This is a genomic window from Peribacillus simplex (genome assembly GCF_030123325.1).
Taxonomy (GTDB): Bacteria; Bacillota; Bacilli; order Bacillales; family DSM-1321; genus Peribacillus; species Peribacillus simplex_D.
The window spans coordinates 1,755,436-1,870,778 of the sequence record NZ_CP126106.1; the positions used below are offsets into that span (position 1 = coordinate 1,755,436).

At 36.7% G+C, this 115,343-nt stretch carries 96 protein-coding genes and 13 pseudogenes (2 of these 109 only partly in view); 72 read left to right on the plus strand and 37 right to left on the minus strand.

Features of this window, described 5'->3' with window-relative positions:
* From QNH43_RS08500 to QNH43_RS08525, 6 genes are all read left to right on the plus strand, one after another.
* Nucleotides 1–678 carry the 3' portion of a sensor histidine kinase gene (locus tag QNH43_RS08500; protein ID WP_283917457.1) on the plus strand. The gene continues 384 nt to the left of window position 1, outside the view, so the window shows 678 of its 1,062 coding nt (coding positions 385–1,062); its start codon lies off the left edge, out of view; the stop codon is at nucleotides 676–678.
* 98 nt (nucleotides 679–776) lie between these two features.
* On the plus strand, nucleotides 777–1,553 hold the full coding sequence (locus tag QNH43_RS08505) for an ABC transporter ATP-binding protein (protein ID WP_283917458.1): 777 nt from the start codon (nucleotides 777–779) through the stop codon (nucleotides 1,551–1,553).
* Entirely contained in the window at nucleotides 1,531–3,471 is a 1,941-nt protein-coding gene (locus tag QNH43_RS08510; RefSeq protein WP_283917459.1) for an FtsX-like permease family protein, read from the plus strand. The genes QNH43_RS08505 and QNH43_RS08510 overlap by 23 nt, the downstream gene beginning before the upstream one ends.
* A gap of 9 nt (nucleotides 3,472–3,480) precedes the next feature.
* A complete protein-coding gene (locus QNH43_RS27730; RefSeq protein WP_434060189.1) occupies nucleotides 3,481–3,738 on the plus strand; it encodes an MFS transporter in 258 nt (85 codons plus the stop codon).
* A gap of 209 nt (nucleotides 3,739–3,947) precedes the next feature.
* Nucleotides 3,948–4,442, plus strand: coding sequence for a DinB family protein (locus QNH43_RS08515; protein ID WP_283917460.1), 495 nt, complete (start codon nucleotides 3,948–3,950; stop codon nucleotides 4,440–4,442).
* Between the two features lie 375 nt (nucleotides 4,443–4,817).
* Nucleotides 4,818–5,219 (plus strand): hypothetical protein, encoded by a 402-nt coding sequence (locus QNH43_RS08525; protein WP_283917462.1) that lies wholly within the window; start codon nucleotides 4,818–4,820, stop codon nucleotides 5,217–5,219.
* A gap of 440 nt (nucleotides 5,220–5,659) precedes the next feature.
* Here the strand turns inward: QNH43_RS08525 and QNH43_RS08530 are convergent, their stop codons facing one another.
* Nucleotides 5,660–6,934, minus strand: coding sequence for an IS110 family RNA-guided transposase (locus tag QNH43_RS08530; RefSeq protein WP_283917463.1), 1,275 nt, complete (start codon nucleotides 6,932–6,934; stop codon nucleotides 5,660–5,662).
* Between the two features lie 300 nt (nucleotides 6,935–7,234).
* Between QNH43_RS08530 and QNH43_RS08535 the strand changes: the two genes are divergently transcribed.
* The 4 genes from QNH43_RS08535 to QNH43_RS08550 all read left to right on the plus strand — a co-directional run bounded on the left by QNH43_RS08535 (nucleotide 7,235) and on the right by QNH43_RS08550 (nucleotide 11,507).
* On the plus strand, nucleotides 7,235–7,447 hold the full coding sequence (locus QNH43_RS08535; protein ID WP_283917464.1) for a hypothetical protein: 213 nt from the start codon (nucleotides 7,235–7,237) through the stop codon (nucleotides 7,445–7,447).
* A gap of 1,269 nt (nucleotides 7,448–8,716) precedes the next feature.
* On the plus strand, nucleotides 8,717–9,556 hold the full coding sequence (locus QNH43_RS08540; RefSeq protein ID WP_283917465.1) for an alpha/beta fold hydrolase: 840 nt from the start codon (nucleotides 8,717–8,719) through the stop codon (nucleotides 9,554–9,556).
* Nucleotides 9,549–10,766 carry a SpoIIE family protein phosphatase gene (locus QNH43_RS08545; protein ID WP_283917466.1) on the plus strand — a complete coding sequence of 406 codons (1,218 nt, stop codon included), beginning with the start codon at nucleotides 9,549–9,551 and terminating at the stop codon, nucleotides 10,764–10,766. The genes QNH43_RS08540 and QNH43_RS08545 overlap by 8 nt, the downstream gene beginning before the upstream one ends.
* Nucleotides 10,767–11,060: 294 nt before the next feature.
* Entirely contained in the window at nucleotides 11,061–11,507 is a 447-nt protein-coding gene (locus tag QNH43_RS08550) for an aminoacyl-tRNA deacylase (protein WP_283917467.1), read from the plus strand.
* A 428-nt stretch (nucleotides 11,508–11,935) separates the two neighbouring features.
* Here the strand turns inward: QNH43_RS08550 and QNH43_RS08555 are convergent, their stop codons facing one another.
* Nucleotides 11,936–13,276: an aminotransferase-like domain-containing protein gene (locus QNH43_RS08555; RefSeq protein ID WP_283917468.1), complete on the minus strand. Its 1,341-nt coding sequence runs from the start codon at nucleotides 13,274–13,276 to the stop codon at nucleotides 11,936–11,938.
* Between the two features lie 115 nt (nucleotides 13,277–13,391).
* Between QNH43_RS08555 and QNH43_RS08560 the strand changes: the two genes are divergently transcribed.
* From QNH43_RS08560 to QNH43_RS08580, 4 genes are all read left to right on the plus strand, one after another.
* Nucleotides 13,392–14,312: a DMT family transporter gene (locus QNH43_RS08560; protein WP_283917469.1), complete on the plus strand. Its 921-nt coding sequence runs from the start codon at nucleotides 13,392–13,394 to the stop codon at nucleotides 14,310–14,312.
* Complete coding sequence (locus QNH43_RS08565; RefSeq protein WP_283917470.1) at nucleotides 14,299–15,177, plus strand: DMT family transporter; 879 nt, start codon at nucleotides 14,299–14,301, stop codon at nucleotides 15,175–15,177. Before QNH43_RS08560 ends, QNH43_RS08565 begins: the two co-directional genes overlap by 14 nt.
* Nucleotides 15,140–16,111, plus strand: a complete 972-nt coding sequence (locus QNH43_RS08570) for an alpha/beta fold hydrolase (RefSeq protein WP_283918316.1) — start codon at nucleotides 15,140–15,142, stop codon at nucleotides 16,109–16,111. The genes QNH43_RS08565 and QNH43_RS08570 overlap by 38 nt, the downstream gene beginning before the upstream one ends.
* A 252-nt stretch (nucleotides 16,112–16,363) precedes the next feature.
* On the plus strand, nucleotides 16,364–16,843 hold the full coding sequence (locus QNH43_RS08580) for a GNAT family N-acetyltransferase (RefSeq protein WP_283917471.1): 480 nt from the start codon (nucleotides 16,364–16,366) through the stop codon (nucleotides 16,841–16,843).
* 192 nt (nucleotides 16,844–17,035) lie between these two features.
* Here the strand turns inward: QNH43_RS08580 and QNH43_RS08585 are convergent.
* Nucleotides 17,036–17,219, minus strand: a pseudogene (locus tag QNH43_RS08585) (GNAT family N-acetyltransferase); the annotation flags it as partial.
* A gap of 761 nt (nucleotides 17,220–17,980) precedes the next feature.
* Here QNH43_RS08585 and QNH43_RS08590 point away from each other — a divergent pair.
* Nucleotides 17,981–19,084: pseudogene (locus QNH43_RS08590) on the plus strand (ATP-binding protein); the annotation flags it as partial.
* A gap of 1,425 nt (nucleotides 19,085–20,509) precedes the next feature.
* Nucleotides 20,510–20,953 carry a GNAT family N-acetyltransferase gene (locus tag QNH43_RS08595; RefSeq protein WP_349654809.1) on the plus strand — a complete coding sequence of 148 codons (444 nt, stop codon included), beginning with the start codon at nucleotides 20,510–20,512 and terminating at the stop codon, nucleotides 20,951–20,953.
* A 144-nt stretch (nucleotides 20,954–21,097) separates the two neighbouring features.
* On the opposite strand, the gene QNH43_RS08600 is transcribed toward QNH43_RS08595, so the two are convergent.
* The 5 genes from QNH43_RS08600 to QNH43_RS08620 all read right to left on the minus strand — a co-directional run bounded on the left by QNH43_RS08600 (nucleotide 21,098) and on the right by QNH43_RS08620 (nucleotide 25,697).
* On the minus strand, nucleotides 21,098–22,930 hold the full coding sequence (locus tag QNH43_RS08600; protein WP_283917472.1) for an amidohydrolase: 1,833 nt from the start codon (nucleotides 22,928–22,930) through the stop codon (nucleotides 21,098–21,100).
* A 13-nt stretch (nucleotides 22,931–22,943) separates the two neighbouring features.
* Nucleotides 22,944–23,537: an antibiotic biosynthesis monooxygenase gene (locus QNH43_RS08605; protein ID WP_283917473.1), complete on the minus strand. Its 594-nt coding sequence runs from the start codon at nucleotides 23,535–23,537 to the stop codon at nucleotides 22,944–22,946.
* Entirely contained in the window at nucleotides 23,534–24,178 is a 645-nt protein-coding gene (locus tag QNH43_RS08610; protein ID WP_283917474.1) for a hydrolase, read from the minus strand. Before QNH43_RS08610 ends, QNH43_RS08605 begins: the two co-directional genes overlap by 4 nt.
* A 129-nt stretch (nucleotides 24,179–24,307) precedes the next feature.
* Complete coding sequence (ycaC, locus tag QNH43_RS08615; protein WP_283917475.1) at nucleotides 24,308–24,952, minus strand: isochorismate family cysteine hydrolase YcaC; 645 nt, start codon at nucleotides 24,950–24,952, stop codon at nucleotides 24,308–24,310.
* 187 nt (nucleotides 24,953–25,139) lie between these two features.
* The gene (locus QNH43_RS08620) at nucleotides 25,140–25,697 is read right to left on the minus strand and encodes an NADPH-dependent FMN reductase (protein WP_283917476.1); all 558 of its coding nucleotides are present in this window, start codon (nucleotides 25,695–25,697) and stop codon (nucleotides 25,140–25,142) included.
* Between the two features lie 482 nt (nucleotides 25,698–26,179).
* On the opposite strand from QNH43_RS08620, the gene QNH43_RS08625 reads away from it, so the two are divergent.
* From QNH43_RS08625 to QNH43_RS08655, 7 genes and pseudogenes are all read left to right on the plus strand, one after another.
* A complete protein-coding gene (locus tag QNH43_RS08625; RefSeq protein WP_283917477.1) occupies nucleotides 26,180–27,121 on the plus strand; it encodes a ring-cleaving dioxygenase in 942 nt (313 codons plus the stop codon).
* Between the two features lie 105 nt (nucleotides 27,122–27,226).
* The gene (locus QNH43_RS08630; RefSeq protein WP_283918318.1) at nucleotides 27,227–28,174 is read left to right on the plus strand and encodes a ring-cleaving dioxygenase; all 948 of its coding nucleotides are present in this window, start codon (nucleotides 27,227–27,229) and stop codon (nucleotides 28,172–28,174) included.
* The gene (locus QNH43_RS08635; RefSeq protein WP_283917478.1) at nucleotides 28,171–28,776 is read left to right on the plus strand and encodes an alpha/beta hydrolase; all 606 of its coding nucleotides are present in this window, start codon (nucleotides 28,171–28,173) and stop codon (nucleotides 28,774–28,776) included. The genes QNH43_RS08630 and QNH43_RS08635 overlap by 4 nt, the downstream gene beginning before the upstream one ends.
* Nucleotides 28,777–29,180: 404 nt before the next feature.
* Complete coding sequence (locus QNH43_RS08640) at nucleotides 29,181–30,017, plus strand: alpha/beta fold hydrolase (protein ID WP_283917479.1); 837 nt, start codon at nucleotides 29,181–29,183, stop codon at nucleotides 30,015–30,017.
* Between the two features lie 739 nt (nucleotides 30,018–30,756).
* Nucleotides 30,757–31,059: pseudogene (locus QNH43_RS08645) on the plus strand (class I SAM-dependent methyltransferase); the annotation flags it as partial.
* 742 nt (nucleotides 31,060–31,801) lie between these two features.
* A pseudogene (locus QNH43_RS08650) lies at nucleotides 31,802–32,049 on the plus strand (Glu/Leu/Phe/Val dehydrogenase dimerization domain-containing protein); the annotation flags it as partial.
* A gap of 53 nt (nucleotides 32,050–32,102) precedes the next feature.
* On the plus strand, nucleotides 32,103–32,234 hold the full coding sequence (locus QNH43_RS08655) for an anti-repressor SinI family protein (RefSeq protein WP_283917480.1): 132 nt from the start codon (nucleotides 32,103–32,105) through the stop codon (nucleotides 32,232–32,234).
* Nucleotides 32,235–32,261: 27 nt separating this feature from the next.
* On the opposite strand, the gene QNH43_RS08660 is transcribed toward QNH43_RS08655, so the two are convergent.
* Together QNH43_RS08660 and QNH43_RS08665 are read right to left on the minus strand one after the other, a co-directional pair.
* Nucleotides 32,262–33,604, minus strand: a protein-coding gene (locus QNH43_RS08660; protein WP_283917481.1) for an IS3 family transposase whose coding sequence is annotated in 2 segments (ribosomal slippage) — nucleotides 32,262–33,163 and nucleotides 33,163–33,604 — 1,344 coding nt in all. Because the reading frame shifts where the segments join, the coding sequence is not laid out codon by codon here.
* 224 nt (nucleotides 33,605–33,828) lie between these two features.
* Entirely contained in the window at nucleotides 33,829–33,954 is a 126-nt protein-coding gene (locus QNH43_RS08665) for a spore germination protein (protein WP_283917482.1), read from the minus strand.
* A gap of 658 nt (nucleotides 33,955–34,612) precedes the next feature.
* Between QNH43_RS08665 and QNH43_RS08670 the strand changes: the two genes are divergently transcribed.
* Nucleotides 34,613–35,296 (plus strand): response regulator, encoded by a 684-nt coding sequence (locus QNH43_RS08670; protein ID WP_283917483.1) that lies wholly within the window; start codon nucleotides 34,613–34,615, stop codon nucleotides 35,294–35,296.
* A gap of 1,061 nt (nucleotides 35,297–36,357) precedes the next feature.
* On the opposite strand, the gene QNH43_RS08675 is transcribed toward QNH43_RS08670, so the two are convergent.
* The gene (locus tag QNH43_RS08675) at nucleotides 36,358–36,771 is read right to left on the minus strand and encodes an ester cyclase (RefSeq protein WP_283917484.1); all 414 of its coding nucleotides are present in this window, start codon (nucleotides 36,769–36,771) and stop codon (nucleotides 36,358–36,360) included.
* A gap of 48 nt (nucleotides 36,772–36,819) precedes the next feature.
* Nucleotides 36,820–37,581 carry an MBL fold metallo-hydrolase gene (locus QNH43_RS08680; protein ID WP_283917485.1) on the minus strand — a complete coding sequence of 254 codons (762 nt, stop codon included), beginning with the start codon at nucleotides 37,579–37,581 and terminating at the stop codon, nucleotides 36,820–36,822.
* Between the two features lie 117 nt (nucleotides 37,582–37,698).
* Here QNH43_RS08680 and QNH43_RS08685 point away from each other — a divergent pair, with 117 nt between their 5' ends.
* Together QNH43_RS08685 and QNH43_RS08690 are read left to right on the plus strand one after the other, a co-directional pair.
* Nucleotides 37,699–38,109, plus strand: coding sequence for an Lrp/AsnC family transcriptional regulator (locus QNH43_RS08685; RefSeq protein ID WP_283917486.1), 411 nt, complete (start codon nucleotides 37,699–37,701; stop codon nucleotides 38,107–38,109).
* A 137-nt stretch (nucleotides 38,110–38,246) separates the two neighbouring features.
* Nucleotides 38,247–38,714: a UPF0158 family protein gene (locus QNH43_RS08690; RefSeq protein ID WP_283917487.1), complete on the plus strand. Its 468-nt coding sequence runs from the start codon at nucleotides 38,247–38,249 to the stop codon at nucleotides 38,712–38,714.
* Nucleotides 38,715–38,749: 35 nt separating this feature from the next.
* Here QNH43_RS08690 and QNH43_RS27735 read toward each other — a convergent pair.
* Nucleotides 38,750–38,815 (minus strand): annotated as a pseudogene (locus QNH43_RS27735) (recombinase family protein); the annotation flags it as partial.
* 453 nt (nucleotides 38,816–39,268) lie between these two features.
* Here QNH43_RS27735 and QNH43_RS08695 point away from each other — a divergent pair.
* Together QNH43_RS08695 and QNH43_RS08700 are read left to right on the plus strand one after the other, a co-directional pair.
* Entirely contained in the window at nucleotides 39,269–40,525 is a 1,257-nt protein-coding gene (locus QNH43_RS08695; protein WP_283917488.1) for a cation:dicarboxylate symporter family transporter, read from the plus strand.
* Nucleotides 40,526–41,115: 590 nt separating this feature from the next.
* Nucleotides 41,116–41,621: pseudogene (locus QNH43_RS08700) on the plus strand (IS110 family transposase); the annotation flags it as partial.
* Nucleotides 41,622–41,822: 201 nt separating this feature from the next.
* Here the strand turns inward: QNH43_RS08700 and QNH43_RS08705 are convergent.
* A complete protein-coding gene (locus QNH43_RS08705; RefSeq protein WP_283917489.1) occupies nucleotides 41,823–42,293 on the minus strand; it encodes a hypothetical protein in 471 nt (156 codons plus the stop codon).
* A 529-nt stretch (nucleotides 42,294–42,822) separates the two neighbouring features.
* Between QNH43_RS08705 and QNH43_RS08710 the strand changes: the two genes are divergently transcribed.
* The 11 genes and pseudogenes from QNH43_RS08710 (at nucleotide 42,823) to lpdA (ending at nucleotide 54,172) form a co-directional block, all read left to right on the plus strand.
* Nucleotides 42,823–43,398 carry a TetR/AcrR family transcriptional regulator gene (locus QNH43_RS08710; protein ID WP_048678351.1) on the plus strand — a complete coding sequence of 192 codons (576 nt, stop codon included), beginning with the start codon at nucleotides 42,823–42,825 and terminating at the stop codon, nucleotides 43,396–43,398.
* Nucleotides 43,399–43,509: 111 nt separating this feature from the next.
* Complete coding sequence (locus tag QNH43_RS08715; RefSeq protein WP_283917490.1) at nucleotides 43,510–44,358, plus strand: alpha/beta fold hydrolase; 849 nt, start codon at nucleotides 43,510–43,512, stop codon at nucleotides 44,356–44,358.
* A 14-nt stretch (nucleotides 44,359–44,372) separates the two neighbouring features.
* Complete coding sequence (locus QNH43_RS08720; RefSeq protein ID WP_283917491.1) at nucleotides 44,373–45,431, plus strand: alkene reductase; 1,059 nt, start codon at nucleotides 44,373–44,375, stop codon at nucleotides 45,429–45,431.
* Between the two features lie 103 nt (nucleotides 45,432–45,534).
* On the plus strand, nucleotides 45,535–46,527 hold the full coding sequence (locus QNH43_RS08725) for an NADP-dependent oxidoreductase (RefSeq protein ID WP_283917492.1): 993 nt from the start codon (nucleotides 45,535–45,537) through the stop codon (nucleotides 46,525–46,527).
* 630 nt (nucleotides 46,528–47,157) lie between these two features.
* Nucleotides 47,158–47,754 (plus strand): TetR/AcrR family transcriptional regulator, encoded by a 597-nt coding sequence (locus tag QNH43_RS08730; protein WP_283917493.1) that lies wholly within the window; start codon nucleotides 47,158–47,160, stop codon nucleotides 47,752–47,754.
* 430 nt (nucleotides 47,755–48,184) lie between these two features.
* Nucleotides 48,185–49,528: an SCP2 sterol-binding domain-containing protein gene (locus QNH43_RS08735; protein WP_283917494.1), complete on the plus strand. Its 1,344-nt coding sequence runs from the start codon at nucleotides 48,185–48,187 to the stop codon at nucleotides 49,526–49,528.
* An 84-nt stretch (nucleotides 49,529–49,612) separates the two neighbouring features.
* A complete protein-coding gene (locus QNH43_RS08740; protein WP_283917495.1) occupies nucleotides 49,613–50,875 on the plus strand; it encodes a glutamate-5-semialdehyde dehydrogenase in 1,263 nt (420 codons plus the stop codon).
* A 203-nt stretch (nucleotides 50,876–51,078) separates the two neighbouring features.
* Nucleotides 51,079–51,861: an SDR family oxidoreductase gene (locus tag QNH43_RS08745; protein WP_283917496.1), complete on the plus strand. Its 783-nt coding sequence runs from the start codon at nucleotides 51,079–51,081 to the stop codon at nucleotides 51,859–51,861.
* A gap of 26 nt (nucleotides 51,862–51,887) precedes the next feature.
* Complete coding sequence (locus tag QNH43_RS08750; protein ID WP_283917497.1) at nucleotides 51,888–52,280, plus strand: hypothetical protein; 393 nt, start codon at nucleotides 51,888–51,890, stop codon at nucleotides 52,278–52,280.
* 205 nt (nucleotides 52,281–52,485) lie between these two features.
* A pseudogene (locus QNH43_RS08755) lies at nucleotides 52,486–52,752 on the plus strand (2-oxo acid dehydrogenase subunit E2); the annotation flags it as partial.
* 4 nt (nucleotides 52,753–52,756) lie between these two features.
* On the plus strand, nucleotides 52,757–54,172 hold the full coding sequence (gene lpdA / locus QNH43_RS08760) for a dihydrolipoyl dehydrogenase (protein WP_283917498.1): 1,416 nt from the start codon (nucleotides 52,757–52,759) through the stop codon (nucleotides 54,170–54,172).
* Nucleotides 54,173–54,376: 204 nt separating this feature from the next.
* On the opposite strand, the pseudogene QNH43_RS08765 reads toward lpdA, so the two are convergent.
* From QNH43_RS08765 to QNH43_RS08790, 7 genes and pseudogenes are all read right to left on the minus strand, one after another.
* Nucleotides 54,377–54,611: pseudogene (locus QNH43_RS08765) on the minus strand (recombinase family protein); the annotation flags it as partial.
* A 327-nt stretch (nucleotides 54,612–54,938) separates the two neighbouring features.
* The gene (locus QNH43_RS08770; protein WP_283917499.1) at nucleotides 54,939–55,853 is read right to left on the minus strand and encodes an iron-hydroxamate ABC transporter substrate-binding protein; all 915 of its coding nucleotides are present in this window, start codon (nucleotides 55,851–55,853) and stop codon (nucleotides 54,939–54,941) included.
* A 21-nt stretch (nucleotides 55,854–55,874) separates the two neighbouring features.
* A complete protein-coding gene (locus tag QNH43_RS08775; protein ID WP_434060190.1) occupies nucleotides 55,875–56,879 on the minus strand; it encodes a FecCD family ABC transporter permease in 1,005 nt (334 codons plus the stop codon).
* Between the two features lie 12 nt (nucleotides 56,880–56,891).
* Nucleotides 56,892–57,926 (minus strand): FecCD family ABC transporter permease, encoded by a 1,035-nt coding sequence (locus tag QNH43_RS08780; protein ID WP_434060162.1) that lies wholly within the window; start codon nucleotides 57,924–57,926, stop codon nucleotides 56,892–56,894.
* 146 nt (nucleotides 57,927–58,072) lie between these two features.
* Nucleotides 58,073–58,310 (minus strand): annotated as a pseudogene (locus QNH43_RS27740) (IS4 family transposase); the annotation flags it as partial.
* Nucleotides 58,311–58,554: 244 nt separating this feature from the next.
* Entirely contained in the window at nucleotides 58,555–58,701 is a 147-nt protein-coding gene (sda, locus tag QNH43_RS08785; RefSeq protein ID WP_283917501.1) for a sporulation histidine kinase inhibitor Sda, read from the minus strand.
* 999 nt (nucleotides 58,702–59,700) lie between these two features.
* Nucleotides 59,701–60,345 (minus strand): GntR family transcriptional regulator, encoded by a 645-nt coding sequence (locus QNH43_RS08790; RefSeq protein WP_283918320.1) that lies wholly within the window; start codon nucleotides 60,343–60,345, stop codon nucleotides 59,701–59,703.
* A 783-nt stretch (nucleotides 60,346–61,128) separates the two neighbouring features.
* Here QNH43_RS08790 and QNH43_RS08795 point away from each other — a divergent pair.
* The 4 genes from QNH43_RS08795 (at nucleotide 61,129) to QNH43_RS08810 (ending at nucleotide 66,469) form a co-directional block, all read left to right on the plus strand.
* The gene (locus tag QNH43_RS08795) at nucleotides 61,129–62,379 is read left to right on the plus strand and encodes a cystathionine gamma-synthase family protein (protein ID WP_283917502.1); all 1,251 of its coding nucleotides are present in this window, start codon (nucleotides 61,129–61,131) and stop codon (nucleotides 62,377–62,379) included.
* Nucleotides 62,376–63,416 (plus strand): homoserine dehydrogenase, encoded by a 1,041-nt coding sequence (locus tag QNH43_RS08800; protein WP_283917503.1) that lies wholly within the window; start codon nucleotides 62,376–62,378, stop codon nucleotides 63,414–63,416. The genes QNH43_RS08795 and QNH43_RS08800 overlap by 4 nt, the downstream gene beginning before the upstream one ends.
* A 56-nt stretch (nucleotides 63,417–63,472) precedes the next feature.
* Complete coding sequence (locus QNH43_RS08805) at nucleotides 63,473–64,927, plus strand: aldehyde dehydrogenase family protein (protein WP_283917504.1); 1,455 nt, start codon at nucleotides 63,473–63,475, stop codon at nucleotides 64,925–64,927.
* A gap of 105 nt (nucleotides 64,928–65,032) precedes the next feature.
* Complete coding sequence (locus tag QNH43_RS08810) at nucleotides 65,033–66,469, plus strand: amino acid permease (protein ID WP_283917505.1); 1,437 nt, start codon at nucleotides 65,033–65,035, stop codon at nucleotides 66,467–66,469.
* 1,208 nt (nucleotides 66,470–67,677) lie between these two features.
* Here the strand turns inward: QNH43_RS08810 and QNH43_RS08815 are convergent.
* The 5 genes from QNH43_RS08815 to QNH43_RS08835 all read right to left on the minus strand — a co-directional run bounded on the left by QNH43_RS08815 (nucleotide 67,678) and on the right by QNH43_RS08835 (nucleotide 74,403).
* Nucleotides 67,678–69,102: an amino acid permease gene (locus QNH43_RS08815; protein WP_283917506.1), complete on the minus strand. Its 1,425-nt coding sequence runs from the start codon at nucleotides 69,100–69,102 to the stop codon at nucleotides 67,678–67,680.
* Between the two features lie 241 nt (nucleotides 69,103–69,343).
* Nucleotides 69,344–71,020, minus strand: coding sequence for a M20/M25/M40 family metallo-hydrolase (locus QNH43_RS08820; protein WP_283917507.1), 1,677 nt, complete (start codon nucleotides 71,018–71,020; stop codon nucleotides 69,344–69,346).
* A 25-nt stretch (nucleotides 71,021–71,045) separates the two neighbouring features.
* On the minus strand, nucleotides 71,046–72,227 hold the full coding sequence (locus QNH43_RS08825) for an aminotransferase A (protein ID WP_283917508.1): 1,182 nt from the start codon (nucleotides 72,225–72,227) through the stop codon (nucleotides 71,046–71,048).
* Between the two features lie 44 nt (nucleotides 72,228–72,271).
* Nucleotides 72,272–73,588, minus strand: coding sequence for an MFS transporter (locus QNH43_RS08830; protein WP_283917509.1), 1,317 nt, complete (start codon nucleotides 73,586–73,588; stop codon nucleotides 72,272–72,274).
* A gap of 98 nt (nucleotides 73,589–73,686) precedes the next feature.
* Entirely contained in the window at nucleotides 73,687–74,403 is a 717-nt protein-coding gene (locus QNH43_RS08835) for an RraA family protein (RefSeq protein ID WP_283917510.1), read from the minus strand.
* A 197-nt stretch (nucleotides 74,404–74,600) separates the two neighbouring features.
* Between QNH43_RS08835 and QNH43_RS08840 the strand changes: the two genes are divergently transcribed.
* Together QNH43_RS08840 and QNH43_RS08845 are read left to right on the plus strand one after the other, a co-directional pair.
* Nucleotides 74,601–75,251, plus strand: a complete 651-nt coding sequence (locus QNH43_RS08840) for a GntR family transcriptional regulator (RefSeq protein WP_283917511.1) — start codon at nucleotides 74,601–74,603, stop codon at nucleotides 75,249–75,251.
* Between the two features lie 637 nt (nucleotides 75,252–75,888).
* A complete protein-coding gene (locus tag QNH43_RS08845; RefSeq protein ID WP_283917512.1) occupies nucleotides 75,889–76,020 on the plus strand; it encodes a hypothetical protein in 132 nt (43 codons plus the stop codon).
* A gap of 276 nt (nucleotides 76,021–76,296) precedes the next feature.
* Here QNH43_RS08845 and QNH43_RS08850 read toward each other — a convergent pair whose 3' ends face one another.
* Both QNH43_RS08850 and QNH43_RS08855 read right to left on the minus strand, forming a co-directional pair.
* Nucleotides 76,297–76,824, minus strand: coding sequence for an acyl-CoA thioesterase (locus QNH43_RS08850; RefSeq protein ID WP_283917513.1), 528 nt, complete (start codon nucleotides 76,822–76,824; stop codon nucleotides 76,297–76,299).
* 180 nt (nucleotides 76,825–77,004) lie between these two features.
* The gene (locus QNH43_RS08855) at nucleotides 77,005–77,157 is read right to left on the minus strand and encodes a hypothetical protein (protein WP_283917514.1); all 153 of its coding nucleotides are present in this window, start codon (nucleotides 77,155–77,157) and stop codon (nucleotides 77,005–77,007) included.
* Between the two features lie 734 nt (nucleotides 77,158–77,891).
* Here QNH43_RS08855 and QNH43_RS08860 point away from each other — a divergent pair.
* The 4 genes from QNH43_RS08860 (at nucleotide 77,892) to QNH43_RS08875 (ending at nucleotide 80,165) form a co-directional block, all read left to right on the plus strand.
* Complete coding sequence (locus QNH43_RS08860) at nucleotides 77,892–78,050, plus strand: DUF1540 domain-containing protein (protein ID WP_101645284.1); 159 nt, start codon at nucleotides 77,892–77,894, stop codon at nucleotides 78,048–78,050.
* A gap of 560 nt (nucleotides 78,051–78,610) precedes the next feature.
* Complete coding sequence (locus QNH43_RS08865; protein WP_283917515.1) at nucleotides 78,611–78,856, plus strand: ParB N-terminal domain-containing protein; 246 nt, start codon at nucleotides 78,611–78,613, stop codon at nucleotides 78,854–78,856.
* A gap of 435 nt (nucleotides 78,857–79,291) precedes the next feature.
* Nucleotides 79,292–79,489: an IDEAL domain-containing protein gene (locus QNH43_RS08870; RefSeq protein ID WP_283917516.1), complete on the plus strand. Its 198-nt coding sequence runs from the start codon at nucleotides 79,292–79,294 to the stop codon at nucleotides 79,487–79,489.
* 301 nt (nucleotides 79,490–79,790) lie between these two features.
* The gene (locus tag QNH43_RS08875; protein WP_434060163.1) at nucleotides 79,791–80,165 is read left to right on the plus strand and encodes a recombinase family protein; all 375 of its coding nucleotides are present in this window, start codon (nucleotides 79,791–79,793) and stop codon (nucleotides 80,163–80,165) included.
* A 573-nt stretch (nucleotides 80,166–80,738) separates the two neighbouring features.
* On the opposite strand, the gene QNH43_RS08880 is transcribed toward QNH43_RS08875, so the two are convergent.
* Nucleotides 80,739–81,152, minus strand: a complete 414-nt coding sequence (locus QNH43_RS08880; protein WP_283917517.1) for a hypothetical protein — start codon at nucleotides 81,150–81,152, stop codon at nucleotides 80,739–80,741.
* A gap of 332 nt (nucleotides 81,153–81,484) precedes the next feature.
* Between QNH43_RS08880 and QNH43_RS08885 the strand changes: the two genes are divergently transcribed.
* Nucleotides 81,485–81,808 (plus strand): hypothetical protein, encoded by a 324-nt coding sequence (locus QNH43_RS08885; protein WP_283917518.1) that lies wholly within the window; start codon nucleotides 81,485–81,487, stop codon nucleotides 81,806–81,808.
* A gap of 518 nt (nucleotides 81,809–82,326) precedes the next feature.
* Here QNH43_RS08885 and QNH43_RS27745 read toward each other — a convergent pair.
* On the minus strand, nucleotides 82,327–82,449 hold the full coding sequence (locus QNH43_RS27745) for an HYR domain-containing protein (protein ID WP_434060164.1): 123 nt from the start codon (nucleotides 82,447–82,449) through the stop codon (nucleotides 82,327–82,329).
* Nucleotides 82,450–82,633: 184 nt separating this feature from the next.
* Nucleotides 82,634–83,140 (minus strand): annotated as a pseudogene (locus tag QNH43_RS27750) (HYR domain-containing protein); the annotation flags it as partial.
* 215 nt (nucleotides 83,141–83,355) lie between these two features.
* Between QNH43_RS27750 and QNH43_RS08895 the strand changes: the two are divergent.
* Nucleotides 83,356–83,486: pseudogene (locus tag QNH43_RS08895) on the plus strand (recombinase family protein); the annotation flags it as partial.
* 72 nt (nucleotides 83,487–83,558) lie between these two features.
* Here QNH43_RS08895 and QNH43_RS08900 read toward each other — a convergent pair.
* The gene (locus QNH43_RS08900; protein ID WP_283917520.1) at nucleotides 83,559–84,200 is read right to left on the minus strand and encodes a GTP pyrophosphokinase; all 642 of its coding nucleotides are present in this window, start codon (nucleotides 84,198–84,200) and stop codon (nucleotides 83,559–83,561) included.
* A gap of 337 nt (nucleotides 84,201–84,537) precedes the next feature.
* Nucleotides 84,538–85,773 (minus strand): IS110 family RNA-guided transposase, encoded by a 1,236-nt coding sequence (locus tag QNH43_RS08905; protein ID WP_283917521.1) that lies wholly within the window; start codon nucleotides 85,771–85,773, stop codon nucleotides 84,538–84,540.
* Nucleotides 85,774–86,368: 595 nt separating this feature from the next.
* Here QNH43_RS08905 and QNH43_RS08910 point away from each other — a divergent pair.
* Nucleotides 86,369–87,337 carry a hypothetical protein gene (locus QNH43_RS08910; RefSeq protein ID WP_283917522.1) on the plus strand — a complete coding sequence of 323 codons (969 nt, stop codon included), beginning with the start codon at nucleotides 86,369–86,371 and terminating at the stop codon, nucleotides 87,335–87,337.
* 227 nt (nucleotides 87,338–87,564) lie between these two features.
* On the opposite strand, the gene QNH43_RS08915 is transcribed toward QNH43_RS08910, so the two are convergent.
* A complete protein-coding gene (locus tag QNH43_RS08915) occupies nucleotides 87,565–88,020 on the minus strand; it encodes a YfmQ family protein (protein WP_283917523.1) in 456 nt (151 codons plus the stop codon).
* A gap of 543 nt (nucleotides 88,021–88,563) precedes the next feature.
* Between QNH43_RS08915 and QNH43_RS08920 the strand changes: the two genes are divergently transcribed.
* The 9 genes and pseudogenes from QNH43_RS08920 to QNH43_RS08960 all read left to right on the plus strand — a co-directional run bounded on the left by QNH43_RS08920 (nucleotide 88,564) and on the right by QNH43_RS08960 (nucleotide 100,754).
* Nucleotides 88,564–89,250, plus strand: coding sequence for a FadR/GntR family transcriptional regulator (locus QNH43_RS08920; protein WP_283917524.1), 687 nt, complete (start codon nucleotides 88,564–88,566; stop codon nucleotides 89,248–89,250).
* A gap of 72 nt (nucleotides 89,251–89,322) precedes the next feature.
* Nucleotides 89,323–90,651 (plus strand): FAD-binding oxidoreductase, encoded by a 1,329-nt coding sequence (locus QNH43_RS08925; RefSeq protein ID WP_283917525.1) that lies wholly within the window; start codon nucleotides 89,323–89,325, stop codon nucleotides 90,649–90,651.
* A 2-nt stretch (nucleotides 90,652–90,653) separates the two neighbouring features.
* Nucleotides 90,654–92,042 (plus strand): (Fe-S)-binding protein, encoded by a 1,389-nt coding sequence (locus QNH43_RS08930; RefSeq protein WP_283917526.1) that lies wholly within the window; start codon nucleotides 90,654–90,656, stop codon nucleotides 92,040–92,042.
* The gene (locus QNH43_RS08935) at nucleotides 92,014–93,480 is read left to right on the plus strand and encodes an FAD-linked oxidase C-terminal domain-containing protein (RefSeq protein WP_283917527.1); all 1,467 of its coding nucleotides are present in this window, start codon (nucleotides 92,014–92,016) and stop codon (nucleotides 93,478–93,480) included. The genes QNH43_RS08930 and QNH43_RS08935 overlap by 29 nt, the downstream gene beginning before the upstream one ends.
* Nucleotides 93,481–93,767: 287 nt before the next feature.
* Nucleotides 93,768–95,948 (plus strand): malate synthase G, encoded by a 2,181-nt coding sequence (locus QNH43_RS08940; RefSeq protein WP_283917528.1) that lies wholly within the window; start codon nucleotides 93,768–93,770, stop codon nucleotides 95,946–95,948.
* Nucleotides 95,949–96,183: 235 nt separating this feature from the next.
* Nucleotides 96,184–97,285 (plus strand): annotated as a pseudogene (locus tag QNH43_RS08945) (NAD(P)-dependent malic enzyme); the annotation flags it as partial.
* A gap of 15 nt (nucleotides 97,286–97,300) precedes the next feature.
* Nucleotides 97,301–98,080: a fumarylacetoacetate hydrolase family protein gene (locus QNH43_RS08950; protein ID WP_283918321.1), complete on the plus strand. Its 780-nt coding sequence runs from the start codon at nucleotides 97,301–97,303 to the stop codon at nucleotides 98,078–98,080.
* A 118-nt stretch (nucleotides 98,081–98,198) separates the two neighbouring features.
* Nucleotides 98,199–98,470 (plus strand): annotated as a pseudogene (locus tag QNH43_RS08955) (IclR family transcriptional regulator C-terminal domain-containing protein).
* 592 nt (nucleotides 98,471–99,062) lie between these two features.
* On the plus strand, nucleotides 99,063–100,754 hold the full coding sequence (locus QNH43_RS08960; RefSeq protein WP_283917529.1) for an L-lactate permease: 1,692 nt from the start codon (nucleotides 99,063–99,065) through the stop codon (nucleotides 100,752–100,754).
* Nucleotides 100,755–101,643: 889 nt separating this feature from the next.
* On the opposite strand, the gene QNH43_RS08965 is transcribed toward QNH43_RS08960, so the two are convergent.
* Nucleotides 101,644–102,051 (minus strand): tyrosine-type recombinase/integrase, encoded by a 408-nt coding sequence (locus tag QNH43_RS08965; protein WP_283917530.1) that lies wholly within the window; start codon nucleotides 102,049–102,051, stop codon nucleotides 101,644–101,646.
* Here QNH43_RS08965 and QNH43_RS08970 point away from each other — a divergent pair.
* The 5 genes from QNH43_RS08970 (at nucleotide 102,019) to QNH43_RS08990 (ending at nucleotide 107,864) form a co-directional block, all read left to right on the plus strand.
* Nucleotides 102,019–103,593 carry a spore germination protein gene (locus tag QNH43_RS08970; RefSeq protein ID WP_283917531.1) on the plus strand — a complete coding sequence of 525 codons (1,575 nt, stop codon included), beginning with the start codon at nucleotides 102,019–102,021 and terminating at the stop codon, nucleotides 103,591–103,593. The two genes, QNH43_RS08965 and QNH43_RS08970, sit on opposite strands and share 33 nt — an antisense overlap.
* A gap of 10 nt (nucleotides 103,594–103,603) precedes the next feature.
* Nucleotides 103,604–104,704 (plus strand): GerAB/ArcD/ProY family transporter, encoded by a 1,101-nt coding sequence (locus QNH43_RS08975; RefSeq protein WP_283917532.1) that lies wholly within the window; start codon nucleotides 103,604–103,606, stop codon nucleotides 104,702–104,704.
* A complete protein-coding gene (locus QNH43_RS08980) occupies nucleotides 104,701–105,810 on the plus strand; it encodes a Ger(x)C family spore germination protein (RefSeq protein ID WP_283917533.1) in 1,110 nt (369 codons plus the stop codon). Before QNH43_RS08975 ends, QNH43_RS08980 begins: the two co-directional genes overlap by 4 nt.
* 685 nt (nucleotides 105,811–106,495) lie before the next feature.
* Nucleotides 106,496–107,032 carry a CPBP family intramembrane glutamic endopeptidase gene (locus QNH43_RS08985; protein WP_283917534.1) on the plus strand — a complete coding sequence of 179 codons (537 nt, stop codon included), beginning with the start codon at nucleotides 106,496–106,498 and terminating at the stop codon, nucleotides 107,030–107,032.
* 640 nt (nucleotides 107,033–107,672) lie between these two features.
* A complete protein-coding gene (locus QNH43_RS08990) occupies nucleotides 107,673–107,864 on the plus strand; it encodes a hypothetical protein (protein WP_283917535.1) in 192 nt (63 codons plus the stop codon).
* A 455-nt stretch (nucleotides 107,865–108,319) separates the two neighbouring features.
* Here the strand turns inward: QNH43_RS08990 and QNH43_RS08995 are convergent, their stop codons facing one another.
* On the minus strand, nucleotides 108,320–108,469 hold the full coding sequence (locus tag QNH43_RS08995) for a hypothetical protein (protein ID WP_283917536.1): 150 nt from the start codon (nucleotides 108,467–108,469) through the stop codon (nucleotides 108,320–108,322).
* A gap of 533 nt (nucleotides 108,470–109,002) precedes the next feature.
* Here QNH43_RS08995 and QNH43_RS09000 point away from each other — a divergent pair.
* Together QNH43_RS09000 and QNH43_RS09005 are read left to right on the plus strand one after the other, a co-directional pair.
* Nucleotides 109,003–109,710: a toxin regulator gene (locus tag QNH43_RS09000; RefSeq protein WP_283917537.1), complete on the plus strand. Its 708-nt coding sequence runs from the start codon at nucleotides 109,003–109,005 to the stop codon at nucleotides 109,708–109,710.
* A gap of 82 nt (nucleotides 109,711–109,792) precedes the next feature.
* On the plus strand, nucleotides 109,793–110,134 hold the full coding sequence (locus QNH43_RS09005; RefSeq protein ID WP_283917538.1) for a TM2 domain-containing protein: 342 nt from the start codon (nucleotides 109,793–109,795) through the stop codon (nucleotides 110,132–110,134).
* Nucleotides 110,135–110,816: 682 nt separating this feature from the next.
* Here the strand turns inward: QNH43_RS09005 and QNH43_RS09010 are convergent.
* The gene (locus QNH43_RS09010) at nucleotides 110,817–110,963 is read right to left on the minus strand and encodes a BH0509 family protein (RefSeq protein ID WP_283917539.1); all 147 of its coding nucleotides are present in this window, start codon (nucleotides 110,961–110,963) and stop codon (nucleotides 110,817–110,819) included.
* 712 nt (nucleotides 110,964–111,675) lie between these two features.
* Here QNH43_RS09010 and QNH43_RS09015 point away from each other — a divergent pair.
* The 4 genes from QNH43_RS09015 to spoVK form a co-directional block, all read left to right on the plus strand.
* Nucleotides 111,676–112,998 carry a sensor histidine kinase gene (locus tag QNH43_RS09015; protein WP_283917540.1) on the plus strand — a complete coding sequence of 441 codons (1,323 nt, stop codon included), beginning with the start codon at nucleotides 111,676–111,678 and terminating at the stop codon, nucleotides 112,996–112,998.
* A gap of 354 nt (nucleotides 112,999–113,352) precedes the next feature.
* Nucleotides 113,353–114,273: a tRNA (adenosine(37)-N6)-dimethylallyltransferase MiaA gene (gene miaA / locus QNH43_RS09020; protein ID WP_434060191.1), complete on the plus strand. Its 921-nt coding sequence runs from the start codon at nucleotides 113,353–113,355 to the stop codon at nucleotides 114,271–114,273.
* A gap of 3 nt (nucleotides 114,274–114,276) precedes the next feature.
* Nucleotides 114,277–114,510: an RNA chaperone Hfq gene (gene hfq, locus QNH43_RS09025; protein WP_034313436.1), complete on the plus strand. Its 234-nt coding sequence runs from the start codon at nucleotides 114,277–114,279 to the stop codon at nucleotides 114,508–114,510.
* 388 nt (nucleotides 114,511–114,898) lie between these two features.
* A protein-coding gene (gene spoVK, locus QNH43_RS09030; protein WP_076368565.1) for a stage V sporulation protein K crosses the window boundary here: on the plus strand, nucleotides 114,899–115,343 show its 5' portion. Its footprint extends 512 nt past the window's final position; only the first 445 of its 957 coding nucleotides appear in the window; the start codon lies at nucleotides 114,899–114,901; its stop codon lies beyond the right edge, outside the window.

The window sequence follows — 115,343 nt, forward strand, 5'->3', positions numbered from 1 at the left end:
TTGATTCATCAATGGGTTCATCAAATGAAGACACCCGTTTCGGTCATTTCCTTACTGGTTCAAGAAGGCAAAAGGACATTTTCGAATGAGTCGATGAAGGATTATCTAAAAGAGATAGAAGAAGAAAATGATCGATTTCGCAGAGGACTTGAAATTATATTGCATGGAGCAAGGCTGCAGCGTTTTTCGGAGGATGTAAAATCGGAGCGGGTTGACCTAATTAATCTAGTCAAGCAAGTGATTAACGAGGAAAAGAAACAGTTCATCAAACGGTTCATATATCCCAGGCTTGACACGGAGTTTGAGAATTTATATGTGCATTCGGATCGTAAGTGGCTCCACTTCGCCATTAGTCAGGTGGTCTTTAATGCACTGAAGTATTCAAGGCAGGAAGAGCATGACAGCATAACGTTCAGCATTGTTGAAAAAGAGTCGGAGATTTTCCTTAGGATAACAGATCAGGGAATCGGAATTGTCCCACATGATGTAAAACGGGTGTTTGATCCATTTTTTACTGGAGAGAACGGGCGAGTCCAGCAAGAGTCAACCGGGATGGGACTATATCTAGTGAAGGAAATCGTTAAGAAGCTTGGGCATGGTGTTACCATAAAATCGACTGTATCGGAAGGGACTACTGTGGAATTTCTCTTTAAGACAAATACCTTACATGAAAGGTGACAGAATTGTAAGGGTGTTAAACGATTATGTAATAAACTTCGATGGGAGCCTCCCGCTTTATTCATTATACTTACGGTAAGAAAGGGAGGTATTTTCGGATGTCGATTTTAAAAGCGGAGCAATTATCCAAAACTTATTTTCAAAAGCAAGGGAATTTATTTCATAAAGCGTTACATAATTTCACCATGAATGTACAGAAAGGGGAATTTGTCGGGGTGATGGGTCCATCTGGCAGCGGGAAAACCACTCTGCTTAACTTAATGGCCACGATTGATAAGCCCACCACAGGTAAAGTCATTCTAAATGATCAAAATCCTAATGAATTAAACAATCAGGACCTGGCTTTGTTTCGCAGGAGGGAGATTGGATTTGTTTTTCAAGACTTCAACCTTCTTGATACACTTACCGTTCGCGAAAATATCCTCCTTCCTTTAGCGTTAGATCATTATAAATTGCAGGAAATGGAAAATAGGGTAAATCAGTTGGCGAACCTTCTTGGAATAGAAGAGATTTTAGAAAAGCGGACTTATGAAATTTCCGGAGGTCAGCAGCAACGAACTGCTTGTGCAAGAGCGATGATTCATGAGCCTTCCATTATTTTAGCGGATGAACCTACTGGTAATTTGGATTCCAAATCCGCCAAGCAGGTAATGGATGCCCTCACGACACTTCAGGAGAAAAAGGGGGCAACCATCCTCATGGTCACTCATGACCCGACTGCCGCCAGCTTCTGTGACCGGATTCTATTCATTAAGGATGGCAAGTTCTTTTCGGAGGTGCACAGCGGAGGGGAAAGACAGAGTTTCCATCAAAGGATTTTAGATACGTTAAGCGTTTTGGGAGGAGTCTATCATGAACATCCGACTTCTCGCTAAGAGAAATATCCAAGGAAATGCACAACGTTATCTAGCTTATTTTTTCAGTATTGTCGTTTCCGTCTCAATCTTTTTTATTTACGCATCATTTATCTTTCATCCTGATGTGGTCCATGCGAATATCCCTGGGGGACAGCTAATTAGTAGGGGACTCATTGCAGCAGAAATAGTGATCATCATATTTTCGGTTTTCTTTATCGCTTATTCGAATGCCGCATTTATACAGCCGCGAAAAAAAGAGTTTGGGCTGCTGACACTGCTTGGTATGTCCAAATCCCAACTAAGAAAACTGATTTACCTGGAGCAAACGATGGTTTCCCTCATATCAATCCTGATAGGGGTAGGCTTGGGATTTTTGTTCTCAAAGCTATTCTTGATGGCAGTTTCTTGGTTATTGGCTGTAGAGCAACCAATATCGTTTGTCTTTGTCCCTGAGGCCTTTGTTTATACGATTGGTGGTTTCGTTTTGCTATTTCAGCTATTATCGCTCCTTTCATTGTTCAACATTGGAAATGCAGAGGTGGTCGATTTACTAAAAGATAAACAAAAACCAAAAAAGACGCCCTTCGTTTCAAAATGGTTAATTGCTTTATCAGCCGTTTGCTTAAGCGTTTCTTATTATTTGGCAGGAACTATGTCGTTGAACAATTCTTATATTCGAGTAATGCCCATTTTATTCTTCGTACTGATCGGCACTTATTTTTTATTCAGCCAAAGTATTGTCGCTTTTTGCAGCAGGCTTTACCGGAAGAAGAAAAGCTTATATGGTGGAACGAATTTAATCACTCAAACAAACCTGATATTTAATATTAAAGACTATTCGAGACTATTCTTTTTGACCTCGATCATTACAGCCGTCATTTTGACAGCTGCAGGCACACTCTTCATGTTCAGTGCAGACTTAAAAAAGCAAGGGATGAATAACATTCCGCAATCAATTGGCTGGGTGGAGAATGATGCTTCTATATATTCCATTATTGAACCATCCGCAGTAGAGAAAGCATTAAAGGAAGATGGATTCAAGATCCTTTACAAAGTGAATATGACAGGAGTACCCATTACTCACATGTTACCCCATATGAGAACGGGAGAATCCAATGAAAATAGGTCATTATTAATCTCGGAAAGTGATTATAACAATGTGGCTGCATTGCGAAAAATTGATCCGGCAAAGTTATCTGGAAAGGAAGCGTTATACGTTTTTCCTTATGGAGGACTGGATTATCAATTCGTCCAAAAGGGAGAACAAAAGGAACTTCACTATGGTAAACAAACCATACAGGTAACAATGATCGGTCAGCGCAATCAATCCGTAGTCGCCCCCATAAAGTCAGCAACGACCCTGATGGTGGTAGATGATCGGCTGTTTCATGAAATAACTGCTGATGTGCCTTTAAAAGAAAAGGTAAGAGTACGCGGGTATGAAATTAGAGATTGGGAAGAATCAATGGAAACATCCAGTAAAATCGAAAAAATGTCAAATAATCCAGACCATAATCAATTGCAAACAAGAGCTCCGATTTATCAAGAAATGAAACAGGGAAGCATTTTGATACTTTTTATCGGCTTGTTTGTCAGTTTATTATTCTTTATCGTCCAGGGAAGCATGATGTATCTGCGAGTTTTTACGAATTTAGAAGATAAAAAAATCCAAATTCATGCCCTTCATCGATTGGGACTGACAAAAAAAGAAATAAGGCAAATTTTAAGTGCGGAAATACGCATCCTCTTTTTCGCTCCTTTTCTGATAGGGGTGATTCATGCCATAATCGCCTACGTGGCATTAAGCAATTTATTGGGATCCAACTTGTTCGTCTATTCTGCTATGGTTATCGCAACGTATTTTCTTTTTCAACTGCTATATTATCAAGTAACAAAAAAGATGTATGAGCGGGCAGTCATCAATTCTATTAAATAAAAGCCATCAATTGCGACACCAGAAATTATCAAAGATTTAGGTTTCTCGAAGACAGAAATAGGTCTGTTAGGAGCCATCTTTTCCTGGGTGTATGCGTCCATGCAACTTCCTGCCGGGTGGTTTATTGATAAGTGTGGAGCAAAAAGAGTATATTTTGTTTCAATCATTTTATGGAGTGTTGCCACAGCTTTAACAGGAATGGCGAATACGTTAGTTATGTTTATTATTGCTAGGATCTTCCTTGGGATTGGGGAGGCACCAACTTAGCCGACAGGTGCGAAAATTACTTCCGGAAGGCTAACGGGAGCACTAGCTGAAGATCGGAGCTGTCTTTAAGGCGGCTTTTTCTTATGGCACTAACGGGGCAGGTTAGCTTAATAAGAACAGGACAATCAATATACTATGTAGAATATAATTAAGATGACATTGTTTAAAGATTTAGAAAAAACAGTATATAAAAATTAGGAGTGTTTGTTATGGTTCATGCAAAAGATGTTTTATCGGATCAGTTGTTGGCAAATGCTAATGACCCAAGTTGGTACCTACCATTTTCAGATTCAGTAGAAAGATTGTCTGAGGAACATGCATTTTGGAAGCCAAACGAAGAAAGTAATAGTATTGCTGAAATTGTGCAGCATCTACTATATTGGAATCAAACATGGCAAACAAGGTACCAAAAATCTCACGTTGATGCTGTGCCTTCAATAGGAAATAATAATAACAGCTTTATTATTACTGAAAATCATACTTTTGCTTACTTAAAAAAACAACTATTAGAGGTGCTTTTACGTTGGCAAGAGTTATTATCTGAAGAAAAAGTTGAGAGAGAAGTTAATGGTTATCCTGGACACGTGAAATGGTGGGCAATACTCGGAAATGTGTCAACTCATAACGCATATCACATTGGTCAGATCATTTATATCCGGAAGTTGCAAAATAGCTGGAAAATAGATGCAGGAGTAGATAAATAAATAAAAGTTGCACTAGTGCCTACTTGAACTAACGGATGCTTTACTTCAATAAGGAAGGTTGCTGAGGCAGCCTTTTTCTTATGGCACTAACGGGGCAGGTTAATTCAACAAGCGCAGTGTATTCGAACTGGAAAGGAGTGTATAAACGAGAATGAACGACGACCAATGCCCTAAATGTAACTCAAACAATATTAAGAAAGGATCTCTCGGAACCGGAATTAAATTTGTTCTAATGTTTTCCTATGACAATCCAAAGAATAAATCTTCCAAGATTACCTCTTACTATTGTTCAAATTGCGGCTATATACTTAGCTCTAATTTGGAAAACCCATCTAATTTAGATTAATAAACTAAATGCATAAAGTGGAGGTTAACATGGGACAATACACTGGTGTATATTACACACTGGCAATTATCTTTTTAGTAGTAATTTCAAATAAGTTTATATTTTGGTGGATAAAAGCCACAATAGTAGCTTATTATTCTGTGATTTCTTATATCTTTATCACAACTAAAAATAAAATTGATAGGCAATACGAGAATATCACTCCTGTACCGGACGCTTACTGGGATAAAAATTCCGGTTGGGTTGATACTATGGCTAGTTATTATTTCTGGCCTTTGGTGGTAATTCTTCTTTTTATTTATTTTAAATGGTATACAAGCAGACAAAGCAGAATAGCTAAAGGGTGGGTTGTGGTAAGTTTCATTCCATCAACTTTCATTTTTTTATTTTTTACTTTTATGTTTGTGTTTGCATACGGGTACAGACCATAAGGTTTGTACTTTTTATTGCGCAGTTTGTGTCAACTCTACATTAGCCTTATAGAACTCCCTCAGTTTAATAGATAATGCTCACGAATACTCGCTTATTCGCAGGATTTCAAACCACATGGTATAGGTTGCTTCAGATGAACGAAAGAGATAGAACCGTTTTGATAAGATGAGGGCAGGTTGGAATAGGGGATCTGTTAAAAATCCCATATTATTACATATACTGCACGCATTTCCACGCTACCCCTGGAGGCTTTCCCTCCCATGTCTCAACGGGTCATAATTATATGCCCTTTCATTCCTTCGTCATGCCTATCCAAGGGGTGGAGGCCGGTTTTGCTAACGGAACGGGTCATTGCCCTTTTGTTCTATATATCCAGTACATCGTGCTTTCTTTGAAATCCTACGAATAAGCCAACTTTCAAAAAAATGAGAATGTAAATTTACGCTGCTAGTTGTTCAAGAGGGAATACCATTTCCGGTTTATAGGTAGAGCCATTACGAGTAATCCCTACTAGGACACGGGCGAGTTTTCCACATAGTTTCATGATGGATTTCATTTTCTTTATCTTCTTCACCTTAACATTGTTCGAGTGTAGGGCTTTAAACTCAGGGTTATTCATCACCAGACTCATGGTCGCAAGGAAGAGGTAACGCCGCAGGCGTGATCTTCCACGTTTGGAAAGAACAATTTGGCCTTTCCACTTCCCAGAGCTTGCCTCAGCGAGATGCAATCCTGCATGACGAAGGAGCGCATTCCCGTGAGCGAACCCACTCAGATCTCCAGCTTCTCCTAAGATGCCCGCCAGGGAAATCTCACTGATTCCTTTAATGGCAAGTATTTGCTTAACGAATGGAATCTGTTCCAAGACGTTTGTGACTTCTTGCGTCACTCTTTCGAGTTGAAATGAAGCGAGATCATATTCCTCTAATAACTGTCTCAAGTGAAGTTTATACGCATCAAGGGCTTGTTTCGTACCAATTGAACACTTGGCCAATGCAAGCAGGGAACGGGATTTTTTATGCCCGGAATGTCGCTTCATACATGATTTCCACCCAGTTATGATATCTTGAGGCTGTAAGGAACATAATTCAGCTGGGGTAGGAAAGAGACGTAGGGTTGCGATTGCCCCTTTACATGATACGTCTTTAAACACTTGCCGGAGCTCGGGAAAGACAACATCCACCCAGCGATTAATTTGGTTGATGGAGCTAACAAGACGCTTAACGATCACATCTCGGTTAGCCATAAGGACACGAAGTTTTTCAAATGATTCTGAAGTGGAACGAACGAAGGCATAGTAGCCATTCTTCACCATATCAGCGATAACAAGGGCATCTTTTTTATCACTTTTGGATTGCGTATTATCACGATTTTCTTTGTTTCTTTTGACATGGTGAGGATTGACCGTGACGACATCCATGTTTTGTTTGACTAGCCACTTTGAAAGGTTCATCCAATAATGACCGGTAGGTTCCATTCCGACTATCGTTGTGTCTAGGTTTTTCATGTGTTTTAGTTCCTTGATCCAGTTTAGTAATCTAGTAAAACCCTCTTCATTATTTTCAAAAGACAAAGGTTTCCCGACCACAATGCCACGATAGTTTACAGCACGGGCCACGTGTACATGTTGGGCAATATCCACACCAACAACCAGATGTTGATCCGTAATTCTCTCAATTAGTTGATTTTGTTTGTTTTGCATTTTAAAATTCATAGTAGAGCTTCCTCCTTAAGATGAGTTTTGGTTTGTGTGTACTCTCATCATACTGAGGGGCTCTGTTTTTTTCAAAGCCGATATTTAATGCTCTACAGGAATGCTAACAGGTGCTGTAGCTGAAGATCGGAGCTACCTTTAAGGCAGCTCTTTCTTTATGCAACGGGGCAAGTTACTTGAACAAGCTATGAAAATCCAGCTGAATACTTATGGAAAAAGAAATTTTTGACAGTTATGTGAACTGGTAGGATTAGCGACTAGAAATAAAGAATACCTATTTATCAAAAGGGGGCAGCTTTAATGGAAAAAGAAAACTTACTAGCTGTAAAATGTTCGTGCTGCAAAAAGGAATTGGACGCAATAGACTTGGTCATCATCAATGAATCACTTCAGCTGACACATATTCAATGCCCTGATAAAGGAGAAAAAGCAATTATTGATGTAGGATATTTTAATGCTGTATCCCGAAAATACCTGACCTGTACTCGTGAAGAAGCCCCTTTAAGCTTATAGTGGAGCGTAAGTCCATGGCTTTAAAATCCTTCTACAACAAACAGGTGTGTTAGCTGAAAATGAAAGCTATTTTTAAGTGAGGTTTTTCTTTTTACTATAATTACCTTTTATTTAGATTCAGCATGAAATGTTCCTCGATTTATTTGCATTGTAATGGGTTACGATATTAGTATTTATCTATTTTAATTTTTATCATGATGAATTAAAGGTTATATATCTGAAATAATAAAATTAAAGTATACCAATTAATCTGTTTCTTTCACATTTGGATGTCTGGCTCCTGCAAGACACAATGTATTCTTTAGGGTACAATTGTCATATGATAGCAGAATCTTATTCCTTTTAGGACACAACTCCATATTAGTTAAATCCCAAATTTAATAAATCGGAGGTATGAATGTTGAAAGACAAATTTAAAAAATTAATAAATGATCCAAAAGTACAAAAGGCAGTAAAAGAAAAGGTAATTCCTTTGGTGAAAAAAGAAATTGAAAAAAGAAAAACAAATAAAACATAATCCTTATGAAGGACGGCTGCACCGAATGGTTTCGAAGTGGTTAACTACGAACACACGGATGTTTCCGACATTAGAAGATACCATTTGAAGCCAATTAAAATATAAACACATTATTAACTAACGAGTGTGTTAGTTCATTTAGAAGGCCACCAAATTGGTGGTCTTTTGAATGTAAGATTCTTATACAAATCATACATTCAAATATAGAGAAGAAAGTACCCTTAGGGCAGGATAGTTCTACAAACATAGTGTAGTCTTACTGTACGACTTGTATAAACGATAAAATAAGAATGGTACTTGATAAAAAGGTGAACCCCCTATGGTACTAAGGGGATTCTCCTTTTTCATGTTCTTTTGCCTACTTAGTTAACTATACTTGTATACTTTTTATTTTGAATTAGTGATAAAATAAAAATGTAGTAAATTATTTAAAGAATAAGAGATGCAGCGAATGATTTGTTGAAACTTATTATGCCGAAGTGATTGAACTTTTTTGAGTCCATTGAATGGATATGCTATGCTGTCAGATGTGTTAACAGTAGTGATGAACAAGCGAATCATTCAGTTGGGCGATTTACTGTATAGGTGAAGTTGCTTGATAGTCGAGATAATGAGGTTTTAAGTAATATAAGTAATATAAGTAATCTTGATAAATGTGTGATAAGTGAGGAAGAGTATAATATAAGAAGTAGGATTAGATAGTTTGAAAAATGTTATATTTTTTACAGATGTGATAAGAAAGGGGCTTTATTATGAACCCAAATATCCTAAACCGAAATAATGTAAATATCAAAGGTAATGGAGAACAAACTATGATATTCGCACCAGGTTTTGGATGTGACCAAACGGTATGGAAATCTGTATCCGAATCATTTGAAAGTGATAATCAAATTATTTTATTTGATTATGTTGGGATGGGTAATTCAGATGTAAAGGCATTTGATCCAAATAAATACAGCAAACTTTCCGGTTATGTCCAAGATGTGATAGATGTTTGTTCAGCCTTAAATCTTAAAAATGCAATATTTGTTGGTCATTCCGTTTCAGGAATGATTGGTTTACTAGCATCACTACAACATCCAGAGTATTTTTCCCGTCTTATTTTGATCGGTCCATCTCCTTGTTACCTTAATGACCTCCCTGAATATTTTGGAGGTTTTGAGAAAGAAGATCTGATAGGCTTAATTGATATGATGGATAAAAATTATATCGGCTGGGCAACTTTTTTTGCTTCAACCGTTACAAATAATCCCGGTCGGCCAGATGTTGCAAACGAGCTGGAAAATCGCTTTTGTTCTACTGACCCCGTCATTGCTCGTAAATTTGCAGAGGCTTGTTTCTTTGCAGATAACCGTGAGGACTTGCCAAACGTTACCGTACCTTCTCTGATCATGCAATGTTCTGAAGATGTAATTGCTCCTACCGTAGTAGGTGAGTATCTGAGTCAACATGTACCCAAAAGTACGATTACATATATGAAAGCAACAGGACACTGCCCGCATATGAGTCATCCTGATGAGACGATTCAATTAATCCGTGATTATTTGGGGGAATTTCCTAGTGAAGTTGTTTTGAGCCTGGCTTATGAATGAGCAATTAAACCATGCTCCTTGTGGTTTTGTTACACTTTCAAAGGAGGGCATTCTTTTATCTATTAATCAGACATTAGTTCAATTGCTTGGATATAGTCCAGATCAACTGGTTGGACATCACATCAATGTAATTCTTACTAAATCTGCCCGGTTATTTACTCAACTTTATTTCTTTCCATTAGTAACCGTTCAACATCGAATAGAGGAAATGTATCTCTCATTTGCAAATGTAAATGGAGAGGAAATACCAGTTCTGATTAACGCCACCCTCAGCCAAGATACGGATATCCAAGTTATAACATGTGTCGTTATACCTATGCAGAGAAGAAACGAATACGAAAACCAGTTAATTATATCAAAAAAACTCGCTGAGGATGCTTTAAAGGAAACAAGTAAAGCTAATTCTAAATTGGAGAAAGCCCTTAAGGACTTGAAGGAAAATCAGCAGAAACTTTTGGAAGTTAATAAGCAGAATGAAAAATTCAAAAGAGATACACATAATGAATTGAAACTAGCGAAGAAAATACAAGAAAGGTCACTACCTGAAACTATTTCTGATGATCACATTGAAATTGAATCATATTATTTTGCATCCAGGGAATTGTCAGGTGATATTTATGGTTGCTATCAAATAAATAAACATCGGTATGGAATTATTTTATTAGATGTAATGGGACATGGTATTTCTTCCGCACTTATAACCATGTCTCTTCAATCTTTATTCCAAAGGTTGATTACAAAAGGAGCTGGAGCTGCTACTAATGTCGTTATAAAGGAATTAGATGATCATTTACATACTTTGTTCCATAACAATCAAGATTCCTGGCATTATTGCACGGCTATTTATCTTATTATTGATACCGACAAACAAACTATTGAATATACGAATTCTGGTCATCCACCAGCTATTTTTCAGAATTCTGCAGGGAATCAGCTAGAACTTCGCGCAACCTCGCCCCCAATAGGAACATTTGAGGGAATACAGTTTAAAATAGAAACTTTTAATTATGATAAAGGTAGCAAGATCCTTCTATACACAGATGGTGTCTCGGAGCCTCTTGGCTTCCACCGGTTGGGTTCCTTGTTAAAGGAGCATTCATCTGATTCTTTGATTGGGTTAAAAGAAAAAATTTTGCAATCTCTTCAAAATGAAGGAGAAGAGAAATTTAAAAATGATGATCAGTGTTTTATTTTGATTGATTTAAAATAAAATATATACACAATATTTAAAGTAGACCAAAACTTTTATTTATTACCCATGATATAAGATTCATGGGTTTATTTTCTTTCCAATGTTTTTTCGCCGTCAATTATACAATTCACTTTTGCGTGGGCTGAAGATCGGAGCTGCCTTTAAGGGAGCTTTTTTTATGCAAATAACGGGGCAGGATAGTTCAAGAGTACATATTGATTTGTTCAACAATTGGGCCATTTACTTTAATAATTCGCCTTTTAAACATTTCAACAATTTTCCATGTTAAAATCAATGTTGGAGGTGTTTCTAATGGGGGAACTGCAAGAAATTTTAGAGAAAAGCAAATATACATATGAAATAATTCAACATGAAAAACCAATACTTTCAAAACAAGATGGTACAAAGTATTTTGGGATTGAAGTCGGGCAAACAGCTCCGACATTGATACTGAATTCCGATAAAGGGTTCTTTGTTTTAATTTTATCTGGAAGTCGTAGCAAAGTTAATTTTGAGAAAATAGCTGATATTTTAGGTTGTAGTAAAGTAAAATTAGCATCTCCAGAGGAAGTTCAGAAAGTTTCAGGATTTCAGGTAGGAAGCGTTCCTATGGTAGGTATTGATTTACCTTGTGTAATAGACAAACGACTTTTCCATTATGATTTTATTTATGGAGGTTCTGGACAATCAACATCTACTTTAAAAATTGAACCACAAGCTTTAAATGAATTAAATCATGTGATTGTAACCCTCGATTAAGAGGAAATACTACTTTTGCTACTTCAACAAAAGGGCGCGATTCTTGAATAAGCTTCGCTTTTCAGATAGAACGATCGGGTGCTTTACTTCAATAATGCAGGTTGCCGAGGCAGCCTTTTTCTTATGACACTATCGGGGCAGTATAGTTGAAGAGTGCAGTTTGACCTTTGTTCAACAAAATGACCATTTAATGGAATGGGAATTTAGAATAATATACGAATATAAGTGGATTTTTTTAATATGAAAATCGATCAGACGATGATAAAGTAAATCTGATTTCGAAGAAGGAATACTATAGGAATCTTGAGACAAAATATAAAGATGAATGAATTGGACAATAGTAAAAGGGTGAGGGATATTAGTCATGTTTAATATCCCTCACACTTTATGCTTTCGAATAAGGATAGTTTTTACCTTGCTGAAAGAATTTATAAAAAGTAGTTTTGAGGATTTTCTAAGGCACTTGCAATTTTCCTAATTCCTTCTTCAATTCGATGGGCGCCAACATTTGAAACATTCAACTTCAAAATCCGTTCGTGGTAAAAGTCATCTAAATAATTTCTTTCAACTGTATCCAGATATATGCCTTCTTCATGCAAATGATAAACAAATGATTTCAAATTCACACGCTTGGGCAGCACAATATGACTATGCATTACAATTTCTGATGATGATTCGTACGTAGATAAATGATCTTGTATTGATTGATGCAGAATTTTCGCACGTGTATGATAGATATTACTGACTTTGGTTTTATTATGTTCAAACATACCATTTTTCAAATAGAGATATAATGCGGCTTGTGAAATCATAGAGCTGTCAATATCCGTTGTCATTTTGTATTTTTGAAAAATATCAATAATTGAAGGAGGAAGAACCGCCAATCCAACTCTTAAACCAGGAAACATAATTTTTGAAAAACTTTTTAAATAGATGACTTTATCGTGGTGATCATCAGCAAAAAGAGGGTCGTTCTTCGGATTGTATTCAAAATCTGCTAAATGATCATCTTCTAAAATGTATACATTATATTGGTCGGCTAATTGTAAAATAGCCTCTTTTTCTTTTTTACCGTATGAAGATCCTAAAGGATTATGGAAGCGGGGCATTGTATAAAAGAATTTAATATCTTCTTCATGAAATATTTGTTTAAGTCGACCTAAATCAATACCTTTCTCGGTACGTTGAATTCCTATTGCAGGAAGCTGTAAGGTTTTCAGCAGGTCCATATATAAATGATAGCTAGGTTGTTCAACTAGAATGGTGGAACGATTATTCGGAAAGGGCATCATACTTACTAAAGAAAGAGCCTGTTGAACACCTGTAGTGATGAAAATCTGTTCGCTATGCGTGAATACTTGGTAAGATTCTAACAGTTTTTTAGCTTCTGCTATGAGTGGCGGCCAACCTTTTGGCGTACCGTAGCGAAATAATTCTTCTTGATAGGTATCAATTGCTTTATTTATGCAGTGTTGAAATTCTTTATAAGGAAAGGCATGCCAAGTAGGAGATGCGCTTGCAAAGTCAATTATGTCAGTGGACAATGGGGTTTTGAAGACGTGATTATCCACAACATAATAACCACTTTTCGGTAGGGCATAAATAATATGTTGCTCCTCCAATTTTTTTAAAGTGGTCAATACCGTGCTTTTACTGCAAGAATATTGTTGTGATAAATTTCGAATGGATGGTAATTTTGCTCCGGTCGAAAATTTACCAGACTGAATTTGCATCAGGAGTGATTGATAGATTGTTTCATATTTAAGCATCATAAGCCTCCTTGCACATCTGTATCGGTACAGATGTGTATTTTTTATATCGTAAAATTTATTATTATCTCTTACGATAATGGTACCGGCCGGATCAATATAAGGGGGTAATCGAATGATTGAAAATAGAAATGCATATATCGCAGCAACCATCTATGCAATCATTATCGGATTGTCATTTATGTTTGTTAAAGTGACATTAACGGTTGCAACACCGTTAGATACATTGGCTCATCGGTTTACCATTGCATGGATCGCTGCCACAGTGTTGTTCGTGTTAAAAAAAGAATCGATCAAGGTAACAAAAAAGGATGTACAGCAGATTGCCTTGTTAGCCATCTTATATCCGACACTCTTTTTTGCTTTTCAAGTATTTGGGTTAGTGCATACATCTTCATCGGAAGCTGGTATTATTCAAGCAACAATACCAATTTTTACGTTGATTTTTGCAAGTATCATATTAAAGGAAACATCTACACGCAGTCAAAAAATAGCTATTGGTTTATCTGTAATCGGTGTGATGTATATTATGTACATGAACGGGGCAGGGGACACAAATACAAGTCTCTTCGGGGCCGGTTTAATTTTACTTTCAGCACTTACCTCCTCACTATACAACGTATTTGCCAGAAAGTTAACACAACGCTATTCGTTATTCACTATCTCATATATCATGACCTTGTTTGGGTTTATAGCTTTTAATGGACTGTCACTTACAAACCATATAATGAATAGGACAGTGGATCAATTTATGCAACCTTTTGGACACTGGGATTTTGTTCTTGCCATTTTATATTTAGGTATCCTATCGTCTTTAGGAACGTCCTATCTTTCCAACTATGCATTATCAAAAATAGATGCATCGAAAATGAGTGTTTTCAGTAATTTTGCTACGCTCATTACCATTTTAGCAGGGGTCATTTTTTTAAAAGAGGAATTTCATTTATACCACATAGCAGGATCCATTATCATTATCATCGGTGTTGTTGGTACAAACTATTTTGGTGCAAGGGGCAAATCAAATGAAAAAATATAGTCTCTTGCTAATCATAAGCTTCATTTGGGGATCTCAATTTTTCTTCATGGAATTAGTAACGAATGATGTAGGTTCCATTTCGTTGTCTGCTTTGAAAGCACTGATCGGAGCAATTTGTTTATCAGTGATTGGTCTGTTCCAATCAAAGAAAAACTACACAACCAATACTAAAAAATATTATTGGATTGCACTTTTTGAAGTAGTCTTGCCGTTTATTCTTATTGCACAAGGCCAAAAGTACGTATCAAGCAGTATTGCATCTATGCTAATCGCAATGGTTCCAGTCTTCACATTAGTATTTTTCGTATTGCTCTTCAAAAAGAAAGCAAAAAAATTTGAAATAGTCAGCATAGTATTAGGATTTTTAGGAATTGTGATCTTGTCTTGTCCTACGCAAGGAATTATGAACGTTTCAGGTAATATATTGGGTAATGTGTTGCTCATTCTTGCTGCTATAAGTTTTGCATTGTCTTTAATTCTAATGGAAAAATTAGAAGATGGTTTTCCTGTGGTCCATATGAGAAATGTTTTATGGATTGCAAGTATCGTCTTAATCCCACTCGCACTCCTTTTTGAAAAGCCATTGCAAATGGACATTAATCATACACAAATATTTTCTATTATTATTTTAGGAATGTTCCACGCTGGAATCGTCTATATGCTGTATAATCTATTGATTCAAAGGGAAGGAGCTCTGTTTGCATCTTTCAGCAACTATATTGTACCGGTCATTGGTGTCATTCTAGGCTTTGTCGTTTTAAAAGAACCATTATTTTTACAACATAAGATTGGTATGGTTATCATTCTTTTTGCTCTTTTATTTTCGAATGAGGACATTTTTAGAAAATGGGTGCATAAATTATGAAAAAAACGCTTTCATTTCACTTAAATCACTAGGAGTAATAGCTATAGCAATAGTGCTTTTTCTAGCTATTGTTTTTATAGTTAATATGATTAGTAATAAATCGGAGCAAGGGAAAATAGAATCTTATGGTCAATCTGTACGAGTAGACGGGAAAAATATGAATGTTACAATTCAAGGAAAAGGCGAAGAAATAGTAGTGTTACTACCAGGTTTTGGAACAGCGGCACCAGCACTTGATTTTAAGCTGCTAGTAGATGAACTATCTCCATTTTACAAAGTTGTTGTGATTGAGCCTTTCGGTTATGGATTAAGTGATGAAACCGAAAAAGAGAGAAGCACGGAGAATATTGTAAGCGAAATTCATGAAGCTTTACAGCAGCTTAATATTGACCGTTACACTCTAATGGGCCATTCCATTGCAGGCATTTACGGACTGGATTATGTGAACAAATATCCAAACGAAGTGAGTGCATTTGTCGGAATCGATAGTAGTGTTCCAACACAAGGTGGTATGGATGATGACTTTCCATTAGAAACTTTTAAATTACTCAAAAAATCAGGTCTCTTAAGATTGATCATGAAACTAGATGGTGACCCATATGCTTCACGATCATTTGATGATAAAACAAAAGAACAAATGAAAATGATTACGAATAAAAACTTGAATAATGCCACTACCTTGAATGAAATGGAAAATATTTCTTCTAATTTTATAGGTGCTCAAAATTTAACATTCCCAGAAAATCTTCCTACTATTTTCTTTATACAAGCGAATAACACAGACGTTGAAGGATGGATACCACTGCATAAAGAGCAAGTCAAAGATGCTGTTCATGGAAAAGTGATGACACATGAAGGAGAACATTATTTACACCATACGAATTCAAAAGAGATCGTTGAAAACTTTAGGGAATTTATAAAAGAAATAAAATAATGTAAAAAAGTTGAAAGCCTTAATTCAAGAGGAGAGAAAATCTCAGAGCGTCAAAAAGTGCAAGTAATCTATGAATTAGGGAGTAAATATACGATCATCGAATTAGTGAATGTAGCTGGCATCCCACGCAGTGCGTATTACTACTGGGCTGGAAAAATAATATATATGTCGATTAATTTGCAGGAGGAGACATAAAAACCCTTTTTAAGATATATATTAACTCTAGATTTAATATGAATGGGGAATTATATTATGGAAAATATTAATAGTGTTGAACTAAAGCATTTTTCAAGTGAGTATTTGACAGGATTGAACTCTTTTGTACTTACAGACGAACAAAAACAATTTTCTGCATTGCCAAACAAATTTGGGGAAGCTACTGATGGACAGCATCGTATAGTTATTTTAAGTGATAATACACCTGTTGGTTTCTTTCTACTAAATTCAAACGACCGAGTAAAGAAATACTCCACTAATCTGAACGCTTTGTTATTAACTGCACTATCAATTAATATTACAGAGCAAGGAAAAGGCTACGCTAAACAAGGGATGTCATTACTGCATGAGTTTGTTAAATCAGAATTCCCTAAATGTGATGAAATTGTATTAGTTGTAGATAAAGATAATATTCCAGCACAAAAACTATATTTAAAAGTAGGATTTGAAGATACAAATGAGAGACAAATAGGACGTATCGGCGAAGAAATTATCATGAGACTATCAATAAAATAATGTAAGACCACAACTAAAAATAACTGCATTTTACGATGCACCAAATTTATCAATTATACAAATAGAAAAACGGTTAGCTAATTACCATAAATTTTAAAAAAAGATTGATTAAAATGGATTCATTGTTGGGATTTTGTTTGCATTATATGAGAATTAAAAGGTCAGTTAAATACTAGGTAATACTTTCCGTTTAGGAAGTTTTTCGGCAGCTTTTATGGAACGGATATTTTCTTCTCGAATCCGCATAAAAACCGTCTCAATACCTAGCTCATTAAAGAGTTCTTTAAAAAAAAGCATCTTTAGCAGGTCTATTATATCCTTTTCCGTGATACGGTTTTCCAATCCAAGTACCTAAGAATCCGGAATTATCTATTATGGAATTTATAAAGCTGAAGGGGGTTTTTATAGATTTTAAGATACAATTGATTTTTGATAATAAGATGTTGTATGAACTAGAGTAAAATAAAAATTTGTAAGCGACCTTGTCATTCCTATTAGGATACACAAGGTCGCTTAAATTATTTCTTCTTGAGTTACCATTACTTTGTAATCTAATCCTTTCATTGTTTTATTTATTTTTTAATACCAGTTTCAGTATTTTTCTAAGAGAAGATTCGTATTTTTGAAAAAGGGGGATGGCTAAGAAGTATTCTTTAGAAAAAACAGAGCTCTCTTGATACCCAACGTATATATTATACGTCTTCGCCTTTCGCTATTTCATTGGTATCACCTTCTTTTAATTTAGTAAGATTATCATACAATAAAAATTTTATGTTGTAAATATAAAAGTCGGAATTTTCTGAAAAATATCAAAAAAAGTAGTTTTATATACTTTTTTCTACTCTAGTTTTTTAAGAGAATCGGATCTTATACAGCAATTCCAAATAGTTGAGTGTAGACAGAAAAGATGGGACCTCATACATGTCGATATGTTTAACAGGATTTATATAGAACCACTTTTATGCTTCATGAAAAATATGAATAAAATATAAACAAGGATTCTTGAATCAAATCCCTTTCCAATATACAATATACAATATATAATATCTAGAATATTTTGAAAATTAGAGGTTATATTGAAAGGAGTGAAATTATATATCTATTCAACAATTACAAGAAAGTTATATGTCTATACTACAATTACGAGAAAATGAGATGAAATACTGTGCTCTATTTGAACATGCAACTGATGCAATTTACCTATTAGAATTGAATGAGGATCGATTTCCAATTCGATTTCTCGACGTAAATCCAGTTGCATGTAAAAGATTAGGTTATAGTAAGGAAAAAATTCTTTCCATATCTGTTATGGATTTTCTTCCTGAAAACATTAAAACTATAAACATTATAAAAGATTTCGAAAAGGGAAAACATTACTTCACTTTCCGAGACGAATATGTTTTTAAAATAGAAGAGAAAATAGATACTGAGTTTATTATCGATATCTTTAGATTAGGTGAAAAAGAAGTTGCAATGGTTATTACTCGAGATATCACTGAACGTTTAAAAACGGAAGAGTTACTACGAAAATCAGGGAAGATTGATGTGGTAGGACAATTAGCTACAGCAATTGCTCATGAAATTCGAAATCCACTAACAACTATTAAAGGATTTATACAACTAATACAATCAATGAAAAATAAAGAAAATCAGTGGTACATAGATGTAATATCATCAGAAATTGAACAAATAGAAGTAATTACAAATAGATTTATGATAGTAGCTAAACCACAAGCAGTAAAGATTCAACTCAATAATTTGAGCATGTTAGCAGAACAAGTTATAACGCTACTTCAACCTAAAGCAATGATGAATAATATACAAATCAGAACAGTGCTTAAATCAGAAATTCCCTACATACCTTGTGAAGGAAACCAATTAAAACAAGTGTTTATCAATATCTTAGAAAATGCAATTGAAGCGATGTCAACGGGAGGAGAAATTTTGGTTCAAATCGATACACTTGATAGTCATCAAGTAAGTATTTGTTTTATCGATCAAGGATGTGGGATCCCAATAGAACGTATCCCATATCTTGGAGAACCTTTTTATAGTATCAAAGAAAAAGGGGTTGGTTTAGGGTTAATGATCTGCTATGAAATTGTGGAAGCACATCAAGGAAAGATAGTTATTGAAAGTGAAATGAATAAAGGAACAACAGTTAATGTTATTCTTCCCATCTATTATCTTTCTTATCAAAGGATTCTTTTAATTTCTTTCATGGGAAAGGCTTTTCAGTGATTCCAGACGTTGCTGTACGACTGGATATGACTACTTACAAATATTGATTGATTAGTATATCTTATACAAGACTTTATGCAATTTCAGAGTGGGAAATTAATACCAAGGCGCTTAGAAGCCTTGGTATTTCTATGATGTATAAAACCGTGCAAATCCGTGAAATTTCACGGACTGCACGGAATGTAGGAATGACGAGGTTTCCCAAGGGAATCCAACTTCTGATTTTTCAAGGTTTCTTATAGTAATTTTGATCAAACTTTGTTTCAAAGCTACAGTTATTAATAACTTAACACTAACATTAACCTTAAGATAATGGCACTGCGAATGTCTAAAACCAAGGAGAGTTGTGTCAACTCTACAATAGGTCTTATGCAACAACGGGTGCTTTACTTCAATAAGGAAGGTTGCTGAGGCAGCCTTTTTCTTATGGCACTAAAGGGGCAGGTTAGTTCAACAATGTAAAATAAATTTTTCAAAACATGCGAAACTTGTAGAAAAAGAGAGAAAAAGAGAAGAAAGGAGAGGAAAACACATAAAATCTAAAAATTCTGAATATTTACAATAAAAAGATTATTTATTATAATAAGGACAAGTAAACCTCGATATACACAAAAAATTTTTAATAAGAAAGAAGGTGATTCCAATGAATTGAGTTAGGCGAAAGCGTGATATACATTACGCTGGGTATTAACATGATCGTATCTTCCCTTCTTTTCAATTAACGTGATCTTATTTTCTCTAAGCGAAACCATCCCTTCCCTAAGAGAAACCAATCTATAGCAATTTATATAGAAAAGAGGGTGATACCACTGGACTAACGAAAGGTGCATACTTATGCATACGCTAGATATTAATTTGGTTTAAAATCTAGTATGAGTTTATTATAAAGCACCTTAAAATAAGTTTTTTATAATGAAAGGATTAGTAAAAAACAATGAGTGAGGAAATAGTATAAGCGACCATGTCATTCGATTAGGATGAACAAGGTCGCTTATTTTCGTGGCAGGTTAGCAAGATTGTGAAGGTTTGTACTTAAACTAACGGGTGCTTTATTTCCATAAGGAAGGTTGCTAAGGCATCCTTTATAGCACTAAAGGGGCAGTATAGTTCAATAAGGTTTCATTCCTTTCTATGGGTTATTTTGGCAAGAAATGAATTGAAACCATCATTGATTCGTAAAACGTATAAGAGGAAACTCTAAAAAAGGAATTGAAGAATTTTGGCACAGTATTTCTTTTTACTAATCTTATCATTTGTAATGCTTGTGGGAATATAAATTGAAAAAGAAAAACGGAGATACGTATAAGATACCGATGAAGGACATTCTTGGAGTCGCCTCTTTATTTCTCCTATCAGGGACCCTATTTGTTTATTCTTTGTTAGACCTGCCTAACGTTTTAGCTGATAAGACGAAACGATGGTCATGTGGTAGGACCCCTTAAAAATACTTTGTACCAACCTTATCCATACTCTATAGATGATGCTTTATCATGGATTGAGCATCATCTTGATAATTTTAATGCTAATAAATCATATGAATTTGCTATAACAGATAAGGAAAGTGGAGAATTATATGGAGCTATAGCGCTATCTAACAGCCAAAAGTTTAATCATGGTGAATTAGCCTATTGGATTGGTGAAAAATTTTGGGGAAATGGATATGCTACAGAGGCAGCTCAAGCTATATTTAATTTTGCATTTGAAGAAAAGCAATACCATAAAGTATTTGCTCGTTACTTTAATTCAAATCCAGCTTCAGGAAGAGTGATGCGAAAATTAGGATTGAAAAAAGAACGGATATTAATTGACCATGTGAGGAAAGAAAATCGATTTGAAGATCTGTGTATTTTGGAATTATTTACTCAGTAGGAGTATAGATTATACTGCTTATTTGTAATTGGTTTCGTTTTTTGCTTTATTTAAATAATATAAAAAGCCTAACTTTCTCTTTAAAGAGAAAGTTAGGCTTTTTTCATTTTTTATGTTTGGGTCCGACCTCGGCCCAAACCCTTATTAGAAAGCAAAGCAAGTACAACCAATACCCCATTTAGTTCCATCTTTTCCTATTACGGTATGAGTGTGTTGATGGAGAGGGTTACTGCAACTATGTTTGTGATCATGGGTATCGTGAGAAAGTATATTGTGGGCTAGGTTAGCACCACCATAACCATAAACTCCCGTCGGTGACCAATCAGGTGATGCTGGCGGCAATTCAGGTGATAAATTTTTAAATTCATCATTTCCATAAACAACCTGCCCACCCATAATGGTGAGTAATGATTCAAGGTCTTTGATTTCTTCTTCTGGCACAGTAAAGTAGTCAGCAGACAATACAGCAATATCAGCAAACTGACCTACTGCAAGGGTACCCTTTTTATCTTCATCACCGGAGAACCATGCACTTCCTTTGGAATATAGTTCCAGGGCTACTTTTCTGTCAAGTTTATTCTTTTCATCGTATATCGAAAGACCACCAATAGTTTTTCCTGCAACCATCCAGTAAAGAGCAACCCAAGGGTTATAGCTGGAAACCCTCGTTGCATCACTACCGGCACCAACAGGTATACCCAGGTCTAGCATACGATAAATCGGAGGAGTATGCTTTGCAGCTTCCTTTCCGTATAAATCAACAAAGTATTCACCTTGGAAAGCCATGCGGTCTTGGATGGCAATACCGCCATTTAATGCCTTAACACGTTCCATACTACGATCTGAGATTGTTTCTGCATGGTCAAACCACCAGCGTAGACCATTAAAAGGAATTTCCCTGTTGACTTCCTCAAAAACATTTAAGAAACGTGTTATTGACTCGTCATAAGTTGCATGTAAACGGAATGGCCAACGGTTTTCCACCAATAGAGAAATTACTTTCTTTAAGTCAGCTTCCATCACCGTAGCAAGGTCGGGACGCGGCATTTGAAATTTTTCAAAATCGGCTGCCGAGAATACTAACATTTCTCCGGCACCATTCATTTTATACTTATCATTTCCTTGACCCGGAGAAACAATTTTTGCCCATGAAGCAAAGTCTTCATATTCATGATCTGGATTTTGCGTAAAAAGATTATAAGCAATACGCAAAGTTAATTGATCCTTCTCGGCTAAATGTTCAACAACTTTGTAATCATCAGGATAATTTTGGAATCCACCACCTGCGTCAATGGCACTTGTGATACCTAATCTATTTAATTCGCGCATAAAATGGCGAGTAGAGTTAATCTGGTCGTCAATATTAAGTACTGGAGCTCTACCCAAACTTGAATATAGAATAGAAGCGTTAGGATTGGCAATTAAAAGACCCGTTGGATTACCTCGTTTATCTCGCTGAATTAAACAGCCCGGAGGGTCTGGGGTATCTTTTGTGTATCCCAGTGCACGCAACCCTGCACGATTTACAAGTGCTCTATCGTAAAGATGTAGCACAAAGACAGGTGTGTCTTCAGAAACAGCATTAATCTCTTCCAAAGTTGGCATCCGTCTTTCTTTAAATTGAAATTCAGACCAACCTCCAACTACTCTTACCCACTGGGGAGCAGGTGTACGCCTTGCCTGCTCTCTAAGCATTTCCAGAGCAATAGCAAGTGATGGCACACCTTCCCAGCGCAATTCCATATTATAATGAAGACCGCCACGAATAACGTGTATATGAGAGTCATTCAAGCCCGGAATAGCTCTCTTTCTTTTAAGGTCTATTTTTTTGGTTTTTTCAGTGGCACTATCAAGAAGCTCATCTCCACCTACTGCAGTGATTAAACCATCAGTTATGGCGATAGCTGATACCTCAGGTTGAGATGGGTCAAGGGTAGTGATTTTTCCGTTATATAAGATCATATCCGGTAAATTCATGTTCACACCTCGTCTACTTCCTATTATTCTGTAACCATGGATGAAATATTTTACCGAGAATCGGCATTACTACCCATGATAGCAAAGACACTATACATACTGAAACAAAAAAAGTTGACATAATAGGATTCATATTTTTTATAATAGGTCCTATCACTATAGGAACCAACTTGCTAAGAGGCCATACACCAAGAACGGTAACAATGGACATTTTCCATTTTGGCGGTGGAACTGGCGTTTTCGGAGTAACAAACCAATAAGCCAAACTGCTTTCAGTTTTGTAAGTTGGATTAGTAGCTTGAAATGGTTCTGCCTTTTTTAACAAATCTCGACGAATATCTGATTCTTGCCAAGCACGTAGATGCTCATACGTATCAAAGCGAAAAACAACAGTATACTCTCTGGATCCGTTATTGGGGACTATTAGATTTACGCCTAAATGCCCTGGAAATTTAGTAGCCGCAACTTCAATTTCATGTCTCCACGTTTCAAACTGTTTTTCTCTACCTTCTTGAATTTCCCATGTAACAATCGTTGTTACTGGACCACCAGCATCCATAGTGTTCCCTGTATGAGTTTCTCCGAAAGTTACTCTTTCTTGATTCATATTTTCCTGCTTGGAGGCGCGCCATGTACCATAGTATATGCGTATTCCACGCCTTGACCATAAGCACCAGTGTGTTCTTTTACAATTTCCATAACAGCATCATAAGTGTCTTTGCGTGCCCAGTCACGTTGGTATTCAAGTAAAACTTGAATTGCTGTCACTGGAATTGCTCCAGCTTGTTCTACACGACGCATAGCAGCGTTATGTGCTGTCAAACTAGTACCACCTGAAGCATCATCAACTGCATAAACTTCATAGCCAGCTTTAATTGCTTCAAGCACAGGGAATGCAAGGCAAACTTCAGTCCAAAGTGCTGCAAATATCAATTTCTTTCTACCTGTTGCTTTAACTGCCTCAACAAATTTTGTATCTTCCCAAGAGTTCATTGAACTACGTTCTATAATTTCATGGTTTGGGAATATGTCAAGAATTTGTGGCCAAAAATAACCAGAAAAGCTTTGTGTTTCAACTGTAGTTAGAATAGTAGGTACGTTAAAAGCTTTTGCTGATTTAGCAAGCAGCATAACGTTATTCATTAATGTTTGTCTGTCAATGCTTGCAACTCCAAAAGTCATTTGAGGCTGAAAATCGATCAAAATTAATGCACTGTTCTCCGGGGTTAACAATTCTAAATTACTCATATTAAAACACTCCTTTTTTTAAATTGTTTCATCTTAAAGGCAATTATTAGTTTCAGCTGTAATCGAAAAAATAAAAGCCTTGCCATACTTCTTATATAAAAAGGAGCGCTGATTAAATCAGCGCTAAATTTATGCATTTTGTTTACTAAGATCTCGCTGAGCTCCCATATAGCTTCCAATTATATTTTGATAACCTGGAAGATTACTAGCAAGTAAATTGCCAAAACCTTCGACATCGTTGCGCCAATCGCGTTGTAATTCGCACGCTACGCTAAACCAGTTCATAAGTTGCACGCCACTATGTGCCATACGCGTATTGGCAGCTTCTGCAACTTGTTTACTGAAAGTTCCTGAAGCATCTGTAACAGCAAATACTTCATACCCAGCTTTTATAGCGGAAAGTGCCGGGAATGCAACGCAAACATCCGTAACTACGCCCGCGATAATAAGTTGTTTTTTTCCAGTTTCTTCGATTGCTTTTACAAAATCATCATTATCCCATGCGTTAATTTGTCCAGGACGAGCTATTTTTGGCGCGTCAGGAAAAAGATCAACCAATTCTTGCATTAGTGGTCCATTAGGTCCGTTTTCAAAGCTTGTTGTTAAAATAACAGGTAAATCAAAAAACTTAGCAGTGTGAGCAAGAGCCAAAACATTGTTCTTGAATTCATCAACACCATAGTCACGCACTAGTCCAGCCATAAGACCAGTTTGATGATCCACTAAAAGAACGACAGCATCATCTTTATTAATACGAGAATAGAGATCAGACATTATGTATTCCTCCTAAAAATTAAGTAATCGAAGAAAGTTTAAATATTATTATAAATTCCTTCGTTTGTTACAATCGATTTATAACTAAACTGACTAATGATATTAGTTTAGCTATAAACTTAAGACACGTCAATAATTTCCTCAAAGTTAGAAAAAACAATTAAACTATTTTAAAAAAATGCTTCTATTAATCTAAAGCAGGAGTTTTATCTATCCAATTTATAAATTGTTGTAAATAAAGCTGAAGATAACGTATTGTCTTTTCGTCAGTAAGCACTTTCTGATCGGAATCAATCTTTTCATGTACTTGGGAAATCAGCACTTTTTGAAATGGAAGAACATGAGCTTGCATAGCTTCTAGTATTTCTCTGATTTGTATTTGAGCATAAACAGTACCTAATCCCCCAGGAGTTGCACCAATTAAACCAACCGGTTTTCTACTAAGAACTGCAGATTCCCTAGGTCTTGATGCCCAGTCCAATGCATTCTTTAATACGCCTGGAATTCCGGAATTGTACTCTGGACTTACAATAATGATACCGTCAACGTCCTGGATAGCAGATTTAAATGATGTCACTGCTTCTGGAACACTTATTTCTAAGTCTTCATTAAAAAAAGGTAGATTATTAATCTCAATCCAACGAAATTGATGGGAATCATCCATCTCTGTTAATGATTGAGCAATGATCCGATTATAAGAGTTTTTTCGTAAACTACCACAAATAAGGCCTATGGTCTTTGTCATATATTTCCTCCTTTGTTAAAATCACCTCATCGTACCATGATATACCAACATAAAAAAGTGGCTTTATGCCTAATCATCAAACTGTTTAATTTAATGAAGTGTTTAGTACAAAAAATCTAGGATGTAAGGATTTCTCATTAGTTTTCTTGTAAAAACTTCAATAATGTCAACCACAACTATAACTTTTTTCTCCTTCTGACCTATTTCATATGAATCATTGGAAATCATATATCATCAATATCACTTTGATATCGAAAATGTTGGGCGATACCCCTTTATTTAACCAACTTAATAATGGGTATTGTGAATAATTTCCATGCTTCTTTTTTTAATAAAATTAAAGATCCAATATTTATAGACAATAAAAAACTTCGGACAAAGGAAAAAACACCCATAAAGTCGTATATACAATTATCGACAAATTGGCGATGCTTTTTTAAGGTTAGTGTCTAACCAGAAATAAAAATGGGAGTGAAAATAATATGAGTAAAAAAACGATGGGTATTCACCACATTACTGCAATTGTTGGTCATCCTCAAGAGAATGTTGATTTCTATTCAGGTGTATTAGGTTTACGTTTAGTGAAAAAAACTGTCAATTTTGATGATCCAGGTACCTACCATCTTTATTTTGGTAATGAGGGTGGAAAACCAGGAACAATCATGACTTTTTTTCCATGGGCAGGAGCTAGTCAAGGAAAAATTGGTGATGGTCAAGTAGGCGTTACATCTTATGTTGTTCCAAAAGGAGCTATGAAGTTCTGGAAAAAAAGACTGGAATCCTTCGATATTCCTTTTACTGTAAGGGAGCGCTTTAGCGAGGAATACTTGGAATTTGATGACCCTCATGGGCTACACTTGGAAATTGTTGAAAGGGAAGAAGGGGAGGTAAATACATGGACCTTTGGCGGGGTAACACCTGAGGTAGCTATTAAAGGCTTTGGCGGTGCTACTTTATTATCGGCCTATCCTGACAAAACGGCTGTATTGTTAGAAAACATATTGGGACTAGAATTAATAGGCAAGGAAGGCGACTTTGCACGTTACCGTTCTTCAGCAGAAATTGGCAATGTCATTGACTTAAAATTAATGCCAATAGGACGCGGGACAATGGGTGCTGGAACCGTACACCACATTGCATGGCGGGCAAAGGATGATCAAGACCAATTGGAATGGCAAAAATATGTTGAGGAAAATGGATATGGGGTAACTCCTGTACGAGATCGAAACTATTTTAATGCGATTTACTTTAAAGAACACGGGGAAATTCTCTTTGAGATTGCAACAGATCCTCCAGGATTTGCCCACGATGAATCCCAAGCGACGATGGGAGAAAAATTAATGTTGCCAGAGCAGTATGAAGAGTTTAGAGGGCAGATTAAACAAAGTTTATTACCATTTGAGGTAAGAGAATTAGAGTTGTGAGTTGGTTAGCCGGTACAAATTATGCAAAATTAGGTGAGGTTTATTCTTTAGAGAGACCTAATTAATTTCTTGATCAAAGTAATGAAAAGAATAGGAATGGTGAGGTTGCAAAAAACAACAGGGATCCATCATATAACAGCAATGGTGAACGATGCCCAGAAAAGTATTGATTTTTATGCTGGCATACTGGGGTTAAGACTTGTAAAAAAGACGATAAACTTTGATCGTCCAGAAGTCTATCATCTTTATTTTGGAAATGAAACTGGTCAACCTGGATCTGTTATAACCTTTTTTCCGTGGCCAAAGCAGTTAAAAGGTCGAATTGGTACAGGACAGGTTGGAGTAACCAGTTTTATCATCCCGAATCAATCGATTAAATTTTGGGAAAATCGTTTGAAAAAATTTAGAATTAGGTTTATTCAATCAGTACGTTTTGGAGAAAAATATTTACAATTTCAAGATCCAGATGGTCTCGAAATTGAATTAGTGGAACGAAATGAAGGGCCAAAAAATAATTGGAGTTTTGGAGAAGTCGATTCAGAGGTTGCAATTAAAGGGCTTGGTGGTGCTATTTTAATTTCAACTCAGCCTAATAAAACTGCGAATGTGCTTGAAAAGGTATTAGGGCTCGAATGTCTTGGGCAAGAAGCGAGCTTCCTTAGGTTTAAATCTGAGGGTCAGTTTGGAAATACAATTGATATTAAACTAACTCCTTCGGTTCGCGGGTTAAAAGGGGCTGGAACTGTTCACCATATCGCATGGAGGGCAAAGGATGAACAAGAGCTTTTGAGATGGAGAACACTTCTTCAAGATAAGGAGTATTATCCGACTGAGATTCGTGATCGAAACTACTTCAAAGCTGTGTATTTCCATGAACAAGGCGGTATCCTTTTTGAAATAGCGACCGATCCGCCAGGCTTTTCCGTTGATGAAGCTGTCGCTGAGCTTGGAAATAAACTGATGTTACCATCTTGGCTGGAGCCAAAACGAGAAGAATTAGAAGAAGCCTTACCTACTGTGGAAGTTCGCGTTCTGGAGGAAGATCAATCATGAAACATATATTTAATGAGGGTAAAGATATAACAAAACCGACCTTATTATTACTACATGGTACTGGCGGAAATGAATTAGATTTATTACCTATAGCGGGAAGGATTGATGACGAAGCTTCAGTGCTAAGTGTCCGCGGAAATGTATTGGAAAATGGAATGCCTCGATTCTTTCGGAGATTAGCTGAAGGTGTATTCGATGAAGAAGATCTGATTTTCCGTACGGAAGAATTAAATCAGTTTCTTGATGATTCTGCTGCAAAGTATAATTTTGATCGAGAAAACATCATTGCTATTGGCTACTCAAATGGAGCTAATATAGCTGCTAGTTTATTATTTCACTATCAAAATGCATTAAAGGGAGCCATTCTCCATCACCCCATGGTACCGAGAAAAGGAATTGTTCTTCCTGATTTGTTGGGAAAGTCAGTATTTATTGCTGCTGGTAAAAATGATCCCATATGTTCGCCGATGGAATCTACTGAACTTCAATCCTTATTTGAAAAGGCTAATGCAAAAGTTGAAATTCATTGGGAAAATAGGGGGCATCAATTGACTGTTGATGAAGTTGAAGCTGCGGCTCATTGGTATCGTAGGGTCTTTTAAACTTTAGTAATACAAATTAAATTTTTTGTAAATAATTTAAAACTTGCAAAGTGAAATCGATAACTAAGCCTTGATGTTTTAGGAAGGGCTGTGATTCCTAATTCTAACTTAATTGAAGATACCCCAATTGGAGTTGCTTAGAAATTTCTAAATTCGATTTTTCAGTTTAAGTTCTTCAATATTTTCAATAATTTCCACACCTTGGATTAAACAAATAAATTGTAATCTAATAATATTAATTGATTTAATATTTTTTGAATAATTTTATAATTCCGATACAGGGAATATAATAATCCTATAAACATTTTGCAAAAAAATATTTTAAATGTTTTGATGTAAAGAGTTTTTTTGATTAGAGAAGCAAGAATATAGATTTAATAATGAAAATTCTGGGAGGAAATTATATGGCGAAATTTACTGTAGGTAATGAAAATCATGCTCCAATTGAACTTTATTATGAGGACCATGGTTCAGGGAAACCCGTTGTTTTAATACATGGTTGGCCTTTAAGTGGACGCTCTTGGGAATATCAGGTGCCTGCTCTTATTGAAGCAGGTTACAGAGTCATAACATATGATCGTCGAGGATTTGGAAAATCATCTCAGCCGTGGGAAGGATATGAATATGAGACATTTGCTTCTGATTTACATAAACTGTTAGAACATTTAGATCTTCAAAATGTCACACTTGTTGGTTTTTCTATGGGTGGAGGTGAGGTAGCTCGATACATTAGTACGTATGGAACAGATCGTATTGAAAAGGCTGTTTTTGCTGGAGCAGTTCCTCCTTATTTATACAAATCAGAGGATCATCCTGAAGGAGCATTAGATGATGCAACAATTGAAGAATTCAAAAGTGGCGTGATAAATGACCGCCTTGCATTTCTTGACAAATTTACGAAGGGATTTTTCGCGGCTGGCAATCGAACAGATTTAGTTAGTGAGCCATTCCGTTTATATAATCGGGATATTGCAGCTAGTGCATCACCTAAGGGAACGCTCGATTGTATTACTGCCTTTAGTAAGACAGATTTTAGAAAGGACTTGGAAAAGTTCGATATACCTACGCTTATTATTCACGGTGACTCTGATGCAACCGTACCTTTTGAGTTAAGTGGAAAACGTACATATGATTCCATTCCTAATAGTAAGCTCGCTCTAATAAAGGGTGGTCCGCATGGATTAAACGCAACTCATGCAAAAGAATTTAATGAAGCGTTACTAACATTTTTAAAAGATTAATAAGATGGAGGAGCATTCTTCTTTCTTTTTTATAAGGTTGTAGAAAAACTCTTAATTATATCGTATGAGACGGTGTGGAGGGTTTGCTGGAAGTGACCATAATAACAAAAGATAAAATGTTAAAGCAGTAAAATAACTCCTTAGTCACATGCACTTTAGTTGAAAAAGCATCACAAAAGGATCTTCGTTTGATCTGAACCCAAAAAGTTAGGCACGAAATTTAAGCAACTTCCTTGGCATGAATTCGGTGTCAAGCTAGACTAAATAAATATAAAAGAAGATACTGGTTAGGAGAAAAACATTACTTGAATATAGAGAAACCAATTAGAAATGCAGAAATAATATATAATGTATGAATATTTTTTCGTGAACTCTAGGATTATTTTCCTTCTACGGCTCTTTTTGGTTGTTCCACAAACCCAGCTAATAGTTGGTAACTACTTATTCAAGAATCGGGCGCGATTGCGGAGTAAAACTTAGTTTTTTAAAAGACTTTGATGCTAAAGCATACTTTATAAAAAATTTAACAACTTTAATTTACCCCCATCTAAAACAGGACGGGGGTATGCCTGTTTGAAGTATTAAATTTAAATAACTTATTGTAATCTTGACATTTCCATATTGCTGGTGGTGACAGCTTCGCTGGTACTACCCCTAATAGTATCTTATCTCAATATGTTGAAATGCTTCCTGAAAACGGAAAGGTTTTAAACATAGGTATTGGAGAGGGAAGAAATGCCCTTTTTTTGCTAAACAGGGATTTGCTGTTGAGGGTATCGATATTTCGGAAACAGAAGTAGAACGTTGTTTGGAACTTTCGAAAGAGCACGATTTGAATATTAACGCTAAAGTTCAAGATATAACTTCTTTTGAGATTGAACCAAATAAATATTCTTTAATTATACTTTCTAATGTACTTAATTTTTTTCCTGATAAGGATATTAAAATTATTATCGAAAAGGTGAAAAATGGGTTGATTAAAAATGGGTTGGTATATATTAATGCCTTTGATAAATTTACCTTTTTAAAATTAATCAACTAAAAATATAATTTAGGGATCTCTTTAGAGGTTCTTTTTTTGTTCATAATTAAAAATTTTATAGGCTAGACCCTAGAAACGTTTTAGTTTAATAGAATAAATTCCACCTGAATAAGTAAGGGGAGTTTAATTTAATAGAATATACTCCACTTCATTAAGTAAGAGGGCGAATTTAAATGTTAAATATGAAAATTTATAAATTATGTGTATATTTACGTATGATTATGTAGTCCATAATATAAATTAAATCTATGTTTTTATTAGAGTAATCTTGAAAGCGCATAATAACGTTGATATGTTGTTTATTGTTTTATTTATTTATCTAATATTTAAATTACCACTATTCAGATTATGGTTAAACCGAAGTAAAAGAGTCTAAATTTATACTATCTTTTTCATTATTCTGCTGATTTTTTTCTTTCCAGGAGTCTAAGAAGGAAAGAACTTTCCACCGATGATTAAACTAGCACTTCCTTAAATTAGTACGAAAAACCGAACTGATTAATAACGAACTAAGAGCGATTAATAATTCGTTACTAAATAGAGTAGTTAAAATCCCTATTGGTAGTTCATTCTTAATATTGCATTGGTCGGTTGTAAAAAAATAATATGTTAAAAAATCAAACAACTTATAGAATACGTGTTGTAAAGAATGAAATTGGCAGCCCCTGTTAATTTTAATCAAGATCGGAAGCAAGACAATAAGCAAAGTGAAACATTAGATTGATTAAGCTCTGCTCAATCAATTATCCAAGAAGCCGTTCCATTGTTAGGGTATAACAATGATATGTATGAGTTGTTAAAAGTACCGCTTAAAATCCTTACATTACGCATCCCCATTCGGTGGATGATAATTCTGTAAAAATATTTACCGGATATCGTTCTCAACATAACGATGCAGTTGGCCCTACGGAAGGGGAGGGACGTTTTCATCCAGATGTAAATGAAGAGGAAGTAAAAACATTATCCAAGTGGATGAGTATAAAATGCGGCAAAAGAAAACTTCTCAAGGGAAGGGACTACAACCAGGTAGGAGGTCAAATACGTTGCATTATTTAAATTCCAAAGATTTAGATAGGGAATGGGCAGAATTGATAGTATGTGCTCGAGAGTTAGGTATATCTATTGATGAAATAAGAGAATTCTTAAATCAATCTTCTAGACCTGATTTGAAGTGAACCCAAAAAGTTAGACACTTTATTTAATTAGGCAACCTTGAGGGCATGAACCCGGTAATCTACTGGGCTCATGCCTTTTAGTTTTACTTTGATTCGTCGGTGATTGTAATAATGGATATAATCTTCCAGTTCCTTTTTGAAATGCTCCATGCTGTCGAACTTCTGTAAATAAAGTAATTCCGATTTCAGTAAGCCAAAGAAGTTTTCTATGACGGCATTGTCTAAACAATTTCCTTTGCGGGACATGCTTTGTATAATGTTATGTCTTTTCAAATCATGTGAGTATTGTTTCATCTGGTAATGCCAGCCCTGATCTGAATGGAGAACGGGGGAATCTTTCGATTCCAATCGCATAAAGGCTTGGTCTAGCATCTTGGAGACTAAGGGATAAACAGGACGTGATTCGATATTGTAAGCAATGATCTCTCCATTAAATAAATCTAGAATGGGCGATAAATACAACTTCTCACCGTGTAAATGAAATTCAGTTACGTCCGTAACCCATTTTTGATTTGGCTTTGTTGCCTTAAAATTACGATTGAGGATATTAGGCGCAACCTTTCCAATCTTGCCTTTGTATGAACGGTATTTCTTCATACGGACCAGACACTTTAGTCCCAACTCCTTCATCAATCGAAGGACCGTTTTATGGTTCATTGAAATCCCTCTATTACGTAATTCCAATGTAATGCGTCGATACCCATATCTCCCTTTATTCGTATGAAATATCTCCTGAATAACTGGCTTTATTTCTTCGTATTTATCCTGACGCCCGAAGGCGTTTATCCAATAATAATAGGTACTCCTTGCCAGATTTGCGACGGACAGAAGTAGCTTTAAATTAAAATCTCCCCTTAGCTCATGTACTACTTTCGCTTTTTGCGTTCGGACGCTTCGCTTTCTTGAACTAAGGCTCTCAACTTTTTTAAATATGCATTCTCTGCACGTAATCTTTCATTTTCAGCCTGTAACGCCTCTAATGACCCTTCTACTGGTTTTTTCTTCGTTTCTTTTTTCATGGATGGACGCCCCTTTTTCTTCGTTTCAAGAGCGTCAACTCCGTACTCCTCCAATTGCTTTAGCCAATTAGTAATGGTAGAAGGAGAAGCAATGTTATACACAGCAGCTGCATGGGTACTAGACACTCCAAAATCGTTCATATAGTTTAGTACATCCATCTTAAAGCTAATATCATAATTTGTATAGGTAGACATTAGCCCATCTATCCCATGTTCTTTATAATGCGCCACCCATTGCTTTAAAGGAGTCAAACTGATATTAAATTGATTGGCTACAGTTCTAAATGAGTCCATTCCTTCTAAATAAACAAGGACAGCTTTTAATTTCAACTCTAATGAATATTTTGTCATAAAAAAAGCACCTCCAATTGTTAGATGGTGTCTAACAATTGGGGTGCAGTTCAATTAAGGTCTTTTTTTATTTCATCTTTTATCTCGTGCGCAGTTTAACGACAAAAGGTATGTTTAGTCTCCTGCTCTGTCCTTCTAATCATTTATTTAGCTATTGTTTCGATTACTACTATTCAGAAAAGTATCCTTTTTATTCAAGTATGGCTTCTACCTGGGAGAGCTAGCTACCATAACACGATTCTACCCTGAAAAATATGAGATGCGACTGCATCGGGTCGTTCCGTTGAAATAAATTGAAGAAAGGGAGAATAGGGTTTATCCTCAATGTGGGAATGGAACCTACAGGCCATTACATGATTAATCTTTCAAATTTAAACAAATTGGGGTTGTAACGGTAAACCCTCACTTAGTAAAAAGGAATTGAGAAAACCGTGATGATACTCAGTCGAATAGAAAGATGCCCTGGTCATCCGCTAATATGGTGAAAGATGTTCCCATGCCTTTGTCAGGAACACTTCAAAATCATTATATTTTCCTATTATATGAAGTTCAGAGGTGAATTCTCATTAGTTTTATTCAATGCGTATTTACGCTAAATCTGATTTCATGCAGTATAAGGACCGATGCATAAGTTTATTTTCATGAAAAATTTTAATTGATGTGTATATTTACGTATTATTATGTAGTTCATAATATAAATTAAATCTATGTTTTTATTAATGTAGTTTGATGAACTTTAGCCTTGAATCGGACCTTGAAAATACAGTCTGACAATAAATAGTTAATATAAAAAAATGAAAATCGTTACCAAAAAGGACATCTGCCTCTTGAAAGAGGGTTCTTTTGGCTTGGTAGGCATGAGGGAAACAGTCGAGCTGCACGAATTCGAAATGAAAATTGATTCACACAACCAGGGGCAGGTACTTTGGTGTTTATAAAAGTTCCCTATCATTTACAAATTTTAGAGAATAAGAATAGGCATTTAAATAAATTAGGAGGAAGAAGCCGTTGAATACTAGTATCACCATTATCGATGACCATCAGCTTTTCCGTGAAGGCGTTAAGCGTATATTAGATTTTGAATCCTCCTTTGATGTTGTTGCCGAAGGCAATGACGGAAGCGAGGCTATGGATCTTGTTAAAACACACAAACCAGATGTTGTTATCATGGATATCAACATGCCGAATATGAACGGTGTCGAAGCGACTAAAATGCTTGTAAACCGTTACCCTGAAACGAAAGTCATCATTTTATCGATTCATGATGATGAAAACTATGTACAGCATGCATTGAAAACAGGAGCACAAGGTTATCTCTTGAAAGAAATGGATGCAGATGAGTTAATTGATGCTGTTCGTGTAGTCGTAGAAGGTGGCTCATACCTTCATCCAAAGGTGACCCATAATCTAGTCAAAGAATATCGCCGTTTAGCTGCTGAAGAGGGGGCTGATCGTGATTCAGTGCATGCTGTAGAGATCAGAAGACCGCGTCACCTATTGACTCGACGCGAGTGTGAAGTTCTTCAACTTTTAGCAGACGGAAAAAGCAACCGTGCCATCGGCGAAACTTTATACATTAGTGAAAAAACAGTAAAAAACCATGTGAGTAGCATTCTTCAAAAAATGAATGTAAACGACCGTACACAGGCTGTTGTTCTAGCTATTAAAAAAAGCTGGGTAGAAGTGAAATAATTTACCTTATGATAAGCCCGGCTCTTCAGTTTTCGCAATGCTTGCTGAAGAGCTGGACTTTTTCATGAAACGAGCCTTAGAAGCAATTCTAAATGCTCGTTTTTTTTGAGGTTATATTGTTATTTTGAAAAAATTGACTTTTTCACTGTTTTTATGGAGTCCTTCACTTGTTTTAAACATGGAAATCTACTATTCCGAACTGTGTCCTTCCTTCTTCTCTTCCCTAATTAGTGGAAAGCAGGTTTATCTCTAGGTTGGAACTCCCTGAGTAAAAAAGGAAAACTCAAGCCATGCCATGAAGGCCATTTTATTGAACTTTGAGGATTACTTTTGATAAGTGATGATGAAATTGCGGAATTACCTTATCAGAGTTTCCTTCACATTATAGGAGAGAATCCTCAATCATTATAGGTCGGTGTGAAAATTTGGGACATTCCTACACCTCCAAACCCACATTCAATGCGGGTTTCCTGGTCGCAAGCAACGCCCAGGATGCTTGCATTAATTCCTTCTTGAAAGTTAGATACGGCTCCCTTAAAGTTACACGCCACCGGTGTGGGTAATTCGGAGCAAAATAGAAAAAGGAACAAGGCATGCACTTAATAAATAATAATAATCTTCAAGGTACTCAGTATAATAAAAAAAGGTTAAGGAGTTGGTTTGTATGAAAATACATTAGTAAAAAAGCCATGCTAAAATAAACAGCAGATTCAATTAAATAAATTACCGCACAGTTTGTGTCAACTCTACAATAAGTCATTATAGAACTAAAGGGGCAGAATAGTTGAATAAGGTATATATATAAGTGCACTAATTCAAGGAGGAATTGTACACTTTTTTATTGCAAGTAAATTAAACAAACGGACGTTTAATAATTCAAAAAAGAAAACGACATTAGAGCTGGCTGGACACACAGAGTACGAACTAACACGGTAGTTATTATTTAATCTATTTAATCATCACATCGATAGCTTTTAGAATAATAAAAAAGACCCTTAAAGGGTCTCATGATAAGTAAATTGACTACTTAAGAAATTATCACATAGTTATCATTTAAAGAGTTAGGAGTTAACGCCAAGTTGCCGGAGAATATCATGCTTATCAACATGAGATCTTTTCTCAATGATTTTGCCGTCCGCAATTCGTAAAAGCATCAGAAGAGAAAATTTAACGTTTTTTCCAGTTGCGGAGACACCATGAAATGGAGTACCTTTATGCGTACCTTCAAATATGAAATAAACGGCTACTTGATCTCCTTCAGCTACCATAGATTTAATCGGCATTTTGAAGCCTGGAAAAGCATCAAAGTTTTTCTTTTCTGATTCGATAAGACCTTCTACGCCAAAAAAAGGCGTATCAACTTGTGGATAAAATACAAAGTCTTGATGGCAGAAATCTTTAAGTGCCTCATAGTTCTCTTGTTCAATTGCTTCATAAAAACGACGAACAAATTCTTTATTTGTTTCAACTGACATGTGATCTCTCCTCTCGTTCAACATGAAAACGAAAATGTTTTGTCTGTTTTAAAATGTATATGATTCGCCATCATCTGGGACTAAAACAGTAGAAGAGATCCCCTTTTCATCAAGAAAGCTTTTTAATTCGTTTTTTGATAGTGTCCAGTGATTGACAGCTTCCATGTGGCTCACAATAATCTGAGCGTTAGGGGCAGACTTGTACACTTCATAGATATCCTCTTTCCCCATGATGAGAGAACCGCCTTCAAGGAATTGGTTATTTCCACCATTTACAGCAATGATTTCTGGTTTATTTGTATCGATCACTTCTTGGACTGCGTCATACCATACTGTATCTCCAGCTACATATAACGTTTTTTCTTTTGAATGTTTGAAGACAACGCCACATACTAAACCAGCAAGTTTTAATATTTCTCCTCTTCCGTGCTCGCCTTTTGTTTTGATTAATTGGATACCCTCAAAGACTGTATCTTCTTGTAAAGCCTCTACATTTTGGAAACCGGCGTTTCTAACTTCTGTAGCATCTTCTTCATTTTGAACAAACATTTTGATACCTTTTGGCAATACCTCTTTGGCAACATCATCAAAGTGGTCTAGATGTAGGTGAGTGACAATGACAGCATCTATATCATGAATAATATTTTCAATCGATGTTGGTAAACTAACTAAAGGATTAAATTGATCTTGTCTTAATGAATTTGGGAACGGTGGGTACGTACTTTTCTCAGCTAACATCGGATCTATTAAAAACTTTTTGCCTGCATATTCGACAACAAGTGTGGCATTTCGAATTTGTTTAATATTCATCTTTATCGCTCCTTTTCTTTGATCTACGTATAGTTTATACTATGGCCAATTAGCAAATACATAGATGAAATCAAGTCTTTTGCCCATTTGACTTGATAAATGAAAGGATTTGAATAAATGTTAGATAATACGGATATGGGTATCTTGCATGAACTATCCAAAAACAGTCGAATCACGATGAAAGAATTGGGTGAGAAAGTCCATTTGACTGGTCAAGCAGCTGCATCTAGAGTTGCCAAATTAGAAGATAATGGAGTGATTGAGGGATATGCTATTAAAGTTAATCAAGTTAAATTAGGTTGCTTTATCCATGCTTTTATTACTATCATTACACAAAGCACTTATCACCAACCTTATCTATCGTTCATAAAAACACAAGAACAATACATCATAAATAACTATAAAATCAGTGGAGATGGCTGTTATCTTCTTGAATGCAAATTTCCATCAAATGAACTTTTAAATCAATTTTTGGAAGACTTAAACGAGCATGCAAATTATAAATTATCAATTGTTATTAATAAATAGTGTTATACGGAGAGTTTGTGAACAAATATACTTAAACTAACGGGTGCTTTAGCTGAAGTTCGGAGCTGTCTTTGAGGCAGCTTTTTCTTCAACTAACAGGTGCGATTGTAAAAAAATATAGAAGGTGATCCCATATCATGAATGTACAAGTAAAGCTTAAAGATATTATTGAAGAATTGGAAATTCAGTTTGAAGAGTCTCAATCATTTCTAAATATTAAAACTGGTGAGATTATTTTTGTAACTTCTAATGATTTGAGAGCTGCTGAAGATGATGAACCATTCGATCATTTACCTGATTGGCAACAAGAAAATTTAAGGGGGGCTAATGATGTTGTTGAAAACTTTGAGAATTATATAGAGTTACCAACTAAATATGATGTCAATGAATATGAAATGATGGAAGACTTTTGCCTAACTGTTAGTGATCTACGAAAGCAAAATACTTTATTATTAGAAATCAAGGGAAAGGGTGCCTTTAGAAGATTTAAGGACAAAATAATAGTTTTTGAAATCGAAGATCAATGGTATTTATATCGTGATGAGCGTTTTAAACAAATTGCTAAAGAATGGTGTCAAGATAATAACGTCAACTATATTGAATAGATAACTCTAGTGTGCCTTGTCTAAATAACCTATACCGGTCTCCCGCCTTTCTTACCTCTTGATCTTGCTGCTTGAAGATCCGACTTTGTTCGTTCACTAATATTAAGCTCGAAAATGAAAAATTAAGCTACAAAGTTTTTTGATTTGCCATGGTCCGGCCAAAGATTAAAGCACTTCAAAAAGGCTCAGGAGCAAGCAGCGTTTATAGTCGAAGTAACGTGAAAAAATTCTTTCAAGTTCTTTATTTTGAAACGAAGCGATAGAAGTAGGAATCATTAATTATACAGCGAAAGAACAAGTACTCTTATACTTGTTCTTTCGCATGTTTGCATGCGCAAAAAAAAAATGGGTGCGTTTACATTTCAGAATATTCTAAAATAATAAATGTGAGTTTTTGTAGTTTTATGTAGGATGATGTAATTTCGATGATAAAGTAAATGAAAAGTTAAGTTTTTATTAACAATTGTAATCGTTAGGGGATACAGAGTCAGGTAGCAAAGGTCAAAAAGTAAAAAAGCTTAAGCATAATGAAAAAGGAAAGGTGAGGAAAGTAAATGAAGAATTTCAAATTAAGTTTAGCTAGCCAAATTTTCATTGGTTTAATACTAGGGATTATCGTTGGTGCCATTTTTTATGGTAATGAAACGGCCCAAAACTTTTTACAGCCATTCGGAGACATTTTCCTACGAATGATTAAAATGATTGTAGTGCCAATCATCGTTTCAAGCCTTATCGTTGCAGTTGCAGGTGTAGGTGATTTGAAAGCGGTAGGTAAACTAGGTGCTAAATCATTATCATACTTTGTAGTGGTAACTATGATAGCGATTGCTGTTGGTTTAATTTCAGCGAATATCATCCAGCCTGGTGCTGGTGTGAATATGGATAAGCTGGCACAAACTGATATTTCCACGTATGTTGATACAGCAGAAACTAAGCAGCATGAATCGTTTGTAGATACACTCGTTCACATTGTACCATCCAATCCAGTTCAAGCTATGGTACAAGGCGATATGCTAGCGATCATTTTCTTCTCCGTGTTGTTTGGACTTAGTATTGCGGCCATCGGTGAAAAGGGTAAACCAGTATTCCGTTTCTTCCAAGGTACAGCTGAAGGAATGTTCTACCTAACTAACATGGTCATGAAATTCGCTCCTATCGGTGTATTTGCACTAATCGGTGTGACCATCTCCAAGTTCGGTTTGGAATCTTTAATTCCGTTAGGAAAGTTAGCGCTTTCTGTATACGGATCAATGATTTTCTTTGTAATTGTCATTCTGGGTCTTATAGCGAAATTTGTCGGTTTCAATATCTTTACGTTGATTAAACTTCTAAAAGAAGAATTGATCCTTGCGTTCTCTACAGCAAGTTCAGAAGCGGTTCTTCCGAAAATCATGGAAAAAATGGAGAAAGCGGGATGTCCGAAACATATTGCTACATTTGTTATTCCGACTGGATACTCTTTTAACCTTGATGGCTCTACATTATATCAAGCGTTAGCAGCTATCTTCATCGCTCAAATGTATGGAATTGATTTAAGCGTGTATGAGCAAATTACGCTAATGCTAGTGTTAATGATCACGTCCAAGGGGATTGCGGGTGTACCAGGTGTATCTTTCGTAGTTCTTTTAGCGACATTGGGAACAGTTGGTATCCCTATTGAAGGTTTAGCATTTATTGCCGGTATCGACCGTATTCTTGATATGGGGCGTACAGTAGTAAACGTTATTGGTAATTCACTTGCAGCAATCGTCATCTCTAAATGGGAAGGTCAATTTAATGAAGAGAGAATAAAGTCGCATAATGTTTCATGACCGAGTTTAATGACTAAGAATAGGAATCGGAATTCTCTTTGAAGAAATTAACCTAAATGATTGGAAGTTCATCCTCAACATAACCGTGATAATGTTTTTATGGTTTTGGTGTAAAACTTCAAGATTATAGTTGGGAAGAGATGGACTCTTTATCTGAAGTAAGTAATTCAGAGTATTTTACAATTTTTAGTTATCATTTACTATATATCGATCTTCCTCAATCGGGCTTTTTTTATGGAGTAAGGATCACAGTAGTGATCAAACTTTTTTATAAAAGAATGATTGAATTGAATATATAAAGAGCGTGTTTTAATCAATCTTTTTTCAAAACACGCTCTTTCTTTTGGTTGTTTATCAAGGTTATTATTATCAATTTGATCAAACATTAACCTAAAGCTACAAGTCTTATACAACGAACGGGTGCTTTACTTCATTATGGAGTGAAGCCTTTTTCTTATTCAAGTAACGGGGCAGCATTCCTGTATTAACTGAAAATGAGGTTTGAACGAAAAAAGACCTCTTGATAAGATTAATGAGTCCTAAGCTGGCCAGCTAAAAAAGGACAAAAACACCTATTTGGAGGTCTCGCAATGAATCATAACCAAAATCATAAAATCACTCAAATTACTTCTGAAACCTTAATTGTCGGAGTAGATATAGCCAAGCACAATCATGTCGCGAGAGCACAGGGTTTTAGAGGATTGGAACTGGGTAAAACGTGTTTTTTTGAAAATACGAAAGCAGGATTTTGTTCATTTCTAGATTGGATTAACCAACTTGTTAAAGAGTGTAAGTTAATTAAAGTGATTGTAGGCATGCAGCCAACCGGTCACTACTTGTTAAATATAGCTCATCTTCTAAAAGAGAATAATATTAAGTTCGTATCTGTCAATTCACTACATGTTAAGCAAGTAAAGAATTAGACGATAATTCACCTACAAAGAATGACGTGAAAGATGCGAAAGTCATCGCACAATTAGTCAAAGACGGAAGATATGCCGAACCAACAATTCCTCAAGGAATTTATGCAGAACTCCGAGTGGACAAAAACCTTCGCGATCTTCTCAACGTTGACTTACAGGTCGTTCAGGGACAAGAAGTTTGCTGACCATTTATTTAAACCAGATGTTCAGAAATCCAATAAATTTAGAAAGGGCAGCAAGCAGAGAAAATCTTAGCCTAGAGGAATTTGTTTTAAAGAGGAATTAATGGGAATGAATCGTGATACTTGTTGGTGGTGCTGTAAGGGAAGTAAGATTTTAAGTCAAAGATAAAAAAAGCACCTGAAAGGTGCTTTCTAGTTATATATCTTTTTAAAGTAATGAACAAACATAATGTTCATGGCAATTTCGACTATAGCCGTGATAATTACATCGATTATATTAGTTTCTTCAAATGAATGATAAGGGGCAAATAATCCAATATAAGTATAACCAATTATAGTTAAAAGTATAGACCATAAGATGTTCCGTAAAAACAGTGGAATCATTAAGCCAACAAAGGGCAAGAAGAAACCTAAATCTTTTCTACTCCTCTTTTTATAAATACTGATTAATAGATAAATTGCAATCGCATTGATAAAAATATATAAAATTAAATCAATAACATCATATCTATTCATAATTGCAGGGTTATAAACTACAGGTAGTGGAAGCACCGTAAGTGCAACTAATACCCAAAAAATAATACGGTAACTTTTCTTTTGTTTGTCAGAAATCGTTCCTTCCTGTAATGCCATGACGAGGTTGTTAATATTCCAGATATACATTGTTGTCTCCTTAAGTGCTAGATATCAGATTAATTATAGGTTAGGGTACACTGAAAAGCCACCTTTATTAAGATAGTTGGGGAGGTCTAGGTTCTATATTATGATCTTGATAATTCATGGGTAAGCAAGCGTATCACAACAGCCAAGGGGACGTATTCAGATTTGGGGCAGTTTGGTTGAGTAAGGGCTCAGATGGTTTTTTCTAATTGCTGTTTCTTGTTTATTTGGTATGAGAAGAGTTTGATCCATTAATTGAAACAGTGGAAGAAGACAATCCTGAAAAACTAAACGAATAGAAGAAATGTTTGACGGTACCCCTAAGTGAAAGTTAATGGATAACATTGTGATATGTAGCAAATATATTGGGGATTATTGGTTAGTTATAATTCTTTACTAATCGTTCTAGAAAGGGTATGATTTAATCATGGTTTGAAATTCATGTGTTTATTTTAGAACGTTCATTCTATAATGGATTATGACGTTTGTTTTTGTTAGTATTGGTTCATGTATTTTTTAAAGGAGAAATAAAATGGCTAGAAGTAAAGAGTTTGACGAAAAAGCAGTATTAAGAAAGGCAATGGAGCTTTTCTGGGAACAGGGTTATGAAAAAACATCCATGCAAGATTTGGTGGATCATATGGGGATACACCGGAGGAGTATATATGATACTTTTGGTGACAAGCGTTCATTGTTTTTAGCTTCCCTTAATCACTATGAAGAGCTCATCGTCAATGAGATGGAAAGCATAATTAGTAGCACTTCATCCATTAAACAGACGATACGTGATGTTTTTATTTTCGTACTGAATTCCATTGAACAATACCCAAAAGGTTGTCTATCAGTAAATGCAGCCATTGAATTATCTTTGCTGGACAAAGAAATTGGACGCATAGTTACAAAAATGTTTAACCGTACTGAAGATATGTTTAATAACCTTATAAAACGGGGCCAAACTAGTGGAGAGCTATCAAAAGAAATCGATTCTGATAACACATCTCGTTTCTTACACAACAATTTGGTAGGGATAAGAGTACTAATAAAAACTAATTACAATAAAAAAGAATTAGAAGGCATCATCACTCTAGCACTTTCAGTGTTGGACTAGCTTTCTTTTTTTACCCTTTTTAGAACGTTCATTCTAAAATTAATATGAAACAAACCACCATAATGAAATACTTATAAAATCGTTTTTTAATTTCTAAGGAGGAACACAAAAATGACAAACTTTAAAATACCAACAGAATCGGAATTTATTGAAGCAGATGGAACTCGTTACGCATATAGAAAATTTGGTACACAAGATGGTATACCAGTAGTATTTCTTGTTCACTTTAGAGGAACGATGGAAAACTGGGATCCAAACATGCTTGAACCTATTGCAAATACACGCCCAGTAATCTTATTTGACAATAAAGGGGTTGGTGAGACCGATGGACTAACGCCTACTACAATTGCTGATATGGCAAAAGATACAGCAACATTTATAAAAGCTCTTGGATTAGAACAAGTTGACATTCTTGGTTTTTCCATTGGTGGCATGGTAGCACAGGAGCTAGCTTTACAAGAGGGAGATTTAGTAAGAAAAATTATTATGGCAGGTACTTCGCCTGAATCTGGTATTAATCCAAATCCAGAGATTTTTGAAAGAATGAATCGTCACGGCGGAACGGAAGAAGATGGAATAAATGATTTTATGTTCTTTTTCTACGGACAAACCGAAACAAGTAAATCTGCAGGAATGGCTTCACTACAAAGAATTTTTAATCAGAAAAAAGTAAACAGTTCAGAACAAGTAAAAGAGGCACAATTACAAGCCATTGCAAAATGGGCTAAACAAAAATCTAATCATGATTATGAATGGTTACAAACCATCAAACACCCTGTACTTGTTACTAATGGTATTAATGATGTGATGGTACCGACTAAAAACAGTTATATCTTAACAGAGAAATTACCCAAAGCACAGCTGATTATATATCCCGATTCTGGTCACGGGCACCTGTTTCAATTTCCAGAACTATTTGCAGAACACGTAAATTCATTTCTTGATTCTAATTCTTATTAAAAAGGAGTATTCATATGAGCAGATTATTTGAAAAAGTTCGTATCGGAAACATTGAAATGAAAAATCGTATAGGTATGGCTCCGATGACTAGAAGTAGAGCTTTACCAGATGGTACGCCGAGCGATTTAGTAGCAGAGTACTATGGTCAGCGTGCTTCAGTCGGTTTAATTATAAGCGAAGGAACCCAACCTTCAGATGATGGGCAAGGTTACACTAATACACCTGGAATTTATACAGAAAATCATATTAAAGGGTGGAAAAAAGTAACTTCTAAAGTTCATAGTGAAGGCGGTCATATTTTTGTTCAGCTTATGCATGTGGGACGTGTATCACACCCTGATAACACACCTCACCACCGCCAAGCAGTTGCACCGTCAGCTATTGCACCTGGTGTAGAAATTTTCACGGCAGAAGGAATGAAAGAAATTCCAACACCAAGAGAATTGAGTGAGCTTGAGATAAAAGATGTTATCAATGAGTTTCGTTTAGCAGCACGTTCAGCAATTGAAGCTGGTGCAGACGGAGTTGAAATTCACGGAGCGAATGGTTACCTGATCCAACAATTCCTAAGTGAAAACTCCAATCATCGTCAAGATCCATACGGTGGTACGATTGAGGGGCGTTCTCGATTCGCTATTGAAGTAGCTAAAGCAGTTGTTGATGAAATAGGAGCAGAAAGAACAGGCATCCGTTTTTCTCCTCAAGGAACACTGCAAGGCATTGATGAGGGGGAAAATAGCCTTGAGATGTATCGTTATTTAATAAGTGAATTAAATAAGCTTAACCTTGCATATCTGCATTTAATGCACTTTGGAAACGAGCAATTCCTAAAAGATGTGCGTCAACTTTGGGATCAATCACTTCTTGTTAACCGTCCAGGTCGTCCGCTAGATCAACTTTCGTCTGATGTAGATAATAATCTTGCAGATGTTGTCACAGTAGGCACTTGGGTACTAGCTAATCCAGACTTTGTAGAACGGATTCAATCAGGTGCCCCCCTAAACGAACCTGATAAAAACACGCTCTATGCAGGAGGAAAAGAAGGTTATACAGATTATCCTTTCTTAAAATAATTTATTTAATATGAATATCCCATCTAGGGATATTCATAATCTTTTTTCTTAGGTTCGTTATGAAAAGATACATGTACGTTAAATAAAAATGTGGAGGATTGTAATGAAAGCTTTAGCAATTGAAAACTACGGTAAAAAACCAAATTTTTTAGACTTCCCTATGCCCAAAATTAATAATGACGAGGTCTTAGTTGAGATATATGCGGCAAGTATAAATCCTCTTGATACAAAAATTCGAAAAGGTGAATTAAAATTATTATTGAAATACAAGATGCCGTTAATTTTAGGAAACGATTTTTCTGGGAAAATTGTTGAAGTAGGTACTAGTGTCACGAAGTTTAAAGTCGGTGATGAGGTATATGGTCGACCTAGAGCAAATAAAATGGGAACTTTTACTGAATATCTCTCTGTTAACCAAGAAGATATTGCATTAAAACCTAAAAATTTAAGTTTTGAAGAAGCCGCCTCCATCCCTCTAGTCGGATTGACATCCTACCAAGCTTTACATGATATTCTGCGAATTGAAAAAGGACATAAAATATTAATACATGCAGGATCAGGGGGAGTAGGAACATTTGCTATCCAACTTGCAAAACATATGGGTGCTTTTGTCGCAACTACAGCTAGTGATGGTAGTGATTTAGTAAAATCTCTTGGCGCTGACGAAGTTATTAATTACAAGACAGAAAAGTTCGAACATTCGATTCGTGACTACGACGCAGTTCTTGATACCATTGGGGGGGCGACGTTAGAGAGATCATTTGTAACATTAAAAAAAGGAAGAAAGATTGTTTCTATATCTGGAATCCCGAATGGTCGCTTTGCTAAAGAAAACGGATTTAGCTCATTTAAAAAAACCTTATTTTCAATTGCAAGTTATAGACTTACGAAGCTAGAAAAAAAACATAATGTCCAATACACGTTTCTTTTTATGAAGCATAGTGGAGAACAGTTGAAAATTTTAACAGAAATGTTAGAGTCAGAAGTGATTAAGCCTACACTTGATAAAGTTTTTATTTTCGAAGATGCCCAAAAAGCATTGGAGTATGCAGAGGCGGGAAGAGCAAAAGGAAAAATATCACTTAAATTAAAATAATTAGTCTTATCTAACAAACCTTTCCTAGGTAGAAAGTGTTTGTTTTTTTTACTTATCGAGGTTGCTTATAGAACTCCCATGAAAATTTTAAAAAAGCTCAAAATCTAGAAAAAACCATAACAAAATAGACCCAGTAAAAACGCTTTTTTAAAAAAAGGCTAAGCCTTATGAGTAATCTGATTGAGTTTGGTCAATCGTTAAACAAAAACCTCCAATCATAGCATATTAAGTAGAGGCAAGCGCGACGACCAAAAAAGGATTAATCTCCCATGAGTGCTATCCATAAAGGGCGCGACAGTCGGTGGTACACCGTGGTCGCCGGAGTCAGACTAACGGATGGGCTCAAAGGCACCAAAGTTCAAGGACCTTCTTCACCAGCCATTAAAACATTATCGACATAGAGACCAATTTTCATTCTCTGTGGTGAAGCGCTGATTTTTGCGCTTCATGGATGGCTAACGGGGCAGGTTAGCATTCCTGAAGTTCGTTATTTTTGAACAAACTTGCTGCCTTTTTATATGCCTATTATTTTTTGTACTTTACAAATATACTACCTAATTGTACAATAAAAAAAGACCGAATGGTCTTATGAATTTCGTAGACTTTTTTCAAACGGAGGCAAATAGATTCATGGTTAATCGCAAGGGAGAACAGACTAAAGCCCTGATCTTAGAAAAAGCATCGAAACTTTTTAATAGCCAAGGATATAGGGCATCTTCTATATCCGACATCATGCACGAGACTGGTCTTCGAAAAGGAGGGATTTATAACCATTTCGAAAATAAAGAGGAAATAATGTTGAGCGCTTTTTCCTTTTCCATTGACACGATGAGTCATTTTTTCTCTGAAGCAATGGCAGGCAAACAAGGATGCATGGAACGTCTTCTTTCCATTATTTCCGTATTCGAGGGGATAGCTGAAAGAGAATTGTTTCCGGGAGGTTGCCCGATTATGAATGCTGCCATTGAGGCAGATGACGCAGACCTATTGCTTCAAGAAAAAGTCCGTGAAGCAATGGATGGTTTGCTCGGAATGGTTCGTAATCTTGTTCAGGAAGGCATAAAGAAGGGTGAGGTTAAACAAGGAGTGGATCCCGAGTTTGTGGCGACAGTGTTTATCTCCACGCTGGAGGGGGCGCTAGCACTTAGCAAACTTTACAAGAACCAAGAGTACATGAAAAGAGCTGTGCATCATCTTAGATCGTTTCTTGCTCAGAACTGTGCCTAGCAGTCTAAAAAGAAGCCGGAGATGGCTTTTTTTTAGACTAAAAAAGACCGAACGGTCTCTTTAACTATCTATAATACTTAGAAGGCGATACTACGAAATCTGACAAGGATGCTGTCATAGTGGATCTCGTCTGTTCATCGATGGGCAAAAGAAACTATAAGTCTTGACCGTTCCGATGGGCTTTCCGTACAAGTTCTGTGAGCCTTGGTAGAAAGCTTCACGACGGCGTACTTTGAGATGCTACTGATACAGCGATGAGAATAGCCTACACATCTACCCTCAGCGAAGGGTAGACATTCACAACGCTAGAACTAAAAATCAATTTTACGAAGTCTGTATGGAATGCCGACTTCGAATGATTGGGCAGGCCATCAAACAGGGTAGTACTGACGGATGGGCGTTAAATTGAACGACTAAGGAGTTGAGCGCCATGAAAAAGATGACAATAAATGATCATCCTACCGTAAAACAATATTACAAGAAAAAGGAAATTGTGCAGGGAACCGAAGGCAGGCGCATAGATACACAATGGTTGCGGAATTTATGTCTACATGCAGGAGCCGACGATGTTGGATTCGTCTCTATTGACCGAAACGAACTTGAGGACCAACGAAAAGAAATTTTTAATCTGTTTCCTGAAGCCAGGACGCTTATTAGTTTCGTCTGTAAAATGAACCGCGAGCCCTTGCGTTCGACAGCTCGATCCATTGCAAATACGGAATTTCATCATGTTGTCGATAACGTAACGCATATCGGACATGAAATCGTGAAAGAGCTTGAAGAGCAAGGGATCAAAGCATTGAATCCGCCAGCAGGATTCCCGATGGAGCAGGAAAGTACCGGAAAAGCATGGGTCATCTCACATAAACCAATTGCGGTTGCGGCTGGACTCGGACAAATCGGAATCCATAGAAATGTCATTCATCCCAAGTTCGGCAACTTTATTTTGTTAGGTACGATCCTTACAAATGCAGATATGACTTCGGAAAGTCAGCCCATTGATTATAATCCGTGTTTGGAGTGCAAATTGTGCGTAGCTGCCTGCCCGGTAGGAGCCATTGGCGCTGATGGTCATTTTAATTTCTCCGCCTGTTATACCCACAACTATAGAGAATTTTCCGGCGGCTTCACTGATTGGGTGAAGAATATTACCGACAGCAAAAATTCTAAAGCATACAGGGAAAAAGTAAATGATGCAGAAACAGCATCTATGTGGCAGAGTCTTTCTTTTGGAGCTAACTATAAAGCGGCCTACTGTTTGTCCGTTTGTCCTGCTGGAGAAGATGTAATTGGTGAGTTTCTTGACGATCGGAAGAAATTTTTGAAGGACGTTGTCAAACCACTGCAAGATAAAAGCGAAATGGTGTATGTAGTGCCGAATTCCGACGCTGAGGATCATGTCAAAAAGCGTTTTCCCCATAAACAAGTTCGGCCGGTGAGCAACGGACTACAATCGAAATCAATCCGGGCGTTTTTGCAAGTGCTTCCTCATATGTTTCAAAGAAATCAAGCAAAAGATTTAGCTGCTACCTATCATTTTACATTTACTGGAGAAGAAGATGCTCAAGCAACGGTTATCATTAAGAACAAGACCCTTACTGTGGAAAAGGGACATATCGGGGATGCAGATTTCCAACTTATTGCAGACAGTCAAACATGGATTCGGCTGATGGCCAAAGAAACAGGGGTATTATCAGCCGTCATGTCAGGTAAAATTCGCACAAAAGGCCAGTTAAAGCTGTTCAAGGCTTTCAGCAAGTGCTTTCCGTCATAAAAAATGAGAAGATTTTAAAGAAATATGCTTTTTAATTTTCTTCATCATTAGTAAATTAACTTAAATGTTTAGGAGGTAAAATCAATGAGTACAGCTATTGAGAATGAAGTCATTTATAAAGCAAAGCTTGCAAAAGAAGCAAGTTTAGAAATGCAAAATAAAACAACTGAAGAAAAAAATACAGCACTATTAGCAATTGCAGAGCAATTACTAATAGATCAAGCGTTAATACTAAAAGAAAATGCAAAAGACATTGAATATGGTCATAAATTAGGGTTATCTGAGTCCATAATCGATCGTCTTATGCTGAATCCAGAACGGGTTAAAGCCATAAGTGATGCAATTCATTTACTAATTGATTTGCCCGATCCAATAGGAGAAGAATTGGAACGCATAAATAAGGATAATGGACTGATTATTAGTAAGCGACGTGTGCCACTCGGTGTCCTCGGTATGATTTATGAAGCCCGACCGAATGTAACCATTGATGCAGCTACGCTTTCTTTAAAAACAGGAAATACAGTTCTACTCCGTGGCTCTAGTTCAGCAAAACACACCAATATGGCTTTAGTTACGTCTATACATCAAGCATTGAAACGTGTGCAATTCCCACAAAGTGCGGTACTTTTAATCGAGGATACGTCAAGAGAAACAGCTAAAACATTATTTAACTTAACAGAGTATTTGGACCTTTTAATTCCTCGTGGAGGCAAAGATTTAATTGATTTAGTGGTACGTGAAGCAAGTGTGCCTGTTATTGAAACAGGGGCTGGTAACTGCCATGTTTTTGTTGATGCAACCGCAAAATACGATATTGTAAGACCAATCGTACTAAATGCTAAAACTCAGCGTCCATCAGTATGTAATGCGATTGAAAGTTTATTAATCCATGATGAATTCTTTAATAATTATGGGAAAGAACTACTTGAAACGGTATCAATTGCTGGGGTTAAAATTTATGGAGATGAAAAAGTTTGTAAAGAATTTCCAACAGCCCTCAAAGCAACAGAGGAACATTATGCAAAAGAATTTTCAGATTTAATCATCAGTGTGAAAACTGTAAATAGTGTTGAAGAAGCCATTGCTCATATTAATCAATATGGTACAAAACATTCCGAGAGTATTGTGTCGGAAACGCCAAAGAATGTTGAACAATTCTTAAATGATATTGATGCAGCAGTTGTCTATCATAATGCCTCAACACGCTTTACAGATGGCTTTGAATTTGGATATGGCGCCGAAATTGGCATTTCAACACAAAAGCTACATGTAAGAGGACCAATGGGGTTACCAGCTTTAACGACGACAAAATATTATGTCAATGGAGACGGACAAATTCGTCTTTAATTAATCACAATATACAGTATTGTGGTTTTAAAGAAAAGTTACATCGTATAGCGGATTTTTCCTTAGCAATACTGAACAAATGAAGCTTTTTATAAATTAGAATGAATGTTCTTAAAAACATGCTTATGCTCTTTGAGAATCTTGTTGCACAATAAATCAAGTAAAGCCACTATATAAATCATTTAGAGAAAGGATTGATTTTTATGAAAATGGATTCCAACACAATTCTCATAACGGGCGGAACATCCGGGATTGGATTCGAGCTTGCTGCTCAGCTCCTTCAGCTTGGGAACACCGTAATTATTACCGGGCGGTCTAAGTCCAAACTGGACTTAGCTAAAAAGAAACTGCCAAACGTTCACACATTTCAGAGTGATGTAAGCGATCCAAAGGCCATATCTGACCTTTATGAAAAAGTAATCAGTCAATTTCCTGAACTGAATGTTCTGATCAATAATGCTGGGGTTATGCATAAATTGAACTTTCATACCAAAGAAGTTGATTTAGTGGATTTCAGTAGCGAGATTGAAATTAACCTCAGTGGTTCGATCCGCATGGTGAACCAATTCTTATCGCATTTAAAGGCGAAGAAATCCGCTGCGATTATGAATGTCTCATCCGCACTTGCATTTGTTCCTTATCCGGCATTGCCCGTATATAGTGCGACGAAAGCCGGTATTCATTCATTTACACAATCACTGCGAATACAGCTAAAAAATACTAATATTAAAGTGTTTGAATTGGCGCCTCCAGCTATTCAGACCCCTTTAGTTGAAGTTTTTGATGCCGACGAGATTAAAGCCGTAAAACCTATGGATGCCGGTAATATGGTTAGGTACGCAATCAAGGGTTTGAAAAAGGATCGCTTTGAGATCCTGCCGGGGCAGAGCAGTGCGCTGAAGTTCATGAGTCGTGTTGCACCTCAGTTTATGTTAAATCAGATAAGCAAAACTGTTGACAATGTGCTGACTCAAACCAAGAGTTAACTATACGGAACAGTGGTACATTAAACATGAATGTTGATTCTGAACAGATGACTTTATTTATTCTCTCTTACAGTGCATTGGCCCTCAGCAGATTGTATAAGGATAAGCGATATTTACATGGTCATCATGCAGATAAATGCTATTCTTTTCTAATTTTATTTTTTATTCTTTTTTTTGAACAAAAAAGAGACCGATTGGTTTTTTATTCAGGGGGGATTTATATTCTAGCACATAAAAAATGGTCTATGTGGTCACAACTTATTGCGGGTTTCTTGTTGGTTATTTCGACTACTGGCTTTGCAAGATTGGCTTATGGTGTGTTAATGCCTTTTATGCAAGCCGACTTAAATATGAACTACACACAGGCAGGATTATTAGCAACAACGATCTCGCTTGGCCTTCTTGCAATATCCCCTTAGCTGGGTTATTAGCAATTAAGAAAATGATGACGGTTAAATACCTGAATCTCCAGCTGCACAAGTACTTGGTTTTAAGGTGGTAGATGTTGAAGAAGGTAAGTTGTTATTGAAACGGAAGCTTCTGGAAGATTGCATAATCCAATGGGCACGCTACATGATGGGTTACTTTGTGATATAGCTGATGCTGTGATGGGATATGCTTTGCAAACTTGCACCAAATGAAATGGAGGATGCATCAAGTACGATTTCAAACATTGGTTCAGTTGGCGGACAATGGTTTACACCTGTTATTAACCATCCTGAAGTAGCTATTCTTGGGGTTGGCCGTATTGCTGAAAAACCAATTGTTCGAGAGGGTGAAAAAATTGTAAGCTTCGACCCCAGAATGATCGACGGAGCTACAGCACAGAATGCAATGAATCATATTAATCGATTATTAAACGACCCAAAACAATTGTTAATGGAGGCGTAAGTAAATGGTTGTCGGAGATTTCCCAATTGAAACAGATACTATAATCATCGGTGCAGGTCCTGGGGGTTATGTAGCAGCAATTCGTGCTGCCCAGCTGGGACAAAAAGTAACAATTGTTGAAAAGGAATTTTTTGGGGGTGTATGTTGTAATGTCGGCTGTATTCCTTCAAAGGCATTAATAGCCGCTGGTCACCGCTATGAAACAGCTAAGCATTCCGATGCATATGGAATTACAGCAGAGAATGTAAAGGTTGATTTTTCAAAGGTACAAGAGTGGAAAGATAGTGTAGTGAAAAAGTTAACTGGCGGTGTCGAAGGACTATTAAAAGGAAATAAAGTTGAGATTGTACGTGGTGAAGCATTCTTTGTAGACAGTAATTCATTACGCGTAATAGGCGAAAAAAATGCTCAAACATACACCTTTAAAAATGCAATTATTGCAACAGGATCGCGTTCAATCGAGTTGCCTACATTTAAATATTCAAAACGCGTTCTAAATTCGACTGGTGCCCTCAGCTTAAATGAAATTCCTGAAAAAATCGTTGTTATTGGCGGCGGTGTTATCGGAATCGAGCTTGGCGGTACCTATGCAAACTTTGGTACCCAAGTAACGATTTTAGAGGGTGCAGATGAAATTTTGGGCGTAGGTTTTGAGAAACAAATGTCAGCCGTTGTTAAAAAGAGTATGAAGAAAAAAGGTGTAGAATTCTATACCAAAGCAATGGCAAAAGGTGTAGAAGAAACAGAAAATGGCGTCACTGTAACCTTTGAAGTAAAAGGTGAAGAAAAGAAAATAGACGCTGATTATGTGTTTGTGATGGTCGGACGACGCCCGAATACGGATGAAATAGGTCTTGAACAAGCCGGCGTAAAATTGACAGACCGTGGACTTATTGAAATCGATAAGCAATGCCGCACGAATGTTCCTAATATTTATGCAATCGGTGATGTTGTTCCAGGTCCACAATTAGCACATAAGGCATTCTATGAAGCAAAAATTGCTGCTGAAGCGATTGCCGGACATCCATCTGAAATTGATTATATAGGCATTCCAGCTGTCGTATTTTCAGACCCTGAACTTGCAACTGTAGGTTATACTGAACAACAAGCAAAAGATGAAGGTATTGAAGTAGTAGCTGCGAAATTCCCATATGCGGGAAATGGACGTGCCTTGTCACTTGACAGCACAGAGGGGTTCGTTAAGCTTGTAACTCGTAAAGAAGATGGACTTGTTATCGGAGGGCAAGTTGTCGGAGCAAATGCATCAGATCTCATTTCGGAGTTAGGTTTGGCTGTTGAAACAGGACTGACTGCAGAAGACATCGCTATGACAATCCATGCGCATCCAACACTTGGAGAAATGACAATGGAAGCTGCCGAAGTGGCACTTGGAACCCCAATTCATATCATTAATAATTGATTGGATTCTGTACCGAACAAATCAATTTAAGCAGAAGTAAACTATGCAATCTTTACTCCAGAATTGCGCCGTTTCTTGAATAACTAAAATATGGTCTCAGTCGTAAAATTACTTTATTCTTATTAAATTAACGGGAGTTCAATAAGAACTCCCAACCATTACTTGTTATACGCATTTTGAGTAATAAGTTGCATATTGCTTTCATCAGCATGAAAGAGTGCTTTTGCTAATTACAGTCAATTCCTCTACTTGTTTATATGAATGGCTTCCAAGAAGCTTTAGAGCGTGTGAGATCTGTTTCTTGGTGTACTTGTTAGGACGACCCTCGTTGAAACTTCAAGCTGTCTTACTATGGCTTTGTCTTTCTGGGTTCTCTCCACGATCATGTCACGCTCAAACTTTGCAAAGGAACTCAAGAGTTAAAGATAAGTCTTCCTGTATGAATAATAATAGGTGCGGCATGTTAATCCACGTTATTGTTTTCCACATACTTAGTATCCGATTTATGTAATCTTATCAAATTGTTGTTAAGGAAGACTAAAATCAATATACTTTTACACAACAAGAAAGCTCTTAAATAATAAGAGCTTTTTTGCATGCTTACTTCCTCTATTGACTATTTAAGAAAGGCTGTGCAGGCTTTCTTAAATAGTCTACGAGACGGGGGTAAGGTAATTCGATAGGTTTTACCTTAATAATATTTATTCTGGTAACTGAAATACCTAATAGTTATTATGATATATACCAAAAAAATATCTCTGGCCTATTATTGTGAAAAGATTTCTTTTGCGTTGTCCAAGGCCATTTTATTTCCTAGTGCTGAATAGTCAAGCCATGGCTGATCCGGAACTACGTAAACATGTTTTCCTTTAACTGCTTTCAACCCTTTCCAAATGGGTGTATCTTCTAACTGTTTAAAAGCTGTCTGAGACTCATCGTCACTGTTGACGATGACAAATATAGCATCTGCATCGAAATCTGGAAGAACTTCTTGAGATATGACTTCGTAAGGTAGATTTTTATCAATGTCTTCAACACCATTGGCAGGTTTAAAACCTAAATCCTGAAATAAGATGGGTCCCATTGGTCGTTTTGTACTAAATACTCGTAACTCCTTTGCCGTAACACGTATTGCCATTACTTTACTGCCTTCACCAAGTTTATTTTCAATTAAACTTTTCACTTCTTTTGTTTGTTTTTCATAATCTGAAATGAATTTTTCTGCTTGCTGTTGACGATCGACAAGATTACCTACTGACTTTAAATGATCTCTCCATGTTCCTTCATCAAGATTAAATACATGAGTCGGTGCGATTTTTTCGTATTTTGATACATCTTTTCCTGAAAATTCCTTATCAAGATAAATCACAGAAGGGTTTAGTTCAATCAATGCTTCCATATCCGGATCTTTTACAGGTCCAAGCTTTTGCGTATCTTTTAATTGATCCTTAACATGAGGCAGAAAATCTTTTAATTCCCCACCAATAACAGAACCAACTGGAGTTATACCTAATGCAAGCAAATCATTTGTTAGATGGATGGAAAGTGAAGCGATTCTAGGTTCTTCACTCCTAGGTTTATTTTTTTGTTCCGATTTACTATCATTTGAAGAAGTTTGTCCGCAAGCGGACAAAATAAGAATTAACATAATGCTAAATAAAATAGTAAGTTTCTTGTTCATTTTTTTCTCCTTATTGAAAAGTTATTTTGTTTTTGTGAGCAAATAAAGAAAATAGGGAGCTCCTATAGCAGCGACTACTATACCAGCTGGAATAGCATTTGGCTGAAATATGGATCGACCAATGGTATCCGCAAGCACCAAAATAATGAGGCCTATAAGTCCTGAAACAGGAAGGAAATGTTGGTACATTGGGCCAACAAGCCGGCGGGCAAGATGAGGAGCGACTAGACCAATAAATCCAATACCGCCGGCCATTGCTACACTCGCACATGACAAACCAACAGCAGTTGCCAGCATCAGCAAACGTTGTTTTTGAACAGAAGCACCAAGGCCAGCTGCTACGTCATCACCAAGTGATAAGGCATTTAATGTGTTAGATTGGAACCAAGCATAAGGTGCCAAAATAAGGATCCACGGAAAAAGGGCAATAACATGAATCCAATCTCTTCCCCATACATTTCCAACTAACCATCTTGAAGCAAATGAGTAGGTTTCTTCATCAAGACGAAGAGACAGAAAAAGTGTAATTGCACTAAAACCAGCAGAAATTGCAATTCCAATCAGAATAAGTCGAATGGGCAGTATGCCTTTGTAACGATCATAGGCAAGTAAAACAATAAGAAAAGCAGTTATGACTCCGCCTAAAAAGGTAAATAACGGTATAAGAATGGACGCTTTTTCATCTAATGAATGAAAATATGTAACAAAGATAATGAGACCAAAGGACGCACCTGCATGTAAGCCTAAAATTCCTGGATCTGCCAAAGGGTTACGTGATAATCCTTGTAAGATTGCACCTGAAATTCCTAATCCAACTCCCGCCAACATAGTAATCAAGATTCGTGGCATACGGTAATCAAACAGCACAGTAGAACTTTTAAAATCACCGTAGCCTAAAAGCGTTTGGATTACTTTAAAAGGTGAAAGTCGCAGTGTACCTGTATTCAAGCTTATTAATACTGCAACTATACTAATTAAAATAAATACCATAGTAACTGTATATGCCCTCTTGTTGTCTCCATTCATATGATATTTCACCTATAAGTCCCTCCCTACTTTACGAGCAATATAGAGAAAAAAAGGAACACCGACAAGGGCAACCATTATACCAATAGCCAGTTCTCTAGGTGGGTTCAAAGTTCGAGCTCCCAGATCAGCCAGTATTAACAGTATCGAACCCAATAATGCTGACATTGGAATGATGAGTTGATAATATCCTCCAACCAATTTTCGTGAAATATGTGGGATTACAAGTCCAACAAACCCTATTGAACCAACGGCCGAAACAGAAACCCCTGCCAGAATAACGGCTATTATTATTCCAAGTATTCTAATACGAGTCGTATTCACACCAAGATTGGTGGCAATATCATTGCCCATTGAAATGAGCGACACAGATCGCCCTAACGATATTGCCCAAATAATTGCCATAAGAATAATAGGAGCTAACACTTTCAAATGATTCCACTTTATCCCTGCAACACCTCCGGCATACCAAAAGGCTAAATCTTGACTCAAATCATAATAAATAGCCACTCCTGAACTAAGTGAATGTAAGAGTGCTGCTATCACTGCACCTGAGATTGTCAGCCGTATAGGTGTTAATCCTCCCGGCACAGATGAGCCAATTATAAAAATGAATATTGTACTCAATACAGCTCCTATAAATGAAAAAACCATCAAGATAGAATACGGAATGTTTGGAAAGAAAGCAAAACTAAGGGCTACCACAAACATTGACCCTGCGTTAATACCAAGTATTCCTGCGTCAGCTAAGGGGTTGTGGGTGACTCCTTGCATTAAAGCCCCTGCAACTGCAAATGCTGCTCCGACTAATGCAGCGCCAATCACCCGTGGAAGCCGTAGTTCGTGAATAATCTGTTGCTGTGTCAGTGTAGGATCATAATTAAAAATCGCTGAACACACTGTATTGAAGGTAACCTCTTTTGCCCCAAATGTTACAGCCAAAAACAGGCACATCACTAATCCAAGAATCACCAGAATGAATAAACACATTAGCAGAAAAACACTTGAACGATTTTTGAGTCCCTTTAGAGAGGGATTATGTAACATTTAATTCATCCTTTACTTTTCACTAAATGAAATTGATAATCATTATCACGATGATTATATCTTTACTCTTTGTTGAAATCAATCTATTTTTTAATACGTTAATTTGAGAAGCGTAACGATAAGGAAGAACCTGAAATGTATATAGGTTTTGAGTAAATAAGGAAGTAAATACTCTGTCGTAAGAGCTTGACAGCCGAAGGATTAAATAGTTGATTGAGTCCTTTAGGGCTTATAAAGACTCCGTTGTAGATACTAGACAACTACATAACTCTGTTAGGGAAGTACTCACTACTTTTTGGCTAGCTCTTGGAGAGCTTTTGGAGATAAAAATCGTTGTAGTTCCTGTGAAAAGAGGGTAAGTTCGTCTGAAATCTCGCGATACATAAAAAAAACACCAGCCTTTTCATGATATTACAGGAATAATAGCGTTTTTCGATTTTTGTTGGTAGGACCCCTAAAAGTGGATTTGAGTCAATATTTAGGACACTAAAAAGTTAAATCTTAGAGAGTTAGTTAGTTTTAAAATTTAAACAAGTCTTATACTGAGAATTGACTACTAAGGAACAAGAATTATTAGTTTGGGTTAAAAAAGTTAAAAAATAAGAGCAAAGATTTACAGTTATACTAATTAGTTACGCTTATCTATTTGAACGTTAAGGGGTAAACCTCTTCTCTTCAATTCTTCTTCTAGAACGAGGATAAGTTTTTTTTCTAAGTCTAATTTAATTGCTTTATGGTATGAGTCTATCAATAGTTGATCATTTAATTTTTTCATATATTCCCTCTTCTATTTCTTTAAAACCACGTTTAAGTCTCTAACTTAAAATATAGAGTGAACTTTTTTGCAATAACAAGGTTTCATATTTATTCTATATTTTAATCTACATAAAACAACATAAACCGACATCGTTAAACACAATATATTTAGCTTTCCTAGTTTACATAATAGTGATTATTAACATAACAGTTAAAAATCACCGATTAAAGTAATAATTTAATTTGATATATATAGACGGTTCTGGGATTTCAATTAAGTGGTTTATTTTTGAAGATCGTAGCTTATCTATGCAACTAAAGGGGATTTACTTCAATAAGGGGTTGCTGCGGCAACCTTTTATTACGAAACTACCATGAAAATAAGTTTCTTTAAAAATGAAAAATGACTATACTTAAGGAGACCTTGCTCAATCGTTTAAAAAAAAGAGGAGAGCGGTAATTAATTAGTCTATGGATTAGGGTTGACTGGTTTAAGGTCAGTATCAGTATTGACACTTCCTAACCATTTTCATTCTTTGTGGTGAATCGCCGATTTTTGCGATTCATGGATGGCTAACTATCGGGGCAGCATTCCTGTAATAACTGAAAATGAGGTTTGAACGAAAAAAGACCTCTTGATAAGGTGAGTGTCATAAGCTGGCCAGCTAAAAAAGGACAAAAACATCTATTTGGAGGTCTCACAATGAATTATAACCAAGCTCTCGCGACATGATTGTGCTTAGCGATATCTACGGGTCAAGACAAGGGCTTTAATAAAGAAAAGGATTCGTCCGATGTTGGATTAAAATCATTTCAAACAGCCACTGATATATTAAGTCACCTTAAAGCTATGCACATAATCAAAATAGGACAGATTCACAGAAGAAGGGTTGAATCTGCCCAAAATCAAAAGAAATTTATTTGCAAATTGTTCAGAGTTTAATTATTATCTGTAAGTTGATAGGAATGTTACGACTTTTCCTTCAAGTAACTCATTTTTGCACCAGAACCATATACTCTATATCATATCAATATGAGTTATTTTCCAATGCTCATTCTTAATAAGCTGCTCTAATTTTTCTTTGTCTCTTTTATTAAAGTAATGGATAATTTGTTTATGATGTTCATTCATTTGTTCTAATACGGCAAATAGTTTTTCTTCGTCTTTACTCAAATAAATTTGTCTAACAAAACTGTTTTGTAAAGAATTAAGAAGGTCTATTAATGTATCGTTTTTACATTTATCTATATATACTTTATGGAATTGATTTTGGTATTGTTGATAATCCGCATAATTTTTTTGTGAAATTGACAGATCAATTTTTTTAACCAACTCTTTCATTAGTTCAATATCACTTTCTGTAATATGGGCTATAGATAATGAGGCTGCTAAGGCGTCCAGCACACCAACAACTTGAAAAACATCAAGCTTCTTATTTGTATCAAGTTCTTTAACGATAAATCCTTTTCGTGGAAAATACTCAAGTAAATTTTCTGAGGCTAATTGTATCAAAGCTTCCCTTACAGGAGTTCTGCTCACTTCTAATTTCTCGCTTAGTGCTACTTCATTTATTTTATGCTTAGGAAGCAGTGTTCCATTCTGAATTTCTTCAGCTATATGATTATATACATGGTCTTTAAGTGATTGGTATCTCTTTTTGATAGTCCTTCTCCCCTATGTTAAAAGTTGATATCATCTATTATACAATATACAATATAAAATTGAAAATTCTTGATTTTTATATTGGCATCGGCTTCTAAATCCTTCAATAGCTCTACTGTTTTGTAATATAGTAACTCACTATTACTTGCATTACTATCAGGCTCTAAGTTGATCATGAAGCGAATGGAACCGATCATAAGAATTTCTCATTTTAAATGAATGTAAGGAATGAGAGTGAAGGCGAACATTTAAGACTGCTACATGGAAATAGAATATGGAGCATTATTAAAACCTAGCTGTTTTAATTTGAAAGTATTTTTGAAATTAAATAAATAAAACATTGAAATGGCAAAGAGTCCAGTGTATTATAATCCATAATATGAATGATATTTCTGATTATTCAGCAAATTATACAATATACAATATAACTGAAAATTATGCTGAGTTATTAGCTTTTTTAACTAAATACCTTCATATTAAAAATAGTAAAAAGTAATTTTAAGTAAGTAAAAAAAGGTAGTGGTGACTAGTATAAAGAAAAGGAGGGACCATTAAATATACAATATACAATATAATATAAATTATATAATAAGTTGCTAATAAAGCATCATTTTAAAAGTGGCAAAGATAAATTTAAGCAGTAAAAAAGAGAAATAACAAGTACGGAAAAGAAAGTAACTATTAAATATACAATATACAATATACAATATACAATATATTATATAAATTCGAACAACAAAGAGATGTAGTTGAAAAAGCTATGAAAATTAGAGGTGAGAAAACATGAGTAAGCAAAACGATATACGAGAAGGTACCAAGGCTGTATGGGCAGGAGAAAAAGAATCTCTTGCTTACAATGCAACTCAAGTTCCCGTGGTGCTAAGTGTAGCCTACAATTACGATGACATAGAAGAGTGGCATGAAGTGGCTATTGGAAATAAGCAAGGGTATATATACAATCGCATGGCAAATCCTACTGTTCAAGCTCTGGAGGAAAAAGTAAGAATCCTCGAGGGAGCTGAAGCAGCAATTGGTTTCTCATCAGGAATGGCGGCTATTAGCAGCACTCTATATACATTTTTAAGACCGGGAGACCGGGTCATATCGGTTAAAGACACATATGGGGGAACCAATAAAATCTTTACCGAATTCTTACCGAATCTCGATGTAGATGTGCAGTTATGCAACACTGGAAATCATGAAGAAATTGAAGCTGAAGTGGACAAAGGATGCAAGGTTTTATATTTGGAGTCTCCTACCAATCCTACGATGAAGATTACTGATATTGAGAGAATGGTAAGAGCCGGAAAATCGGTAGGGGCGTTGGTCATCATAGACAATACTTTTGCTACTCCCATTAATCAAAATCCGATTCAATTAGGAGTTGACATTGTAATTCATAGTGCCACTAAATTCTTAAGCGGACATGCTGATGCATTAGGCGGTGTGGTATGCGGCTCCAAAGAACTGATGAAAAAAGTCTATCATTATCGAGAAATCAATGGAGCGACGATGGATCCTTGGTCAGCCTATCTTATTTTAAGAGGGATGAAAACGTTAAAACTTCGAGTACGTCAGCAAGAAAAGAGTGCAATGGAAATCGCAAAGTATCTGCAAAAGCAAAAGCTTGTAGAAGCGGTCAATTATCCTGGGTTAGAAACGCATCCGCATCACCATATTGCAAAGAAACAGATGAGAGGTTTCGGCGGAATATTAAGTTTTGTATTGAAAGGGGAGATGGATGCAATAAAAATTTTATTGCCAAAATTACAATATGCAAATAAAGCCGGAAATCTTGGAGCTGTAGAAACTATATATGGACCCGCAAGAACGACTAGTCATGTGGAATGTACTCTTGAAGAACGCAAAGCTCTTGGTATTCCGGAAGGTTTGGTTCGTATCTCCGTAGGAATTGAGGATACGGAAGATCTTATTTCTGATTTAGAACAAGCTTTTGCTCATTTGGAGTCACAACTACCAGTAACGGTAGCTGCAAATAAAGATACTGATAATGGAAGAGGTATGGAGATATGACACAAAAAATTGCATTACTTGGATTTGGTGTAGTCGGCCAAGGGTTGGCAGAAATTTTACAAGATAAAGGTGAGTCTTTACACAGTGAACTTGGCTTTGATGCAAAAATTGTTGCCATTTCCGATGTCATGAAGGGCTCTCTTTATCACCCTGAAGGGTTGGATATCTCTCAAGTATTACAAGTTGTAAAGGAAACGGGAAAACTGGAGAGTTACCCTGAAACCCCTGGGTTGATAAGGGGATGGGACAGCTTTAAGACAATCCTTGAGAGTAATGCGGATACCATTGTGGAGATTACTTTCACTGATGTAAAAACTGGTCAACCCGCTATCGATCATTGTAAGACGGCATTTGAAAGTAAAAAGAACGTAGTAATGAGCAATAAAGGTCCCGTTTCTTTAGCTTATCAAGAACTAGCTGAGTTAGCCAAAAAGAATAATGTGCGATGGGGCTTTGAAGGAACTGTTATGAGTGGAACACCAGCATTGAAAATGCCTCTCGTTTCATTGGCGGGAAATAACATTTTTGAAGTGCGGGGGATTTTAAATGGAACGACTAATTATATTCTGACCAAAATGGAAGAAGGATTGAGCTATAAGGATGCATTAATTGAGGCACAAGCTCTTGGCTATGCAGAGGCAGATCCTACCAGCGATGTAGAGGGATATGATTCGCAGTATAAAGCTACTATTCTTGCTAATGTTGTAATGAATATTCCGATGAAACGAGAGGAAGTAGAATGTGAAGGAATTAGCCATCTTACACAACAAGACATTCAATGGGCAAAATCTGAAGGGAAAAGGTGGAAGCTCATTGCTAAATGTAAAAAGGATGGTGATAAAGTAATCGCAAAGGTAGGTCCTGAAGCTATACCTCTTACAGATCCTCTAGCTGGAGTTTTGGGAGCACAAAACGCTATTACGTATAACTGTGACTTAGCCGGTCCGATTACCTTGATTGGTGCCGGAGCTGGTCGCAAAGAAACAGGATTCTCTATTCTGATTGATTTAATCAATATTAGCCGTGGGCAATTATGATCTTGTATACCATTCAAGTTATAAGCTGGAAAATTACTTATACGGGGTGAATATCGATGACATTTATTGAAGCGCTTACAAAGAAAAATAAGATGTTTCTTGCTGGAAAATGGGTATCCGGCGATAAAATAATTGAAGTTCTCGATCCACAAGATAATAGTTTAGTTGCAACCGTCCCTGCTGCTAATGAGAAGGATGTACTTCATTCCATTGAAGAGGCAAAAAAGGGAGCGAAAATAGCCGCGGACATGCCAACACATGAAAGAATTGCCATTCTAAATCGTGCCGCCGATTGGATCTATGAGCATAAGGAAAAATATGCAATGACCATTGCCCGTGAGGGAAGCAAGACCATTAAAGAGGCGAGAAAAGAAGTAGTGCGTTGTATCGAAACACTTCGAATTAGCGCAGAAGAAGCAAGGCGAATTAATGGCGAAACGATTTCGTTTGACCAAATGCCGGGAAGCGAAGATCGCATGGGATATTATTATCGTTTTCCTGTTGGGATTATTGTAGCTATAACACCTTTCAACGATCCATTAAATCTTGTTGCCCATAAAGTGGGACCTGCTATTGCTTCTGGAAATGCCATCATCGTAAAACCAGCACCTGCTACACCTTTAAGTGCTCTTTTATTGGCAGAAGCCTTTGAAAAAGCAGGTTTACCACCTACAATATTGTCCGTCATTACGGGGTATCCGAGTGATATGGGCGAGAGTCTGATTACTCATTCAGCCATACGAATGATTTCTTTCACAGGAGGACTCGCCACTGGCAAAGCGATTATGCAAAAGGCAGGCTTGAAAAAGATGAATATGGAGCTAGGATCAAACTCACCCGTTATCGTGCTGGAAGATGCTGACTTAAAAAAGGCGGTTGAATCGACTGTATCCGGCGCCTTTTGGGCCGCAGGTCAAAATTGCTTGGGAGTGCAAAGAGTATATGTTCAAGAAGATATTTATAGGGACTTTATTGGAAAGTTTGTTAACCGTACTCAACAGTATCGAGTGGGCAATAAACTCTCAGAGGAAACCGACATGGGGCCTATGATTTCGGAGACAGAAGCAAAGCGAGTTGAGAGTTGGGTTAATGAAGCTGTTGCGAAAGGCGCAAGATTGCTGTGTGGCGGTAAACGTCAAGGTTCTTTTTATTATCCAACTGTTTTAGAGAATGTCCCAGCACATTGTAAGCTGGCAACTGAAGAAGTTTTCGGACCAGTTGTTACCATTCACAGTGTGCCCGATCTGGATACCGCTATTTTCCAATCTAACAATGTGGAGTTCGGCTTGCAAGCAGGTATATTCACTCGTGACTTAGATAGGGCGTTTGGAGCTATACGTAAATTGGATGTAGGCGGGGTTATGGTAAATGATAGCTCTGATTATCGTATAGATGCCATGCCTTTCGGGGGAGTGAAGGGTTCTGGTTTAGGTCGTGAAGGAATTAAGTTTGCACTTCAAGAAATGACTGAAACAAAAGTGGTTTGTTTTAAAGTTTCGAGCAACAGATGAGAGAAAAAGGTTAATTTGATAATGATAGCATTATAGGAATCGACCCGAGGTCAATCTTCGCGCTACAAGTAAGGTACTGCATCATAATATAAAGGAGGAGACTGAATGCTAGACGCCAAGTGTACCAATCAAAATCAGTTGAAGCGTTCAATGAAAAGCAGGCACTTGTTCATGATTTCGCTAGGTGGGGTAATTGGAACGGGTCTATTTCTAAGTACAGGCTATACAATTAATCAGGCTGGACCGGGAGGAACGATTCTCGCTTATTTGGTTGGTGGGCTGATCATGTATCTGGTCATGCTATGCCTTGGCGAATTAACTGTAGCTATGCCGGTAACCGGTTCATTTCAAACATATGCTACGAGATTTGTGGGTCCTGCCACCGGATTTACCATTGGTTGGCTGTACTGGCTAACCTGGGTAGTTACGGTAGGGTCGGAATTTACTGCATCCGGCCTATTGATGAAGAGATGGTTCCCGGATACTTCCGTCTGGATGTGGAGCGCACTCTTTGCGATTTTACTTTTTCTGCTGAACGCCTTTTCTGTAAAATTTTTCGCGGAAACTGAATTTTGGTTTGCCGGCATTAAAGTAATTACTATTATTTTATTTATCATATTAGGTGGAGCAGCGATGTTTGGCTTCATTCCTATGAACGGTAGTGCAGCTGCTCCGATGCTTTCTAATTTTACCGGGGAAGGAGGCCTTTTTCCAAATGGATTCCTTCCGATACTTATAACCATGATTTCTGTGAATTTTGCCTTTTCAGGAACAGAGCTCATCGGTATTACTGCTGGAGAAAGTGAAAACCCGGAAAAAGACATTCCACTAACCATTAGAAATGTAATTTGGAGAACTATGTTTTTCTTTGTTGGTGCCATATTTGTATTATCTGGATTAATCTCCTGGAAAGAAGCGGGAGTCATTGAAAGTCCGTTCGTTATGGTTTTTGATAGCATAGGGATACCTTTTGCAGCTGATATCATGAACTTTGTTATTATTACAGCTTTACTGTCAGTAGCAAATTCCGGTCTCTATGCATCTACCCGTATGTTATGGTCTCTTTCAAATGAGCAGATGATAAGTCCTCTCTTAGGAAAGGTAACGTCAAAAGGAGTTCCGTTTAATGCTTTGGTTGTAAGTATGGCAGTAGCCTGCTTGTCATTATTCTCTAGTGTAGTGGCTCCGGATACGGTTTATATGGTGCTTGTGGCTATATCTGGATTTGCGGTTGTTGCAGTATGGATGGGAATTGCTTTATCACAGTATGTGTTCCGTAAACACTTTCTTAAAGCGGGTGGTGATATTAGAGATTTAAAATTTCGTACACCACTTTACCCTTATGTGCCCATTACCGCTTTTGTTTTATGTTTCGCTTCTATTTTGGGTCTTGCTTTCGATCCAAGCCAACGAATTGCCCTATATTGTGGAATACCATTCATTGCCTTTTGCTATCTCCTCTACTATATAAAAAATCGAGGAATTAAGAATCAAATCGATTCTCATGGTGAATCAGATCAATTTTTTGAGAATATCAAGTAGTGAGTGTCTAGTATAAAAAACCTAATAAACTAGAATATAATTATATTGTAGTCAAATGGAAGTAAACTTGATTAGACAAACCCAAACCCTACAATAAAGGAGAAGCAAAGTCAGCTGGTTATAGAGAATCTAAAAGATAATGTTATCGAAAGTAGTGTTACTGTTACTTACAGTAACACTCTTCTTTTTATCCCTAATAATATAAATGTCCTCAGCCATTGGAAAATTTCACTTCGATTGGCAACAATTTTTTTGAACCCCATATGATTTTTTTCACCCGCCATAAAAGGAAAAGTGAGGGTATTTGGTAATTACGTTTGAAATATCGTAGGGAAGTCACACAGAATGTAGAATAGGTGAATCAAGTGGGATATTAACGTGAAAGGAATGTGAAGCAAGAAGGTAAAAGAGATATTGGACGGCTTAATGATAACCGGCAACACCATAGCTAAGATTGCTAAAGAGAAAGTGGGTATTGGTGAAAAGAAGTTAAAGAAGCATTACACAATGCTGGATATGAATATCAAAACTCTGGCCAAAAGGGCTGTACTATGTAGGTGAAGGTGAAGGTGAAGAATCACTTTAGAACACATTCACAACCTATTTTATTTGATGTGAACAGAGGGATAAATGGTAATGAAATAGATTTCACATCGGAAGAAAAAGCGATATTAAAGGAACTCATAAGGCATATGCCCTGGATGAAAAACAAGATAACCCTATTAGTAGAGAAAATCTTTATCAGAGGATTATCGCTTTAGAATAGGGTAAAATGTACGGAAAACGATTGTCATAAATGAGGAAGTTGGGGCTTTGTTTGATAGGTCCGCAGACCAACAGAAATTCATAAAATCCGATTTAATTGAAATTGCGATCCTCGATTTAGTTGAAAAGTACAAATAGAGTATTGCCATTACCAAGCACTAATAACGACAGTCAATATTTATCGACGCTAGGAGTTTTTAGAATCAGAAAGCAGAACAAATGATTTACTCTTGTTCTGCTTTTTAATTTATAACATTAACATATTTTATTCTTATAAAAGTTAACGAAGTAGATTTTATGGAATTAACAAGTAATGACTACATTCAACTAAATCTATTTGACACTATTGTAGCCGTAGTATGGCCCCTTAATCATATTGTGAAGTGTGTTTCGATACTATAGATAAAATGGTTCTAAGGCACAACAGGTACTCCACAATAAACTCATTGTGCTTTTCCAAGTTCATTGTCTTCACCGCTTTTGTGCTTTTTTCTCTTCTTTATTATTACGTGGTAATAAATATAACAGGCTACCATAAAAGGTATACCACAGTATAGCCCTAGTCTTTGATTAGGAATAAAAATAAGGCTAATTAACACAATTCCGTATGACACGAATCCCAAGATCGGAACAAGTGGATACAGAGGTGTTCTGAATTTTAAATCTTTTACATTTCCACCTTCTGCTTTAAACCGTTTTCGAAAAAAGAACTGTGATGCACAAATAGACATCCATACGACAATTGTAATCACACCTGAAATAGAAATAAGCCAGACATAGACTGTTTCTGCAGCCACGACACTAGTAAGAAGTGAGAGTGCCGATATGGATATTGTGATAATCAGTGCATTCAACGGAATACCTTTTGAAGATAATTTACCGACCACAGATGGGGCCATTTCAGTTTTAGAAAGTGACCAGAGCATTCTTGATGCTGCATACAGTCCTGAATTGGCTACAGATAGAACAGCGGTAAGGATAACAAAATTCATAATATCTGAAGCATATGGAATTCCAATCATGTCAAATACGGAAACAAACGGACTTTCAACTAATCCGGCAGTTTTCCACGGTATTAGTGCAACAAGTACAAACATCGCCAAAACAAAGAAAAACATGGTACGCCAAATGATATTTCGAATGGAACGCGGAAGCGTCTTGTCTGGATTTTCACTTTCTCCAGCAGCTATACCAATGAGTTCAGTTCCCTGGAAAGAATAGTTCACCGTAACCATTGTTAAAAATATGGCGAGAATACCATTTGGGAAGAGGCCACCGTCACCTGTGAAATTCGAAAAAAACGGGGCAGATTCATCACCTTTTAAGTCAATCAAACCAAGCATAGCTGCCCCCCCAAGGATAATAAAGAGAACAATAGCTGTCACCTTAATGCTAGAAAACCAAAATTCTGTTTCTGCAAAGCTACGTGTGGACAATGCGTTTATCGAGAATATGATAATTCCGAATACCATACACCAAATCCAAACAGGAACTTCCGGAAACCAACGCTGCATAAGAATACCTGCAGATGTAAATTCTAATCCAATCGTATTCGCCCAACTTAACCAGTAAAGCCAGCCAATCGTAAATCCAGTTGAAGGACTAATATATTTCGTAGCATATGCTTGAAAGGAGCCCGAATTTGGCATAGCTACTGTTAATTCACCGAGACAAAGCATAACAAGATACATAAGAAACCCACCAAGTACATAAGCAAGAACGGCTCCTCCAGGTCCCGCCTGACTAATAGTAAATCCTGAACCGAGAAATAATCCAGTTCCAATGACACCACCAAGTGCAATCATGAACAAATGTCTGCTTTTCATCGTGCGTCTTAATTCATTGTTTTCCTTAGGTATCATTCCCATTTTTTACCACTCTTTCTTATATCATTAATGAAACGAAAAAATATGAATATTATGATAATTATTTCGTGCGTATTTCTAGGATAATAGTTAAACTACACAGTCTATTTAGCATCACCTATTAAAATAATTCGATATTTGTTTATAAACATACAGGCTTAATAACATCAAATTTATAGGAAAGATTGGAAAGAATAAAAACTTCTTTCTCCCTCCAATCTCTGAAGCTATTACATTACCGGGTCTACTTGCTTAAAATTGCTTCATTTTTTTTTAATAACTTAAGCGTTACATTTCTTAAAAGTCCGGGTAAAACGCCAAAAGTATAAGGTTTATAAACCCGTTCTGTCCATTTATGAGCGTCTTTTCCATATACACCGATATTGATAGATGGGATATTAAGATTACGAATGTCCTTTATAGGCAAAGGATAAATGGACTCCCATTCCGGGAAATTATTTAATAACGACAGGATGTCCTCGTCGGTTTCGTGCAAGGATAAAAAGCTGCCATCTGCTAGATAAGGGAAGAACTTTTTCAGTGCAAACTTTTCGTCGGTTTCTTTTGCTACTTCATCTAATACTTCTTTTAGTGCATTTTCCAGATTAGCGTCCCTCTCATTATCTTGATTTAAATAGTTGTGTGGAAGATAAGGTGGCGCGAAAAAGATGATAACCCGCGGCTTTTTATTCGGATCAAGTTCTTGTAAGGCTTCGACAATTTTGAAGCAAAGCATTCTTGGCTCTAAATGTTCATTCTCATTAAACGCTTTTTTCATTCTTTCCGCTGTATTAATACCCATCTTTTCCAACTCATCCACATAATCGGCCAAACTCGTTACTTCAATCTTCCAGGATAGTGTTTTCGAAGGCAACCCTGTGCGCATGAGAAAATCGTTGTAATGCTTGAATAAAACATGTTCTGTTTCCCTGCAGGCCTCAAAAGCAACAGCAGTTAACTTATCCATGACTTCTTTCGTTGTCGCTTTATAAACAAAGTAGTTAAAATAGAGGTAGCTACTAGTAGCGGTTTGTACATTGTAAAATTCTTTTGTATCGCGTTGATACAAACAAGAAGGTGGGAGAACCAATTCACCGTCAATATTTTCGGCTAGATCCAGGTTATTATGGACACGCCGCGTTATCTCAGCCGCAATAAAGTTTGGATCAATACCGGATAACGTTTCACCTACGTGGGCCTCGCGACCATAAATATAGAAACTCGGTAGAAGCTTACCTGCAGCTCCCGTAAAAATATAGCGGTGAGGGTCATTATTATATAAAGGAGTAATAAAGTCATCATTTATGGCTACCGTATAAGACAATCCTTGCTCCTCTTTCAATCGATTCAACTCAGCAATGGCAGATATCACTCCCTTATGCTGGCTCTCTTCATCAGGGTTCACCATTAACAGAATATTACCCGTTAATTCTTCGGGATGTTCGGAAAAGTGGAGAACATTGGCAAGGTGCACTGCGATTCCGCTTTGCATATCAACGGACCCTCTTCCAAACAGCCACTCTCCTGATTGAGCATCTTTTTGTACATCTTTGTCAAATGCATACATTTTGAAAAAATCTTCTAAAGCATCCGGATTCATCGCATCTTTTTTCATGTTGCTATAATCTTCAATACCAACCGTATCCAAATGCGAATGGTAAATAATTGTATCTTTTGTCTCTGATTTCCCTTTGACTAATGCAAATATATTTTTCCGGCCCAGTAGATCGTTTGGAACCGGCTGTTCCCATACTTGAGATGGGTTTTGTTGGAAATACGGAAAGCCTAGAAGAGTTTCTTTTACAAAGTTAGCCACTTCCACCTCACCAATTGTTCCGTTAATGCTGCTAATATTTACAAGAGCACGTGTAAGTGTTTCTACTTTTTCAGGCATTGTCATGTTGTGAATTTTGTTGTACATGATTGTTATCTCCTTAAAAAAATTTTTATTTATTAGTTGCTAACGACTTACGCTTTATTGAATGGACAAATTGCTCCATTCGTTTTAATCCTTCTTCAAGCGATTCGATAGAAGCCGCATAAGAAATCCTTACGTATCCTTCTCCAAACTCTGAAAACGCATCGCCAGGAACAACTGCAACACTTGTCTCTTGGAGCAGCTTCAGCGCAAAATCAAACGATTTCATCTTTGTACATTTTATAGAAGGGAAAACGTAAAAAGCACCATCTGGTATGACCACATCTAAACCCATGTCGGTGAGCCGTTTGCAGATGTACTCTCTTCTTTTTCGATACTCTTCAACCATCTGGCCTGGATCATCCTTCCCTTGGGTTAAAGCTTCGATTGCCGCATATTGACTAATTGTGCTGGCACATACTGAATTATAAAGATGGACTTTTAACATTTGACTAGATAAATAGGAAGGTGAAAAAGTAAAACCAATTCTCCAACCTGTCATAGAATGGGATTTTGCAAGACCGTTAATGACGATAGTTTTTTCCCTCATACTTGGAATAGAGGCGATTGAATAATGCTTTTTATCATAAGTCAGTTCACTGTAGATTTCATCTGAAACAACAAAGATGTTTTTATTTCTAAGTACATTAGCAATTTCAACGATATCTTCTTCACTTAACATCCTTCCGGTGGGATTTGAAGGTGAGCAAAGAACAATGCAGCGTGTTCGTTTCGTTAGTTTATTCTTAATCATTTCAGCATTCATTTTGAAAGAATTTTTTGACGTATCAACGTAAACTGGAACTGCTCCACATAATGTAATTAACGGTTCGTATCCAGGATAAATAGGAGAGGGAAGAATGACTTCATCCCCTGCTTGTAAAATGGTTCGGAACGCACTGTCAATGGCTTCAGTTGCACCGTTTGTTACAATGATTTCATCCTTAGGATTGTAGGTGAGATTGTACTTTTGGAATACATAATCTGCGGCAGCCTTCCGTAGGCTCAATAGGCCGGCGTTATGTGTATAGGCTGTATGATCTTGTCTAATCGCTGTTATAGCAGCTTCTTTTATATGTTCAGGTGTTGAGAAATCTGGCTGACCTAGGGTAAGATTGATCGAATCGGTATAATGGATCACCATATTGGAAAATGTCCGTATGCCGGGAATCTTGATGGTTGAGACGCTTTTATTTATCGAATTTTCCATTTGTACTATCACCTTTTTTAGAATTTTGATTTTACAAAATGTTTTTAATTTTCAGCCGGAATTAATGGATGATCAGGTTTGATGAGAAACCATAAGAAAATAGCAAGTCCGATAGGGATGATGTTGATTAAAAGGGTTGTATTCCAACCCATTTCCTGCGCAAACCATCCGCAGATAATCGGAGACGTTATTCCTCCAATGCTTCCCCAAAGGTTCATCCAACCACTGACAGATCCTGCGAATTCTTGACCTAAATCGTTTGCGGTTGCCCAAGAAGTAACGATTGGCAGCCCAAGAGCGCCAAGTGCTAGTGTCAACCAGACAACGTTCATCCAAGGACTTGTGGAGTAGGCAGCGAAATACAAACCGATAACGAAAAAAATGAATCCGATCAAGGCTAGACTACCTCGAGCCTTCATTCGTGAGTTTGTTCTTTGTAAGATGATATCCGATACGGCGCCTCCAGCTAGAACAGTGAAACAAATAGCAAGCCAAGGGAAACTTGCTGCTACCCCCATTTCTTTTAATGAGAAATTTCGTGCTTCCATTAAATAAGTAGGTAACCATGTTAAAAAGAAGGTGTTCATATAGATGACGACAAAGTATTGTATCCCAACTGCCCAAAATCGGATGTTTCTAAGATACATCTTCCACGGGGCGGTCTTTTTTTCTGTTCCGGTGATGCTTCGATTTTCACATATAAGAACTTTTTCTTTTTCGGAAATCCAAGGATGATTTTCTGGTTTATCACGACCTACAATATACCAAATTAAGCCAATCCCAATGCCGAGAATAGCGAAACTATAGAAAACGCCTTGCCATCCAAAAAGCAGCATGATAGCCACTGAAACTCCTGGTGCTATAACAGGCCCGAAGAAAGAACCAGCTAATAATGCACTTGCTGCTCGTCCCTTTTCATGTTTTTGGAACCAGTATGAATTGAAGACAGAGTTGGCTGGATACATTGGACCCTCTCCAACACCAAATAAAAACCTTACAATGCATAATACAACGTAAGACGTAGAGGCCGCTGTAAGTGCTGTAAATGCAGACCACCAGGTAATCGCTATTATAATGATCTTCCTTGACCCGAACCTTTCTGCAAGCATTCCCCCTGGAATTTGAGCAATACAATATCCTGCGTAGAAGAGGGAAGACAAAAGTCCAAATTCAACTTTGTTCATATTTAGAGCATCCATCATTGGTTTAGCGACCACAGATAGATTGGCTCGGTCCATGTACGCTATCAAACCTATAATAAAAAAGATCAAACCCATTCCCCAACGTAATCCAATCTTTCTTTCCTTGCCTTGAGATTCGGCGATTAATTCTACCTGCTTTTCTATCTTTACTTGTTTCATCTTTTTATCCACTTCCTTTATAAGAATTGATAATTGATAAAGTATAAGACAGGATTATGTTGGGAGCCTAGGGGTGAAATAAGTATTTTGCAAATCGATTAATTCTGATCATTACCTAACATTTTTTCCCAAAGAGGATCGCACCGGCGAAGGTATTTTTCAACACCTAACGCTTGTAACTCTTGACGTCGTTTTTCATCTGATTCTTCTTCCTTTTTGCCGATTTCAATAAAACTTAATGTTTCTTCTTGTGGAACAACTAACAGGCCATCATTACTTCCAACAATAATATCCCCAGGGTTAATGATGCATCCTGAAATGGATACAGGTACATTTACATCGCCACCAATACTATAGACTTTGGTAGTTAAAGGTGAAATCGCGTAAGAAAACACGGTGAATTGCAAATTATTAAGTATTTTAGTGTCGGTAACAGGCCCGTTAATGATGGCAGCAATGGCTCCTTTTTCCATCGCAACTCTTGTCGTAATTTCTCCCCAACATGCAAAACGCTCTTCTTCGTTCATATCGATCACAACTACATCACCAGGCTGTACTAAATCCAGTGCCTTATAAACTAATAGACCGTCATTTGGAGGGATTCGGACCGTCACTGCCGGACCAGCAAATGTGTTTTCAACCGGGAATAAAGGCTTGATTTTCTTAGTATTGATTAATTGGAAATTCAAATGATGCCCATAATCACTTGGTGAAATAGTTCCCAATTGCTTTACTTCTTCAGGTTTTGGTCTTAGAGTTTTAGAATTTACCGTTATCATTACATTCATCCTTTCTTTGTAAACGCTATCAATCACTAACTTATACCTCTTGTGACTTGTTGTATTCATGTTGTATATTATATGTATACAACAGGTGAATCCATTAGTCAATCTATTCTGAAATTTAAATACGCGATTTATATGATAGAATATAGTAAGTTAAAGAAATTCCTTGCTGTTTATTTTTTATATACCATTATGTAGTATTAATACTTTTTAAAAGGATAGATAAAATGAGCATACACCAACCCAAACGACAATTTTTAAAAGATCGAGCTTATGAGATGATTAAGAAACTACTTATGAACGGAGAATTATCGCCAGGAGAATTTGTTAAAGAGGGGGATCTAAGTGAACAGTTAGAAATGAGCAGGACTCCTATTCGGTCAGCCCTTCAGCGTTTAGAACATGATGGATTGGTTCGTATTCATCCAAAGCAAGGTATCTATATATGTGATATTTCTGTAAAACAAGTTAATGAAGTGTATGAAATACGAATTGCACTTGAAACATTTGCGTTACGAAAGCTTTCACATAGTATTGAAAAACACCAACTCGAAGAACTTTATGACATCTTAAATAAGCAATACGAGTATATAAAAAATGAAGATTCCTATTCAGCACTTGAATACGATATGAGGTTCCATCTTAGAATAATGGAGTTTAATAAAAATGAACAAATGTTAGATATATTTAAAAGCATTAGAGAAAAACTGAAATTTTACGGAAAAGAAGTATTAAAGAAAAAAATAGATCGCCTAAAGCAAACATACGATGAACACGTATTAATTGTAGAGGCCCTGGAAAAAGGCAACATGGAGGAAGTAGTTCGAAATATTGAAGAACACTTACAATATGGCAGAAAAACGCTTCTGGATCCATGAACAGTACGGCAAAAGTGTTAAATGATACTAGTTTTTAAAAATCCCCATAATAAAAGACTGACTTTGAAGTGCACCTCCAATTTAACAATTGGAGGTGCAGTTTTTTTGACTAAATATATAGACGAAAAATCACATGCAGTTTTTGAGTACTCTTTAAAAGGAAAGCTGGTTAAAGTGTATAGGTTCACGGTTTTTTGTTTCCCCAAAGACTTTTTCAATCTTGCGTGTTTAGAAATGCCAACAGAGGAAATTTAAAACTAAAAAAACTAGGTAGGATAGTTTTGTAGGTATAAGTATGGTTCATCCTTTAAAATCCTATCTTCCGCAGTTTTTATTTTTTCCACAATATCTTGAATTTCATCATCGTTTTCTCCAATGTTTACGATTCTAAACGAAAGGAAGTGTAATCTTCATAGGGATTACTTGTTAAATCTAAATTAGAATTATTGGTAAGTTAAAATTAAGAGGTTGAAGAAGAATCTCAAATAGCATAGCCTGCAAAAATGAACGCAAACTAAAAATACTGGTTGCCGATAACGAAAAAGGATAAAAATTACACAGTATCATTAAATAGTGTATTTATTATTGTTGGCATCCAAATCGTATAACTAAATCAAACTACAGGGGTGGTGAAAAAATGTCTAAAAATAAAAATAAGCAATTTAAGAATAATGATGCTTTACCTAAAACAGATGTAGAATTTGCGAACAATGGACTTGAAAAAATAGCATTAAAAGCCCAGGAACGCAAAAAAAGTAAGCATATGTGACTTTCGAACTATCCCTCAAAAAAATTGATGTTTTTTGAGGGATACTAGAGTTACCGCTCCAAAATTAACGATTTGTTTCCCTATATCTTCTTGTATACCTCTGTGAATTCAATTAAAAAGAATATAATCGTTATCAGTAGAAGAAGCTCGTCAAAAAAAGCCTTTGCTCCACGGAGTAAAGGCAAGAATTTATCATTTTATTTTTCGTAGATAAGTTTTTCCGTTAAGAACATCAGCGAAAATTTCACTAATCTATCCCATTCTACTACTTAAAGCTTAGCATGAACTATATTGTTCCCAGGGATAATTTGCAGTTAAAAATGCAGCCAATTCCTTACTTTTTTGTTTCCTTTCCTTACGAATTCTTGCTCGATCAGGTGCGGTTTCATGTAATTTTCGCTCTTCTTCTGTTTCTGGAATGACTTGTGGAACACGTGTTGGCCGGTTATGTTGATCAAGTGCTACAAAAGTTAATAGTGCAGTTGCTGCGATTTTACGATTACCGCTTTTTAAGTCTTCTGCAATAATTTTCACAAAGACTTCCATTGACGAGGTACCTGTCCATGTTACATAAGATTCAAAGGAGACTGAATCTGTTGTTCGAACTGGATGTAAAAAATCAACTGAATCTGTTGAGGCAGTTACACATTCCCTACGGCTATGACGCGCTGCAGAAGTTGAGGATACCTGATCCAAGTGACTCATCAAACGACCACCGAACAAAGTATTATGATTATTTACATCATTTGGAAAAACACGACTTGTTCTTATAACTCTTGATTCTTTACAGTATTTAGTTTCCATTTACATATCTCCCTTTAATTTATAAACCTCTTTATAACCATTCCTAAAATAGTGAAACTGTCTCGTTCATATCGATTCGATTTTGAACAAGGTTCTAGTACGTCTATCTTTCTTTTTATAATCCTGACTAGTTCAAAGAAGGAATGTAAAAAGTTAAAATTAGCGAAAAATTCTGAATTTTTACGACTTAACTAAATCAAAATCATTAAAATAAATTACTTCTGTTAGGATTTTACAACCTTGCATCCTCCTGAAAGCATCTTTAGCTTCTTTCTCAGAGTCAAACTCATATATTTTAATGTTGTTCTTTGAATAAACAGTGATTACCCACATAAAAGGCCTCCAATAAAAAGTTTTTTAAATCTTTTTTCCATTAGATGATTTTATAACCACTGAAAACGAGAAGATTCAGCGGTCTTTCTTTTTCCAAACAATAAGCTGCTATACGCATATCGACTTTATGACTTAGTCTATAAATGGTTCATTATTTTAGGGTTAAGAACATATTTTGTGTACCTCCTAAGTTTTTAAATCTATATCAATCTACTATGCAAGTATCGCGCCAACTTGTAACTCGCAGAATTAAAAGAGTATTATCGACTTTAGACTGCCAAATTTTTTTGCATGAATAATTTTAGTGTGGAGATAGCAAAATATTTTTGCATCCATCTGCCACTCTCACAAAAAAGATTAAGCTGTGTATATTCAACCGAATTTACTTTAATAAGGTTACTTAAATAAATTATGCAGTTTAGTTTCTTCGTCAGCTAACGGTGCTTTACTTCAAAAACTAAGGTGATTCGGTAGCTTATTTAATGAACAAATGGGTGCGTTAGTTTAAGTAGGTATGGCTGCTTAGCCAGCCTTTTGATAATTGCCTCCAGAAGCAGCGGAAGGCATGGCGAATTCCATTTTATATGCTCTTATGGTCAGCAAAGAAGGCTAGTGGTAGCTTGGTTTTACAGACATTTAAGTAGTTCCATAGAAGAAGGAAGAAGCTTATGTGAGTTTATCCATATCCAAAAACGGGGATATGTTACTAAACAATAAAGAGGAGGAGACATTTTATGAAACTCGAAGTTTTGTGTAACGTAGAGAATTGTACGTACTGGGCCGAGGGGAATCAATGTGTTGCCGACTCCATTTATGTCGTGGGCCTTGATAACAATGATGCTGACAATGTTGAGGAAACGGCTTGTAAAACCTTTGAACCTCGCAAACAATAATGGAATACAGAATGGGCCGGACGGCTGATGCCGCCCGGTTTTTTAATTCGAGAAATAGGAACAGCCCCTATAGGTATGCAGTCATACCGGGTTCCTTTACCATTTTTAATGGGGACTGTCCCCTTAAAAATAATTTAATTAGCACGACTATGTAAGAGGCGATATAACTTGAAAATCAATTTAAAAACTTTATTAAATTAATGAACAAAATAATTTTAATAAAGCATGTTATATATTTGGTGGATTTTCAATAGTATTAGCGGGATATAATGTTGGACGTTTGGTCGTAATGATAATGTTCTAGTCTAGGCAATCAATAGTCATTCCTACGGTTAAAAAGGAAGGGCAGAAAACTAAAAATTATCTGCTCTTTTTTAATTTATCTTCTATTTGAACTAACATGTGAACAAATGTACTTACACTAAAGGGTACGTTAGCGCCATAAGAAGGTTGCCAAATGGTGGCCTTAGGATGAGAAAAGTGAGAATAGCTGATTAAATCGGTCTTATAATAGGTGAATAAAGAATATAATTAGACTTCAGATAGGGGCGAAAATAAAAATGAAACCAGATGAAACAGAAGAGTTTATTTTACTAAATCAGATTGTTGTAACGGAAGAGTTTTTAAATTCCAATCCGAGTGTTGAAAAAACACAACAAGTTTTAAATCATGTTAAACGGACAGGCTGCTTAGATGAACCCATTATGATAAATAGGGATACAAAGATCCTTAGGGACGGTTACAGACGCTATATTGCAGCCCAAAAGGTAGGGATGGAACTAGTCCCTATTATTTATGAAAAATAGGCTTTTACATAATCAAAAATAGAAAAAAGGAAGAAAACCCCTGCAATCAAAATTTTCGGGGGTTTTCTTCCTATAAGTTCGTTTAGTGTAAACCAGAACCATCCAGCAATCACTGAACAGCTAAACGTAAACCTACCTGAAAGTAAAAACATAACTTTTAAAGTCAAAAACACTACTTTTTATAAAAATTTAATGCTGAGAAACGCTCTACAAATAAATTAACTAACTTTAGATTTTTAATTACCTATTCGATTCAAATTAGAGACATAAGCTTATTTAAGGAAGTACTTATGTAATATATAATTAGTTTTGTTATTGAAACATATAAAACAATTATCTGACTAATGGATATATTATTGGAACTACTTAGATAAAAATTCGAATATTCTGAAAACTGGTGGTATAATAGAAAAAAGGTCAAGGAGTTGGTTTCCTATGGAAAAGAATTTGGCTAATACACCACCACAACCTTACATAAACGTTAAGGATTCTGAATTTGCTGAAATGGTGTTAAACAAAGCCCTTCTTAATTTCCGAAAAGAGCAAATCCGAAAAGAGATTGACCAGTCATTACAGGATCAAAACAAAGAAGAATTCCTACGATTAACAGAGGAATTGAAAAACATTTCTTAATATGTTGTTTAAAAAATGAACTTAAATATATTTGTAACTTTAAGAAGTACGCCAAAACGCCAACCCAAATCTATAAGGGATTGGCGTTTATGATTTTTATCGATTATGCACGATGTTATAAATAAGTTATTATTTGTTCCAAAACTCGTTCTTTTCTGAACACGCTTCTTTTTAATTTGAAAGGGGCATTTTTTATTGACTTAAATGTAATAAATTCCTGTTCATTACTCTATGTTCAAAAATTACTTATTTTTATATTATGTTAAAAAATATCAGAGCAATAAAGAGTGAGTGATAGTTGGTGTTAATTGGATATCCAAGTGTGTCAACCGGATTGCAAAATTTGGATTTACAAACAGATGCGTTAACGCAACATGATTGTACGATAATCCTTCACAACAAAATGAGAGAGACAAAAAAACAACGTCCTGATTTAGAGGAAACACATCAGTATGCATGTGAAGGCGATACAATCGTCGTTTGGAGATTGGATCAACTAGGCCATAACATGCAAGTTTTGATTCAAATTGAGTATAGCTTAATTGAAATAGGTATGGGCTTTCATAGTCTGCCAGAAAACCTATCAATGGACAAAAGCAATGCAACGGGATGGAGGTGGTTCAATCTAAAGACTGTATTCGAGATCGTAGATCTTTATTTATGCGTAAAATTTTAGTTTTACGCATAAATGTACATAGAATTAGTCACTGGGTATAAAAATGGACTCAAGAAAATTATCATCGATGCGAAGTTTTATAAAAAAACTTGATGCATTAACCAAAAGAGATAGAGGGATTTTGATATATCCGTTTAACGGGGTTTACCGTAGATGATTCATTTCGTTGGGATGATCGGATGACAATGGAAGTAATGACTTTGAACTTAAATAATTCGTGGAAGTCTATATTATGGTAGGTTGATGAGTGTATTAAATAAGGTCTGAATGATGTGAACGTACCTAATAGTTTCGTTTAAGAATAAGGTTAATGGCACTGCAAAAGTTAAAATCAAGGAAAGGATGACAATGAACGTAGTAAGTGTTGATTATAGTAAATGTTTTACTTTAAGTAACTAGTTTGATAAACATATTACTTACTATGTATTAAAGTATGAACCTCGGTAGAATATATTATATTTACAAAGAAATATTAGTTAATAGGAAATGGCTCTTAAAGGTGAAGGCTGGAAGGTGGATCATGTAGAAGTCATTAAACCCCCTCCGGCTTTTGAAAAAGCCTAGCCAAAACTTTTAATATGTGGGGAGATTTCCCACGCCCCTTTTCCGCTCGCCACTAGGCAACTTGTTTGTAAAGTCATAAGGAATATTTGCTCTTTCTTTTTCTAAAAATAGATCATGTTCTACAAAAATACGTTTACCAAAAGTTGTAAGAATATCTAAAAATATTTCTTTTTTTTCAGGATCTTCGGTCATTCTTCTTAAGGTATCCACTGTTAAATTTTCCAACTCAGATAGATTAGTCATTCGAAAATTAATAACTTTCATTGTGCCATAGCAACGAAAATTAAATTCCTTGTTTTTTTGCCAGTTGTTGTAAATCAATATTCCTACTGCTACCGAACCTGAAAAAAATGAACCGATTAATGAACCATAAAAACTGGGTGGCAACCCTGAACTTTGAACTGCTGCTCCGATTAAGAACATATCTATCCCCCGAAATTAGCTTTTTTTCTTCTTTATTATCGCATGCAAAGAAAATAATGGAAATGAATACTGATAAAAAACCCCCCGAAGGTAGCTTTCTAATACCAAAACAAAATCCAATCTTTCTTAATCCACGTTTTCCTTCCATCTAAAAGTTTTAACTTTTTAGAAAAGTAAAAATGCCTTAAAACGCAAAATAGAGCGTTCTAAGGCACAAGTATATTCCGATTCAGAAAAGGCTTAGTTCTCTACACTATTTTCCTTATAAGCACAAACAGCTTGTCCAATATATTCATAGAATATGGAATGAAAATGCTCTTTACGAGGGACATTTGACAAAGCTCAAATTTCGCATGTTAGACATTTTAGTAAAGAGAAAAGGAGGTGCAGATAAAATGACTTGTACTATAAAAGGTTTAACTCAACCAATTTGTTTAACTCTTATTTACAATTTAAGTTCTCGCTTACTTGTAGATTCTTTCATTGACTGTGGAAACTGTGAACTAGGAGCTAGTTTAGATCCTAATAATAGAAATCTAACGATTAAAGTACCTCTAACTATTGGAGGTGAAGTTACATTTACTGATAATTTACAATCAGGTTGCGTTACAACACTTGTGGAATTAACTAAACAATCAAAGAAAAAGGAAAAATGATTACAATACACGTTATAGCAGGAACTACACGTATCTCGACTGAATCCTAAGTTAACAAATAGATCCAAGAGCTAAATCTATGTATACCAAAGGTTTGGCTCTTTACCTTGTTGCAGGAATGATTTTAAAAAATAGAAAAGTAAACAATTTTTTAAAATTGCATTTTTGTTTACTGTTGCTTTCTAAAAGTTAAAACTTTTAGACACATTCGTAAATGTCTACTTTTACGAACCTACAGCTTTCATAATTAGATAAATAAAGATGAAATAGAAAAAGCTCTAGTGGTTAATCTAGGGCTTTTTATTGATCATCTAGCAAGCCCTTGCTACATCAAGGTTGTATAAAATCCAATAAACGATAAAAAACGACTAAGAACCAAACCCCTGATTCACACGGGTTTGGCTTTATAAATTATTCATGAAGAAGATTGTATATTGATTTAGCAATTTATATAAAGGAGATATGTTTTAATCATCATCTTCGGCAACGGCATCTGTTACTACAAAATCGGCAAGGATCTATACAATTACCGACACGTCGAACGAACAAATGCTGGTATTTCCAGAAGCATCGGTAGCTTTACAAATGACCTTTGTCGTACAAGGAGGAAAGAAAGAACCCCGAAGCTGGTGTACACACAACCGTAACCCCAGGACAGTTATCGCTCACTATAGGATCAAAGTGAACGATTGCCCCATTTGAACATCGATCACTACAAACCGTGAAGTCGGCAGGACCTTTAAACACTGGCGGTTCAGTATCTTTTACTGTTACTGCAAACGAACAACGAGCGCTTATATTCCCAGCAGCATCCACGGCTCTACATGCCACCATAGTTGTTCCAACAGGAAAGAACGATCCAGAAGGTGGGAAACAAAAAGATGTTGCTCCAGGACAGTTATCATTTACAGTTGGCGGTGGATAGTTCACTATCGCCCCACAAACACCAGGGTCATTATCCTGAGTGATGTTACCTGAACAGATGATGGTTGGCCGTTCGACATCAAATACTGTTACTCTAAACGAACAAGGAGCGCTTGTTTTCCCCGCAGTATCCGTGGCTCTACATGTCACCATAGTTGTTCCAACAGGAAAGAACGATCCAGAAGGTGGGGAACAAACAGATGCTGCTCCAGGACAGTTATCATTTACAGTTGGCGGTGGATAGTTCACTATCGCCCCACAAACACCAGGGTCATTACCCTGAGTGATGTTACCTGGACAGATGATGGTTGGCCGTTCGACATCGTTTACTGTGACCGTAAAGGAGCATTTTGCAGTTCCTCCACAGATGTGACCCTTGGTATGATAAAAATCCCAGGCTGATAGGATGAAGGGACTAAAATTAACAAAATAAGCAGATCTATTATTTTAATAATATCCAAAAAAAGAAAATGTTGTATTTCACAAAAATGGTTGAGCGCCGTTTAAAGCTAAAAAATTTCCGAAATGGGCGGTATAGCATTGTTACACCCGTTCGTAAAAGTACATTTTTGCGAACGGGGCATTTTTTTATAAAATCACCTACTTTTAACATCCGTTAAAGTATGGATAAACAAAGTGGGAAAAATTTTGAACGAGAACAATATCAATTGTTAAAACGAATGATCCATAAGGGGATGTTCTTTACATTCATTCACTGGATCGTTTTGGACGGAACAAGGATGAAACCCTTAGATTCTAAGACTAAGTGTTTTTATTTGTCAGATTGACTTAGGGTGTAAATGAGAAAGGTGTCACGATTGTTTGCTTAATTGGCTAGTAATTTTGTTCTTAATCTTGACATTTCTTTATCCATTAAGGAAGAAGCTTTGGCAAGCTCAATTAGCTGCTTTTGAGCATCCTCTGGTATAGTCTCGCCTTGATATTTATAGTTTAGTTTATGCTCGGTGGATGCCCAAAAATCCATAGCGGAAGTACGAATTTGTATTTCTGCAGGAACCCATATTATTTCGTTGGATAGGATGACCTGGGTTTCTACAATCAGGTGCAAACTTTTATATCCGCTCATTTTCGGGTCCTGAATATAATCCTTTACGTGTATCATTCGAATGTCTTCACGTTGCTCGATATGCTCCTTCAACATATATACGTCATCAATAAAACTTGTGACAATTCTTACTCCCAAAATATCTCTTATTTCATTCCTCACCGCTTCTTGTGTTAAAGGGATTTCTTTTCTTTGTATTTTCTCCACCAAAGAACTTAATTTTTTCATACGTGTTTTCATATGTTCAATAGGAGAATAGCCATGTTGTGTTTTCCATTCTAAATCAATAACCTTGAAATCACTTTCTAATTCATGCAATGCCATTTGGTAAGGTAAAAAGAACCCCCTCCAATTGTCTAATACTTTTTGAATAACCTCGATTTTCATCTTTTTTTTCAGCATGTCCACAGCCCTCCTGTTATTATTCTGTTATCATAACCAAGATACCCTAAAAAAAAGCAACTTTCCATTTTTGTGAAAGTTGCTTTTACTGATTATTTATCAACAGAGTGAAATAAGATTGTGAATAAATGTACTTAAACTATCGGGTGCGTTAGCTGAAGAACGGAGTTGTCTTTAAGGCAGCTTTTTCTTTATGCAACTAAACCAGCTAATAGTTTGTCAACATTTATCAATAAAAACTAAAAATATTTCATGCTATACTAAAAATATGCATGCCAAATTACCTTTCAACGAACTGCCTTTGGAAAGTTTTGTGATATTTAGTTATACTTTTAAACTAGGCCAGGTCTTGGAAAGTCGAGTTGTTTTGTAATAGTGCATATATCCATTGTAGAAGCTTATTAGCACATGCTATAACAGCTACTTTATAGGGCTTTCCTTCTTTCCGTTTCTTATCATAGAACTCACGCAATCTCTTGTTACGAGGGATAACTTCATCAGTCGTTTTCTTTTTGCGACAATCACGAATGGCACATCGAACAGCCATATATAAGGCATGCCGTAATCTACTCGAACCTCTTTTGGTTATTTTGTTTACGGATCCCTTGAATATACCAGATTCAAAGATACTAGGATCAATTCCTGCAAATGCTACGAGTTTTTTAGGGTGATTAAACCGATCAATCTCACCAATTTCAGAAATAATCGTTGCCGCGATTTTTTCACCGATACCAGGGATTGATTGGATTATCTTATATTCTTCAATTTCTTTAGCCAAAGCACCTATCTCTTCTTCCAACTTTGATAGGTGCTTTTGGTATTCTATAAGCATTTTGATATACATTTCTAAGCTCATTATATGACTTTGATACAGTGTTGTCTGAAAGGGATTTTTAGCTGCTGCAGCTATAAGTTTCTTTGCCTTTGTATTTGCCCACTTTCTTGAACGACTTGTACAAAATTCATCGATTTTATTACCTAAAGCTTCTTCATCGACTACCAAAACATCTCCAGATGTAGGATATTCTAATAAGGTTAGTAAAGAGACAACTGAATATAAATCCCCAAAAACCCCATGATACTCAGGGAAAACCTGATCAAGTACTGCTTGAAATTGGAGTTTCGTTTGTACATATATACCCGTTACATTTTCGTGTTGTCTTGTAAGGTTACGAAGGTTTAAGAGTTGAATTCCTCGTTTTTTATTTGGTTCCAGATCTTCTTTATAATACAGCTCGCAGAGATGGTAAGCATCAATCACATCTGTCTTTACTTTTCGTAGAGATGAGCTCTTTGCTCGATAGGAGACAAGTGGGTTAATGATAATTAGTAAATAACCTCTTTCCTCGAAATACTGAACAAATGGAGTATGATAATGCCCAGTAGACTCTAAAACGACCGGAGGTCGAATTCCTGTTAAGTTTTCTATCTCTCTAAGATATCGGTGTAAGCTCTCTAGCCCTTCAACGGTATGTGCTACTTTAAAACTTCTTTTATAAGGCTTCTTCTTATCCAAGAATGCTTGAACCTGACTTTCACCTTTAGCTACATCCAGACCTACTACTGGATTCATTTTTATCTCCTCCAAAAACATAATATTGCCGGTAACCCCTAATCCTTCTTGCAGTATCATAGCTTCGCTTGTTATACGAGATCTTGGTCCCAACCAGCCAAATCATGTTTAAGCAAGTAGGGGGCGAACTGTTTAGTTGACGGGATCTTAAGCCCCACGGGCAGGTACGTTCTACCCCGGCTACCGTTATCATATATCGATATAAAAAATGTTCAACCAGAAATAACTGGCTGACCTTATAATACTAACGGGGCAGGATAGTTCAAGAAGAATTGACACAAGAAGGTCGTCAATGAAGGCGATCTTCTTGTGTCAAGTTTTTAGAATAAGTGATTAATAATTGGAATATTATGTTAAAACCAAAGCGAGCAGAGCAGTTTTTAGGGTATTGATGGTGAGAGTATTGGGGGAAATGATTATCTTCGTGAAAAGTCCTATGATTCATTAAAACTAAAACAGTTTAAATTATAATTCTTAAGGGGTGTTTATTTATAGTTATAAATAGAAAAAAAAATGAGAGTTTAATTGGAAGCGCTCTGTTCATTGTAGAGGTAGAGATTTACGAACTGACTGGTCTGGCGGCCGAGGTGACCTCATGACAGGAATGAAAAAGCAGCCAATTTCACATTTGATGAAGAAGCGTAGATTTTGGGGTTATGGTGCAGCTATAGCGGTAATGCCTTATCTGTTAATCAAAATCGCCTGGACGTTCGGTGTCTTCATGCCGACCGAACAAATGGGCGGCCCAAGTTGGCGCACTGCAAACGCAGTAACAATGGTTCTAGCTGCAGTTGGTATCCTGTTAGCATTGGCGTTTAGCATGACATGGGGTGAGCGACTGCCCGCCTGGTTGGTTGCCCTGCCCGTCTGGGTAGGTACTGGTTTACTAATTCCTATGCTGTTGCTGGCACCTGTGCTTGGTCCTGCTGCTATGATACGCGATCAGCAGGCAGGAGCTGCCAACGTTTGGGTATATGAGCAGATTTTCGTAATGGTCTCACTGGTTGGAGTCGGCATCTGCCTGCCTTTCGCCTTAGCTGGATACGCTAAAGCGCGTTGGCCAGAGGCATTTGCTGATCCAATCGACATTGAATTACTCCCGGGCAACAGCCAGAAATTGCATATCACCTTGGCTAGGCTTGTCGCAGCTGGCTGTATCCTGCTTGGATTTATTAAGCTATTCTGGGCGGTTGGTGGAACTATTGGCATCAACCCATCTATGTTGGATAACCGCGATCTATGGTGGCACCTATTGTCGTTGAGTACCGGTGTATGGGCCTTCGCGGGGGCGTGGGGTTTGTTGGTACTGACCACCCGCCGCGGGTTGAAGAGGTTCTTCCCTCCTATGGCAGCAGCATGGATCTCGTCGGGAATGCTGTTCTCTTATAACCTTTTTAACCGATTGTCCGCCACTCGCCCCGATGCACAACCTGCTCTAGAGTACCCACTTGCATATGTACTAACCACCGAGTTAAGTAGCATCTTGGGAGTGATGATGGGAATAATTATCCTGATGGTACTGCACGACCGCCGGAGAGCAATACGCAGTTCTAAAAGGAATTAATGTTCCTAATATTGAATTATATTTATAAAAAGAAAATAAATTAAATGAAAAGGCCCCCAATTTGGGGGCCTTTATAATGTGCGATTCTTACAATTATCATACATTCAAATCAAGTAAGAATTCCCTTGAAGGCATCCTTATAAGAGACGAAGAAGTTGTGTCAGAAAATAAATAACTCCCTATTAAAAAACCACACATCATAGTGTGGTTTTTCACTTTTCTTCCTTTTATGCTTCTTTTACATCCATTCCCTTCATCATCGAACGGTCTTGGAGGCTCTCGGAACGCATGCTATATGCCACTAGCTTCTTCTTGTACTGTTTTACGACATCGAGATGGTCGCCGTACACGAACACCAGTAACCGAATATCCTTTTTGTCTTTTTTCGTATCGATGACCAATGGCTCTACACCACTCGTTGGCTGTAAAAACAAGGATTCGTTTCCAGGAAATATATGATTTTTCTTCAAAACCATCGCGTGGTTAACATCCTGAATCACCTGTTTCTTCGCTTCCCCTTCCAATCGTTTTCCGTCCATCGTGATCACGGTATTCCCGTCACTAAGTGTTGGATGCATCTTAAATTTATTCAAAAGCCAATTGACGACATCGGTTGGAAGGCAGGTAACAACTAGTTTAAATATCGTCATAATAATGGTCAAAATCAAAACGGGTCCTGTCATTTTTTCATCATCTCCGTATGTTATAAATGCCTCATGATAAACAGCTACCTTTATATTACCAAAAGAATGGACATTTTTTCTTCGAAAATATGTCCATTCTCGCAACGTTTTCCTTTTGGGGCGTGTAGTATAAACTAATGGACATGAGGTGCTCCGCAGCTCCTTTCATATTGAAAAGGGTGGATTAGTTTAAGAAACGTAGTGTATTCATAACGGGTGCTTTACTGCAATAAGGGGGGGCAGAGGCAGCCTTTTTTTATGGAAACTATAGGGGCAGGGTTATTGAATAACTGTAAACACCCTAGAGGCTACATTAATGATTGTTAAAAATTAATTAATTTAAGAGGAAAACCTATGAAAAGAAGAATTAGAAATAAACTTAAAAAAGGTATATGTACGATATTCTACAACAAATATTTTCTGATTATTTGTTAAATTCTGAATTATTCATTGAAATATATATTGGAAAGTGTTTTAATAAATGTAAGAATATAACTTATCGGATATGTGATGTCTGAAAGGATAGAGGGTGGGTGTGTAAATGTGGGGAAAATATTCATCAAGAAAGTGTCGGAAACAGTCGAACAAGAAATAGAGAAGATGATAGAGTCTGGTAAATTTCAGTCAGGTGAAAAGCTTCCATCCGTTAGGGAATTATGTGATTTATTCGGTGTTGGACGTTCCGCTGTCCGAGATGCAATCACAACACTTAAAGGAAAAGGTACTGTTTACGTGAAACAAGGGGAAGGTACATACATTTGCGAATTTGATTCCACAAAATTGTTTACCAACCATATGTTAATCCCCAGCTGTGAAGACATAAAAGACTTATTTCAAGTCAGGAAAATATTGGAGACAGGTATTGCGGAAATGGCTGCTTCCAATCGGTCGGTACAAGATTTGGTACGTATGGAAGAAATCCTTTCAAACCTCTGTATCAATGGCTGGGAAGGGGACTACCACTTTCATATGGCGATTGCTAATGCGACAGGAAACAAAAGCCTGATCCAATTAGTGCAAACCATTTCAACCACCATGAAGAAGGCAATGATTGATTTTCACAGGTATATTCAAGAGAATGAGAACATCGTAAAAACGATGGATGAACAACATGATAAAATCTATGAATCAATAAAGATGGGGAACCCTATAAAAGCTAATCAGTCGATGATTAACCACTTACATTATGTTGAAGAAATTTTGCAAAACAATATTTTACAAAAGGTATGAAGTTTAAAATGTTTTTTTGCAACAATATAGAAACGATGTTGGTTATTACGAAACAAAAAGGAGGCGTGGGTTTTGATCGTAGCGGATCTTCTATCAGATTTAAAGTCATTTTTACCTGATGTGCAAATAGTTGATGGGAAAAATCAAAGACATCCACTTGGGAATGGTGGTCAGGTATCGGTTTACCCGAAAACAGAGGGAGAAATAGCAAGTATTTTAAAGTATGCAAACGATAAAGGGAAAAAAATAACGGTGGTAGGAGGCGGAACCAAGAGAGGTTTTGGAGGATTGATTGAAACAGCTGATATCTTACTCTCATTATCGAAATATAAAGGAATTGTCAAACATACTGTAGGAGATATGACATTAACGGTTAAAGCAGGTACTTCATTTAAAGAATTGCAAGAATATTTGGCACAACATAATCAGAAGGTTTCATTGGACCCTGTATGGCCTGAAGATGCCACAATTGGCGGAATCATCGCTTCAAATGAAAGCGGCCCCAAAAGATTGGGTTATGGTTCTTCCAGAGATGTGGTAATAGGACTTCGCTTGGTTTACCCGGATGGCAATATCATAAGAGCTGGGGGAAATGTAGTAAAGAATGTTGCTGGGTACGATATGAACAAACTTTTTATAGGATCGATGGGTACACTTGGTATTTTATCTGAAGTGACTTTGAAGCTTAGACCAATACCAAAGTACGAAAGCCTTGGACTGTTAGTGTTTCCCGATGGAAATCTCGAAGAAGTTCGGTCACTAGCAGTTAAACTGTTGGATTCAGTGATGGAACCAATCGCTTTGGAACTGCTAAATCCAGCTTTATCGGAAAGGTTAACGGGGCAAAACGTTTATACATTAGCAATTTCATTTGAAGATGTGGAGAGCTCTGTTCATTACCAGGAGGATTTTGTAAAGAACATCCAACCTTCTAACGCAAAAATGACAGTGCTTTCACAAAATCAGGCACAAGCTTTTTGGGAAAAATTTTATTCGATTTCTCCAAATGGGGCAACACTTGCTAGTGGAAAACAAATAGAAGCCGCATTGAAAATAGGCGTTGTTAACCTAGATGTTTTGAAGGTCATTAAAGAATGCCACATTTTACATCACTCTAGTACTCTTACAGTAGAAGCACATGGAGGACTAGGTCATGGAATATGCCAGGTTAACCTAAAGGGAACTGACGAGGAAGACCTAACACAGGTAATATTAAAGCTCAGAAAATTCGTTGAAGCATTGGGTGGTTATGTGATTGTGAAGCATCTGCCTTTAACGCTCCGTCAGCAAATTGATGTATGGGGTGAAAAACCATCATATTTCTTCTTGTTAGATGGAATTAAAACAAAGATTGATCCGAATAGAGTACTTAATAATAAAAGATTCGTGGGAGGGATTTAATAGTGAGTCTGAGAGAAGTTGATATAAAGCAAGATCCATCATGTACATCTAATAGCTTAAGCAACTATCTATGGAGTGATAAGCCTGATGAAAACAAATGGGCAGATTGCGTACATTGTGGTATGTGTTTGGAATCCTGCCCAACATATGAGATAACAGGCCAGGAACAGCATTCTCCCCGTGGGCGTGTTCATCTTATCAAATCGGTAGCAGAAGGAAAGCTTGAAGTGAACGAGCAATTCATGGATCCTGTTTTTGCTTGTCTTGACTGTCGTGCATGTACCACTGCTTGTCCAGCGAATGTAGATGTCGGAGGATTAATTGAAGAGGCTCGCGGACAAATTCGACAGGCGATTCCATTGACAGGAGTGAAAGGAAAAGTAAGTAGAATAGTACTTGAAGGAATGTTCCCATATCAAAACCGAATGAATACAGTGGGGAGTTTATTAAAATTCTATCAAAAGAGCGGATTGCAGAAAGTTGTTCGCAAAACAGGGTTAATGAATATCATGCCACAGCATTTAATTGAGATGGAAGCAATTATGCCTGAAATTAAAGAGCCTGTACGCAAAAAATACAAAAATGAAAAAGTGATCAAAGCAATAGGAGAAACGAAAGCAGAAGTGGCGTTTATGACAGGTTGCGTGATGGACGTTATGTTCAGTGATATTAATCAGTCCACGATTAATGTTTTAACACGAAACGGAAATGATGTGACAATTCCACAAAACCAAACTTGCTGTGGAGCCTTACATGTTCATGCCGGTGACCGTGAAACTGGAAGAAAGCTGGCGAAACAGAATATCGAGGCGTTTAAGGATGCTGATAAAGTCATCGTTAACGCAGCAGGATGCGGCTGTATGCTTCAGGAATATGCTGAATTGTTTCGTGAAGAGCCTGAATGGCATGATAAAGCTGAAGAATTTTCCGCGAAGGTCGAGGACATCTCTAAATATATTCATGAAACAGGCTATGAAATACCAAAAGCTGAATTGAACACTCGTATCACATATCATGACGCATGCCATTTAGCACATGGTCAAGGAATTCGCCAGGAACCGAGAGACCTCCTTGTTAGTATTCCAGGAGTTGAAATGGTACATATGCCAAACGCTGATCGCTGCTGTGGAAGTGCAGGTATATATAACATCACTAATCCAGAAATGGCCGGTGCCGTGCTAGAAAGCAAAATGCAGAATGTGCCAGGCGATGTTGAGATGATTTCAATGGGTAACCCAGGATGTATGCTTCAGATGGCAATGGGGGTACAGAAGTATGGTAGAAATCAAAAAGTCGTCCATACAATTCAGCTTCTGGATTGGGCTTATCAAAAAGAGGATGATCTAAAGGGGGGGACAGTAAATGGCAACGAAAAAAATAAAATCGAATGATCGGCATATAAATAATTTAGAGGCTATTGTTGGCGACGCCAATTCAATTCTATTTCACAAAGAGGATCTGCTTGCCTATGATAGCGATGGATTCACGCTTCATAGACACTTACCTAAAGCGGTTGTGTTTCCAAAAGATACTCAGGAAGTAGCCAAACTAGTTAAATACTGTTCCGAAAATAAACTGCCGTTCCTAGCACGCGGCGCTGGAACCGGATTAAGCGGCGGTGCTATACCTTTAAATGAAGAAGTCATTATCAGTCTGGTCAGGATGAAGAAGCTATTAAGCGTTGATCTCGAAAATAGGCGTGCTGTTGTACAGCCTGGTTTTATCAACCTTAAACTCACGAACTCTATCTCTGATAAAGGATATTACTATGCTCCGGATCCTTCTAGCCAATATTGTTGTACAATTGGCGGAAATGTCGCAGAGAATGCTGGAGGTGCTCACTGTCTTAAATATGGAGTAACCACGAATCACATCCTAGGGCTGGAAGTAGTACTGCCTAACGGTGAGATTATAGAAATGGGCAAAAATGGAATTCCTGATTCTCCTGGATATGATTTGCTCGGCCTGTTGATAGGTTCTGAAGGAACATTAGGCATTGTAACGAAAATCACTGTTCGTATATTGAAAAATCCGGAAGCGAAACAAACTGTTCTTGCTTACTTTGATAAAGTGGAGGACGGAAGTCAGGCCGTGTCTGATATTATTTCAGCAGGAATCGTACCGGCAGCCCTTGAAATGATGGATAAAACAGCGATTGAGGGAGTGGAGGCGGCTGCTTTTCCAGTAGGTCATCCAAGGGATATTGAGGCTGTCCTACTCATTGAAGTGGATGGAATCTCAGCAGGTATTGAAGAGCAAATCAAACAAATTTTGGAAGTGTGTAAGTACAGAAATGTATTTGAAGTGAAGGTAGCACAGGATGAACTCGAAAGAGGTAGATGGTGGGCCAATCGTAAAACGGGATTTGGTGCCATGGGAGCCATTTCACCGGACTATTTAGTACAGGACGGTGTCATTCCACGAAGCAAATTGCCCGAGGTATTAAACAAAATCAATCGAATCAGCGAAGAATATGGTTTGCGAATCGCTAATATTTTCCATGCGGGTGATGGGAATTTACATCCACTTGTTCTTTTCGATGCCAGAATCCCTGGGGAAAGCGAAAAGGCCCTGGCAGCTGGTAGTGCCTGCCTAAAAGCATGTGCTGATGTTGGGGGGACGATTACAGGTGAACACGGAGTGGGAATTGAAAAAATAGAGGAAATGCGTTTCGTCTTTTCTGATGAAGAGATTATTGCACAAACAGATATTCGAGAAGTATTCAATCCTCATAACCTTTTAAATGCAGGGAAATTATTCCCAATGCCGGGACGCTGTGTTGAGATAAAAAGAGATTTAAAAGAAAAAGAAGCGGCTGCTATATCTTAAATATGTTTGTCTGGTAAGGCGCAGTTTATACAACGGATGAAGCCAATTCATTTCGTGGCGTAGCCCTTTTGCTAAAGTTTTGAGATAAACAATAATTATAAAATATTATGAAAATAACAGAGCCTACATCAGGTATCATGCTATCTTTTTTATACACAGATAAAGAAACAATGTTTCGTAATAACAAACAAAACAGAATAATTAACAGAATTACATCCTAGAGAGAAAAATTATTCCAGAGAAGAATTAATTAAAATAAAATTTTGATTTTCACGGAGGAGCTCATAATGACAAAATATATTAAATCAGGGAATCTTCAAGTTGAAACAGAATTATATGAATTTATAAATTCAGAAGCTCTACCAGGTAGTGAAGTGGATCGTGATCAGTTTTGGTCTGGTTTAGAAAATTTGATCAATGATTTAACTCCTAAAAATAAGGAATTATTGGCACATCGTGAAGAGATTCAAAATCAAATAAATGCTTGGTATCGAAAAAATAAAAATGATTTTGATTTTGATGAGTATAAATCATTTTTAAAAGAAATTGGATATCTTGAACCAGAGGTTGAAGACTTCAAGATCACCACTGAAGGTGTGGATGCCGAAGTCGCTATCCAAGCTGGACCGCAACTGGTTGTTCCAGTCAATAATGCTCGTTATGCAATCAATGCCGCCAACGCCCGCTGGGGAAGCCTTTATGACGCACTTTATGGTACAGATGCAATCAGTGAAGAAGATGGTGCACATCGAGAAGGTGGCTACAACCCAGTTCGTGGTGCTAAGGTTATTGAGTTTGGAAGAGAGTTTCTTGACCAAGCAGCTCCATTAAGGGGAGCTTCTCATAAAGATGCTGTGAAATACACAATTGAGTCTGGAAAGCTGAATGTTGCACTCCGAAATGGAGAAACGACAGGACTTGAGGACGAATCGAAATTAACTGGCTATCAAGGACAACCACAAGATCCAGGAGCTGTACTTTTGAGAAATAATGGCCTTCACTTTGAAATTCAAATCAATTTCAGTCATCCAATCGGAAAAACTGACGAGGCTGGTGTTAAAGATGTTCTTTTAGAAGCAGCAGTAACGACGATTATGGACTGTGAAGATTCAGTAACTGCGGTAGATGCCGAGGATAAAGTTCTGGTTTACCGTAACTGGTTAGGATTAATGAAAGGAGATTTATCTGCTACCTTCCTAAAAGGCAATAAACCAACGACAAGAACTCTTAATCCTAATCGCATTTATTTGTCCCCAACGGGAGAAGAATTGTCTTTGTCAGGTCGTTCACTTTTATTTGTCCGTAATGTAGGGCATTTAATGACGAATAATGCAATCTTGGATCAAAATGGAGAGGAAATCCAAGAGGGAATTTTAGATACAATCGTCACTAGTCTTCTTGGAAAACATACTCTTTTAGGAAACGGCCCTTACCCAAACACATCCGAAGAATCCATTTATATCGTTAAACCTAAAATGCATGGATCAGAAGAGGTCGCTTTTGCCAACCATCTATTTGATCAGGTAGAGGAATTGCTCGGTCTAAAACGGAATACTCTAAAAATTGGTGTTATGGATGAGGAGCGCCGCACATCATTAAACTTAAAAGCCTGCATAAGCGAAGTTAAGGAAAGGGTTGTATTCATAAATACCGGATTTTTAGACCGCACTGGTGATGAAATCCATACCTCTATGGAAGCAGGAGCAATGATTCGAAAGAGTGAAATGAAATCATCGACTTGGTTGCATGCCTATGAACAATCGAATGTTAATGCAGGCCTTGTAAGCGGCTTCCAGGGGCGTGCCCAGATTGGAAAAGGTATGTGGGCTATGCCGGACTTGATGGATGAAATGTTAAAACAAAAGATTGCTCATGTAAAAACAGGTGCAACTACGGCGTGGGTTCCATCACCTACTGCAGCTACATTGCATGCACTGCACTACCATCAAGTTGATGTAACGAAGGTCCAAAATGAAAGGATCAGTGAATCTAGAGACTTGAGGGATGACATTTTACAATTCCCAGTTGCGAAACATTCTAATTGGAGCCCGGAGGAAATACAGGAAGAGATTGATAACAATGCTCAAACTATGCTAGGTTATGTGGTTCGCTGGGTGGACCAGGGAGTTGGTTGCTCGAAAGTACCTGATATCAACGACGTGGGACTAATGGAAGATCGTGCAACCTTACGTATATCCAGCCAACACATGGCGAACTGGCTACACCACGGTATCATAACAAAGGAACAAGTGCTAGAGACGCTTCAGCGTATGGCTAAAGTAGTAGACGAACAAAATGCTGGAGACGCTGCATATCGCTCAATGTCTGCGAATTTTGACGATTCGGTGGCATTTCAAGCTGCATGTGACCTGATTTTTGAAGGTTATAATCAGCCAAGTGGCTACACTGAGCCAATATTGCATCGTCGTCGCATTGAAGCAAAAGCAAAGTTTGCTATAAAACAATAAATAAACTAGGGACATTCTAATTTTTACAACGTCACGATTTACAATGAAAAGAGTATATTACTAATTTAATTGAACTTATTTTTTGTTGAAATAGAGAGATTACAGAATTCCTGAAAGTACTGCAGTTTCAACAACTAACTTTCATTATTAAATAGTGAAAACAGATTGGGGAGTTGAAGCTATGTAAGATCTTCGGGAAAAAGCACTAGACCTTCATACGAGGTATCAAGGGAAAATAAATGTAAATGTAAAAGTAGCTGTTGAAAACGCAAATGATTTAAGTTTAGTGTATTCAACAGGAGTAGCTGAGCCTTGTAAAGAAATCTTCCAAAATCCGAAAAGATTTATAATTACGCACTTAAAGGGAACCTTGTAGGAGTTGTTTCAGATGGATCGGCTGTTTTAGGGCTAGGCAATATCGGAGCAGCAGCATCGATGCCAGTAATGGAAGGAAAGGCAGCATTATTTAAAACATTTGCAGATATTGATGCATTTCCTATTTGTCTAAATACAAACGACGCAGAAGAAATTATTTCAATTATCAAAGCCTTGGAACCTACTTTTGGAGGAATAAATTTAGAAGACATTTCAGTTCCGAATTGTTTCATCATTGAGGAAAGACTGAAAAAGGAGATGAATATTCCTGTTTTTCACGATGATCAGCATGGAATTGCGATTGTTACAGCATCAGGGTTAATTAACGCATTAAAAGTCGTGAATAAACGGATTGAAGAAATTAAGGTGGTTGTAAATGGTTCAGGTGCTGCAGGAATCGCAATTGCAAAATTGTTGCTCAACATGGGTGTTCAGGATATCATTTTGTGCGATACAAATGGAGCGATTTATAAAGGTCGCGAAAATGGAATGAATTCGATGAAGGAAGAAATAGCTCAAATCACTAATAAAAACAGGCTGGCCGGTGCATTGGGGGATGTTATAAAAGGTACTGACGTTTTTGTTTGGCGTGTCAGCTGCTGATGCAGTTAATACTGCCATGGTACAGTCTATGAACAAAGACAGTATTATTTTTGCAATGGCAAACCTGGTGCAGCTGTTTTTGTACAGGGCGTTCAGATTTACCTAACCAAGTAAATAATGTACTAGCGTTTCCAGGAATTTTTAAAGGGGCACTTCAGGTGTCCGCTTCTGAAATTAATGAAGAAATGATAGTGGCAGCGGTTTATGCAATTGCAAACTTAATTCAGCCGCAAGAACTGACACATGATTATGTAATACCAAATGCTTTCGACAACCGAGTAGTAGAATCTGTCGCCAATGCTGTAGCAGAGGCAATACAGTCTGGTGTTGCGAGAAAAAAACCGAAACAGAAGTCTGAGAGGAGCAATAAAACAATGAAGTTTACTAGGTTTATAGCTAATTCTTCCATTCATACAGGTGTTAAAGAAAAAGGTATAATAAGAGTAATTAAGGGCGATATTTTTGGTGCTTGGGAGTATACAGGCCAAACATTTTCTCAGGGTGAAGTTAAGTCTATTGCACCCTTAGAACCAAATCAAATCATTGGAATCGGTGCAAACTTCGTTTCAAATGTGGAGGATCTTCCGGAACAGCTCCCGGAAATTCCAGTATTCTTCTTTAAGCCAACATCATCAGTGATTGGACCTGAAGATGAAATTATCATTCCAGAGGGTATTAAGGAAGTAAAGTTTGAATCCGAATTAGCGATTGTCATTGGGAAAGAGGCAAAAAATGTGCCTGAATCCGAAGTACTGGATTATGTTTTTGGATACACAGTTGGAAATGACGTAACAGCACCTCAGTTTTTCCATCAGGATGGCCACTGGACAATTGGTAAATCATTTGACACGTTCACTCCATTAGGTCCTGTTATTGAAACTGTACTTAATCCTTTTAATGTAAAGGTCAAAGCAAAACTGAACGATGTTGAAAAACAAAACAGTGCAACTGAACTGATGATTATTCCAATTCGCAGAATGGTTTCCTATCTGACAAAAGTTATGACGCTTAAACCGGGAGATGTAATTTTAACTGGTAGTCCTGTTGGAGCAGAGTTGGTCGGCGCAGGCGATGTTATAGAATGTGAAATAAGGGAAATTGGAAATCTTCGAAATACATTTGTTGCGGCTAAAGAAGGTGCAAGAGCGTATTAGGTACGGTTAAAAATTTTTAGTTCCAAATTGCTGGAGTCAATTGGTTTGAGATCGGAAGCAAGGCAATACTTGCTTATTTCCATCTAATGTCGTGCTTAAAATTCTTGAGCAAAAGGAAATGCCAACGCATACTGACAAAACGATTACGAATAAAGATGATTTCCTTCAAGAACTCATTCAGGTTAGAATTAAAGGCTATGCATTGGATCTAGAAGAAAATGAATACGAATTACTTGTATTCCCGTTCCTATTTTCGATCATTCGGGGAAAGCCATTGCTGCTGTCATCATATCTGATCCAACAATGCGTATGACTGAACAGCGAATCAATCTACTACAGTTACAAATGATTCAAATTGGAAAGAGAATTTCGACAAGGCTTGGATTCTGAAGTGTAATTATTTTCCAATATTTTTTAGAATTTTTTTACAAAGAAAATTTGCCCGATATATCTTTTTTTCAAAATAATCGGGCAAATTTTGAAATTGGTTTTAAAATTTTACCAATAATTTGTATAATAAAATGGGATTAGTGTTTGTTATAGAACAATTACTTATAGTTACATAACAATATTGTTTTATCGCAAACTTATAGAAACGTTGTTTCTTAATACAAAGCATTATCTTATAGAATGTTATCATGCCGATAGAAAGTGTTAAGTGAAATATTATGTAGAAAAGACAGCAGATTTCTATCGTAATTCTTTTTGTATATCTCACCTTAGTCGCAATAGTCCTTTAGTAACTAAGGGTTTAAAGTAATTTATAGCCCCTTTACCGGACAAGCACTCTTATGATTTTATCATTACACAACCAAGATAAAATCACAAACATCCGGACTTTACAACACGAAAATTTTGAATATTTTCAGTGAATTCAAGTTTTTTTCACTTTCTTGTAAATTATAGCAGAAGAAATGGTAGCATATTTTAATAAAAATATGTAAGCGGTTACTTTTAGGGACTATAAATTGGAGGGTACAATATGACATATACACAAAACTTTACAGTGGTAGGAGATAGCCTCGCTTTATCCGCTATCGTGGCAGTAATTCCAATACTTTATTTCTTCTGGGCATTGGCAGTGAAGAGAATGAAAGGGTATCGGGCAGGGCTCACGACGCTATTAATTGCTTTGATATTGGCGGTTATTGCATTTGGAATGCCAACACAAATGGCGATTATGTCTGCTACACACGGGGCGGTATACGGGGTTTTGCCTATTGGTTGGATCATTATCAGTTCAGTTTTCCTTTATAAATTAACCGTAAAAACAGGACAATTTGATATTATTCGTAATTCAGTTGTTTCACTTACGGAAGACCGTCGTCTTCAGGCACTATTGGTAGCGTTCTCATTTGGGGCATTTCTTGAAGGAGCCGCTGGTTTTGGTGCACCTGTTGCCATTTCTGCTGCACTTCTTGTTGGTCTTGGATTCAATCCTTTATATGCAGCTGGCTTGTGTTTAATTGCCAATACAGCACCGGTTGCATTTGGGGCAATAGGAGCACCAATTATCGCGCTTGAGGGACCTACCGGAATTTCCGCGATGGAGATTTCAAAAATGGTTGGACGCCAATTACCGTTTTTATCTGTAGTCATACCTTTTTATTTAATCGTGATTATGGCAGGCTTTAAAAAAGCCTTCGAAGTCATGCCTGCAATTTTAGTGACTGGTATTACTTTTGCAGTAACACAATTCTTAAGCTCTAACTTCCTTGGACCAGAACTTCCGGATATTTTATCGGCTCTTGTTTCATTACTTGCTTTAGCAGTTTTCCTGAAATTTTGGAAACCGAAAACCATCTTCCGTTTTTCAGCCGAACAAGAAATGGCTGCAACACTTGCTGTAAATGAACCTTCTAGCCACAAGCCAACTTATACTGGCGGACAAATTTTTAAAGCGTGGTCACCATTCCTAGTTTTAACGGGAGTAATCTCCCTTTGGGGTATTCCAACCATAAAGCAGGCACTAACAGGACACTATGAAGGAACAAATGTTGTTTTATCAACGATTAATTCTATAGGGCATGCATTATCGTTTATACCCAACGTTCCTTTATTAAATAATAAGATTATAAACGCTGCGGGAGAAACCATACCTGCCTTTTACAAGCTGGAATTGCTAGGTGCTGCTGGTACAGCGGTTCTGATTGCAGCAATCATTACGAAATATATTGTAAAAATTTCCTGGAAGGGTTGGTTAGTTACATTCGGTGAAACACTAAACGAACTTAAATTTCCCATTATCACAATAGCCTCTGTTGTAGGATACGCATATGTAACAAACTCTTCAGGAATGAGCACATCTATGGGTATGGTATTGGCGAAAACAGGACTTTTATTCCCTTTCTTCTCTCCTATACTAGGCTGGCTAGGAGTGTTCATTACTGGTTCTGATACATCGGCCAACTTACTATTCGGTAACATGCAAAAAGTTACAGCTACTTCAATAGGCATGGATCCAGTGCTCGCAGTGGCAGCGAACTCTTCAGGCGGAGTAACCGGAAAGATGATTTCGCCTCAATCAATTGCAGTAGCTTGCGCCGCAGTAGGCCTAGCAGGGAAAGAATCTGATTTGTTTCGCTTCACTATAAAGCATAGTATTATACTGGTGATTATTGTTGGAATCATGACATATTTACAGAATGGGGTGTTATCCTGGATGATTCCTTAAGTAAGATTGCAAAGCAAATATCTTTATTTAGAGTCAATATGAGTTGATAAAAATAAGAAAAACACCATTTAAAAGTCGCAAGTATGTCAAACGGCTTTAAGGTGGTGTTTTTTTCATTGGAAATGAAAGATAGCCTTCTGAGTTGAGCGGTCATAATAGTTAGGTAGATCAGTTTAGAACAAATACCTTTCTTCGTGAATAATGAAGGCTTAGCTGGCGCAACGACCAGATAAGAAATCATCAAAGATTTTATGTGGAATAAACTGCCAATGGGGAAGAGCATCAAATATGGATAGAAAATCGATCGGGCTTCGACTTAACCTGATAATGCAAAATCACTAATGCTGTGTGATACATTGGATCAGACATACCTGCATTTGGGGTTTACTTCATTTTAGTCAATAGTTTAACATAACAACCTTTGGAAAAAATGGAGGTTGTTTTTATGTAATTAAAAATAACAGATTTCAGAATATAGTAGTATAAACGGATAAAGACTAATTTGACAGAAAGCCCTATAGGGGCTGAATTTGAAAAGCAATTGAATGTGAAATTCAAGGGATTGGCAATCTTCAAAACCAATCAATACAGAAAAAAGGTTTCTGCTTTTTCCTAACAAAAAATCCTCTTTCAATTAGAAAATGAAAGAGGATTTTTTTATCCTGAAGAAGTCTACTATATCAATCAGTTAGCATCTTCCTCCTTGAAAACAAATAAGAAAAGTAAGCAAAAATAGGAGGATGAAAGTCAGCTTGCAAGGCATGGAAGATCCTTTATTAAATCTCCACCTTTTTTCATATCTTAAATCATTAAACCATTTTTGGGCACGCCACTTAATTGGTGTCCAAAATTCATCAAAAACTTCTCTGAATCCGACGACTTTTTTCCATTATATATACTCTCCAAACACATCTGATTTCCACAAATGAATCGCATGTCGTACTTTTTCAAAAACCTTCTCCAAATAAATTTCTGTAGTGGATAGCTGCACATGGCCCAGACTCTTCATAATCTGATAGACATCCACTCCATTTAAGTGAGAAATTATGGAAAAAGCATGCCTGAGTATATGAGGACCAATAGAAGAAGAACGAAACATCAAAAAAGGCAATCCACTCTCTTTAATGGCTTTTGTGATGTATTGAGACAAATAAGAGGGAGAGTAGGCGCGGCGGTATTGGTCGTAAAGAGCGGGTCGTCTCCTTCTGCAGCATCTTAGTCTAATTTTTTTACAGCATAGAGTATATTTCTTCTTATGCGAGAAATGATAAATCTGAGAGAAAGGGGGGCGTTTCATATTTTTTTCTCCGGTTTATTTAAAAGGAAACGTTATTCAAAATACCAGCAAACAAACCAAAATGTTTGTTCAGAAAAACTTAGTTCGATAGATCATTATCCGCTGTATCCTGATTTATCGATGAATATACAAGTACTTCAGCAGATGTTTCACCATGCTCCGGATTTGGTGATTCGCCACTTCGAATTCGGCGGAAAGGGAACAAAGGCAGCTTTAGTATACGTAGATGGTTTAACAGATAAAAATTCAATAAGCAATAACGTTCTAAGTGCCGTGATGCAATCCTCTTTCGACCCAAAGAAGGGATTGCCTACAACTGTAGGGGATGTTGAAGAAGTCCATTCATGGAAATCCGTTGAAAATGCACTTTTTGCAGGTGACAGCGCCTTATTCATCCAAGGGGAAACTAAGGCGTTTCTTTTGGATACAAAAGGATGGCCTCAAAGAGCGATTGAAGATCCGAAGTTAGAAACATCACTGAAAGGTGCCCACCAGGGATTTGTAGAGACCGGAAGTCAGAATGTAGCAATGTTGCGAAGGTATATTCCTAACCGAGAATTGATCATAAAGGAACTTACAGTCGGTGTTCGCGGAAAGTCAAAGGTCTTTATCGTTTATTTGGGAGATGTTGCTAGTGAAGAAGTACTGCAGGAACTTGAAGACAGAATCAAACAGATTCAAATGGACGTGGTAATCAATACTGGTGAACTATCTGAACTCATTGAAGATAACCCATATTCCCCGTTTCCTCAGTTTTTATTAACCGAGAGGCCGGACTCAGTAGCTTCACAAATCCTTCAAGGTCGATTTGCCGTTATCGTCGATCGTTCGCCATCTGTTTTAATTGCTCCGGTAACATTAATGTCTTTTCTTCAGAGTGTTGATGATTACAGCACACGCTGGTTAGCTGCATCATTGATACGGTTGCTGCGATTTTTCGCTTTTATGATCACATTATTTCTACCTGCAACATATGTAGCCATTATATCCTATAATTACGAAGTGATTCCTTTAAAGCTTTTTTTATCCATAGCCGAATCACGGATGGTTGTGCCCTTTCCGCCAATCATAGAAGCACTCCTGATGGAGGTTACCATTGAAATGATGAGAGAAGCAGGCGTTCGTCTTCCGGCTCCAATAGGCCAAACGGTTGGAATTGTGGGAGGAATTGTGATCGGACAGGCAGCTGTTCAGGCAGGTATAGTAAGCAATATTATGGTGATTGTCGTTTCTGCAACGGCAATCGGCTCATTTATCATTCCAAGTTATGACATGGGGACAGCTATCCGAATGCTGCGATTCCCCATGATGTTATTAGCAGTCATGTTTGGAAGTACCGGAATCATGATTGGTGCCATGACGTTGATTGCCCATTTAATTAGTCTTGAATCGCTGGGAACTCCGTATGCAAGCCCATTAGCTCCTTTCCGGTTTGCTGATATGAAGGACTCATTTATTCGTTTTCCTTTATGGAAAATGATTACACGGCCAAAAAGTGTAAGGACCATTCAATCCAATCGTCAGGGAAAGCCTAAAAGATAAGGTGAGGAAAATGAAAAAATACACTCATAATGAAATCACCATCCTGCAATATATTTTTTTAATTGTTGGGACCCAGATGGGGGTCGGTTTTTTGTCGCTTCCTAAAGTTGTTGCCGAAAAGGCTGGAACAGACGGCTGGATGGGCATCATCATTGGTTGGATATTAAGCGTTGCTGCCAGTATTATTATGGTGAAAACGGCTGAGAAGTACCCAAATGACACGCTTTACGATCTTCTTATCCGATTTTTTGGAAAAACACTGGGTAAAGTGGCTATTTTCATTATTCTTGGATACACTTTATGCTTTTCTTTGATCATATTTATTAACACTTTTCTTTATATAAAAGCATGGTTTCTTCCCAATACACCTGACTACTTAATTGTTTTGTTATTTTCAATCCCGGTATTATTTATAGTCAGGAATGGTCTCCGTGTTATTGGAAGATATAATGAATTGATTTTCTATATGACGATATGGCTCCCGGTAATTTTTTTGTTTCCATTAAAAGATGGAAGTTTCTTGAATTTACTTCCATTGTTTAAAGTTGGTTGGAAGTCAATTTCAGCTACCGTGCCGCCGGTCATTTATTCGTTCCTAGGGTTTGAACTTGTCTTTTTCTTTTATCCTTTCTTAAAGAAAAAGCAATATGCCATTCATGGAATTATTATTGCCAACACCCTATCGATGTTCTTTTATCTCTTTGTAACCATTAGCTGTTTTGTGTTCTTTAGTCCGGATAGCATTACCGGTTTTAATCAGCCTGTCCTAAGTATGCTCAAAGTGATTGAATTCCGGTTTATTGAACGTCTTGACGTGGTTATATTGAATATTTTGATCCTTTTTTCCTCAAGGGCCTGGATCTTGTACATGTACTGTACGGTCTTTAGTTTCAGTCAATTAATGAATAAGCAGGATCATAGTTTATATGTGCCCGTTTTGTTAGGTTTACTTGTCGTGGGCACATTTTTTTTTCAACCAACATGGATGCAAGTAACAATCTGGCAAAAATGGCTTTCGAATGCCGGGATTGCGGTAGCATATGTGTTTCCCGTTTTTTTATGGATTTACAGTTGGGGATATGAGAGATTTTCACGGAGGAGATTTTCATGAGCCGAAAAATAGGATTGTGTCTTTTAATCCTTGTAATGATACTCTCTGGGTGTATGGATGCTACACCAATAGAGGAAGTTAGCGTCTCACTTATTTTAGGCCTCGATTTAGATGAAGAGGATAATTTATTAGTGTATATGTCAAGCCCGATATTTAGTAAAGAGGCAAAAGATAAGGAAGAAGTGTATGAAGTTAAATCATACACCCTCCGACATTCAAGAGAAAAATTTGATGCGAGGGTAATAGGATTAACATCAGGAAGTAAAACGCAAGTGTTTTTGGTGGGAAAACGACTGCTTAAAAAGAAGGATTGGTTTGACTATCTCGATCCTTTCTTCAGAGATCCTAAAAATACAGTATCCGCGCGTGTTGTGGCTGTAGATGGATCTGTTGCAGATGTTATTTTCAATAAACCAGCAGATAAACCGCGACTATCTCTATATTTAACAAGTTTAATTGATGCTGCCGCCAAGAGGAATATTGTGAAAGACACGACCCTCCAGGATTTTCACAGACAAATGAAGGACAAAGGGAGAACGGCGTGGATCACCCAAATCAAAAAGAAAAAAAGAATCGAGCTAACAGGCTCCGCACTGCTAGCTCAGTCCGGCCAGTATAAAATAACAATAACACCTGAAGAAAATCAATTATTAAATGTTTTAGAAGGTAAACAAAAAGGTGATTATTCCATAACCATTCCGGTTTCTATGGAATCCGCCAGAAAGGGCAAACCATACATCAGCTTCTCCATTTCAGATTTGAAAGTAAAGAAGAAAGTAAAGTTCAATGGACGCTTTATATTTGATATAAATGTAGATTTACAAATCTCGCTATCCGAACAACTCTTTCCATTCGATGTCCGAAAAGATTATGCAAAGCTTGAAAAAAGCATTACAAATGAGCTTGAGTATGAAACCAATCAATTAATTCAAAAAATACAAAAGTCTCAAATTGATCCATTAGGGCTTGGTCTATATGCAAGAGCCTACACTTATCAAGAGTGGAAAAAAGTACAAGATGAATGGGGGAACACTCTGGCAAAATCAAAAATAAACATACATGTAAAAACAAAAATTAAGGGCATGGGATCAACGAATTATCAATAGGACAAAAGCTTTCATAATGGGGATGCCTTAAGAAGACCCTGCTCAATCGTTTAAAAAAAGAGGAGAGCGTTAATTAATTAGTCTATGGATTAGGGTTGACTGGATTAAGATCAGTATCAGTATTGATACTTCCTAACCATTTTCATTCTTTGTGGTGAATCGCCGATTTTGGTGATTCAAGGATGGCTAACGGGTGCTTTAGCTGAATATAGGAGCCGTCTTTAAGGCAGCTTTTTCTTTATGCAAGTATCGGGGCGGTTCAAGAGTGCTATTTGATCTTTGTTCAAGGCACTATTCGTAACGAATGATGAATTTAAGTAAGTTGAGGAGTAATTTACCTTTTATGGTATTGTATATACAGGGTCCTATCAGCTAAAAAGCCGTTATCTCGAACGTTTAGATGAAAACGATTAAATTGTGCTTTATTAAAGGGGGGATTAGCATAAATCGCTCACGGACAAATATGTTTCTCTTATTTTTGGCAATCTTATTTTTCGCAGGTATTATTCTTTTTTCATATAAGCTGTTTGTTTGGGGATTTTTACCACTAATGTTCTTGCTCATTCTCTACATCTCAACTAATAAATACCGCTCATCAGTTTCCTTGTTTATGTTCTTCTTATTAGGTCTATTGGTGTATCAACTTGGAAGCAACTTTATCAATGAATGGAGCATATCCATAGAAATGAAAACCATAATCAACAGAAGTTTGCTTATGGTTATTATGGCTGGAACAGTGATTTCACTAATGTTATCTAAGCAGAAGATATTTTTCTTCGCACTATTACCAGATTGGCACAGACATATCACAATGCCATTTCATACAATTAAATTATCGTATTTTTTACTTATTGGGTTAATAGTATCGAGCACAATACTTATACCATTATTTAGTCAAGAAATGAGCGATTTAAAAACAATATTACTTTTCGGTATTTTGTTTGCCATCATAAACGCTACACTTGAAGAGGTAATTTGGAGAGGTATTATGTTATCAAGTTTAAAAAGAAATGTTTCCACCTTTTATGCTGTCGTAATAACCAGTATCGGATTCGGGCTACTACATATATCAATTGGTATTCCTGTAATAATTAGCTTACTTTTTTCTTTCGGAGGGCTATTCTATGCAATTGTGGTTTTAAAGACCAATAGTATATATCCATCCATAGTTTTTCACATTGTTATCAACTTGGGTATGGTTTTCAATGGATGGATAATTTAAACTTATTCCGTACAAGGGAGCAATATTTTCAACACAATTGATGTATTAAAAAAGAGAAAATTGACGTATTGCGAGAATCAAGAGAATCCTTGCTGCAGTAAGGACGAATCCTCCAACTTTGAAAGGGAAACTAGTAATCTTTTAGAAACTAGCAAGAAAAAGAATTTAAATACACGTAACGATGTTGATTTAGATTCTACTTTTACGGCTTCTTATGTTCGAAAAGTGTTTTCCTTGATACGAAAGCCATTTCACACATAGTCAAACAAGAAAACATTACATATACGGCGATAAACGTCTTAAAACAATCGATTAGAGGCTTTAAACGAGGAAAAGTAAAAACCAATCTGGTTCGTTATTTCACAGGTACTTTTAAGAGACTCATGGATCGGACATAATCGGAGCTTCCTTTAGACGTTTTTTCAACCAGTAATTAATAATTCTCAATAATAAGCCACCATTACATATTTAATTGTCCAACACTGTTTGGAGTAGTTTCTCATTTTTCTGTTATGGAAGATAAGGTGGAGTTACTGACATGCTCCAAGTGTTCTAAGAAAGTAGCAGCATGTATAGGAGAAGGGCACTAATCAAGGACATACCATTGGTTAACTGGTTAGAAATGTAGGGGAGAATTGCTATGACAGAGTGGAAGATGTGTGCGTACTGCGGTAAGTGGTACAGTTTGGCACTATTGAAACCACTGCATGAACAGGGCAAGGATTATGTAAATTGGTATTGTGAAAGATGCAAACCTGCTGTTAAAAGTAACCTGTTGAAGCTTCCGTACAGTTCATTATTTAAGGGGGAGATAAAAGGCCAGGACAAATAAGAATACCCTCATATCATGACGGATACAAGGGTATTTGCAGTTAACAAGTTTTTCAGACTGAAGGTTTAGCCTCGCCAATGTTCCTTCCGGAAGGTTCGTGTTGATAATTGCAGAGACCGTATTTTTTTCTTGTTAAAAGTTGCAGTTTCTACTGTTGCAGTCAGCTCGAATGGTTCAGGCTCCATCTCTTCAGTAGTTGCTTCCGTCCCTATATCCGTAAACATGACGGCTATGATAATCATTAACTTTCAAAACAACAATGGTATACCGTTATTGTCTGAATGCTATGACAATAATGGTTATGAACTAACACATTTGGATACACAAATTATCGAAACGTTTGATGATATAAAAACTACAATCTCAGCTATTGATAAGTTATGGAAAATAATTCTTAAAAAACCTCTAATTAATAGGGGTTTTTTTGTTTCACATTTTGTCTTAATTCCGCGTGGTTACTCATCTTCATCAAATATAAATACTGATCTTCCTGATAAAAAATCCCTGATTTCCTCTAAGGGTATGTCCATTTTTATGGCAATCCGAATGAGCTCAACCCATTCTTTATCAAGTTTTACTACTGTGTCATTTGTCTGAATTAACATTAAATTATTCCTCCTGAGGAGGGTAATCCCACATCCTGGCAATGCCGTAAATCCGTTGATTTTCCATCCTGAACTTTCTATATGTTGTTTATTACTTGCCAATAGTTAGATAATAACATTTTGATAGTATATTCTCATAACGTTAAAATTTGGTAATTTTTTATGTTATGTGAGTCTCCTTTAGATAGGTTAAAACAGAATGATTACTAAAACAACAGATAAAGATTACAAAAGTAAGCGAAGGAGTAAAATATGAAACAAAAATGTAAAATAATTAATCAAATTTAAAAAAAGTATATAAAATACAACTTTAATGCGTTACTATAGTAAGGGTAAAAATATATAACATAGTCAATATGGAGGGTACGGAGTGAAAATATAGAAAAAATTTAGGTAATCCAGCATTAGCCTCGAGTATTATACCGGGTTGTGATCAAACCGTTGAGAAAGATACAGTTCCACATCGGGGGCCTTAATTATCGGTAATAAATGATAAAAAAATAATTTTTAACTAAGGAAGGAAAATTGTTACGATGTTTGAAAAATTTATTAGGTTTACCCAAAAAAATTGGAGATACATTCTTCCTGCCATCATCGCTTTGTTTATTGGTTCATTGTTTGGCCCTTCTGGTGAAGAATATGATGCTGCTGTTCGTAAGAATGCAGAACTGGACAACAGGAATGAAGAATTGACATTAGAAAATAGCGAATGGAAGGAAGAAAACAAACAGCTTGAAGCTAAAGTGAAAGAAGCGGAACCTTTCTTCAAGTTAAAAGAGGAAGAACGTAAAGAAAAAGAAGCGGAACTAAAGAAAAAAGAAGAAGCTGCAAAGGCTAAGAAAGAAGCTGAGGAAAAAGCAGCGCGTGAAGCTGAAGAAAAGGCTCAAGAAGAAGCTGATCGATTAGCAGAAGAGGAAGAAAAGAAAGGTTATGACACAGGAATCACCTATGACCAATTAGCTAGAACTCCTGATGACTATATCGGTGAAAAAGTAAAATTCCATGGGACTGTTGTTCAAGTAATGGAAGGTGACGGTACCACTCAAATAAGATTTGCTGTTGGTGATGATTACGACACTATCCTTTATGCAGAGTTTGACTCTTCTATCGTTGAATCTAGGATTCTAGAAGATGACAAAATTACGATCATGGGATTATCAACCGGTTTGATAACTTATGAATCTACTATGGGCGGAGATATATCCATTCCTGGTATGTCTATTGAAAAAGTAGAACGCTAATTTGCCTATTGATTAATTAAGAACTAAGGCTTATGTTTTCGAATGACTTACAAACTAACAAACAACTTGGAGGAATTATATTATGCATACAACATTATTAGCTAAACAAGGAATGACTGCAGAACAATTGGCAATGGTACAATCCGAAGTAAATAGCAAGGCAAAATCAAAAGGAATTGCTTATGCTCTTTGGTGGTTCACAGGAGTTTGGGGCGGTCATAGATTTTATGCTGGTAATACCGGTATGGGAATTGGAATGTTGCTGACTTTTGGCGGTCTTGGAATTTGGTCTCTATTTGACGTATTTGCTATCGGTAAAGCAATTGAACGTAAAAATGAAACCATGGAAATGGAAGCTATTACTATGGTAAAAGCGCTACAACAAGCGAGTAACACCCGCACAGAAGCGGAAACTGTTATATAAAAACAGAATATAGTCTATTACATGAGAATGTATGATAATCTATTGAACTCTATTAGATTACCGTATATTCTCTTTTTTTACCATGAACTAGTATCAACCTACCCTACCAGGGATTATTACATTTTCTTATAACATGCCCAATCAGTATTACTCTCCCAGGCCTATCATCCCTTCGTCATGCCTACCTAAGGGATTCTAAAAAGAGGGAGAACAAGTCATCCAGATGATTTGTTCTCCCTCTTTTATGTTTTTCTTTCTTTATAAAAAGAAGTAAACATACATGAATTAAATGTATGTGTGGAAGTATCTTTTATTAAATCTAGACTATTTTTCATTTCTTCAATCTTTAAACCATTTTCGAAATGGGTTTTTAAGAGCGCATGGGGTGGGAAGACGATGCGCCTTTTGAATCAGGTAATTTATATGGTTTAAAATTGATTGATTAATGAATGAAGGAAAATACGGGAATTCTGTTAGTGAAACTCTACAGGATTTGACTAAATTCTTAGCAAGAGCATATCGGAAATTTATCTATATAGGCTGAGTTATCCAGCTAGATGATAAATTCTGGATTTATATGATCCATTAATGTTGTTGGATTATTTCTGAAAGTGATAAAAGTAAAAGCGGGAAACCCTGAATTATCAATGTTTTTCCCGCTTTTTATCATTTAATATTTGAGTTACATATAATCATAAACAGAGTCATCAAAATAGAGCCAGTGATAATATTCAATCTGTGAATCTGTCATCCTGGAAACTTCTTTCTCATTGAATTTTTGTTGCTCAATTAATTTCTGCAATTTGGAATTTCTTTCTACTAGGCTCATCTTAAATCCTCCTTATAGTATGAGAAGTAACGAAGTATTTAAATATTGAAAACGCTTTCTTTTTCTTATTTTTATTATATATCTCAATGTGAGATTAAACAACTATCAAATATAGATGATTTATCAGGAAATAATATAGAAATGTTATTTATCTATTTACTTTAAAGCAGTTAAAGAGGCAAGGTCGATCATATGTAAATGGAATCAGGGGGACAGGCCCTGATTCCATTTTTGTTTTACCTTATGATAAATTAGTTAATATGTACTATTGAAAGAGAAGTGATTCACTAATTTTGCGCAAATAAGTATACAAAGTGTTAATTGTGGTGTAATTTTACAGATGGGAACCTTTATATTCTTGTAATATTTTCATATAAAGGGTAAAATTATTCATTTGAAGAGAAAGTACCAAACCCAACATCGTCATTTTTTTCGTTTTTCTTACATAAAATTATATTAGTATAATTAATTATTGGGAATATAATGATTTATTTGAAAAAAATATTAGTTGATTCAGTGCAGATAAAATATGAACAAGTTATATGATCGAAAGTTAGTGGGTAATCTGTTAATTACTTGATTAATTATAGTATTATATGCCTGGAATTATAGAGATTATTAGATTTTTTTCTATTTCTTTGTCCCTTTATATAGTAAACTCAGAATAGGTTCGTTAACTTTTAGCTGCTAGAGATGAGGTAAGTTTAATCCTATGAAAAATAAAAAGTTAAGGGCACTTCTTTATTTGACCATTCTTTTATTGATTGTTTTCATTCTTCTAAATATGTTTTCAACATATTTAAGCATTAAAAATTCTGTGCAAAAATCCGTTGCTAATCAAAACTTGGTAGCTGCTAGATCCATTGCCGACTCGATGGATATAGAGGCCTATCAGCGATTTCTCAATAACCAAGTAAAGAACCGGGATTATAAGGATATAAAAGCTTACTTAGAGGATGCCCGTGAAAAAATAGGAGCATTATATGTTTATACCATCATGATTGATAATCCGGAAGTATCTAAGGCTATGATTACTGGGTTTTCTAAAGATCATAAAGGGGATTTTCCTATCGGTGGTGCATGTACTGTTCCGCCGGAGCAGGTCAAACAGGGGTATGAAGGCAAAAGCTTCATTACCGGGATTCTAGAAGATCCGGAGTATGGTGAGTATTTGACTGTGGGAGTGCCAATGAAAAATAAAGATGGCGACATAATTGGTTTTTTGGGCATTGATGTGAGCGCAGAAAATATAAATGCCATTAACGGCAAGGTATTGAAAAGCAGCATTGCCATTCTTGTTTATAATGGTGGGTTTGTTATCATGCTGCTGGTTACCTTTTTTGTCATTCAAAAATGGTATCAAAAGGAACTGACACGTGAAGTGGGGGATACGGAAGATACGTATCAATCGGAATTTCAATCGCTCTTTGCTTCAGTTCGCTCATTAAGGCATGATTTTTCCAATCATATTCAGGTGATACATGGACTGCTTAAATTAGAGGAGAACGCAAAAGCACTCGAATACTTAACCGGTCTTTCAAAAGAAGTGCATTCAATTGAATCGATGAAATTGGATGTGACTCACCCGGGCTTATCTGTCCTGTTAGAGACAAAAAGGCTCTCGGCCCAGAATTATAACATCGATATTGAGGTTGATGTTTCACCCGAATCCTTCAATCGAATTAAAACAATCGATTTGATTAAATTATTATCAAATGTTATCGACAATGCTATTGAGGCAACAATTGAATTGCCGGAGCAAGAACGCCGAATGAATATTGCCTGCAAAGCTGATGATGAAAAGTATACGTTTATGGTAACGAACACGGGACCAATGATTTCGGATTTAGATCTGGGGAATATATTCGCCAGCGGATTTTCAACCAAAAAGGCACAAAAGGGCAAAGTTCGCGGACAAGGATTGTTCATCGTTAAAGACTTGGTGAACAGATATGATGGAGAGATTCATGTACAATCCTCAGAAAAAGAAACGACCGTTACGATGATCATTCCGGTAAATGGAAAAATGGGCTAAATTGATCTATAAAGGTATGGTTCCTCAAGTGTAGAAGGAATCATACCTTTTTTACGATTCTATTAACTGGGTTATACTCCCTTCTGCCAGGGGAAGGAGGAATGGGGCAGTGAGCTTCAAATGTATTTTAGGCAATTTTAAACTCTGACAATCTAAGCGATATTAAGATGTCGATTATTATGGGGGAAAGTTGAATAAAAGTACCTGAATTGGACATAATGGGTAGATGTTTAGCTGCTTTCATCGAGATTATGGTAAGATAGGGAAAAAATCATTTAAGGCAGTGAGATTGTGAAACTACAAAAAGGAAAACTTCTCGTTATCATTGGACCGACTGCTGTTGGGAAGACAAAAATGAGCATTGAGATGGCAAAGTTATTTAATGGTGAAATTATTAGCGGAGACTCCATGCAGGTTTATAAGGGGATGGATATTGGCACTGCAAAAATCAAGAGGGAAGAAACAGAGGGAATTCCTCATTATTTACTTGATATTAAAGACCCTGATGAACCATTTAGTGCGGCAGAGTTCCAGGAGCGGGCTAATGCTTGTATCGAGGAGATCCAAAGCAGGGGTAAACTTCCCATTATCGTCGGAGGAACAGGATTATACATACAATCGGTCATTTATGATTATCAATTTTCTGAGGCACCATCCGACCCTGTTTATAGGGAGGGACTCGAAAAACAGGTTAGGGAGTTAGGAATTGATCCCATTTTTGAACAATTACGCAGCGTTGACCCGGAAAGCGCGAATCGGATTCATCCTAATAATGTAAGAAGGGTGATCAGGGCACTTGAGATTTTTCATTGTACTGGTAAAACAATGAGTGAGCAGCTGAATGAACAGCCTACAGAATTGAAATATGATACGTGCATCATTGGATTGACAATGGAACGCGAAAAGTTATATCAACGCATCGATCAACGTGTTGATGGCATGGTGGAAGAAGGGCTGATTCAAGAGGTGGAGTCATTTTATGAAAAAGGTTTGAGGGATTGCCAATCAATCCAGGCAATAGGCTATAAAGAAATCTATGATTTTTTTGATGGCAGGGCTTCATTGGATGAAGCATTGGAGACATTGAAGCAAAACTCCCGTCGATATGCAAAAAGGCAATTGACCTGGTTTCGGAATAAAATGGATGTAATTTGGTTTGATATGACCGATCTCGAGGGGTTTCCAAAAAAAATACATGAAATATCTGGATTTATAGCAGGAAAGCTTTTCAGTGAAGGCGAATACATAAATTTAGAGAGAAAAGAGGAGGACTAATTCATGAAACAATCAGTAAATATTCAAGATCAGTTTCTTAATCAATTACGTAAAGATGGTACGTATGTGACGGTATTTTTGTTAAACGGTTTCCAGATTAGAGGACAAGTGAAAGGGTTCGATAATTTTACCGTTTTATTTGAATCAGAGGGCAAACAACAATTAGTCTATAAACATGCGATTTCTACATTTGCTCCACAACGTAATGTTCAGATTGATTACGAAGTGAAGGAATAATCATATATATGAATGTGAAAAACAGGTTTAGCTTTTAGCGACCTGTTTTTTTTGCATGCACTTCTCTGTTCTTTTTCAAAGAATCGATAATTTTACGTACCCGATTTGAATATATATTAAGGAACGGATTATTTTCCGGGAAACCGCAGGAAATGACATTAACCCTAATAAATTGGTAAACGGGAATGGAGTTTGTTGAAACAAATCCTCCAAGGAAAAAATCCTGTCAGAATAAGTCGCTTACCAGGTAGGAATGGGGCTTAATCCCGAAAAGAAATAAATGAATTTTCCGATGGTGCAGTTTTGGCTATGCAGCATATGCCTATGACCATCATAAATCGAAAATTGTGTTGTTAGAGTTAGGGTCCAAGATGGAGAGGTGAATGCATTGGAACAACCGATCCGTATGAAAAATAACGGGCAAATCAATATTGTGTTTAATGCGGAAAACAGAAAAGCGCTACAAAAGGATCTGCCGATAAAAGAAATTTTGGTGCAGGAAATCCCCCACCAGCATGTGGCATTGAAAGAGATTGAAGATGAACTGAAATCGCTGGTCGGAATGGAAGAAATGAAACGGATGATAAAAGAGATATATGCCTGGATTTACATCAATAAACAACGTGAGGCAAAGGGGCTGAAAACTGGCAGGCAAGCACTGCATATGATGTTTAAAGGGAATCCCGGAACAGGGAAAACAACGGTTGCACGTTTAATCGGTAAGTTGTTTCAAAAAATGAATGTTCTTTCGAAAGGGCATTTAATTGAGGCGGAGAGGGCAGATTTGGTCGGGGAATACATTGGTCATACTGCCCAAAAAACAAGGGATTTAA

Coding starts and splice junctions, on each gene's coding strand:
- QNH43_RS08505 (WP_283917458.1), top strand. CDS start 777: ATGTCGATTTTAAAAGCGGAGCAATTATCCAAAACTTATTTTCAAAAG.
- QNH43_RS08510 (WP_283917459.1), top strand. CDS start 1,531: ATGAACATCCGACTTCTCGCTAAGAGAAATATCCAAGGAAATGCACAA.
- QNH43_RS08515 (WP_283917460.1), top strand. CDS start 3,948: ATGGTTCATGCAAAAGATGTTTTATCGGATCAGTTGTTGGCAAATGCT.
- QNH43_RS08525 (WP_283917462.1), top strand. CDS start 4,818: ATGGGACAATACACTGGTGTATATTACACACTGGCAATTATCTTTTTA.
- QNH43_RS08530 (WP_283917463.1), bottom strand. CDS start 6,934: ATGAATTTTAAAATGCAAAACAAACAAAATCAACTAATTGAGAGAATT.
- QNH43_RS08535 (WP_283917464.1), top strand. CDS start 7,235: ATGGAAAAAGAAAACTTACTAGCTGTAAAATGTTCGTGCTGCAAAAAG.
- QNH43_RS08540 (WP_283917465.1), top strand. CDS start 8,717: ATGAACCCAAATATCCTAAACCGAAATAATGTAAATATCAAAGGTAAT.
- QNH43_RS08545 (WP_283917466.1), top strand. CDS start 9,549: ATGAATGAGCAATTAAACCATGCTCCTTGTGGTTTTGTTACACTTTCA.
- QNH43_RS08550 (WP_283917467.1), top strand. CDS start 11,061: ATGGGGGAACTGCAAGAAATTTTAGAGAAAAGCAAATATACATATGAA.
- QNH43_RS08555 (WP_283917468.1), bottom strand. CDS start 13,276: ATGCTTAAATATGAAACAATCTATCAATCACTCCTGATGCAAATTCAG.
- QNH43_RS08560 (WP_283917469.1), top strand. CDS start 13,392: ATGATTGAAAATAGAAATGCATATATCGCAGCAACCATCTATGCAATC.
- QNH43_RS08565 (WP_283917470.1), top strand. CDS start 14,299: ATGAAAAAATATAGTCTCTTGCTAATCATAAGCTTCATTTGGGGATCT.
- QNH43_RS08570 (WP_283918316.1), top strand. CDS start 15,140: ATGAGGACATTTTTAGAAAATGGGTGCATAAATTATGAAAAAAACGCT.
- QNH43_RS08580 (WP_283917471.1), top strand. CDS start 16,364: ATGGAAAATATTAATAGTGTTGAACTAAAGCATTTTTCAAGTGAGTAT.
- QNH43_RS08600 (WP_283917472.1), bottom strand. CDS start 22,930: ATGAATTTACCGGATATGATCTTATATAACGGAAAAATCACTACCCTT.
- QNH43_RS08605 (WP_283917473.1), bottom strand. CDS start 23,537: ATGAATCAAGAAAGAGTAACTTTCGGAGAAACTCATACAGGGAACACT.
- QNH43_RS08610 (WP_283917474.1), bottom strand. CDS start 24,178: ATGAGTAATTTAGAATTGTTAACCCCGGAGAACAGTGCATTAATTTTG.
- ycaC (WP_283917475.1), bottom strand. CDS start 24,952: ATGTCTGATCTCTATTCTCGTATTAATAAAGATGATGCTGTCGTTCTT.
- QNH43_RS08620 (WP_283917476.1), bottom strand. CDS start 25,697: ATGACAAAGACCATAGGCCTTATTTGTGGTAGTTTACGAAAAAACTCT.
- QNH43_RS08625 (WP_283917477.1), top strand. CDS start 26,180: ATGAGTAAAAAAACGATGGGTATTCACCACATTACTGCAATTGTTGGT.
- QNH43_RS08635 (WP_283917478.1), top strand. CDS start 28,171: ATGAAACATATATTTAATGAGGGTAAAGATATAACAAAACCGACCTTA.
- QNH43_RS08640 (WP_283917479.1), top strand. CDS start 29,181: ATGGCGAAATTTACTGTAGGTAATGAAAATCATGCTCCAATTGAACTT.
- QNH43_RS08665 (WP_283917482.1), bottom strand. CDS start 33,954: ATGGCCTGTAGGTTCCATTCCCACATTGAGGATAAACCCTATTCTCCC.
- QNH43_RS08675 (WP_283917484.1), bottom strand. CDS start 36,771: ATGTCAGTTGAAACAAATAAAGAATTTGTTCGTCGTTTTTATGAAGCA.
- QNH43_RS08680 (WP_283917485.1), bottom strand. CDS start 37,581: ATGAATATTAAACAAATTCGAAATGCCACACTTGTTGTCGAATATGCA.
- QNH43_RS08685 (WP_283917486.1), top strand. CDS start 37,699: ATGTTAGATAATACGGATATGGGTATCTTGCATGAACTATCCAAAAAC.
- QNH43_RS08690 (WP_283917487.1), top strand. CDS start 38,247: ATGAATGTACAAGTAAAGCTTAAAGATATTATTGAAGAATTGGAAATT.
- QNH43_RS08695 (WP_283917488.1), top strand. CDS start 39,269: ATGAAGAATTTCAAATTAAGTTTAGCTAGCCAAATTTTCATTGGTTTA.
- QNH43_RS08705 (WP_283917489.1), bottom strand. CDS start 42,293: ATGTATATCTGGAATATTAACAACCTCGTCATGGCATTACAGGAAGGA.
- QNH43_RS08710 (WP_048678351.1), top strand. CDS start 42,823: ATGGCTAGAAGTAAAGAGTTTGACGAAAAAGCAGTATTAAGAAAGGCA.
- QNH43_RS08715 (WP_283917490.1), top strand. CDS start 43,510: ATGACAAACTTTAAAATACCAACAGAATCGGAATTTATTGAAGCAGAT.
- QNH43_RS08720 (WP_283917491.1), top strand. CDS start 44,373: ATGAGCAGATTATTTGAAAAAGTTCGTATCGGAAACATTGAAATGAAA.
- QNH43_RS08725 (WP_283917492.1), top strand. CDS start 45,535: ATGAAAGCTTTAGCAATTGAAAACTACGGTAAAAAACCAAATTTTTTA.
- QNH43_RS08730 (WP_283917493.1), top strand. CDS start 47,158: ATGGTTAATCGCAAGGGAGAACAGACTAAAGCCCTGATCTTAGAAAAA.
- QNH43_RS08735 (WP_283917494.1), top strand. CDS start 48,185: ATGAAAAAGATGACAATAAATGATCATCCTACCGTAAAACAATATTAC.
- QNH43_RS08740 (WP_283917495.1), top strand. CDS start 49,613: ATGAGTACAGCTATTGAGAATGAAGTCATTTATAAAGCAAAGCTTGCA.
- QNH43_RS08745 (WP_283917496.1), top strand. CDS start 51,079: ATGAAAATGGATTCCAACACAATTCTCATAACGGGCGGAACATCCGGG.
- QNH43_RS08750 (WP_283917497.1), top strand. CDS start 51,888: ATGAATGTTGATTCTGAACAGATGACTTTATTTATTCTCTCTTACAGT.
- lpdA (WP_283917498.1), top strand. CDS start 52,757: ATGGTTGTCGGAGATTTCCCAATTGAAACAGATACTATAATCATCGGT.
- QNH43_RS08770 (WP_283917499.1), bottom strand. CDS start 55,853: ATGAACAAGAAACTTACTATTTTATTTAGCATTATGTTAATTCTTATT.
- QNH43_RS08775 (WP_434060190.1), bottom strand. CDS start 56,879: ATGAATGGAGACAACAAGAGGGCATATACAGTTACTATGGTATTTATT.
- QNH43_RS08780 (WP_434060162.1), bottom strand. CDS start 57,926: ATGTTACATAATCCCTCTCTAAAGGGACTCAAAAATCGTTCAAGTGTT.
- sda (WP_283917501.1), bottom strand. CDS start 58,701: ATGAAAAAATTAAATGATCAACTATTGATAGACTCATACCATAAAGCA.
- QNH43_RS08795 (WP_283917502.1), top strand. CDS start 61,129: ATGAGTAAGCAAAACGATATACGAGAAGGTACCAAGGCTGTATGGGCA.
- QNH43_RS08800 (WP_283917503.1), top strand. CDS start 62,376: ATGACACAAAAAATTGCATTACTTGGATTTGGTGTAGTCGGCCAAGGG.
- QNH43_RS08805 (WP_283917504.1), top strand. CDS start 63,473: ATGACATTTATTGAAGCGCTTACAAAGAAAAATAAGATGTTTCTTGCT.
- QNH43_RS08810 (WP_283917505.1), top strand. CDS start 65,033: ATGCTAGACGCCAAGTGTACCAATCAAAATCAGTTGAAGCGTTCAATG.
- QNH43_RS08815 (WP_283917506.1), bottom strand. CDS start 69,102: ATGGGAATGATACCTAAGGAAAACAATGAATTAAGACGCACGATGAAA.
- QNH43_RS08820 (WP_283917507.1), bottom strand. CDS start 71,020: ATGTACAACAAAATTCACAACATGACAATGCCTGAAAAAGTAGAAACA.
- QNH43_RS08825 (WP_283917508.1), bottom strand. CDS start 72,227: ATGGAAAATTCGATAAATAAAAGCGTCTCAACCATCAAGATTCCCGGC.
- QNH43_RS08830 (WP_283917509.1), bottom strand. CDS start 73,588: ATGAAACAAGTAAAGATAGAAAAGCAGGTAGAATTAATCGCCGAATCT.
- QNH43_RS08840 (WP_283917511.1), top strand. CDS start 74,601: ATGAGCATACACCAACCCAAACGACAATTTTTAAAAGATCGAGCTTAT.
- QNH43_RS08845 (WP_283917512.1), top strand. CDS start 75,889: ATGTCTAAAAATAAAAATAAGCAATTTAAGAATAATGATGCTTTACCT.
- QNH43_RS08850 (WP_283917513.1), bottom strand. CDS start 76,824: ATGGAAACTAAATACTGTAAAGAATCAAGAGTTATAAGAACAAGTCGT.
- QNH43_RS08855 (WP_283917514.1), bottom strand. CDS start 77,157: ATGTGGGTAATCACTGTTTATTCAAAGAACAACATTAAAATATATGAG.
- QNH43_RS08860 (WP_101645284.1), top strand. CDS start 77,892: ATGAAACTCGAAGTTTTGTGTAACGTAGAGAATTGTACGTACTGGGCC.
- QNH43_RS08865 (WP_283917515.1), top strand. CDS start 78,611: ATGAAACCAGATGAAACAGAAGAGTTTATTTTACTAAATCAGATTGTT.
- QNH43_RS08870 (WP_283917516.1), top strand. CDS start 79,292: ATGGAAAAGAATTTGGCTAATACACCACCACAACCTTACATAAACGTT.
- QNH43_RS08880 (WP_283917517.1), bottom strand. CDS start 81,152: ATGTTCTTAATCGGAGCAGCAGTTCAAAGTTCAGGGTTGCCACCCAGT.
- QNH43_RS08900 (WP_283917520.1), bottom strand. CDS start 84,200: ATGCTGAAAAAAAAGATGAAAATCGAGGTTATTCAAAAAGTATTAGAC.
- QNH43_RS08905 (WP_283917521.1), bottom strand. CDS start 85,773: ATGAATCCAGTAGTAGGTCTGGATGTAGCTAAAGGTGAAAGTCAGGTT.
- QNH43_RS08910 (WP_283917522.1), top strand. CDS start 86,369: ATGACAGGAATGAAAAAGCAGCCAATTTCACATTTGATGAAGAAGCGT.
- QNH43_RS08915 (WP_283917523.1), bottom strand. CDS start 88,020: ATGACAGGACCCGTTTTGATTTTGACCATTATTATGACGATATTTAAA.
- QNH43_RS08935 (WP_283917527.1), top strand. CDS start 92,014: ATGGCAACGAAAAAAATAAAATCGAATGATCGGCATATAAATAATTTA.
- QNH43_RS08940 (WP_283917528.1), top strand. CDS start 93,768: ATGACAAAATATATTAAATCAGGGAATCTTCAAGTTGAAACAGAATTA.
- QNH43_RS08950 (WP_283918321.1), top strand. CDS start 97,301: ATGAAGTTTACTAGGTTTATAGCTAATTCTTCCATTCATACAGGTGTT.
- QNH43_RS08960 (WP_283917529.1), top strand. CDS start 99,063: ATGACATATACACAAAACTTTACAGTGGTAGGAGATAGCCTCGCTTTA.
- QNH43_RS08970 (WP_283917531.1), top strand. CDS start 102,019: ATGATAAATCTGAGAGAAAGGGGGGCGTTTCATATTTTTTTCTCCGGT.
- QNH43_RS08965 (WP_283917530.1), bottom strand. CDS start 102,051: ATGAAACGCCCCCCTTTCTCTCAGATTTATCATTTCTCGCATAAGAAG.
- QNH43_RS08975 (WP_283917532.1), top strand. CDS start 103,604: ATGAAAAAATACACTCATAATGAAATCACCATCCTGCAATATATTTTT.
- QNH43_RS08980 (WP_283917533.1), top strand. CDS start 104,701: ATGAGCCGAAAAATAGGATTGTGTCTTTTAATCCTTGTAATGATACTC.
- QNH43_RS08985 (WP_283917534.1), top strand. CDS start 106,496: ATGAAAACCATAATCAACAGAAGTTTGCTTATGGTTATTATGGCTGGA.
- QNH43_RS08990 (WP_283917535.1), top strand. CDS start 107,673: ATGACAGAGTGGAAGATGTGTGCGTACTGCGGTAAGTGGTACAGTTTG.
- QNH43_RS08995 (WP_283917536.1), bottom strand. CDS start 108,469: ATGTTAATTCAGACAAATGACACAGTAGTAAAACTTGATAAAGAATGG.
- QNH43_RS09000 (WP_283917537.1), top strand. CDS start 109,003: ATGTTTGAAAAATTTATTAGGTTTACCCAAAAAAATTGGAGATACATT.
- QNH43_RS09005 (WP_283917538.1), top strand. CDS start 109,793: ATGCATACAACATTATTAGCTAAACAAGGAATGACTGCAGAACAATTG.
- QNH43_RS09010 (WP_283917539.1), bottom strand. CDS start 110,963: ATGAGCCTAGTAGAAAGAAATTCCAAATTGCAGAAATTAATTGAGCAA.
- QNH43_RS09015 (WP_283917540.1), top strand. CDS start 111,676: ATGAAAAATAAAAAGTTAAGGGCACTTCTTTATTTGACCATTCTTTTA.
- miaA (WP_434060191.1), top strand. CDS start 113,353: ATGAGCATTGAGATGGCAAAGTTATTTAATGGTGAAATTATTAGCGGA.
- hfq (WP_034313436.1), top strand. CDS start 114,277: ATGAAACAATCAGTAAATATTCAAGATCAGTTTCTTAATCAATTACGT.